This is a genomic window from Paraburkholderia suaedae (assembly GCF_040812055.1).
Classification (GTDB): domain Bacteria; phylum Pseudomonadota; class Gammaproteobacteria; order Burkholderiales; family Burkholderiaceae; genus Paraburkholderia.
This window is the reverse complement of sequence record NZ_JBFOAH010000004.1, coordinates 288,357-377,678: the sequence shown is the minus strand read 5'-3', so window position 1 is coordinate 377,678 and position 89,322 is coordinate 288,357. Positions and strand designations below refer to the sequence as shown.

Here is an 89,322-nt window from a genome sequence, read left to right as displayed (position 1 = left end):
AGCGCGGCCACAATCTGCTCCACCGAATACTGTTGGTGTTTCATCGCCAACCTCCCGTGCTGTGGGGAAAATTGCTCCGAAACACTAACACTCATTTCTGTCCAGGATTTCTGCAGCAGTTCACTTCGCGCGAGGACCGACCAATCCGGTGTCTTGCCGCCAAGGCCGGGCTGTGTCAGCCAAGGACGTCATCGATGTTCACCCTTGCTTCAGTAGTGGTAGCGACACGAAATTATGTTGATCTGTGTGCCGTCAACCTCGTAGACCAGGCGATTTGTCTCATCGTTGCGGCGCGACCAAAAACCCGTCAAGTTTTCCTTCAACGGCTCAGGCTTACCGATGCCCTCAAATGGCGAACGCTGCACATCCTTGATGAGTTGATTGATGCGCCTTAACGTCTTTCCGAAGAGGTGAATTTTCGCACCAGGGGGAAGACGTCCTTCGAGGCCTTCGAGGATTGCAAAAAGCCCTTGACGCGCCTCTGTCAACTTGACGGGCGTAGCTTATATTTTGCGTACTGCACAATCCGTGGCGGAGAATAGAATCCGATCGGCTGACTATTGAGCATGCACCCCGTCAGCTACGTCTCGTCGCAGTGGTGAGTGTCGCAAGAGACTGGACTTCGTGCGCCGCATTGATATCAATCGTCACGGTGGCCGCGAGGTGCTCGCCTTAGTTTTTCCGCTGCCGGCGTTCCACCCGGGGGCTTATCTGACGGTGCCTAACGGGCGCCGCTGCCGACAATGACTCAAGGCAGAAATTGATAAACGCCTCAACTTTCGCAGCTCGATGCCGCCGTGAGGGAAAGAGCGCGTATAGCGGAAATCTTTCGTCCGACCAGTCCGGGAAGAGGTCCACGAGCAAGCCATCACGCATGGCCTGCTCGACGCCAATCTCCATCACCTGGGCGATCCCAGCGCCGGCGATACACGCGCCGAGCATCGTTTCCACGTCCGACACGAGCAATCGCCCCTCCGCGGGAATCTCCGTGACCTTCTTGCCCCGATGAAACTCCCACTCGAAGGGCTTTGCAGTCACCGGGTTATAAAACATGATTCGCTGATGTTTCCTCACCTCCTCCGGTTTTCCTGGCTGTCCGTACTCAGCCACATACCGTGGAGATGCGACTGTAATGATGCGCGTGTCGAGTAACTTGCGTCCAATCAGGGTTCCCATTGGCGGGGGTCCAAAACGTACTGCGAGGTCAAATCCATCTGCCACCAGGTCGCCAACGTCGTCGCGCATGATGAGTTCGAGCGAGAGGTCAGGATGGTGTGCCAGAAAATCTGGCAATCGTGACGCCAGCACCGTTCTTGAAAAGAACGGGTCGACGTTTACGCGAAGCTTTCCCTGCACAACATTCGCGGAACCCGACGCCGCCGCAGCCGCCTCTTCGATGCCTGTCAGATGCGGGCCAACCGCGTCAAATAGACGCCTACCTTCGTCGGTCAGCGTCTGCGAGCGGGTCGTCCGGTCTAGGAGCCTCACGCCTACCCGCTTCTCGAGGCGTGAAACAGCACGGCTAACGCCCGATGGTGACAATCCCAAGGCGTCTGCTGCGCGCACGAAACTGCCGCTCTCCGCGACTGCTGCGAGTACGGTGATGCCAGAAAACAGCCGACCATCAAACGTCATATTGCCTCCAATGCCAGTCTCATTCCGATAGTTTAGTCACGAGTGATTTGAACAGCGTGTACTTTATTCAACAATCAGAAAATGAGAGATTGTCCGCCTGAACGCTGCGGCGGCTTGCGCTGCGGACCTGAACCAGTCTGGGAGAGGATGAATGAAAGTTTTGAAGACACAGGGCATTGAACTGCCGCGCATCGGACTCGGCACCTACCGTATGCCGGGTGCGGATTGCCAGCCGGTAGTCGAACGTGCACTGGAGCTCGGATATCGACATATCGACACCGCCGAGATGTATCAGAACGAGGAAGCCGTAGGCGGCGCAATTGCTGCCTCGGGTCTCGCGCGCAAGCAACTGCACCTGACGACCAAGGTATGGCACGAGAACCTCAAGCCAGAGTCCCTCCGTCGCGCACTGGACGCCAGCCTCGGCAAGCTCGGCGTCGACTATGTTGACCTGTACATGGTGCATTGGCCGTCGCGTGATATGGACCTCGGCGCGGTCATGGAGACAATGCAAGGCTTTCTGCAGAACGGCACAGTTCGCTCAATCGGTGTGTGCAATTTCAACCTGGCGATGCTCCGAACAGCAGTCGAGGAAATCGACGCACCCATCGCCTGCCACCAGATTGAATACCATCCGTTTCTGGACCAGTCGAAAATGCTGACCTACTTGCGCGAGAAAGGCATTCCACTGGTCGCCTATGCCCCGCTTGCACAAGGCCGGGCAGCGAGCGACCCCGTACTTCAGGGAATCGGCGTCAAGCATGGCGTGACCGCTGCCCAGGTTGCTCTTGCGTGGCTTCTGGAACAGGAAGGGGTGGCCGTTATTCCCAAGGCTCAACGGCGCGAAAGTCAACAATCCAATCTCGACGCGCTGACGGTGAGACTCGACGATGATGACCGGCACGCCATAGCGGTGTTGCCGAAGGACCACCGTTTCGTCAGCCCGCCTTTCGCGCCGGAATGGGATGCGTAACCATTGCCTTCGACTGGCAGGCAGTCCATCCGCTAGTTATCATTGCAGCGCCAGGGCGCAATGGGTGATGATTCATCGACATCCGCCCACAGGACTTCGGACCCTCGCGTGAACGGCGGTCGGCATTCGCGCTGACCGGCCGCACGCTTCCGCATCGGGCGTTTAGCAGGCACAGCAGCGCGAGCGCGATGCACGGTACCACATTGAGAGCAACGTAGGCGAACGCGAGGCTGCCGGTCCGATCGGCGAGATAGCCGAAGGCGGGCGGGACCCGCGACGACGCCGAAATACGTAAAGAACAACGCGCCGCCGGTGACCGACGCGACCGCTCCGCGCGGCTGGTTGCTAGACGCCGCCCTCCTCCAGCACCAGCAGATTCTCATGCGAGAAACCCAGCGAGACGGGCTGCCCCCGTTCGGGCAAACCGCGATTCGGGTCGTTGAACACGTCGAGCGAAATCACCGCGTCTTTCACGCGCGTTCTGATGCGCACAACCGCGCCGAGGAAATTCACCTCTTCGACGGTCGCGTTCAGCGTGTTGCGGCCAGGCGAGGCCGGCTCCAGCACGATCGCCTCGGGCCGTAGCGCGAGCAGACGCCGCTTGCCCGCGTCGTCCGCCGGCAGTGCCTGGGTGGTGGTCAACTCCTGACCGTCCACCGCCATCCTGCCGGTCGCCGCATCGACCACGTGCCCGGCCAGAATGTTCAGCGTGCCGACGAACGACGCGACAAAGCGCGTGCGCGGATAGTTGTAGATCTCGGACGGCGAGCCGATCTGCTCGACCCGGCCCTCGTTCATCACGACGATGCGGTCGGAAATCGACAGCGCCTCTTCCTGATCGTGCGTGACGAAAATCGACGTGATGCCGAGTTCGCGCTGCAACGCGCGAATGTCCTGACGCAACGAAATGCGAATCTTCGCGTCGAGCGCCGACAGGGGTTCGTCGAGCAGCAGCACTTGCGGCTTGCCGGCCAGCGCGCGCGCCAATGCCACGCGCTGCTGCTGGCCGCCCGACAGCTGCCACGGATAACGTTCGCCGAGCTGCGGCAGTTTGATCAGTTCCAGCATCTCGTGGACGCGCTTGCTGATCTCCGCCTGCGGCCGATGCGCAACCTTCAGCCCGAAGCCGATGTTGTCGGCGACGGTCATGTTCGGAAACAGCGCATACGCCTGAAACACCATGCCGACTTTGCGGTGCCGCGTGCGAAGGTGCGTGACGTCCTGGTCGTCGATCCGGATGATGCCGCGCGTCGGCGTTTCGAAGCCGGCAATCATCCTCAGCACGGTAGTCTTGCCGCAACCGGACGGCCCGAGGAACGTGACGAACTCGCCGCGTTCGATCTGCATATCGAAGTGATGCAGCGCCGTGTTCGCCCCGAACGACTTGTTCAGGTTTTCGATCTCAAGGAATGCCATGATTCGCTGCCTCAGTGTGCAGACTCACTGCGTCAAATGTTCTGGCCGCTCAACGCGCGGGCCGAGCCGAATACCTGAATCAAACCCATCGATGCCCACGTGATCGCGAACGCAATGATCGCGAGCGCCGACGGTTCATAGGCGCGGTTCGCGCCGATCAATTGCAGATACGGGCCGAACGCGGGCCGGTCGAGCAGGCTCGCCAACGTGAACTCGCCGATCACCACGGCAAAGGTGAGAAACGCGCCTGACAGAATGCCCGAGCGGATATTCGGGAAAATCACCTTGAACAGAATGGTTGGCCAGTTCGCGCCGAGGCACTCTGCCGCTTCGGTGAGCGAGCGCACGTCGACTGCGCGCAGGCCGGCGTCGACCGCGCGGTACATGTATGGCAGCGACAGCGTCACGTAGCCGAACACCAGCAGCAGATCGGTCGCGCGCTCGTTGCCGGTGAACGGCACAATCGAACTGCTGTTATAGATGCGCAAATAGCCGAACACAATCACGATCGCCGGCACCACCAGCGGCAACAGCGTGATGAATTCGACGACCGGCCGCAGCTTCGGCAAACGCAACTGGACCCAGTAAGCGGTCGGCACCACCAGCAACAGGCCGACGACGATCGTCAGGATTGCCATCAGAATCGAGTAGCCGAACGAAGCCTGAAAATGCGGATCGGCCAGCACGATGCGATACGCCTCGAAGCTGTACGTGCCGCGCTTCATTCGCAAGCTGAACTCGAACGTCGCGATCAACGGAATCAGAAAGTACAGCGAACCGACGATCACCGCGGTCCATGCTCCCACCCGCGACTGGCTTTTCATCGACGCCCCCTTTCGGCGTGCGAACGCAGCCAGATGTAGCCGCCATTCGACAGGCCGGTCACGAGCACCATCCCTAGCGCGAGCGCATAGCCGAGGTTCTGGTTGTGCATCACGTCACCGCGAATCTGTGCGAACAGCAGGATCGTGACGATATTCAGCGAGCTGCCGGTCAGCGCGTAAGCCGTGGCCACCGCGCCAAACGCATTGGCGAACAGCAGCAGCGTCGCACCGAGCACGCTCGGCCACAACACTGGCAGCGCGACGTAGCGCCAGTATTGATACGGAGTACCGCCGAGGCAATCGCAGGCCTCGCGCCACTCGCGCCTCAGGCCGTCGAGCGCGGGCGTGACGATCAGCACCATCAACGGAATCTGGAAGTACAGGTAGGTCAGCGTCAGACCGGAGAAACTCAGAATGCTGAATCCCGTCGCGTACAGATTGAAGCCGAGATACTTCTTCAGCAGTACCGTGACGAGCCCGACCCGCCCCAGCGTGCAGATGAACGCGAACGCGAGTGGCACGCCGGCAAAGTTCGACGCGACGCCGGAGAACGTCATCAAGGTCGGACGAATCCAGCCCGGCAGTTTGCCCTGCACCGCCGCCCACGCGAGCAGCGAACCGATCAGCGCGCCCCCGAGCGCCGACGCGGCGCTCACCTTGAAACTGATCCAGTAAGCGTCCATCACGGTCGGCTGGAACAGCTCGCGGAAATTGGCGAGCGTGAAGTGGCCTTGCGAGTCCTGGAACGCGCCGATCATCAGAAAGCCGGTCGGCAGAATCAGGAACATCAGCGCAAACGTGAAGAACGGCATCACGCCGATCCACGCGAGCCACTGCGACGCGCGGCCAGGACCGTCGACGCGAGGCGTTGGTGTAGGCGCTGGTGGAACCAGCAATTCCGGCTGCACCGACCCGGCATCCGATGAAGCGCTCATAGCTTACCCTTTGGGCTTTATGGCTAACGCGAACGCGCGCCACCCGGAATGAGCGGCGCGCGACGGCACAACTTTTCGCTTTGGTTCGACATCGCGGCGCATACGCTCGAGAGCCGCGACGACTTTAGCCACGCCGCTCACTTGACGTTCGCGCCGACTGCGTCGTTCCAGTGCTTCGTGATGGTGTCCTTGGAGGCGTCCTGCTGGGGCAGCGTCGGGAACACCACGTTCTTATACGACGACGGCGGCGGCAGCTTGTCGAGCAGCGCTTGCGGCACCTTCTTCGCGGCCAGCAGTTCGTTGTAGCGCATCGGGTGGCAGTAGCCCGTCAGCCAGCCGATCTGGCCTTCGTCCGAGTACAGATACTCCATCCACAGCTTGGCCGCGTTCGGATGCGGCGCGTACGCGCTGATTGCCTGAACGTACACGCCGGCGACCACGCCTGTTTTCGGAATCATCACCTGGACCTTCGGATTGCCCTTCAGCGTGTCGCGGTCGGCGAGCGCGTTGTAGTCCCAGCGTACGATGATCGGCGTAGTGCCTTGCGCGAGCGACGCGGCCTTACCGATCACCGGCACGAAATTGCCGTTCCTGTTCAGGTCGGCGAAGAATTTGAGGCCGGCCTGGTCCGCCTTGCCGGCGTCGCCCTTGCTTTGCGACAAGCCGGCTGCATACACAGCCTCGATCGCCTGATTGGCCGAGCGCGGGTCGCCCGCCAGCGAGACGGCGTTCTTGTAGTCGGACTTGAGCAGATCGCTCCAGTCAGACGGCGCCTTGTCGATCATGTCGGCGTTCACTTCAAACGACAGCACCCCGTAGTAATCGCCGTACCAGTAGCCGTCGGCATCTTTCGACTCCGCGGGGATCGCGTTCCACGTTGCGACCTTGTACGGCTGCAGCAAGCCCTCAGCCTTCGCGGACGGACCGAACGACAGGCCCACGTCGATTACGTCCGGCGCTTGCGGACCTTTGTTGCCCTTGTTCGCCTTGATGGCTTCTATTTCGTCGCCCGACCCCGCATCCGGATTCAGTTCGTTGATCTTGATGCCGTACTTCTGCTGGAAGCCCGCGACGAGTTGCCCGTAGTTGCACCAGTCGTGCGGCAATGCGATCACGGTAAGCTGGCCTTCCTGCTTCGCAGCGGCGATCAGTGCGTCGAGTGGCGCGGCCGAAGCGCTGCCGACGCCCGCGGCGGCGACACCTGCGACGGCTGACAGCGAAAGTAAACGAGCTAACGCGGTGCGGTTCATAGTCTTCCCCATCCTGTGCCGAAATTGCTACGTTTGGAAACCTTCTGATTTGAACTCCACAGCCCGCGCCAGCGCACAGCCGCACCCGCGCACCCGCGCACCCGCGTCGTGTCCAGGCCAGGTTGGCCGGCATGGACAACATGTCGTGTCGCAGTCTGTCGATGCGATTCCTCTAAATCATGTCGACGCCCCATTGCGCGCGCAGTTGTGCACGCGCGGAATACGTTCACCATGTAGGCCAGCACGCGCATCCCGGCCGCGCAAATCTGCGCGACCAGCGGCTCGCTCAGATACCGGTGACTCGCGTGCAGCGACACGCGGTCCAGTTCACGTACGATGCGCAGCCAGTCCGCTCCCCCCTCTTCGAACAGCATGCCGCGTTGCAGCGACGGCGCGACAAAGATGGACACGGAAGCGGAAGCCTTTGCGTTCGAGCGCGACGGCGCTTGCACAGCCTGACTGGACAGCGGGCAGTCGCGCTCGCGCGGCGCGATGCCGATGCCATTGTCGCGCACGCTGATATGGCAGTAGCGCGCGGCGCGAGCCGCCATCACCGTGACGGCATCTGTTGCCGAGGAATATTTGAGCGCGTTCACCATCACGTTGACGAACACCTGCGTCAGCTTGCCGAAGTCGCCGTGCACCGGTAGTGACGCATCGCTTTCCGTCAGTTGGATCGGCGCATGCCGGGGGACACCCGCTTCGGCCACCTCAATGCAATGGACGAGCAAATCGTCGACGTTGACGTGCGCTGGATGCGCCGTCCGCGTGTCCGCTGCGGGTCCCGGTGGCGCCTCGCCCTCTGGCTCCGGTGGGCTCGCACGCTTCGCATGGGGGGGAGCCATCAACTGCTGGGCCAACTGACCCAGCAGATTTGCTTGCCGCGACAGCACCAGCGCATACCGCGTGAGCTGATCGTCGTGGCCATACTGCGAGTTCAGCAGACGGGCAAGCAGGCCGAGGGGCGTAATTGCATTGCGAATCTCATGGCCGATCATCGGCCCGATAGCTGGTTGTTGACTTTCCTCGCCGGTCGGCTCGCTGACCGCGGAGACCCGCTGTCGCGCAACCGGTTCGGCCCGCCGGCCGACTTTCATGTTGGGCAGTCCCAGCAACGCCGGCGCGACCCATACGCCGGCTTCGCAATTGGTGAGACCGGCGTGCAGAAATTCCGCCGTGACACTGAGTAATTCGCCTCGTGATGCGTAGAAGTGACACAGATGGGTGCCCCAGGAGATTGGCCCGAGCGAGGAAAAACCGCTTTTACGAGTTCCGGCGGTCATCGTTTCCCTGAAAAAGACGTGGACCGGGAACCATCGCGCTAGTCGACGAAAGCGGTTGCGCGTTCGAAATGAATGCAACCGTACATGGCAGTCATATCCGGCAGTCCTCAACCGAGGGCAGGAAGCGAAACGGCCGCCATCAAATGGTTATGCCGGGATCAACAGAAGAACAAAATAAGGGACGGGCATTTTTGGAAGAATAGTGGTTTCCCCTAACCGCATCCTGGTGTTGAAAAAGTGCAGTCGTAATACGCATGTAACGATGGCAATGGCCGGGTGTCGACCATTCCACTTCTCTAGCCAGGTCCAGCAATATCTCCCCGGTGCTGCCAGTCCACGCGACAACGAACCCCAAAGGCATAGCCACTCGGATCGCATGAGCGCCGCACGCTTGGGATGCTGCGACCTCACAGCTTCGAAGGATATTGACGAGCTTGAGCGTCGGATGAAAGCGTGTGACGGTTAGCGCGGGCCGACGCCGGACGCGAGCGATTCACGACAGCGGCGGAAATACTCCGCTCTGGCCGCCGCGAGGCCGACTCTTCTGAAGACCATGCGGCAGAACGACCGCGTCATCGGCGTAGCGCGCGAAGGGAGAGTGACGGTGAGTCCGACGCATCCAGCTGTCGAACGCGTAATGCATGAACAGATTCATCAAGATCGGACTGACCACACCACCTTGGGGTGTACCGCGCGCCCGGGGCACGCTTATCCCGTCTGCAGTTTCAAACGGCGCAGTCAGCCACCGCTCGATATACAGCGGAATCCAGTCTTCCTTGATGTGGCTTCGCACCGCCTTTAACAGCAACGCATGATCGATCTGGTCGAACGCCGCCTTGATGTCAAACTCAACAACCCAGTCATACTGCCAGCAACGCTTGGAGGTCACGGCAATCGCCTGTTTAGCCGACTGACCCGGCCGATATCCATAGGAATCCTCGTGGAATATCGGATCGAGGATCGGTTCGACGACCTGGGACTGGCGCCTCATGACGGCGAGGCGGCCGATGGTCGGGCGTCACACAGCCCCACTTCTCGGAGCTGCTGCAAAGCCTGATTGCGCCTGCGCAGAGGGAACGCATCGGCCACGCGCTGGCACCGGTCATGCGGCGCGCGGCAAATGACGAAACGGTTGGGTCGGCCTGATCTCACCAGGATAGCCAGGACGTGACGTTCCGGTCCGCTCGAACTATCGTGAGGAGCATCATCATGATTCCCTTCATTCTGGAGCTGATCTACGCATGGATGGACGCAGCCGAACACAGGCGACGTGCGCATATCTCGCGGGCGCAACAGATCTCAGCGAGGTTGGACAGCGCATCCGCGTTTTCGAAAGCAACGATGCGTTCCGGTCCTTTTCTAACCCACTCGCGGTCGGCCCGTTATCCGGGCAGGCTTCGCCCTATCCGACGTTGAGAACGCCGGCTGCCATCTGCTTGATCAGTGTGACCGCTCGCGCGGAAAATCGCGTCGAGCGGCTTTTGCGGACGCGATTGAATGCGCCGCCGTCACGCGTTGAAAGCCATGACCGGCGAGCTAGCCACGCTCTTACTTCGAGCCGCTCAGTTCCACAACGTGCGGCCGAAAAACGTCAGCGTGCGGTCCCATGCGAGCTGCGACCAGACCGGATCGAACTGGGTCTTAGCGATGCGGCCCGGCCCAACGGCGGTTTCATTCGCGAACGCGTGATGCGCGAGATAGCGATGGAACTCGACCTCGACGCCGGCTTCGGTCAGCTTCTTCTCCAACGCATCGACCGTCTCAGCGGAGAAAAACTCGTCCTGCAAAGCCCAGTGGCCGAGCACCGGCACCTTGATTTTCGACGCGTCGATGTATTCCAGCGGCGGGAAGCCGTACCACGCCACCGCAGCCGCCACATCGGGAATGTTGCACAGAGAGAGCCAGGTGAGCGCGCCGCCCATGCAATAGCCGGTCACGGCAACTTTCGCCGCGTGCTGCTTCAGATACTCGACGGCGCCGCGCACGTCCTGGGTGGCGGCGTCGCCGAAATCGAGTGCGCTCATCAGATGGTGCGCTTCTTCCTCTTCCAGCGTCGATTTGCCACGGTAGAGATCGGGCACGAGCGCCAGATAGCCGGCCTGCGCGAGCCGGTCCGCGACGCCGCGAATCTGATCGTTCAAGCCCCACCATTCCTGAATCACGACGATGGCGGGCGCCCCTTCCAGTTTCTGCGGCTTGGCCAGATAACCCTGAACCTGCTGACCGTCGGGGCGGCTGAAGGTGATCATCGAACCTGCTGACTGTTTCATGCGTTACTCCTCTGGTGGATGAAGCCGCTAGCATAGCGCCGGTGCGGATTGCGCGCGCAGGCCCCTCGCGCGTCGGGCTGCGCGGCGGATGATCCGCCTGGTGATTTCATTGCAATTCATCGCTGAATCCTTTCCAAAAGGGCAGCAATCGCGAATGACAGCTTGAGTCCGTCGATCTGATACGCGGCGGTCAGACAGCAACCGTCGGTCCACATTGCCGTCGTTTTCCGACGGATCGCGCATCGCCATCATGACGGTCGCCCCGAAGCCGCCGACCAGCGGCGACAGATACGTGAACGCGTTGTTCGCGCTCGCCAACGTCCGTCTTCAAACGGGCCGATAATCGCAGATCCGGCAGGAACAATACGCCACGGTCATGTCACGATCCAGGCTTGGCGCCGCACAGCGCCCGCATGGCGACGCCGTGTCCACCCACCTTCACCTTACGAATTTACTCTCATGGATAAACGTGCACTCATCATTGGCGCAAGCGGCATCGTCGGCAGCAATCTCGCGGAGCGCCTGCTATCGAGCGGCTGGCATGTGGCAGGTGTCTCGCGCGGCCGCACGCCGGTGTCATCGGCGATCGAAGCCATCACCGCCGACCTCGGTTCACCCGACGCCATCAACGGCGCGCTAGCCGGCAAGCCCTTCAGTCATGTGTTCTTCACCGTGTGGTCGCGCCAAGCCACCGAGAAAGAAAACATTCGCGTGAACGGCGCGATGGTCCGTCATGTGATGGACGCCGTGGGTCCGGTAGGCACGCTCGTGCATGCCGCGCTCGTGACGGGCCTGAAGCACTATCTGGGCCCCTTCGAGGCGTATGCGACCGGCGCGGTGCCGATCACGCCGTTCCGCGAGGAACAGGGTCGGCAAGCCGTCGAGAACTTTTATTATGAGCAGGAAGACCGCCTGTTCGAAGCCGCGCAGCGCTATGGGTTCAGCTGGAGCGTGCATCGTCCGCACACGGTTATCGGCTATGCGCTCGGCAACGCGATGAACATGGGCGTGACGCTCGCGGTTTACGCATCGCTGTGCAAGCAGACCGGCCAGCCGTTCATCTTCCCGGGGTCGGGGGCGCAATGGAACAGCCTCACCGACATGACCGACGCCAGGCTGCTCGCGCGACAACTCGAATGGGCAGCCACATCCGCGAACGCGCGCAACGAAGACTTCAACGTGGTCAACGGCGATGTGTTCCGCTGGAAGTGGATGTGGTCGCGTATCGCCGACTACTTCGGCATCGAAGCAGCCCCGTTCGACGGCGAGGTGCGTCCGCTGGAAGACCGTATGCGGAACGCCGCCAAGCCGTGGTCCGAGATCGCGGCGCGCTTCGGTCTGAAGGAGCCGGACATCGGCAAGCTCGCATCGTGGTGGCATACGGACGCCGATCTCGGCCGTCCGATGGAGGTGCTGACGGATATGACGAAGAGCCGCAAGGCAGGCTTCCTCGATTATCAAAGCACGCCCGACGCGTTCTTCGCGCTGTTCGACCGGCTGAAGGCGGAGCGGGTCATTCCGCAATGAGCCGAAGCGGGCCTTGAAAACTCAAACGCAAGTGATGAGCGAGCGCCGTCGGCCCATTGAAGCGGTGATGAAATCCGGTTACGACTCGCGCGGATCGAGCGCGTCCCGCAGACCATCGCCGAGCAGGTTGAAACCGAGCACGGCCAGAAAGATCGCGATGCCGGGAAAAATCGACATCCACGGCGCCTGACTGACAAAATCCTTCGCGATGTTGAGCATCGAACCCCACGACGGCGACGGCGGCAGCTGCCCGAGCCCGAGGAACGACAGGCTCGCTTCGGCGATGATCGCGGTCGCGATGGTCAGGCTTGCCTGCACGATAATCGGCGGCAGCACATTCGGCAGGATGTACCGCACGATGATCCGGGCGTGGCCGAGGCCGATCGCCCGCGCGCCTTCGACGTATTCCTCGGCCTTCACAGTGATCGCCTGGCCGCGCGTCAGCCGGACGAAGCGCGGCATCGCGGAGATGCCGATCGCGGCCATTGCGTTGGTCAGGCTGGGTCCGAGAAACGCGGCGAGCGCGATGGCGAGAATCAGGAACGGGATCGACAACAGCGCATCGGCGATTCGCGAGATCACTCCGTCGACCAGCTTGCCGAAATAGCCGGCCAGCAACCCGAGCGGCACGCCGATCAGGACCGCGATGCAGACCGACACGACGCCCGCCAGCAGCGACGCACGCGCGCCCCACAGCAGACGGCTCAGCACGTCGCGGCCGAGTTCGTCGGTGCCGAACCAGTGCGCGGCCGAAGGCGCCTGCCGCACGGTTGTGAAGCTGGCCTGCACCGGGTCGTAATGTGACAGCCACGGCGCGAATACCGCCATCAAGACGATGAGCAGCACGAGCGCCGCGCCGAACACCGCGGCGCGATTGCGCACGAATTTGACGACTGCGCGGCGCTTGCGGCGCGGCAGTACGGTCGTCTGCGACGCAGCAGCCGACGCGTGAACGGGGGTGGCGGGAGTAGCCATCAGCTGCGTCTCAGTCGGGGATTGAGGAGGACGTACAACACGTCGGCGCACAGGTTCACGACGATGAAGCACAGCGCGGTGACGAGCACGACACCCTGCACGACCGCGTAGTCGCGATTGAACACGGCATCGACAATGAGCTTGCCGAAGCCGGGGATCGTGAAAACCTGCTCGGTCAGTACCGCACCCGCAAGCAGTTCGCCGAACAGCAGCGCGAGCACGGTGACGATCGGAACCAGCGCATTGCGAAAAGCATGTTTGACGACGACGGTGCCGCGCAGCAGGCCTTTGGCACGCGCGGTCCGAATATAGTCGGTACGCAGCACGCTCAGCATCGCACTGCGCGTGTGGCGCATCAATTGCGCGCCGAGCGACGCGCCGAGCACGAACGCGGGCATCAGCATGGTCTTGATGCTGAGCCAGAAGTCTTCGGTCGGCGACACGTAGCCGGACGACGGCAGCAGATGCCAGCGCACCGACACGATGAAGATCAGCATGATCCCGAGCCAGAAGTTCGGGATCGACATGCCGGACAGCGCGAAGACGTTCGCGCCGTAATCGAGCGCGCCGCCGCGGCTTGCGGCGGAGATAACGCCCGCCGGAATGCCGATGCCGATTGCAAAGATCATCGCCATCGCCGCGAGCTGCAGTGTGACCGGCAGCTTCTGCGCGATCAGCGACGTCACCGGCACGTCGGTGCGCAGCGACGCGCCGAGATCGCCGTGCACGACGTCGCCGACCCACAGCGCATACTGCGTCGGCACCGGCTCGTCGAGGTGGTACTTCACGCGCAGCGACGCGATCAACTGCGGATCCTGATCTTCGCCCGCCATCGCCGTCACCGGATCGCCAGGCAGCAGCTTCTGGAGGCCAAAGATCAGCATCGACACGAGAATCAACGTCGGAATGGCGACCAGCACGCGATTTGCAATGATCCGCAGCATGATCGGTCAGCCCTTGACACTGACGCCGCGCAGACGGATCAGGCCATCGGGATAGGACGTGAAGCCTCGCACCTTCTTCGACAGCTCGAACGGCCACGGCTGGCTATAGACATAGATGATCGGATCGTCGTCGGCGAGCAGCTTCGACGCCGCGTCGTACTCCGTTTTGCGGTCCGCAGCGGTCAGTTTCACGCGCGCAGCGTCGAGCAACTGGTCGACTTCGGGGTTGCAGTAATGCGCGTAATTGAGGTTGCCGGCGCACGTGTTGAACTGATGCAAGTTGCCGTCCGGGTCGACACGGCCCGACCAGCCGAGGTACATCGCCTCGAAGTCGCCGCTGTGTGCGGCATTGAGCTCGGTCGCATAGTCGGTCGGCCGCAGCTTGAGGTTGAAGCCGGCTTCGCCGACCATCGCCTGCATCATCTGCACGATCTGGCTCGACACCGTGTTGTTCGGGTAAGTGAACTCGATGTCGACGTGCTCGTGGCCCGCCGCCTTCAGCAGCGCCTTCGCCTTCGCGACGTCGCGATGCGTCATCGGCAGCGACGCGTTGTAGTACGGGCTCGACTTCGGCACCGCCTGATTCGCCGGCGCGAAGATACCCGCGCCGATCACCTGGTTGATCGCGTCGCGGTCAATTGCGAGTTCGAATGCCTGCCGCACGCGCTTGTCTCTCAGCAATGCGTTACTGCGCTTGCCATTGCCGATATTGAACGTAACGTAGTAGTAGCCGAAGCCGCTGACCGGCGCGAACTGGTAGTTCGCGTCGCTCTTGACGGACGCGACATCGGACGGTGCGAGGCGCTCAAGCATGTCGAGCGAACCCGAGCGCAGATTGGCGAGGCGCACGGTACTGTCCGGAATCGGCAGGAAGATCACGCGCTGGATCGCGTATTTGTCGGCGTCCCAGTAGCCAGGGAATTTCTCGAGCACGACGCGATCGTTCTGCACGCGCTGAACGAACTTGTACGGGCCCGAACAGATCGGATGCGCGGCCACGCCGGCCGGATCGGCCAGCGTCTTCGGCGCGAGCATCATGCCGGCGCGGTCGGTCAGCGTCGCGAGCAGCGCAGCGTCTGGCTGCTTCAACGCGATTGCAACCGTGTAGTCGTCGATTACGTCGACGTGATCGACCGACGCCAGTTCGCTCTTGCGGTTGCTCGTCTGCAGCGTGCGGTCGCGGTCGAGGTTTGCCTTGACGGCGGCCGCATTGAACGGCTCGTCGTCCTGAAACTTCACCCCTTGACGCAGCTTGAACGTCAGCGTCTTGCCGTCGGCGCTGGTGGTCCACGACGTTGCCAGCATCGGCACGATCTTCAGGTCGGGCGTGATATCGACCAGCGCATTGCACAGCGACGCAAACACGATCCGGTCGACGAGCTGTACGCTGCGTGCGGGGTCGAGCGAACCGATATCGTCCTGCAAGCCGATGCGTATCGTTTGACCGGTCTGGGCCATCGCGGCGGTGGCGCCGAGTGCGAGCGCCGCGGCAATCAACATTCTTCGCATGAGGACTTTCCCTTTGTATTCGAATTCATAAAACGCTGTGGTGAAGGGGCAGCGGCGTGGCGCGCGGCTCGGTTATGCACTCGGATTTCATGTCGACCACCGGCTCAGTCGCCGCCGGCGGCGGCCAGCGCCGTCTGGCGGTCGCGGTAGATCGCGAGCCGCTCGATCAATTTCGGGCTGACGCTCGTGGCCAGCGGTGCGCCGCCCGCGTTCTGGATCTCGCGCCAGAAGTGGCACGCGACCTGCCGCCCATCCTCGAGTCGTTCGGTGACCGGCCGCGCTTGCGTGCAATGCGGCTTCGCATGCGGACAGCGCGTATGGAAACGGCAACCGGAGGGCGGCGCGGTCGGACTTGGCAGATCGCCGGACAACGCAGGCTTCGCACGGCGCTGGTGCGGGCTGCTCGCCGGAATCGCGTGCAGCAGCGCTTGCGTGTACGGATGCAGCGGCGCGTCGAACAGTGCATCGACATCGGCCAGCTCGACGATCTCGCCGAGATACATCACGGCGACGCGATCGCTCATATGGCGGATGACCGCGAGGTCGTGCGCGACCATGATCAATGTGAGGCCGAGATCCTGTTTCAGTGTCTCGAGGAGATTAATCACCTGCGCCTGCACCGAGACGTCGAGCGCCGAGACCGGCTCGTCGCCGACAATCAGCTTCGGCTCGCCGGCCAATGCGCGCGCGATGCCGATCCGTTGTCGCTGGCCGCCGGAGAATTCGTGCGGGTAACGGTCCGCGTAGGCCGGTTGCAAGCCGACCGTGCGCAGCAATTGCGCGACGCGCTCGCGGTGCTCGGCGTTGTTGCGCGCAAGCCCGTGCAGCGCGATCGGCTCGCCGACAATCTGGCCGATCGTCATCCCGGGATTCAGCGACGCGAACGGATCCTGAAAGATGATCTGCATTTCGCGGCGCAGCCGCCGCAGCGGCGCGCCTTGCTGATGCGTGATGTCCTTACCTTGATAGAAGACGCGGCCGTCTGTCGAGTCGATCAAACGCAGCAGCAGGCGGCCCAGCGTTGACTTGCCGCAGCCAGATTCGCCGACGATCGCGAACGTCTCGCCGGGTTGGACCGCGAACGACACGTCGTTGACTGCATAGACGGTTGGCGTGCGCATGAAGAGCTGCCGGGTACCGCCAAAATGCTTCGTCAGCGAGCGAGCCTCGATGATCGGCGTCGGCGAATTCGAGGCCGGCTGCGCGCGCCGCGTCGGTATAGTGGGCGTCGTCATGCGATTTCCTTGCGCAATAACGGCGCGGCGACCTGTTCGACCGGGGCGAGCCAGCACGCGACGCGATGCACGCCGGCGATCACCTTGTCAGGCGGCGCGGCGTCAATGCAGCGTCGCTCGGCGAACGGGCAGCGCGGCGCGAAGCGGCAGCCGTGCGGCATGAACTCGGGCGAAGGCACGGAACCGCGGATCGTCGCGAGCGCGCCTTCGCGCTTGCCGACCGACGGAATCGCGCCCATCAGGCCGATCGTGTAGGGATGTTGCGGGTCGTCGAACAGATCGGCGACGGTGCCGTATTCGACAATGCGTCCCGCATACATCACCGCCACGTGGTCGGCGACCTCCGCGACGACGCCGAGGTCGTGCGTGATCAACACCATCGCGGTACCGGTCTCGGCTTGCAGATTTTTCACGAGCGACAGCACCTGCGCCTGGATCGTCACGTCGAGGGCGGTCGTTGGCTCGTCGGCGATCAACAGCCGCGGGCGGTTCGCGAGCGCCATCGCGATCATCACGCGTTGGCGCATGCCGCCGGAAAGCTGATGCGGGTACGCATCGAGCCGGGTTTCCGGCGCCGGGATTCGCACAAGCCGCAGCATCTCGAGCGCCTGCTCGCGCGCCTGCCCGCGCTCGACATTGCGATGCCGCCGGATGCTTTCGCCGATCTGCTCGCCGACCGTGAATGCCGGGTTCAGTGAGGTCATCGGCTCCTGAAAGATCATCGACAGCCGGTTGCCGCGAATATCGGCCAGTTCCCGCTCGGATAGCGAAAACAGGTCCTTGCCTTCGAAGTGCGCGGTGCCGGCGACGCGTTGCGCAGGCGGGCTCGCGAGCAGACCCATCAGCGCGAGCGAGGTCACGCTCTTGCCGCAGCCCGATTCGCCGACGATGCATAGCGTCTCGCCGGTGCCGACTGAGAACGACACGTCGTGCACGAGGTTCGGCACCTCGGCGGCGCGCGAGAACTTCAACGAAAAGCCGCGAACCTCCAGAACGGGGCGGCGGGCGGCATCGGTCATGCTGGGCAACTCCATATCGTGCTGCTAGTCGTGTTCAAGGCTGGGCTGGCGGCAAGTATGTGGTGCGCTTAACAATGGAAAATATTAATATTTCTTACCCATACTTAACTTTTCCTTGAAGACGAGCGATGCCGACCCTCCGTATGTTAAGAACCTTTCGAGCCGTCGCGCGGACCGGATCATTCGCGGCAGCGGCCGGGAGAGTCGCGCTGACTCAGGCGGCGGTCAGCCTGCAGATGCGCGGGCTTGAGCAGGCGCTCGGCCGCCAGCTGTTCGACCGCAGCGGGCGGCAGATCGCGCTGAGCCGCCATGGACAAGAGATCTTGCCGAAGGTCGAACAGATCTTCGACCTGCTGGCCGAACTCGAGGCGACGCCGGCTGATTCGATGTTCGGGCCGGTGACCATCGGCGCGGTGGTGTCGGTGATCGGCGCGCTGTCGCTGGCCGTCGCGCGTTTGAAGGCCGCGCATCCGCAACTGGATGTGCGACTGTTGTCGTCGCGCTCCGACGAACTCGCGCAGATGGTCGAGGCGGGTGAGGTCGACATCGCGGTAGTTGTCGCTCGTGCCGACACGACGCTGCCTGACACGCTGAAATGGACGACGCTTTACACGGAGCCGCTGATGCTGGTGGTTAGCCGCGAAATCGGCGACAACGATCCGCGGCGGATTCTGCGCAGCTACCCTTTTCTGCGTTTCGACCGGCGGGTGCGCACCGGGCGTGTCGTCGAGCACGCACTGCAGACAGCCGGCGTGACGGTCAACGAATACCTCGAACTCAATTCGATCGAGACGATCGTCGCGCTGGTGCGCGAAAATGTCGGCGTCACGGTGTTGCCAGTTCTGCATCGCGGTAACTGGCACAACGATCCGTTACTACGCGTGTTGTCGATCTCGGATCCGCCGGTGTTGCGCACCGTCGGCATGATCCAGGCCGCGTCATTTGACCGGCGCGGCATCACGCAGGCGATAAGCGATACGCTGCACAGTGACTGAGCGCACGACGCTACCAGTCGTTTTTGAACGTTCAATTCGCAACGGACAATGGTCGCGTTTTTTGAGCAATCAGTCTGAGAGCGAGCGCAGTCAGATGCCAACGGTACTGTGAAGTGGTTCAACGATGCAAAAGCCTTTGCACTTATCGCGGCGAACGACGGTGGTGAGGACCTTGTCGCGCATTTCTCTGGGATTCAGGCAAACAGGTTCAAATCGCTGCAGGAAAACCGGGAGGTCGGCTTTGCACGACATTTGAACTTGGCGGGGACATCACGTTTCCAAAAAAAGTGCATGCATCGCGACCTTTTCATAAAGTCCCAAATGCCGGGAATTCGAATAACAATTTGCATAAAAAAACCAGTCGATCCGCATTTTTCCGCCCCGCCCTCATTCACGTTTCTGACATGCGCAAACGTTAAACTCCGCTGGCTGAGGGAAAAAACGCTCAGTACAAGCCGCTCCAATTTTAGATCAGCGGTACAGAACAGATCTGAGAAGTTCAGTTCAGGAGCAGGGATTTCAATTCCGTTTGTTTTCTGGAGATAGAAAATGAAAAAATGCAGACTGATTCAGTCTAGCATTACATTAGGATTACTTACTGGTTCTATACTCTTCCCAACCCTCCAAGCAGGCGCAGCATCTCAAAGCACCATGGAACTGTTGCCAACCGGCCAGTTCATCTCCCCGAGAGCCATTCCCGGCGCCGTCCAGCAGTTGCTCAATCCACAGCTTTCGGCCAAGTCGACCCAGGTGGTCAGCGGTGCCATCAAGTCGCAACTCAGCCCGGACGGCAACACGCTGGCCGTGATCACCGCGGGCTACAACACCGTCTACACGGGCGCCAGCAACAGCACGCTGGACAAGGCTGACTCGACCCAGTACATCTTCATCTACGACGTGTCGGGCGCGAACAAGGCGCACCCGATGCTGGTGCAAGTCATTCACCAGAACAACGCGTTCGACGGTCTCGCCTGGAACGGCAACCAGACGCTGTACGGCGCCGGCGGCGCCGACGACACGGTCTACGCGTATAAACGCGCTTCGGCTGCGCCGTCGGCCCAATTGTCGCAGACCGCGGCCATCGCACTGAACCACACGAAGGGTATCGGTTCGGGCGTCAAGCCGAATGCCGGCGGCCTGGCTGTCTCCGCTGACGGCCGGAACCTGGTCGTTGTCAACAACTACAACGATTCGATCTCCGTCATCGATACGGGCTCGAACACGCTCGTTTCCGAATACGACCTGCGTCCGTTCAACACGTCCGGCCAGCAGGGCGTCCCCGGGGGCGAATACCCGTGGGCCGTTTCGCTGAAAGCCGACGGGACGGCGTTCATCTCGTCTGTGCGTGACCGTGAAGTCGTGGTGGTGAACCTGGCGAACCCGGCCGCGCCGCAGTTCATCACGCGCATTCCGGTGAAGGGCAATGCATACGGCATGGCCTTCTCGCCTGATCAGTCGAAGCTCTACGTCGCCGTATCGAACGCCGACCAGGTCGCCGTCATCGATACCGCCAGCCACAGGGTCGAGAAAACGATCGACATCGCCAGCCAGAAGGGCGACGGCAACGACCAGGGCAGCGGCAACAACAAGAAATACAGCGGCCGCGATACGGTCAACGTGACCGTATCGAAGGACGGCAGGACCCTGTATGCGGTCAACAACGGCGACAACTCGATCGCAGTGATCTCGCTCACTGGCGAGAACGGCTACCACGTCAACGGTCTGATCCCGACCGCCTATGCGCCGAAGGACATCACGCTGAGCGCCGATGGCTCGCAGATGTACCTCATCAACGGCAAGTCGGTCACGGGCCCGAACCCCCTCTACACCTCGGGTACCAAGGCCCAGTACCAGTTCGGCCTGGAACAGAGCAGCCTCATCAGCGCCCCGGTCCCGACGGGCGATGTGCTTGACCAGCTGACCACCCAGGTGGACGAAAATAACCATTACTCGGTGAGGGAGTCGGATAGCGATCGCGAGACGATGAACTTCTTGCGCGCTCGCATCAGGCACGTGATCTACGTCGTGAAGGAAAACCGCACATTCGACCAGATCCTCGGCGACCTCGGCAACGGCTCGAACGGTGATCCGACGCTGACGATGTACGGCAAGGCCACCACGCCGAACTTCCACAACCTCTCCAGCAACTTCGTCACGCTCGACAACTTCGCCGATCCCGGCGACGGTTCGATGGACGGCTGGTCGTGGGTGCAGCACGCACACGTTACGCCGACCGAGGAAGTTTCGCAGCAGGAGAACTACGCTGGCGTCAGCCGCGGCATGGCGTATGAATCCGAAGGCTCCAACCGCGGTCTGCCGGTTGGCCTCCCCACCACCGCCATGCGCGACTTCGCCACGAATGGCAGCTTCACGAGCGCTACGTCGTCGCTGCCGGGCGGCGCGGCCAACGCGCTGCCGGGCAGCGCCGACGTGTCGGTGCCGGATGCGCCGTTCGGCTACGAGAAAGCGAGCATCTACGACGCGGTTCTGCAAGCCGGCGGTGCGGTCCGCAACTACGGCGGCATGGTCAACAACGTTGGGTCGATCGGCACGATTGCCAAGCCGCTGCTCGATCCGGCCGGTGCCAACATTGTCCAGGCTCACCCGCTCAAGCCTTCGCTCGCCAACCTGACGGACCCGTACTACCGCGGCTTCGACCAGGCCTATCCCGACACCTTCCGCGAACTCGAATGGAACCGCGAGTTCCAAGGATACGTCGCAAACGGCCAGCTCCCGTCGTTTGAAATGGTCCGCATGGGCTCCGACCATACCGGCAGCTTTGCGCAGAACGTCGGCCAGATGGGTTCGGCCGAGCAGGAAGAAGCCGATAACGACTTCGCCGTTGGCAAGCTGGTCGAAACCGTCGCGCGCAGTCCGTATGCACAGGACACGCTGATCGTGGTGGTCGAGGATGACTCGCAAGCCGGTTCCGATCACGTCGACTCGCACCGCTCGCCCGCATACGTCGTCGGCGCTTACGTGAAGAAGCACGCCGTCGTCAGCACCGCCTACAGCCAGGTTAACGCGCTCCGTACCATGGAAGACGTGCTCGGGACCCAGCATATCGACCTGAACACGGCGTACGCGCGTCCGATGTCGGACCTCTTCGACACGAAGTCGGACGGTTCGTGGACCTACACGGCCGTTGCTTCGACGATTCTGAAGAACACGAACGTGGGCAACGTGGCAAGCGGCACCGACGGCAACCAGTTTGCCCAAGGTGAGGACATTCATCCGCTGCATGACGCGACGTATTGGGCGAACGCGACGAAGGACTTCGACTTCTCCAAGGAAGATCGGATTCCGCCGGATCTGTTCAATCGCGTGCAGTGGAAGGGCGTGATGGGTGACAAGCCGTATCCCGTCCCGCACTCGATCTACTCGAACATCGCAGCCGACGGCTCGAAGACGGTCGCTGCTGCCGACGACGACGACGATTAAGCAGATCGTCGCGTCGTCCGGTCCGTCTGTATCGGGCGGGGTTGCATTGCCTGATGCGCGAGACACGAAGTAGCCAGTCACGGCGGGTCGCTGTCCCTACGGACGGCCGCCCGCCGACCTTCTCACTATCGTCTGCAACAATCACCAGCATCGCGTGAAGCCAAAGAACTTATCAAGGTCCCGAACCGCAATTGCGATATCGGCGCTGTTTACCGCTTTGTCATTTCCCCATGTCGCGAGGGCTCAGCAAACACAAGGTCAACAGACGCAAACCCGGCAGACGCAACCTGAGAGCACACTCGGTGAGATATCCGTCAACGCTGCGACGGCCGCGGCCGGGCGCGACCATAACGTCAACGACCCGTATCAGGTCACGGGCGTCACCAAGACGGGTACCGCGCTCGGCGACCTGCCGATGAGCGTGCAGGTCATTCCGCGCGGGATTCTCGACGAACAAGGCGTCACGTCGTTGCAGGAAGCGATCCGGAACGGCAACGTGTCCGGCGTGAACTATGGCGGTACCGATTCGAAAGGCTTCACCGACCACTTCATGATCCGCGGCCTGCAGGCGCAGACCTATGACGACGGCTTCTCGGACGGCGACCAGGTCAACGGCCCGACGCGTTCGCTGCTGGGCGTCGAGCGCATCGAAGTGCTCGAAGGACCGGGGTCGGCGCTGCTCGGCAGCGGCCCTCCGGGCGGCGCGATAAACCTGATCCACTACACGCCGTCGGCGCAGTTCCACTGGGGCGGAAATATCCAGGCCGGTTCGTTTGGTACCGTTAACGCCAGTGGCTACGTCACCGGTCCAACCGGCATCGACGGACTGAACTATCGCGTGGACGCCGCCGCCGGCCGCTCCGACGGCTACCGCGACCTGGCATCGTGGAACAAGGAAATCCGTCCCGATCTGCAATGGAAAATCGGCGACCACAAGATCGAATTCTCGATCGACGCGCAGGACTATATGGCAACGCCCGACTCATACGGGATGATCTATTACAAGGGGGCGCCGATCCGCAATGTCCCGTTCGACGCCAAATATTCGACGCCGTTCGCGAACGCACACGGCAACTACGTACGCGCCACGCTTACGGACGAGTGGCGCATCAGCGACTACCTCACGATCAACAATCGCCTGTCGTACATGCACCACACGCTGGACTTCTACAGCAACGGCGACAGTACGCACGCGAAGGTCAAGGGCAACACATTCACCGGCCGCCAGCTGCGCAATCAGAACGATTCGCTCAACACGACCGACTACCAGTTGGAGCCGGTTTGGAAATTTTCGACGGGCAGCATCCACCATACGCTGCTGACGGGCTTCGAATACCTGAACCAGGATCTCAACACTGTCAAGGCGACGGCAGACCTTCCAAACATCGACGACATCTTCGCGCCCGTTCCGACGGAAACCTCCATCGCAAGCCTGCATTTCCAGTGCGCGCCCTCTCACTCGTGCCAGAACGACCATGTGTACGCGAACTTCTACAGCGTTTACGCGACCGATCAGGTGGACGTGACGGACAAGCTCAAGATTCGCGCGGGCGTGCGCAAGGACTGGTTCGATACGTCGCTGACCCTGAACCCCCTCCCCGGCGAGCCGAACCGTACCGCCAACGACGGCATCGCGCTGGTTCAGGGCAATACGTATACGCGCAACGATGCACCGACAAGCTGGAACGCCGGCGTGCTGTACAAGGTCACGCCCTGGATGACACCGTATTTCGGCGTGTCGCGCAGCTACCTGGCGAATTTCAACTCGGAGAACGATGCGTTTTCCATCGGCCCGCCGGAATCGGCGCTGCAATACGAGCTAGGCGTAAAGTGGTCGCTCGACGATGGGCGCTACGTGCTCAACACCGCGCTGTTCGACGTGAAGCGGGAACACGTGGCGACCCCGTTCGGCAACGACCAGATCGCGTTCGATTCGCAGCGCACGCGCGGCGCCGAGGCCTCGCTCGACGCGGATCTCACACCGAACTGGCACGTGTACGCGAATTTCACCGCACAGCACGCGCGTATCACTTATAGCCCAGACACTCCTGGCGCGGTCGGTACGGTCCCGCAGGGCGTGCCCGCCTATATGGCGAACCTGTGGACGACGTATCGCTTCAGTCTCTTCGGCAGGGCGGGCTTTCATGCGGGTGCCGGCATCAATTACATGAGCCGGATGACGAACGGCTTCGCCAACGGCTACGACTGGGCGCCTGCCTCCTTGATCGAGAACCTGCAGTTCGGTTATTCGGAGCCTCACTGGGGGGTCGATCTGAACATCGACAACGTCACCAACCAGCGCTACTACATCGCCACCAACGTGGTCGGCGCCTACCTGGGCCCGCCGTTGGCCGCCTACGTCACCTTGCATGCGGATTTTTGAGGAGGATCGATTATGCCGATGGACACCCTACTACGCGTCGCCCATCAATCCGGCGGCGTGTTGTATGTCATTGCCGTGCTGCTATTCGTCTCTTTGACCGTCGTCATCGAGCGCGGGTGGTTCCTGCAGCGGGTCGCGCGCGACGCCCACGCGGCGCTTGCCGAACTGGACCAGCACAAGGCGCTGAGCGCGAGCGCGCTCGCGGCATGGGCCCAACGGCACGACGGGCTCCCGACGGGCAGCCTGATCGCAACCGCGGGCCGGCTCGCCGGTCGCGCCGATCGCGACACGCTCGCCGGGAGCCTCGAGGAAGCCGTGATGCGCGAGGCTCCCGGCATCGACCGCTTCCTGTGGGTGCTCGATACCGCCGTCACGCTAGCCCCGCTGCTCGGCCTGTTCGGCACGATCGTCGGCATGTTCGACGCGTTTCAGGTGCTTTCGAATCCGGGCAACGCGCCGACCGAGGTGACGGGCGGCGTCGCCGAGGCGCTGATCGCGACTGCGTCGGGCCTGTTCGTCGCGATGATCGGACTCGTGTTCTTCAATGGCCTGCATAGTCGCGTGCGACTCGTCGTGCATCAGCTCGATACGCTGAAGACCGCGCTCGTCAATCGCCTGACGAGCGACATGCCGGATGTCCAGGTCGCGCTGCAGGCGGAAACCGAAACCCCGCACGGGGTGATCGGGTCGCTCGGCCGGCGGGGAGCATGACGTGAAGTACTTCGAGGCACGCAAGGCGCGCATCGAGATCATTCCGATGATCGACATCATGCTCTTCATGCTGGTGTTTTTCATCATGATCACCCTGCACATGATCCCGAACGCGGGCCTGCGGACGCAGCTGCCGTCGGCCGCGAGCGCACAGAGCCTGGCGCCGCCAAAGGTGACGGTAACGCTGGCGACCGACGGCAGCGTGTCGGTCGACGGCCGCACACTCAGCACGGCCGATCTGACTGCGCTGCTCGCGAAGCGTCCCGATCGAGCGCATACGATAGTGACCATCGGGGGCGCGAAGGACGCGCAATTGCAGAAGCTGGTGAACGTGATGGACGCGTGCCGCGCGGCCGGAGTTACGCAAGTGTCGCTGGCCGCGCAACCGGAAAAGGTGGACTGACATGTCGTCCCTGCCGACCGCCGCGCAGCATGCGCCCCATCCCGGCACGCGCAAGCCGATCTATATGTCGGCCACGCTCGCGCTGGCCGTCGAGGCGCTCCTGCTTGCGGGCGTCGGCGCGTGGCTGACTCATCCGCGCATCTCTGCGCCGAGTCGGCATGAGCCGATGACGATCACGCTGGCGCCGCCGGCGGCCCAGGCGCCAAAGCCCGCGCCCATCGTCGGACGCGAAGCGTCGAAGCCGGTGCCGAAACCGGCCGTGCAGCCGCGTCGCGCTCCAGCGGTGCATCAGGCGCGCATCGCGCACGCGCCACCGCAGCCGCAGCCGCAGCCGATCATGCCACCGCCCGCGCCAATTCCGGCGCCGAACACCGCGCCCACCCCCACTCCCGCTGCCGCTGCCGCTCCCGCTCCCGCACCGCGTCCCGCACCAGCGCCCGTCCTCGCCCCCGCCCCCCCTGACGCGAGTTTTGAGGCCGCGCTGCGCGCCGCGATTGAAGCGGCGCTGCGCTATCCAGAATCGGCCCGCATGGAAGCGATAAGCGGACGGACGCTCGTCGGGTTCGTCTATCACGACGGCGCAATGTCGGAGATACACGTCGTGACGTCCAGCGGCATAGGCCTGCTCGACCATGCCGCGCTCGCGGCCGTGCGCGACGCCGTGTGCCCGCCTCCACCGCATGGGCTCGAGGGCAAGAGCCTGCCCGAGCAGCTATGGGTCGATTTCACGCTCGACAGCAAGGGGTGAAGACCATTGCTAGTCCTTATCCACGGTAGTCGTCTCGGGCTCGCCGTTCCAGTCAATGGCCTTTTCAAAGTAACGGCGCGCTGCAGGCTTGTCACGACGGGCGCGCAGCAGGAAATCAACCGTGTTGCCCTGCTTGTCGACCGCGCGATATGGATATTTCCATGACCTTTGACCTTGACGTAGGTCTCATCGACGCGCCAGCTCCTGCCCACGGGCCGTTTGTGTTTGCGCAATGCTTTTTCAAACACCGGCAACAGTTTGATCACCCACCGGTGCACGCTCGAATGGTCCACCTCGATACCCCGCTCGGCCATCATTTCTTCGAGGTTACGGAGGCTCAATGAGTACGCCACGTACCACCGGACGCACAGCAGGATCACGTCCAGCGGGTAGTGCAGCCGCTTCAATACCTTGCCAATGCCGGCGGGCAGCATCTTGCTCGGCGTCTGTAAAAACTGCGAGCGCCTGCTACGTGAGGCGCTCGCAAACTATCTCCGGAGCATTACTGGATTGATGTTGCGCGCTTTGTCAAGTTGACGCCTGTAGACTACCTGTTTGGCGCAAGCGTAGTTATCCTTATTAGATGGCTTTCTGAGATGCGGAAGTGACAGTCCAACCACGCCATGTGGCTACCCTTCAATGCGCGGCTCATCCTCGGGAAGCGAATGCTCCGCTTCCACGAGTTCAGCACCAACGTTGCAAACATCAATGGTCGTCGGTTGAAGAACGCCCGTTCTTGCCGCACGCGGATCACGAAAAGACCAGCCGTCACTCAACCGTTCGATCCGGCCTTAGAAGCGGGTGCGGATGCCGGCTCCCACCACCACCTGGTTCTTCGTTGCCGCAATGCCGCCGATATAGGAGCTTGCGCCTTCAAATGCAGCCAGGCCCGAACCCGCCTGTGGCGACAAACCGCCGCTCAGGTGTGACCAGTTGGCGACCGCGTAGACGTCCGTGCGCTTCGACAGGTTGTAATCCGACGACAGGCTGACCTGATTCCACTTCGGCGATGCCGCGTTCTGAGCGTTGCTGAACTTGCCATCGGTGTAGGTGTAAGCCGCGCCCAAGGTCAATGCCGGGGTAAGGTTGTAATGCGCGTTCACTTCGTAGTTCGTGAAGTGGACATATGCGGAGTTTGCAAGCGACAGAGCCGCGGTGCCACTGGTGAAACCGGTTGCATTGTCCAGCTTGCTGTCCGTGATCACAAAGCCAACTTTCGCCGCGCCGAACGTGTAGTTCAAGCCGCCGCCGAGGATACGCTGACGTCCTGCGGTGAAGGCCGCATCAGCGCTGCTGCTGGCCGCGCTGCTGTCAATTGCGCCTCCGGTGTTGGTGACTACGCCCAGGCCCGCAGCGTTGTTGGTCAAGCTGTTGTTTAGTTGAGTGTAGCCCAACGTCGCCAGAATCGGGCCGTTGTTGTACATGGCGCCGAAACTGTATGCACGGTTGTTCCCGAAGCCGCCGGCCTGGTTCGAGAAGCCAAACAAGCCGCCGAAGGTCAGGCCGGCGTAATTCGCGCTCTGGTATTTCACCGCGTTGTTGATGCGGAACGAACCCAGCATGTTGTCGTTGTCCAGCGCGTGCGCGAAGACATTCCCGCCTGCGCCGTTGAAGTTTTCCATCGACACACGGCTAACCCAGTCGTACATGAATTCGTTCTGACGACCCACGGTCAGGGTGCCGAGCTGATTGCTCGACAGGCCGACATAGGCGTTACGGCCGAATTCACGGCCGCCCTGGCCAAGCTTGCCGTTGCTCAGCGTGAAGCCGTTTTCCAGGACGAACAGTGCCTTCAGACCGCCCCCCAGATCTTCGGCGCCTCTCAGGCCCCAGCGGCTGCTTTGCATCATGGCGTTGCTCAAGGCGACATTGCTGTGGCCTGTGCTGCCGACGCGGGTGTTGCTGGTGTAGCTGATGCCGGCATCCAGCAGGCCGTAAAGGGTCACGCTGCTTTGCGCGTGTGCTGCGGTCGCGCCGAGTGCTGCAAGCATCGTAGCAGACAGTACTTTGTACTTCATCAAATCTCTCCGGAAGTGAATGTTCCTCGCAAACGGGGCCTGGGTTCGCGAGAGACCGAAGTCTAGCCGTGCGAACAGTGATGAACTTCGCAACTATCTATTTCGTATGTTTCACACATATATGTCAAAGCCGTAACCTTCAGGTCATGGTGCCGACAGCTGAAACATCGGTATCAGGCGACTTGATGAGCAGAGACTTCACGTGGCGACTCTATTGAGCCGGTTGATGGTCCTTGACCGGTTCGCCCTCCCTGAAGACCCTGCCTTTCAGTAACGACTTGATCTTGTCGGGGCGATTGATACGGCGTCATTTTTTCCCTGCTTCCTCAATCGGCCCGAATCCCCGACCCAAGGAGGGAGGTGGCGACACTTCCAGCGTCCTTTTGGTGAAAACTGAATTCACCGAACAGTAACGATGGTCATAAAATCCGCGCCCGGACAGCCGAATCCTTCTCAGCCAGAAGTCCGACGGGGATTGGCATTACCGAGGTCATCACGTACCGCGGTTGCGCAAAACATTTCGCGCCACCCCCCGCCAACGGCGCTGGTAGAAAGCCAATTGAAGCGCTACCGTCTCGCCGCTGTCATGCTCCGCAAGTAACTTTTGGTAATGTGGTCAACCTTAATAACGGAGCAGAGATGAAAAAGCAGCGAGCGTCCGAACAACGCTATGTTTCGAAAGTTCCAGCCGTTCTCGCGGCGTGCGCTGGCGTCGCCGCGCTTGCGTTCGCGGCATCTCCCGGCACTGCCACGGCGAAAGATCAGGACAGCGAATCAGCCACCCAAACGCCAATCAAACATGTGATTGTCATCGTCGGTGAAAACCGCACGTTCGATAACGTGTTTGGCACGTACAAGCCGGCGAACGGGCAATCGGTGCAAAACCTGCTGTCGCAAGGCATTGTCAACGCGGACGGCTCGCCGGGCCCGAACTTCGCGAAGGCACGCCAGTATCAGGCCACAGTGTCGGGAACGACACAGTTCTCGTTGGCACCAACGATCAAGAACCCCTACAGCACGCTGCCTTCGCCGAACACCGGCAGCTCGGCCACCGCGGCGAGCGACGCGACCGGTGCTCCATACGCGACATACAATGCCGCCGCACAGGCCGAGGGCGGATCGCTTGAAATCTCGGACATCGGCCAGTTGCTGACTGGTGCGTCCGGCTTGCCGACAGGCGCAAAGGATACGCGCGTCGCGAACTACAACGCACTGCAAAGCGGCCCTTACCCGCTGCAATCGCCGCAGCAAACATCACTGTACGACGAGTACCTGGGCGGTCCGGTGCACCGCTTCTACCAGAACTGGCAGCAGTCCGACTGCGACGTGTCCCACGCCACCCTCGGTAACCCGAGCGGCTGTCTGATGGACCTGTTTGCGTGGGTCGAGACGACCATCGGCGCGGGCAGCAACGGCAATGCACAACCCATGTCGTTCACCGACCAGACCACGAAGGAAGGTTCAAACGCGCTGGGCTTCCACAACTCGAGCAAGGGCGACATGCCGTATTTCACCCAGCTCGCACGCACCTATACGATCAGCGACAACTATCATCAGCCGGTGATGGGCGGCACGGGCGCGAACAGCATCATGGTCGGCGCCGCCGACGCGTACTACTACACCGACGGCAACGGCAATGCGACGGTGCCGCCGTCGAATCAGATCGAAAATCCGAACCCGCTGGCGGGCACGAACAACTGGTACACGCAGGACGGCTATTCGGGTGGCAGCTATAGCGACTGCTCGGACACGAGCCAGCCGGGCGTCGGGCCGATCAGCAAGTATCTGGGGTCGCTGCCGTACCATCCGAAGATGAACTGCGCGCCGCAACACTACTACCTGCTGAACAACTACAACCCCGGCTACAACGGCGACGGTACGGTGCTCGACAGGATGAAGTCGCCGTTCACGATCCCGCCGTCACCGGTGCGCACGATCGGCGACACGTTGCTCGAGCGTCACATTCCGTGGAAATACTACGGCGAAGGCTGGAACACGTTCGTCACCGACCCGGCGAAGAGCGTCTACTGCAACATCTGCAACCCGTTCCTGTACGAGACGTCGATCATGACGAACCAGCAGGTCCGCGATACACACCTCGCCGATACCACCGACCTGTATGCGGACATCAGCGCAGGCAAGCTGCCGGCCGTATCGTTCGTCAAGCCGGGTGGCAAGCTCGACGGGCACCCGACATCTTCAAAGTTCGGTCTGTATGAGGCGTTCGTGCGAAAGATCGTCGATGCAGTTCAGAGCAATCCGAAGCTTTGGGCCAGTACCGCGATCCTGATTACCGTGGACGAAGGCGGCGGCTACTACGACTCGGGCTATATCCAGCCAGTCGACTTCTTCGGCGATGGCCCACGCATTCCGATGATCGCGGTGTCGCCTTATTCGCAGGGTGGGCGCGTCGCACACGGGTATGCCGACCACGCATCGCTGGCCAAGTTCATCGAACGCAACTGGGGCCTGCCGCCGATCACTAACCGCAGCCGCGACAACCTGCCGAACCCGATCCAGCGGAACAACAACCGGTACGTGCCTGTCAATGCGCCGGCGCTTGGCGATCTGTTCGACATGTTCAATTTCGATTCGGGCCATGGTCACCACGGCGATAACCAGAAAATCGGCAACGCGAATGCTGACGAGCCGAGCGGCGCCAAAGGGGCCATGCCGTTCTAATCGCCTCTGAGCTGCGCGCGGCGGGCTAGCCACGCATCGCCGCGCGCAAAGACGATCTGTCGGCAAAACTCCTGACTTATGCGTAGCCTGTGAAGACGCGGCCATTTTCAGCAATGCAAGCTGGAAAGCACGCCTGCAGATAGACAGGCACTACGAGACCGACACGCCCAGGAGCCGCCCAACGCCGAACGTGAAAGCCGCAGCGATAAGCCCGATGGCAACCTGGCGCGATGCAGAGAAAGCTGCATTTCGTCCGTTGAAGAGCGACGTGAAGACTCCGATGGACGCGAGGGCAAGAGCGCTCAAAGCAATACACTGCGCGATGGCGGGCAATCCATGCGTCCATAAGAACGGCATGACGGGAAAAATTGCGCCGACCGAGAACAGGCAGAAGGAGACGCCGGCAGCCGACCACGGATTCCCGCCCAGCTCCGCGGGGTCCAGTCCCAGTTCCTCCCGTGTCAGCGTATCGAGGGCCTTGTCCTTGTCGCGCATCATCTGCGATGCCACGCGCTTCGGTTCATCAACGTCCAGACCCTTGGCGCGATAAATCAGCGCCAACTCGTGCTCTTCGGCCTCGGGCGAAGTCTCCAGCTCGTCGGCTTCTTTTGCAATCTGTGTGCTGGCCAGCTCCCGCGCGTTGGTCACCGAAAGCCACTCACCCAGTGCCATCGAGCACGCGCCGGCTATCAACCCGGCGAGCCCCGTCAGCATGATCGCCTTGTTGGCCGTGCCCGCGCCCGCGACGCCCATAATCAGACAGAAGTTGGACACCAGTCCATCGTTCGCACCGAGCACTGCCGCGCGTAGATCGTTCCCCGACGACACCCCCTTGTGCCATGATTCCGCTGCGGCGATTCGCGCGCCTTGCGACATGTTCGGGCCGCCGCCGTGAGCCAGCGTCTGGACAACTGCGGCGTGGTGATGTTCGTCGGCCGACATGTGCCCCGCATCCGGTTGCCCGTGATATTTATTCCGGTCTGCGTACTCGGCTGCGGCAAGCGTGGGCAATACAAAACCCGCGCCGAAAAGGTGGACCAGTGTCCGCATCAGGCGCGTTTTGATAGCCTGTCCGCTCCCCTTCGGACGGACGCCGTTGGCACTCAGCTTTTCGGCCCACACCTGCGCGTGCTCGCGCTCTGATTTGGCCAGGTCGCTATACACCTGCTTGCGGGTTCCATCTTCCTCGACGTTGGCGAGGGTTTCGTATAACGCAGCACTATGAAGTTCATCGGAGAGGTTTGCCCTGAACCGCTTTATTTCGTGTTTCGATGCCATGGTGAAGCACTCGCCTGTTTGTCTCTGGAACGCGAAGCGTAATGTATCCAGGTGTCACGGAACACCAAAACCCTAAAGCGCGCCTTAACCGAGAATGTGAACAGTTCGCATGCCGATTTCGGGGTTCCCCACATGCTGGCTTGCATACGGGTGCCGCCCATGGTTGAAAATCGTTAGAAACCATTTTTGCTGCCGGTTGGCGAGTCGCACAGGCCACTCACGCGCGCCGCATGCGCCTGCGTCGGGTCTCAAATCCCGCCCCTCGATTTGCTGCCATTGCGAGCGTCTGTCGTTTCATCGTCTTCTGCCTTTGCCGTTGCAAGTAAGTTCTATAGCGCTTGAAGCGGATCAACGGTGGACTTCGTCAGCATTGCCTTAGAATGCGCGGCCGGTCAAGCCCGATCACATGGTAATGTTCAGCGAGCTGGTCGATTAGCCCGCTACTCATGAGATCGTGCAAAAGCATGGTGTTTCCATGAAGCAGCACAACGGGGGTCCGTCTCCTCCATCAATGGCGGATTCCATTCCAGACCAGATCGTCGCGGTGCCTGAAACAGGTCTGAACGATAAAAAAATGACGATGCTGTAATCTGCCGGACGGCGTCGGGTAAGGATGTAGCCGCTATGCTGAGAACCAGCCTCCCGAGCTCGGGCGCGCGCATAGTGACGCGGTCCAACCCCGCGTGGAGCTCGACGTCAGCAGATGGAATGCACACCTATGGTTTCTCGCCCTGCCCCGCCGCCGAATAGCGCCCAAAGCCTGTCAGCCGATGCGCGCCGGAGAACATGTTGAACCAGTTGGCCTCGATACGCATCTTCGCGAAAGTGGCGGAATGCCTCAATTTTGCCGAAGCCGCCAAGCAGTTGGGCATTTCCAATTCGGTGGTCACGCGCAGTATCGCGACGCTCGAGGAACACCTGGGCGTTCGGCTGGTCAACCGGACTACCCGCCGCGTATCTCTAACAGGGACGGGCCACCTATATTGGAAGCGCTGCATCGAGTTGCTCAGGCAGCTCAATGACATGGACGAATGTATCGCCTCCGCAGTAGGCGATCCGGCCGGTTCGTTGCGCATCGCGGCGTCGTCGCTGTACACGACCACGGATCTGCCGGAGGTTCTGGCCGCATATCGCGCGCAGGAACCCCGCATGAGTTTCGAGCTGACCGTGTTCGACAATATGAGCGACGTCGTGGCGAGCGAGTTCGATGTCTGTTTCAGTGCTGAACGTCGCCTGCGTGATTCATCGCTTGTATGCCGACCGCTCGCGCAAACACGCGACGTGATCGTTGCCAGTCCGGACTACCTGGCGCGTTGCCCGGCGCCGCGCACACCTGGCGAACTGGCCTCGCACGACGTGCTTCTCGCGTCGAATGCGCCAAGCCGTTACTGGGAGTTTCGCGACAATCACGGCACGCAACGCGTGGTGGTGCGGCCAATCATGAACGTACAAAGTCCTGAGGTCGTCAAGCGAGCGGTGCAGGCGGGATTGGGCATCGCGCGCTTATCCCGTTTGTTCGTGCGGGCCGAACTGGCCGACGGCAGCCTGCGTGCGCTTCTGGACGACGCGACACTGTGCGGCGACGAACGTACTGTGTGGCTGCTGTATTCTGGGCAACCGCACATGGCCGTTGCGTTGCGTAGCTTCGTCGATTTTGTTGTGGAGCGTTATCGTCACAATTCGACGCAACGCAAGGAACAAAAAGACGAGTGCGTCGGCCCGGCACAACACCGATCGAGCAATACTGAATTGCTGCTGGGCAAAATTTTGTAGGTCCTAAAGTGCGGACACCTGACGTCGGCTGAGCTGCGCGATTAGCGCGAGCGACGCACCGGCGCGGTGTTCTCACTCACAAGGATCCGCATTCATGAAAAAATTCCTGGTTGCCGCAGCCGCCAATACGGTGCTGGGCTGTTCGCTTGCCCCTATTAGCGCGATGGCGCAAAGCAGCGTCACGTTGTACGGCCTGATCGACGAAGGCCTGAATTACACCAGCAATACCGGCGGCCATTCGAACATACAGATGGAAAGCGGTTTTGCGCAAGGCAGCCGCTGGGGCCTGAAGGGTTCGGAGGATCTGGGCGGCGGCACCAAGGCTATCTTCCAGTTGGAAAATGGATTCGATGTCAACTCGGGCAAGCTCGGGCAAGGTGGGCGGATGTTCGGACGTCAGGCCTACGCCGGCTTAAGCTCGGCGCAATTCGGCACGCTGACGATGGGTCGCCAATACGACTCCGTCGTCGACTACCTCGCGCCGCTCACGGCGAACGGCAACTGGGCCGGCTATCTGATGTCGCATCCATACGATAACGACAACACCGACAACTCGTTCCGCTTGAACAACAGCGTTAAGTACACGAGCAATACGTACGGAGGTTTTACGTTCGGCGGTCTGTATGGCTTCAGCAACCAGGCAGGTGGCTTCGCGAACAATCGGTCCTACAGCCTCGGCGCGCAATACGTGGGCAGCTCGGTGACGGTGGCCGCCGCTTATATGCAGATCAACAATCCGGGCGGCACGACAGGCGGTTCGCTCGCAACCGACGACACCAACTTTTTCGCCGGCCGTCAGCAAGTCTGGGGCGCGGGCATCAACTACACGATCGGATCGGCATTGCTCGGCTTTGCGTATAGCCATACGAGCCTGAATGACGCGACCGGTTCCGTATACGTTGGCAACTTCGCAAACACCGCGAGCAGCCTTAAATTCGATAACTTCGAACTCAACGCCAAGTATCAATTCACGAAGGCCGCGTATGTCGGTGCGATGTACAACTACACGATCGCCCACTTCAACAGCAGTGCGGGCAATTCAAAGCCCAAATACCAGCAGTTCGGCTTGATGGCGGACTACAACCTGTCAGGACGCACTGACGTCTATGTGCAGGGCATGTACCAGCATGCATCGGGTGGCGGCACAGTGTCGGCGCCGTTGAATACCGCGTTTATAACGGGCGCGGATGCTCCGTCGTCGAGCGCCAATCAGTTCCTTGCGCGCGTCGGCATCCGGCACGCATTTTAAGCGCACGCGCTTTGTGGTTATCGGGCAGTGTGCCCGATAACCTGGCGGGACGCATTGCGTCGCTGGATCGGTTCGACACCGACCCCGACCGGAGGGCCGCCTATGCTGGATAGAGAATTCAATTAGGTCAGAACTGAGCCGCCGCGTTTTCAACCCTGCGATAGAGAAGGCCTGAGTAGCGCCGCGCGTTGACCAGGTCCGATGCCTGGCCCGGCTTCGACAGTGCGGTTTCGGCATCAGCGCACACTAAACACCTGCAGTCCCGCCATCGCCGCGTCGGGTCCCTTCGTATGAACGACATAGAGCCGTTGGAGCGACGGGATGTAGACCGAAGTCTTGCCGCCGAGTGTGTCGAGATGCTGTTTGACCGCGTACTGATCCGGCCCGACAGGATCGACGACATCCAGACCGGTCGACCCGGTGATGTACAGGTGATGATGGGCCGCGTCGACAGTCATGTCGTCCGACGTGTTGACGATGTCGAGCGACTGGACGATCGAGCCGTCGAGCGCATTCATCACGAACAGCTTGCCGGGGTCGCGCGACCCGATAAACAGGCGCTCGCTCTTTGGATCGAAGGCCATTGCCGAGTTTCGGCTCGGGCCCGGGACGTGCCACGTGTCCGTCAATGTGCGTGTGCGCAAATCGATCACGCCGATTTCGTTTTTGTCGCGCATGTTCACGAACAGGCGGTGCGTCGCCGGATCGATGACCATGGCTTTCAATTGGCCGGCGGGCACGTCGATGCGACCCATCACGGAATAGCTTTTGAGCGAGATCAGACTGATGTAAGCATGATCCTGATGTGACTGCGCACCGCCGTTGCCGATATAAAAGATGCCGCTCTTATAGTCCGCAATACCGGAGTCGGGTTGCGGGGCGAGTGCGATGGTTTTCCCGACCTTGAAATGCGTCGTGTCGAGTACCTTGACGTCCGCGTCGCCTGCGTCGGCTACAAGCAGTTCCTTGCCTCCATTTGCCAGCAGAATCTTGTGTGGCGCTTTCGCAACCGCCCTGATACTCGAGATGTGTCCGCCCTCGGGCAGACTGAATACTTCGATGGAGCCATACGTCTCCGCCGACACATAAAGACGCGAACGGGACAGATCGACTGCGAAATGATCGAAGTCGCCGCCGGTCACGTTGGGCAACGGAGTAGTGGAAAGAAGCGTGAGTGGAGTGGTGGCAGGTTGTGCCGCGAATGCATTCGATGCAATGCAAAGGCCGGCGGCAACGAGCAGGCGAAAGCGAATTTTCATGAGTTTGCTCGCAATGAATCCGGAAAATTGAATCATTGATTGGTAAGTGCGGTTGCGTGTCTAGAGCACCCGCGCGATCACATCCGCTTGCAGATTAAACGTCACTTCTCCCCTACTCGTCTCGGATAACATATTCGGCCTCCGCACCGTTTCGACAACTTCCGCGCCGGGCTTCTTCAGAAGGTTTGAAATATGAATCCGAATCGTATTGCTCTTCGGGCATGGACGACGACTGAGGTATGCAGAGACAGGCAATGAGCTGAAGCAGAATTGCCCACTCGCGTCCCTATATGGAGACCGATACCCCTGCACCTATCACGGATCGCGACGCCGTGTCGATAAGTAGTCCCCGTGACGGATCCGATCCGAAATGCGGTCGCTGCGAGCGACGTACTAACGCCCGACATCGAGCGACCAGTTCACGTGAATCGAAGGGCTTGTTCAGATGATCGTCCGCGCCGGCCTCCAGGGCGCGTACACCATCGGCGGGGCCGTCACTTTCGTTGAAGTTAAGGGTTCATTTGAAACAAGCGAAATCAGTCCGCCGCGACCTGGAGTGGATTCGACAATTCGAATGTCAGGTGACGATTGTGCACAACCACAGCTTATCCATGCGCTGACCGAAAGATTACTTTTTCGTCACATGCGTCGCCATAAAGGTAGCGCTGCTCTTGAGACACGCTGATTTGTTGTTGCCGACGTCGGTGTGACCTATGCGCCGAATTCCGCATGGCAACGGCGCCTCGCGCGCGCGACGTGGCATCGAGCCGTTTCATGACAGAACTGATGTCCGAGGACCGGCAAACAGGCACAGGGCAACATGCAACGACCGTCAGGCCGGCCAGCATTTGCGTCACGATGGCGCAGTTGTAATCGCAGCGTCAAGTGGCCGTCAGCGTAAGCGGCCGAGAATGGCTGTACCCGGCAAGCGTGAAGCCCCCCAAACATTGATCAGGTCTTGCCTGAGGCATTGAATTGGCCTGTGATAGGACCAACGGAAGGTGATCCGCATGTTTGAAGCGTCCTTGCAAATTCGCGCTGGTCTCCAAGGTATTTGTATCCAAGGCGAATCGGATCTGACGGTCAGTCCACTTTTGAAAGGTAGCAATTCACCAAGATTGTGTCGCCAACGTCAATTCACTATTGCGACATGGTGTCGCGCTTCAACGATAAACTGCGGTCGAGCCCCACACCTCTCGTGGGCGTAGTCAGGTTCCTGAAACGAGACGCGGGATCTCACATGAAAAATATAACGATTCGACAATTCAAGACTTTCGAAAGTGTGGCGCGTAACTTGAGTTTTTCCCGCGCAGCTGAGGACCTTCACCTGACCCAGCCCGCCGTATCGATGCAGATCAAGCAGATGGAAGATCAGGCTGGCTTGCCGCTGTTTCGCCACGCCGGTAAGCGGATCGCGCTGACCGAAGCAGGCGAGCTGATGCTGCGTCACTGCCGGGTAATTCTTGCAGATCTGAAGACCGCCGAGCAATCACTGACGGACCTCATGACAGGCAGCATCAAGCGTCTGCGAATCGGATTGATTACCTCGGGCAGCTACTTCTTTCCACATCTGATCGACTCGTTCATGCGGCGCAACGCCGGGGTCGATCTCGACATGACGGTGCGCAGTCGCGATCAACTCATCGTCTTGCTGCGAAGCGACCAGATCGACCTCGCTGTGATGGTCCACGCGCCGGATGGCGCTGCCATCGTAGCCGAGCCGTTTGCACCTAATCTGTTCGTACTGGTGGCGGCGCCGACGCATCCGCTGGCACATGAACCCGACATCCCATATGCGCGTATCGTGCTCGAATGCCTGCTCGTACGTGAGAGCGGTACTGACACTCGCAACGCCGCCAACGACGCATTCTGCGGTCTCAAATCGACGCCGCGTTTCATGGAAATCGGCTGCGAAGAAGCGATCAAGCAATCGGTCATGGCCGGCATGGGCATCAGCTTTCTATCAACACAAGCGGTTCAGTCCGAAGTGCGCGCCGGCTTGCTCAAGGTGCTCGACGTGCAGGGCTTTCCGCTTAAACGCCACTGGTGTGTGGCCCATCGCACCGACCGCCCCCTGCCACCGGCGGCTCGCGACTTCCGGCAGTTTCTTCTTACCGAGGGCGGCAGACGGCTTGAGGATTTCACGAGAATAGAGAGTGTGCATACGGGCATGGATCTTCAGCGGCCTCATCACGCTGCTTCGGAAACTAGGACGACTACCGTCATTAGCGCCAGCCATGAAGTCGCGCGTCGCACTCGCGCGCTGTTACGAGAAGACCGACTGCCAGATGAGCATCACGTTCAGGGCCAGAATCACGCCAGTGGCGACGACGGCCGTGCCGACCAGCTTGCGGCACGCAGTGAATCGACCCATCACTGAGTGTCGCGATGACAGCACCACGAGCGCGATGAGCGGGACTGGCAGGACGATGCTGAGCACGATCTGGCTATCCACCATTGCGTTCATTGGATTGCACGTCATGCAGACGATGACGGCCGGCACCATCGTGATGAGGCGTCGTACCAGCACTGGCATCTTGAATCCGACAAAGCCCTGCATGATGTTTTGGCCGGCCATCGTTCCCACCACCGAGCTGGAGATACCCGAAGCCAGCAGTGAAACGAGGAACAGTGCTGCCGCGCCAGCGCCAAGAACAGGCGTGAGCGTGTGATAGGCCACCGTGAAGTCGGAAATGCCCGGCGCCTTCTTGCTGAACACGGAGGCCGACATAGCCACCATCGCCAGGTTCACGAAGCCGGCAAAGCCCAGTGCGATCACCACTTCACGGTTCGAAAACCGCACCAGCTTGCGGCGCTGGTAGTCGTTGCGCGCCGGTACGCGGTTCTGCGTCAGACCCGAGTGCAGATAAATCGTGTGCGGCATGATGGTCGCGCCGATGATGCCCACCGCGAGCATCAGCGAGTCGTTGCCATGCAGATGCGGCACGAAGGTGTGAAAGATAGCGGCGTGCCAGTTCGGTGGTGCGATCACGAGTTCGCATAGATAGCTCAGACCGATGACGGTGATGAGCGCGGCAATTACGATTTCGAGCGGACGGAAACCCTTTTTATCGAGCGACAGAATGCCGATAGTGACGGCGCCGGTAATCAGCAGTCCCCATCCCATCGCCACATGAAACAGCAGCGAGATGCCCATCGCCGCACCCATGAACTCTGCCAGATCGGTCGCCATCGCGGCGATCTCCGAGCCGATCCACATGCCGATCACGAGCGGACGCGGGAACTCGTCGCGACATAGTTCCGCGAGACTACGGCCGGTCACGATTCCGAGCTTGGCCGACATCGCCTGAAACAGCATCGCCACGAGGCTCGACAGCAGCACCACCCAAAGCAGTTCATAACCGTAGGTCGAGCCCGCCTGGATGTTGGTCGCGAAGTTGCCCGGGTCCATATAGCCGACCGAGGCGATCACCGCGGGGCCGGCGAACGGCAGCAGCGCATGGACGCCACGGCGTTTGTTGTCAAGGACAGCACGCATCGCCGTGACGGTGTCAGCGGTTGACTCCCCGGACAAAGCGTAGCTAGCGGTGCGTTTAATTGCCATCAACATGGTGGGCGCCTCTTCAAAGTGCTTCGTTGTGTCGATACGGGACGACTGCTGGTGCCCCGCAGCCACAGCGAGACAGCATGAAATCCAGGCGGGGCGCCGCGAGTCCGCTGCAGGTCGCACCTGCGTGCTCGCGGCGCGCCGGACTGCGTGCGCTTACGCGAGCACGTCGCGACGGTTCTTCAGCTTGTGAATAACGTCGAGCGTGGCGTCATCGACGCGCAAGTGCTCACGCACCAGCTGGCGCGGTGTGTTCGCCAGCCACTGCGCCAGAGTCACTTCGGAGAAGTGATCCGACTTGAAGATTTCCAGAAAAACGAGGTCGGTCTTCCCGGTATTCTTGATGTAATGCCCCAAGTTCTTCTCGACGTATCCCACGTCGCCCGGATTAAAGTCGACCGTCTGAGCGGCCGGGCCCGCGTTGAACACGGTCATGCGGCCGCTACCCTGGATGAAGTACTGCCATTCATCCGCATCCGGATGCCAGTGCATCTCGCGCAAACCACCCGGACGGAGCGTCACCATCGCGGCCGCCACGGTCTTCGAAACCGGGAAGTTGCTGCTATCGACGATGCGCACTTCACCGCCCGGCTGGGCCAACGTCGGCGCCATGGAGCCCATGCGGAAAATGAACGGATGGTCCGGACGGCCGTTCGGTGCTGCGGCGTAGGCCTGGTCGGCTGCAAGCGGGCCTGCCTTGGTGCCCTGGTAAATCCACAGCTGCTCGAGCGGGATTTCCTTGAACTTCTCGGCCGGCACCCCGAAGTTCTGCGCGAGAATGTCCGGTGGCGTGTGCGCCATCCAGTCCGATACCATCAGCGTGTTAAATTCGCCTGCTGCGCCGTTGTCGAAGGCCAGCACGAATTCGCCCCCGTCGCTGCCCAAGCCTTGCAGCGAATGCGGCAGGCCCGGTGGGAAGTACCAGATGTCGCCGGCTTGCACATCGGCGACCTCGGCGCGGCCCTTGGTGTCGATCGTCGTGATACGAACCTCCCCCGTGACCATGATGGCCCACTCGGCCTGCTGGTGCCAGTGCAGTTCCCGCACACCGCCCGGTCCGAGGCGCATGTTCACGCCCGCGATGTCCTTCGATACTGGGAACGCCTTGGTCGTCACCTCGCGTGCCCAGCCGCCGGCCTGTACGCGCTTGTGCGCCTCATTGAAGGATGCCCATGGAATCTGCATTCCGCCGACGTCTGTAGGCGGCGGATTGTTGAACGATGGCAAAACGTCGCGCAGTTGCGGATTCTGCGGGCCCGGCTCGGAAATCGCCGCGGGCGTCGAGTTGATATTTCCTTGCAAAGGACGGTCTGGATTGCCGAATTCGGCGGCTTTCGCAGCGGCCGTTGCACCGAGTGCCACAGCTCCGGCGGCCGCCCCGGCTAGTACACTGCGACGTTTCAGGTCAGTCATGGTTCGTTCTCGTAAGTACTACTATTTAACAATCCCCGGGTAGTCAGGATAAAACTCCTGTACGACGCAGGTGTGGACAGAAGCCGGCTTCGCTTAGTGCTGCAGTGAACCGTCGCGGCTCTCTGCTGAATCGTGTCATCGCCATCCGCTCCATGCGGCAAATATTAGAAATGTGCGGCGTAAATTAACAATCAATGTTTCTTTGCAAAACCTATAAGAACGTTTGATACACACCAGGCGCGAATGCCACTACGATCAGCAGAACCTGAAACGGACTGCTGTAAAGTTCATTGCATAGAAAAGGAGTTGATGATGGGTAGCCTTAGCATTAGCCACTGGCTGATCGTTCTGGCAATCGTTGCACTAGTGTTCGGCACGAAAAAGATCCGCAACATCGGCGTCGACCTCGGCGGAGCGATCAAGGGTTTCAAGGAAGGCATGCAGGAAGTCGAGCCGGTTGCTGCAGACGCCGCCGCGACGGCGGCGCCGGCGCCCGCGCACATTGACGTGCGGGATCACCCGGCAATTTCGCAACAATGACCCGTGCATCTCATTGAGTCCGCTAAAAACTGGAGGGACGATTGCCATGTTTGACATCGACATTTCGAAAATGGCCGTCATCGGCACGGTTGCACTGGTCGTGCTCGGTCCAGAACGACTTCCCCGCGTCGCGCGCACCGCCGGCACGTTACTAGGGCGCGCGCAACGTTATCTGAATAGCGTGCGGGCGGAAGTAGACCAGCAGATCCGGATCGACGAATTGCGCAAAGTGAAGGATGAAGTCGAGCTGGCGGTGACCAATGTGCAGCGCGCGGTCGACCGTACCGTGCGCGAGCATGCTGATGAATTGCAAGCTGGCGTCGACGCGGCGGCAGCAAGCTTCAAAGAAGTGTTGCCAACCGCCGACCTGCCCTCCGTCCACGACCGTACCGGCGATTTGCACGTGGATCTATTCAAGGTTCGCCCCACGCAGTTGCCGATGTCGGGACAGTCCGATGCCTCGGTTAACGCGCCTCGCGCAAATGCTGTTTCGTCCATGGCACCGGCATTTGCCGGCCGCCAAACGCGGGCGACGTGGCTCAGTTCGGTATCAGGCGGCCGAGGCGCCGCGGTCAAGCGCACCCGCGTTGTCTCGATGGCGGCCAGCAAGGCGCTGGGACGGAATTGCAAGCGTCTCGCGTGAAGCTCTACGGCCAGATGTACAGCAAGGTCAGTACCTACGTTGGGTAACCTGCGCGTCTGGAAGTGCGTGTGGCCCGTCCCATGTTTGAACATTCCCGGGTTTTCACGCCAACCCGATTTACTGCGCACGCTTGATGAGGCGCCGCGACTTCGTCAAAGCGGCTGCTCGCGTGAACAACCGTGCGCAGAATAGCCACCAGCCAACCCGCGGGCGCGACGCCAGATGTGTGGCTTTCGCGACGCGTTGCACATAGGCGTTTCTCTCAGGCTTCGGTCCGGTGCGGCAGCACTTCGCGTCCCTCTCTCGGAAGCTACCCGGAACTTGCACATCAGGCCACCGCTGTCATTCCGCACGTTGAGCTTCTCGAGTTTCCGAGCGCAGGAGATGCGCCGCAGATGCAGGATCCGCACGCATTTCATGCTGCTTTACTGCGCGGAATGACCGGTCCGGGCGCGACAGATCAATTCGCACACCCGGCACATTGGAAACCCGTCAGAGCATTCAGTCAGCAACGACCGATGCCGATGCCAATGCCCGCTCGACGGTTTCGACAAAGCTCGCCACAATCGACTCCATGGGTGTCCCCGGTCCGAGCACTGCAAAAATGCCATTGCGTCTGAGCAAACGTGCGTGCTCGTCCGGAATGATGCCGCCGACCACAACCGCTACCGTCGGTCGACGCACGCGCAGCCTGCGCACGACCTCGGCAACAAGGTCAAGATGCGCGCCCGACAGGGACGAAATGCCGACGACATCGGCGTTCGCTGCGATCGCGTCGTCGACCACCTCTGCGGGCGAGCGGAACAGCGCGCCGAGCGATACGTGGAACCCGGCATCGGCCAACGCCGCCGCGACGATCTTTGCACCGCGGTCGTGACCATCTTGCCCGACCTTTGCGATGAGTACCCTGGGCAGGCGTCCGAGGCACGCGGTAAGAGCACTGACACGATTGCATGCTTCACGCCATGCTGCATCGACCATCCGCGCTTCACCGTAAATTCCGCTGCTAAAACGACTGGGCATCCTGTAACGGGGCCAGACAGCCTCCAGCGCGCCCGTGCATTCGCCGATTGTCGCGCGCGCGCGGATACACTCGATGGCGAGCGCCAGCAGGTTGCCGGTGCCGTCACGCGCACCTTGAGCGAGCGCCGCCAGCGCGCGAGAGACCAGGACATCGTCGCGCTGTGCTTTCAGCTCTGCAAGGTGCCGCACTTGCGTGGCGCGAACCCGCCGACCGTCGACCTCGAGACAGCCGGGCGTAGTATCCGCATCCGGTGATCGAAACCGGTTCACACCCACGACAACACGCTGCCCGCCATCGATCCGCGCCTGCGTGCGTGTTGCGGCTTCGTGAATGCGCTGCTGTACCCAACCCGAGCGGATCGCTTCGACGACGCCTCCTTGCGTAGCAATTTGAGTCATCAGATCACGCACACGCCGGGCAATATCGTCGGTAATCGACTCCATCATGTACGAGCCGGCCCACGGATCGATCACATCGCACAGGCCCATCTCATGCTGCATGATCAACTGGGTGTCACGCGCGAGCCTTGATGCATCCGCGCCTGGCAGAGCAAGCGCTTCATCGTAGGCATTGGTGTGCAGCGACTGCGTGCCTCCGAATACGGCGGCCATCGCCTCGATCGTCGTCCGGACGATGTTGTTCTGTGGCTGCTGCGCAGTGAGTGACCATCCCGAAGTCTGGCAATGCATGCGCAAAGCTTGCGCTCTAACCTCACGTGCACCCAGTTCGCTCATTATTCCGGCCCACACGACCCGAGCGGCGCGAAGTTTGGCCACTTCCACAAAGAAATCAGTGCCAACGCCGAAGAAGAAACTCAGCCGTTCGCCGATGCGCTCCACATTCATGCCACGCTTCACGAGCGCATCGACGTAGGTGCGCGCATTCGACAGCGTCAGCGCGAGTTCGAGTACCGCGTCCGCGCCGGCTTCCTGGAAATGATAGCCCGAGATGGACATGGCGTTGAAGCGCGGCGCGCGTTCAGCCAGATACTCGACGACGTCCGCCACGATCCGTAAGGACGGCTCCGGCGCGAATATCCAGGTATTGCGCACCATGTATTCCTTCAGGATGTCGTTCTGGATCGTACCCGTAAGGGCCTGCAGTTGCACGCCACTTTCTTGCGCTGCCACGATGAATGCAGCCAGTACGGGTAGCACGGCGCCGTTCATCGTCATCGAGACCGACACCCGATCGAGCGGTATCTGCCGAAACAGGCGCTTCATGTCCTCGACGCTGTCGATTGCGACTCCAGCCATGCCGACATCGGCCACCGCGGCAGGATCGTCCGAATCGTAGCCCCGATGGGTCGGCAGATCAAAGGCAACCGATAAACCCTGTGCCCCTTCGGCTAGCGCGGTCCTGAATGCAAGATTCGAATCGGCCGCGTCCGCATAGCCTGCGTATTGACGGATCGTCCACGGCTTTTGCGTATACATCGACGCATGGGGCCCACGCACGAAGGGCGCCTCACCGGGCCGACTGCCGAGATGCGACACGCCTTGCAGATCGCTCGCCGTATACAGCGCCTTAAGTGGCACCGCATTGGGCGAGTACCGTATCGCGCCGGGACTTTCATCGGCGAACTCCCGGTCGCCGCACCTATCGTCCTCGCGATTCATCGCTGCCTCCAATGCTTGCTCGTTACTACATCGGCAATCTTCTGCTGGTCGCTGCCACGACGAAGCTCGCACCAATGGACGAGGCCGCGCTCATCTTTATGCTCCGCGACCACGCGCAATAGAAGCGTGTCACCAACATCAATGTTGCCGTAGAAGAACAACTCGCGGCCTGCGATGAGGGGTGGCTCGTGGAACCGGTGGCGCTGCCATTCGGCACGGTCAACAAACGACTGAAAGCTTGCAAAGTACAGAAAGTCCGCGCCGTTGAAATCGTTGTTCGGACATGGCAGAAATTGGATGCAGTCGCTCTCGACACGATCGGCGCTTGTGAAGGGCAACCTTTCGTCCCACTGCCCGGCGCGCAACTGCTTGCCACGCCACGCCATGTCCACTGCGTCCGCCGGCGGAGTCGGTGTCGGGCCTCCCATTGCCGCGAATGTGGCGCGCGTCACTGAACGGTTGTTGCGCACCTCATGCCGCCGCACGAACGTCGACGACATCGACACGACGGCACACTCGCCGTTGCGCGAAAGCAGGCGGTGCCGGCTAAAGTGGCGAGCCTGACCGGTTCGGCAAAGCCCAGTACCGAGCTCGAAATCGTCGTTCTCACCGATTGCGTGGAGGGTTGCGCCCGTCAATCTGATTGCGGTGAAGGCCGCATACGATTTGCTCCCGTCATCATCGACGAAATCCGGTGCGCGCCGGCCGGCATCGCCCGCCAGCGCCTCCCAGTGGCGATGTCCGCATTCCTTGATCAGCCAGTTTTCGGACAGCCCCGTATAGGCCAGTTGTGGCATGCCGGCGCGATAGCTGTGTGTCGTTTGCTGCATGGGCGTCAAGCTGCCACAGTGTCGCAAGGGAACGTTCGCTCGCGAAGGCTCGTGAGAATTGCCTGCACCACGTAGTCGGCATCGCGCGCGATCCCCGAAAAACGCCCGGAGCCCCACGTATGCAGCCAGGGCAAGCCGATGAAGTAGAGCCCTTCGACCGGCGTGACGCCGCGCGCGTGCGCCGGATAACCCCGGCCGTTGAACACAGGGGCGTCGATCCAGCTGAAGTCCGGCGTAAAGCCAATGCACCAGATAATCGATGTAATGCCGCTGCCTGCGAGTTCGAGCGTCGTACGCTCGTGAGGCGGCTGCCATAAAGGCTCATAGAGACCGCCGGGCGGTGCATCGATACCGTTCCTTTCAATGAAGCCATCGATGCTCGCGTTGATGCGGTTATAGGTATCGTCGGCATCGTCGAGATTGGCGGCGAGGTTCGGCGTGAAGTGTAGCCACCCGTTGCGCAGATCGTCGAGTCGTCCGTACAACTCCATGCCTTCGGCCGCGAACTTGCGAAGATCGATATCGCGTCCGCCGTCGCGGCCGGTCACATAGTGATTGGTGTTGTCACGCACCCCTTCACGCAAGGGATGCTTTTCCACCGGCATGTCGTAGTATTTCATGTCGGCCAGCCAGTCCACCACATCGCGCCCGCGGTAAAAGCGCGCACAGCGTGGCGCCTCGCCCACCGCGAGCACCACCTTGCGGCCGGCCAGATGCAGGTCCTCGGCGATCTGCGCACCGGACTGCCCCGATCCCACCACCAGCACCGCACCGTCGGGCAGCGCCTGCGGGTTGCGATATTGCGACGACTGTAACTGCAAGATCGGCGCGGGCAGGCGTTCAGCCATGCGCGGCACGATCGGCGTGTGATAACCGCCCGACGCCACCACGACTTGATCGGCGGTGAAATCGCCCTGGCTCGTCGCTACCGCAAAGGTGCCGTCGTCCAGGCGCTTCACGCGTAGTACCTGTGTGTGCTCGATTACCGGCGCATCGACCATCGCAATGAAGCCGTCGAGATACGCGATGATTTCATCCTTCGTCATAAAGCCATGCGGATCGTCGCCCGGGTAGGGGTAGCCCGGCAGCGCGCACTGCCAGTTCGGCGTGACGAGACAGAACGCGTCCCAGCGCTGATTGCGCCAGGTATGCGTGACAGTGTCCTTCTCGACGACGAGGTGGTCGACGCCGGCCTGTTTCAGATAGTAGCTGATCGACAGGCCGGCCTGCCCCCCACCGACGACGAGCACGCTGTAGTGGCTATTCTCGTGCGTCCCGGCGCTTACAGAGTGCGCTGTATTCGACATGATGCGTCCTTGCAGATAATAATTCGCCTCACCGTTGTGGCGCTGCCGCCCGGCTCACCACGTTCAACGGTTCAGGCTGGGTTCAGAGCAGTTCGATGACCTTGACGGTCGCGTCGGGTCGATCGCGAAAGCGGTTTGCGTCCTGTTCGATCTGCGTGAGCTGATCCATCGCCGCCGAACAGGCGAAGCCGTACTTCTGCCGCACGCGCTCGGAGGCAATGTTCAGCGCCTCGCGCGAGCGTCTGACAAAATCGTCGAGCGGATAAGCATGGCCCGGCGTAAAAAACTCGCTGACCACCTGCGACGGCGAATAACAATTCGCTTCGTCGCCGTCGGGCCATTGAATCCGGAAGTGCATGACAGGCATAGACATTCCCTTATTCCGATGACTCAGTGAATAACAAGCGCCGGCTGCGCCAGCCACGCGCGATAGGCCCGTCGACATGACGGCGGGCGGGCACTGAGTGAGCTCGCCAGCTCGAGCGTATGCACGACGCCGCCGCGCGGATTGAGCGAGTGTGTCAGCAGCGCAATCCGCAATGCGTCGATGCTCATTGCGTCGCCTGATCCGCCGGGACGATAAACGACTCGCCGCTGAAGTCCCACAACACTGCCGCCTCGTCACCGCGATGGACGACCGCCTGGCGCGTTGCGTCTATCGTCCCAATCTCCGCGCAGGCCAGCGAGCGGGCCTTGAATCGCGCCTGCACGCGTTCGACGTCCGCTTCACGCACCGAGAGCAGGTAGCCGAAGCTCGGAAACGCGGTGAGCCAACGCGCGAGCGGCACGTCAACCGGCTTCGGGATCGCATCGACATCGATGCGAGCGCCGACCCGCGAACATTCGAGTAACATCAATGCGGTGCCCAGCGTACCCGCCATGCTGATATCTTTTGCCGCATCACACAGCCCGTTCTCGGCTAACTGCGGCAACAACTCAAGGTCGTCGCGCAGACGCGCAGCCGGCGCTCCGACTGAAGCATTCCAGAACGGATACGGTTCCTCGAAGCGGCCGCGCAGATCGACCGCCATCAGGAGGCGGTCGCCAGGTCTCGCGTTGAAGCTCGACAACAGCGCGTTAGCGCGGCCCAGGATCGACACGGCCAGTTGCGCCTGATCGCTTCGCGCATTGGTGTGTCCGCCGACAATCGGCACCCCGTATGCCACCGAGGCAGCCACCATTCCCGCGAGCACCTCGTGAGCCGCGTCGATGCCATCGCTCCACAGCGCATCCACGACCGCGAGCGGCCGCCCGCCCATCGCATAGATATCGCTGACGTTGACCATCACGCTGCTGTAGCCGGCGAACCAGGGCATGGCCTGCACGAAGTCGCTGACCATGCCTTCGATGGCGAACAAAAGGTAACCGTCGCCATCCGGCAAGGCCGCGCAATCGTCGCCTACCGCCACTGCCTGGCCGAGGTCGCCGACACCGCCCGGCAGATGTCGCGCCAGCGACGACACGACGCCGGCAATGTCGGTCTTGTGCCGAAAGCCGCGGCTTTCGCGCAAACTGGTGACCAGCTCCGCCAGACTCATGAGCCGCTCCGAGACCACGCGACAAAGCCGCTGTGCGGTGTCGTGCACGGCGGGTAGTGGTCAAGCTGCGCCTGCATCAGATGATGCGGACGGCCGAGCATTTTTTCCTCTGCAAGTACATCCCAACGCAAACGGCGAAACAGCGGCACGTTCTGGCTCTGCACATGCGCGAGGAACGTCTGACAGCCGAGCGCATGCGCGCTCGTCACGGCGAGACGGATCAGCGTTGCACCGATCTTGCCGTGACGGCGAAACGCAGCGTGCACGGCAAGCCGCGAACCGAACCAGACGCCAGGCTCTTCCTCATGGATGCGCACGGTGCCGACCACCTGCTCCGGCATCCCTGCAATACAACTTACCGCCACCAGTTGCTGCGCACGCTCGTCGATCTCGTCGCGGTCGTCGCCGACGAAGATGCCCTGCTCGATGCAGAACACCGCGCGCCGCAGCTTGTACGCTTCATCGGCTTCCCACTGCAGCGTGGTCCACTTGATCCGGTATTCGGTCGGCGCGTAAAACGCCGGTGCAACATCCAGGTCGTTCAGTTCACCCGATACACCCGCAATCGCTTCGCCAAACATGATCACACCTCGTACGAAGAAAGGGACGAGCACGCGCCGCACTTGCCGCAGCCGGCCTTGATGTCCGCTGAGCGCATTTCAGCCGCAGCGAGCATTGAGCCGAGCGGCTGCAGCACCGACTTCATGAACTCCGGCGACGGCGCGGGATGATCCTCAAGCGGCGTGCCGCTGATCGGCACGAATGGCACGACAAACGGATACACGCCCAGATCGATCAACTCGCGCGAAATCGCGAGAATCGCTTCGGCGGTATCACCGAGCCCCGCGAGGATGTACGTGCTCACCTGTCCCCGTCCGAACACGGCGACTGACGCCTTGAACGCTTCCATATAGCGCGACAGCGGCACGCCCGATTTGCCCGGCATGATCCGTTCGCGCAACGACGGCGTCACCACTTCCAGATGCATGCCGAGCGTATCGATACCGCTCGCCTTCATGCGCGCGAACCATTGATCGTCGTCCGGTGGTTCGCATTGCGCCTGGATCGGCAGGTCGACCGCGGCCCTGATCGCGAACGCACTCTCGCAGAGAATCTGCGCGCCGCGATCGCTGGTGGGCGGCGTGCCGGTCGTCAGCACCATATGTTTGACACTGTCCAGCAGCACTGCCGCACGCGCGACTTCGGCTAGCTGCTCGGGTGTCTTGCGCGCAATCGTGCGGCCCGCAGCAAGCGATTGACCGATCGCGCAGAACTTGCACGTCTTGCGGCGGCTCTCATAGCGAATGCAGGTTTGCAGCACGGTGCTCGCCAGCACATCCGCGCTATGCAGCGTTGCGATGTGCGAGTACGGCACGCCGTCGAGCGTCTGCATGGCGTAAAAGCGCGGCCCCTTTGGAAAGCTGATATTGGCGATCGGAATCGTGCCGCGCAGCAATGCGCTTGTGCCGTTCGCATCGGCAGGCGCGGCGACGAACGGCGAATGCCAGGCAGTGTTCGTATGCACCGGCACCATGATGGTCACGCCATCCACGGTGACGGCCTTGTGATCGGACGGTCCCGCGCCACCGCGCCGGCTGGCGACGCCGGTACCTGGATCGGCCAGCCGCAAGCCGACCGACTGCAATTCAGTCATCAATTGCCGGCTCGCGGCCGGCAAGGTCTCGCTGGAATTCATCGCGGCATCCCGTGGTTGAGTTGGAATCGGTGCTGGACGAGGCGCTCCACGCATTGCCCGGCGACGGCATCGGCGACACTGTCGTAGCGGGCCGTTCGTTGATGGCGAGGCTCAGCAATTCGGGCCGCGCATAGTGGCCGACCGAATCCATCATGCGTTTGCGCTTGGTGATCAGTGCCATGTCGAGATCGGCGATCACCATGCCTTCGCCTTCGCGCAGCGGCGCAGCCAGATGCTGCCCCTCGGGTGACACGATTGCCGTATTGCAGCCGCCACGCAGCGCCTTCTGCAGATTCGTATCGCTCGTGACAGATGCAATCTGCGCGTCGGTCAGCCACCCGGTGGCGTTGACGACGAAGCAGCCTGACTCGAGCGCATGATGGCGGATCGTCACTTCGATCTGCTCGGTGAAAATCGGCCCCACCAGCGAGCCCGGAAACTGACTGCAGTGAATTTCCTCGTGCTGCGTCATCAACGCGTAGCGCGCCAGCGGGTTGTAGTGCTCCCAGCAGGCGAGCGCACCCACGCGCGCCACATCGGTTCGCACGACCTTCAGTCCCGCCGCATCGCCTTGCCCCCAGATCATCCGTTCATGGAACGTCGGCGTGATCTTGCGGCGCTTGAGCAACAGTTGCCCATCCACATCGAAGATCAGCTGCGTGTTGTACAAGCTGCCGTGATCGCGCTCGTTCACCCCGAGCACGACGACCATGCGATGCAGGCGGGCCCGCTCGGCCACCGCCTGCGTCACGGGACCAGGCACCACGACCGCTTCTTCATAAAGCCGCATGTGGTCGGCGCCGGAGGCAACCGGCGGCCGGACAAACGAGAAGTACGGGTAATACGGTACGAAGGTCTCGGGAAACACGATCAGTTGCACGCCTTCGCGCGCCGCCTGATCGATCGCCTCACAAACCTTGTTCAGGGTGCCGTCGCTGCGCTCGAAGTCCGGTGAAATCTGGACTGCGGCGGCACGAACGATGCGTTTTTCAGACATGGTGTTAGCCGCCTGTGCTCAGACCGTCCAGGTGTGGATGACCAGTGCATTGTCCTTGCGATGAAGAAGCTGGATGTCCAGCACGTCGAGCGGGCTGATCGGGCGAATCCCTTCGATCAGCGAGGCTTCGCCATGCCCATACAGCGCCTGCAATGCGAAACGGCACGCGTATACCTTGCCGCCCTCTTCCATGAACTTCATCAGTTGCTTATTGAAGTTCAGATGACCCGGGAACGCTTCGTCGCCGAGCGTCGGGAAACCTCGCTGCAGACCGAGCGTCACGCCCGGGCCATAGAGCAGCACCGACGTTTCGAAACCTTTGCGCTGCAGACGTGTGGCTTGCAGAAGATTGACGAAGCCTATCGAGCCTTCGAACGCCACCGTATGAAAGGTGACGAGCGCCTTTTCACCGGGCTCGGCCTTCACGTCTTCGAAGACTTTCTCTTCGTAGTCGACCAGGTAATCGCCCTTCTGATGCAGCGGTTTATTGACAGCCGGCATGGCACTCTCCAGTGTGATTTGCTTGAACGGGAAATACAACCTCATATCAAGGCGCCGCTTTACGTTTGCGCCGAGCCCTATAACGCAACGGTCATGCCACTGATCGCCGCCACTCATGCGATCACTTTCCAATCAAACAGACGATCATTCGTTAAGCGCGCCGAAATTTTTTTTGGCCCGAAGGTTGCGTACAACCAACCGCGCCGATTGAAGCGGCCGTGTGGGCGCTGATCGCACGACCCGGGTGCGATCCTATGGTGCGAGTGCGCCATCCCGGTGCGATCACTCACCACAATCGACCCAACTGCCCCGCCCAATCGATCCGATCAGTCAGGCCACGTAATGCGATCACTTAGCAAGGCTGATTCGAACCTACCTGACGTCTTTTCCGATAGCCTTCCATTTCAATGAACACCATGAGTAGCCCGACTCACCACTGGATCAAACGTCTTGCCGAAATCCGCAAACCGGCCTATCTCGCGATCCCGGACCTGATAGAAGAAGATCTCGCGACCGGACGCCTGCGCCCGCGCGACCGACTGCCGGGCCTGCGCGATCTGGCCGACGAACTCGCACTGAACTACACCACCGTGGCACGCGCCTATGCCGAGGCGAAAAAGCGCGGCCTGCTCGATTCGCGCGCCGGCAGCGGCACTTTCGTGCGCGGCCGCACCGCGACGCTGCCGCTAAGCGGTGGCAGCAGCATCGAAATGACGATGAACACGCCTCCCGAGCCCGCTGACTATGCCGCACTCCTGAGTGAATCCGCCGCCCGTCTGATGGCGAATAGCGACCCGTACCAACTGTTGCGTTATCAGGATTTCGGCGGCACGCCGGCCGACAAGGCGGCGGGCACAGAGTGGTTAAAGCGCCGCCTCACTCATTGCTCGCCGGACAACGTGCTGGTGTGTCCGGGCATTCACAGCGCGCTCGTCGCACTCGTCTCGCAGCTGGCTCGCCCGGGTGCAACCATCTGTCTCGACACGCTCGCCTATCCAGGCATCAAGGCCATCGCAGCGCAACTGGGGGTGCGTTTGCAGGCGCTCGCGCGCGATGACGAAGGGCCACTGGCGCATGCGTTCGAAGCGCTCTGCAAGACCGACAAGCCGAGCGCGCTGTATTGCAATCCGACGCTGCAGAACCCGAGCACGCTGACGCTCACGCACAGGCGGCGTGAGGCGCTCGCCGACGTGGCATTGCGCTATAGCGTGCCGATCATCGAGGACGATGCATATGCGATGTTGCCGCAGCAAGCGCCGGCCACGCTGGCGAGTTTCGCGCCTGAGCTCACTTACTACATAACGGGAATGTCGAAGAATCTGGGTGCCGGGTTGCGCGTCGCGTATCTGCACGCGCCGACTCCGCGTCAGGCACAGCGCCTGGCGGGCGCACTGCGCGCGACCACCGTGATGGCGAGTCCATTTACGGTGTCGCTCGCCACACAGTGGGTTGTCGAGGGCACCGCGCAAGAGATGCTCAGCGCGATTCGCAGCGAGTCGAAAGCGCGCCAGGCGATTGCCGCTCGCGTGCTCGGCGCGTCGTCCTATGACGCGCATCCGGACGGCTTTCATCTGTGGCTGCCGATTCCCCGCGAAGGCGGCTGGAATGCTTCGGAACTGGCGCTGCAGTTGCGTAGCCAAGGCATTGCCGCTGTCGCCGCCGTAGCGTTCTCGACCGACGGCAATCCACCCAACGCGCTGCGCGTATGTCTGGGAGGCTCGAAGAATCGGATTGAATGCGAGCGGGCACTCCGCGCGATCGCCGACACGCTCGCACATCCGCATCTTCTGCATTTGCCAGTGATGTGAAGTTACCTGGTTGGCGCCGATGCGTCACCTTGCTACAGAGGACCGGTATCGACCATCAACGGGCTTCGGCCTCAATGGCGGATACGACTGATGAGCCAACTAGGGTTTGTTTGACGGATCGCCTCTCCCTCGAGACGTCAGTAAGCAGGAGCGGTGTCCGGTGAGCCCAGACTTCCCTCCGCCGGTAAAGCAAGTGGATATTCAGAAGTCCACACCGCTTGGCTAGAGGGGCCAGCTTTGGGCTCGTCCTGGTCTGTGAGGGTGATGGTGCAGGTAGACATCGTCGCGCACCCGAAGGCCGCCTGACAATTGCTAGACGACATTTGCGCGAGAGCCCTTATCAGAAACAGGGCGGAAGGCAGCCGGAGTCGAACCGACCTAAGAGCGTCTGACGCCCTCAACTGGGTTTGAAGCCCAGCCGCACCACCGGATACGAATGCCTTCCTACGGTGATTGAATTACACGACGACGATCAACGATCACGATCAGAGCAAATGAAGACAACGACTATCCGTGCGCATCATATGCAGGCCGTGGTGGAAGCGAGTATATCCAACCCGGTCGAAAAACTCCAGGAGCTGGATCGCACGTTTGCGCCCCAGACCGGTGACATCGCGGAACGGCGCAGCTGCTACCGTGCCCGCGTTCTTCCCAGCCTCGGCTGCCGCGATCGAGGCCAGTTCGCGAATCGCCTCCCGGTGATAAAAGAGATCATGCACGACCTGAAAAAGCTCACCCTGCCGCGCAAGTTTGCGCATCAATCGACGCACGCGCTCCTCGGGCACGCCGTGCGCGTTGGCCAGATCCCGAACCCACGGCGGATCGAAACGCCCTGCCTTGACTTCAGGTAGCAGCGCGGCCGCGAGCGCGCGGTCGGCGTCGTCGAGCGTTACGGTGTGACCGGGCAAATGCAGCCAGGGCCCCTGTTTGACGATCTCGCCGCGCGCAGCGGCATCGTCGACTAACGCGCGCCACAACGCATCGTCCACCAGAGGCGCCGCGATTCGCCGCAAGCGCGACGCGTCGGGCCCTACTTCGTCAGGCGAGCGCTCGTGGTACTGCCCAAGCGTCTCGGTCAGCCGGTTGGTCAAGGTCTGCCATGATACGTCGGCAACGAGCAACGCATCGTGACCGGGCAGATCGACAACTCGCGTGCCGGACGGCAAGGCGAGCGCGGCCGCCGGCAGGTCCGTCAATCGTTCCAGCAATGCGCGCGACAAACCTTGCGAGGACCTCGCGAACATCGGATCAAGCGCGCCGGTGTCGAGCATGGTCTGGATCGCATCGAGCCACGCAAGCCGCTCAGGCGAGCGCCGCTTGCGCGACGGCGCAAACGGATCGAGCACATGGCCACCGCCCACCGTGCGATCGGCCTGCGCATTGCGCACGACGAAGCGGTCGCCCGGCACCGCGCACACCGGCCGCTCGAACACGAGCTGCACGCGTGCGCGCCGACCGGCGTCGAGCGTTTCGCCTTCGAGCAACGCCACATGCGCAACCTGATGCTGCGTGCCCAGGTGCACGTGCAGCGGCGTCCAATGCTGGAGCGCGAACGGCGCGTCGGCGAGCAGCGTCAGCATGGCGTCGATTCGCTCCGATGCTTGCGACAGACGCGGATCGACCACACAGTCGCCGCGCTCGATGGCGCTCTTCTCGATACCCGCGAGGTTCAACGCGCAACGCTCGCCAGCTCGTCCGGCCTCGGCCGGGCGATTCTGGGCATGGATGCTGCGCACACGCACCGGCTGATTCTGCGGCGCGAGCAGCATCGTATCGCCGACGGCCACGCGCCCGGAGAGCACCGTCCCGGTGACGATCGTGCCCTGCCCCGCGAGCGTGAAGACGCGATCGATCGCAAGACGGAACAGGCCGTCAGCACGCTTCCTATGCCATGTCGCGGCCGCCTTGTGCAGATGCGCTTTTAGCGCAGCCACGCCGGGATCGTCGGCGCGCATCGCACACGTCTCGAACACCGGCGCATCGTGCAGCGCGCTACCGCTCAGAAACCCGGTCACCTCGTCGCGCACTTCGTGCAAGCGCTGCGCGTCCACGCGATCCACCTTGGTCAACGCGATCGCCCCGCGCTGAATGCCGAGCAGTTGCACGATCGCCAGATGCTCGCGCGTTTGCGGCATCACACCGTCGTCGGCGGCGATCACGAGCAGCGCGAAATCGATTCCGCTCGCGCCCGCGGTCATCGTGTGCACGAGCTTTTCGTGGCCCGGCACGTCGATCAGACCCAACACGTCGCCGTTCTCGAGCGGCACGTACGCGTAGCCGAGTTCGATCGAAATGCCGCGCGCTTTTTCTTCCTTGAGACGATCCGTATCGACGCCCGACAATGCCTTCACCAGGCTCGTTTTACCGTGGTCGATATGTCCCGCCGTACCGACGATCATGCGTGCGTGTCCTTCGGTTGGTCGAGCAGTTGCGCAATCAGTTGCGCTTCATCGGCGGCTTCGAGGCAGCGCAGATCGAGGCGCAATGCGTCCTCTGCGATACGGCCGATCACCGGCCGCGCCATCTCGCGCAGCACCTTTTCCAGCGCGAGCAGGTGACGGCCGCCGCGTTTGCCGTCGGCCATTCTCACGACGAGGCCGTAGCTCGGCAGCACGTCGATGGGCAACGCGCCGCTGCCGATCTGGCTGAACATAGGCTCCGCAAGCACCGCGTAGCGCTCGCCGATCGCGCGCTGCAACGCAGGCTGCACGCGCTGCGCGGCAAGGTGGATGTCGTCGGCGGGACGCGTGAGCAGACGCAACGTAGTCAGCCGTTCCGCCAGTTTCTCCGGCGCGCGATATAACTGAAGCACGGGCTCCAACGCCGCCAGCGTGAGCTTGCCGACGCGCAGTGCGCGTTTGAGCGGATGCTTCTTGATCTTCGCGATCAGATCGCGCCGCCCGACGATCAAGCCGGCTTGCGGACCGCCGAGCAGCTTGTCGCCGCTGAACGTGACGAGGTCGGCGCCGGCTTCGACAGTCTGGCGCACGGTCGGCTCGCGCGGCAGGCCCCATTGACTCAGATCGACCAGCGTGCCGCTGCCAAGATCCACGGCAACCGCAAGGCCGCGCGCATGCGCAAGCGACGCGATTTCGTCGAGGGCGACCTCTTTGGTGAAACCGTGGATCGCGTAATTGCTCGCGTGGACTTTCATGAGCAGCGCGGTCTGCGGGCCGATGGCTTCCTCGTAGTCCCGCAGATGCGTGCGATTGGTCGTGCCAACTTCGCGCAGCTTCGCGCCCGCGCGGCTCATGATGTCGGGAATGCGAAACGCGCCGCCGATCTCGACCAGCTCGCCGCGCGACACGACGACTTCCTTCTTCCCTGCCAGCGCGGACAGCGTGAGCAGCACCGCGGCAGCGTTGTTGTTGACCACGGTTGCGGCTTCGGCGCCGGTCAATTCGCAGATGAGTTCGTCGATCAGATCGTCGCGGTCGCCGCGCTTGCCGGTGCCGAGATCGAACTCGAGGTTGGCGGGTTGCGTGAGCGCTTTCGTCACGGCCTGCACCGCTTCGTCGGGCAATAGCGCGCGGCCGAGATTGGTGTGCAGCACAGTGCCGGTCAGATTGAATACGCTGCGCAAGCGCGATTCGTTGCGCCGGCGCAGCGAAGCTGCGATGGTTGCATGCAGTTGCGGGATGTCGAGCTCACCGACCGACGCGCCGCCCGATTGGGCGCTCGCGCGCCACGCGTCGAGCGCCGCGCGCACGGCGTCCAGCAGCTGCGTGCGCCCATATTCGCTGATCAGCGCGGCGAATTCCGCCGACGCCATGACCTTTTCCACCGACGGCACACGCGCCATCAGTGCGCGCAATTCCGAGCCGCTCACATCGCTCACGAAGCAATCCCTTTTAGTCGTGTCCGCTAGACGCATCCGGCCGATGCTAGTCGGAGCCGGGCTCGTCGGCGGGCTCCTCCGCGCCGCCGGCCTGCTCGGGCCACAGCCACGGATGCGGCGACGCGCGCCGATAACCCTCCGCCCCCATCAGCAGATCCAGCGTGAGGCTGGCGAGATCGTCCGCGAACGGATCGAAGTCGTAGTCCTTCGACTGAATGCCTATCTTCCGGTAAGTATGGCATTCGTCGCACGACTCCGCCTTGAGCGCGGCGTCTTTCGCTTCGGCTTGCCGCGTGGCGTCGTCGGCGTCCGGCGAGCCGACCGCGTGATAGGCAATGCCCTTGGTCGAATCGCAGTTCGAGCATTTGGAGCGCACCATGTGCCACTCGGTCGAGCACAAGCCGCATTGCAGGTAGCGGTAATTGTCATAAACGCCGCCCACGCGGACCGTGCTCGCCACCGGATGCGATCCGCACACGGGACACAGGCCGAGCGTTTCGATATACGGCACCTGGCGCTTGTCGATGTCGGCGGCGAGATCGGTCCAGACCACCTGCAGCGCGGCCATGATGAACGGCGCGCTGGCCGGATCGACTTCGTCCAGGCGTTGCGCGAAGAGCGCATCGGCCTGCGCTTCGAGCGTGGCGGTGTCGAGCGTGCGCAAGCGGGCGACCAGCGCTTCGAGCGGCGGCGTGAGCGGGCTCGCGCCCTCGATTCTGTCGAGCAACTGGCGCAGCACGTCGCGCCACGCCGGATCGCGCATGCCGGAGAGCGCCGGAATCAGCGGCATCGAATGCTGTTGCGCGCTCGCGATCGACTCGGGGGTGGGCGGCTGCGCCTTGAAGCTCGTGATCACCGCTTGCTGGGCGTCGGCGAGCACGGCCATCAGTCGCAGATAGCCGGCGATCGGATTGTCGCGGGCCGCGAGCTGGCGCAGGCGCGCGGCCCGCGGCGCGAACACCGCGAGCCGCTCGGGCGTGCGAATGCGCGGAATCGCCGAGTGATCGAGCGACTCGATATCGCCGGCTTCAAGAATGCGTTGAACCAAAGTATCGACCTCTGAAAACTGCGCTGACAACCGCGCCGGAAACTGAAGAGCCGCCGCGCTTCATCGAATGAGCGCGGCGGCTCGGTGGGCAGTGCGTTGGGAACGCGCTGCTGTTACTTGCCGATGATTTCCTTGAACCAGTTCGGATGATGCTTTCTCGCCCAGCCATAGGTTACGGTGCCGCGCGTCATCGCGCCGACCGAGCCCTTGATCCACAACGCCGCATAGATATGCACGACGATGCCGACCATCAGCACGAACGCCGCGGCCGCATGCACCACCGCTGCGAGCCGGATGACCCCGATCGGGAAATAGAACGAGAAGTAACGCCGCCAGATCACGATGCCGCTTGCGAGCAGCAACACGAGGCAGACTACCATCGTGAAGAACAACAGCTTCTGACCGGCGTTGTATTTGCCGATCGCGGGCAGTTTGTCCTCGCGATTGTTGAGCACGTCGCCGATCTGCCGCACCCACTGCATGTCGGCTTTGTCGAGATAGTTGTGATGCCAGAAGCGCAACGCAAGAATCAGGAACGACACGAACATCACGCAGCCGATGAACGGATGCAGAATCCGCGTCCATTGCCCCCCGCCGAGAATCGCGTAGAGCCACGACATCGCCGGATGAAACATAGCGAGGCCGGAGATCGCCAGCAACACGAACGAGATCGCGGTGATCCAGTGATTCGTGCGCTCGTTCGGCGTGTAGCGCACGATCAGGCGATTGCCCTTCACGTCCTTCAGCGGGGTATGCTCAGGATGCTTCATTGGATACCTCCCTCGAACGGCGCGCTTCGTCGGCTTCGCGCTGGGCTTCGACTTCGTCCTCTTCCGTCACCTCGTTCGGACCGACACGCGTGTAATGGAAGAAACCGGCCACCGCCGCGAACGCGATGCCGGCCAGCGCCAGCGGCTTCGCCAACCCTTTCCACAGCCCAACCATCGCGCTGATCTTCGGATTGTCCGGCAAGCCGTGATACAGCGTCGGACGATCGGCATGATGCAGCACGTACATAACGTGCGTGCCCCCCACCCCAGCGGGATCGTACAGGCCGGCGTTCTCGAAACCCCGCTCCTTCAGATCCACGATCCGGTCCGCGGCCTGCTGATGCATGTCCTCCTTGGTGCCGAACATGATCGCGCCCGTGGGGCAGGTCTTCACGCATGCCGGTTCCTGGCCCACCGCCACGCGATCCGAACACAGCGTGCACTTGTACGCGCGATGATCCTTCTTCGAAATGCGCGGCACGTTGAAGGGGCAGCCAGTGATGCAATAGCCGCAGCCAATACAGTTTTCCTCGTGGAAATCCACGATGCCATTCGTGTACTGCACGATCGCGCCAGGCGCCGGGCAGGCCTTCAGACAGCCCGGATCCTCGCAGTGCATGCAGCCATCCTTGCGGATGAGCCACTCCAGATCGCCTTGCGCGTTCTCGTATTCGGAGAAGCGCATCACGGTCCACGAATGTTCGGTCAGATCGGCCGGGTTGTCGTACACGCCGACGTTCGTGCCGACTTCGTCACGCAGGTCGTTCCACTCCATGCAGGCGGTCTGACATGCCTTGCAGCCAATGCACTTCGACACGTCGATGAGCTTGGCGACCGTGCCGGTAGCCGGCTCGCGCGCTTGCGGCGCGGGCACGGTGGTGGCCGACATGCGTTTGATATCCAGTGATTGCAGTGCCATCTCTTTTCCTTATGCCTTTTCGACCTTGACGAGGAACGACTTGAATTCCGGTGTTTGCGAATTCCCATCGCCCACGGAGGGCGTCAGCGTATTGACGAGATAGCCGGGCCTCGTGAGTCCCTTGAAGCCCCAGTGCAATGGCAAACCGACCGTCTGTACTTTCTTCCCTTCGATTGTCAGCGTTTTGATCCGCTTGGTGACGAGCGCCACGGCGATCACGTGCCCGCGATTGGACGACACCTTGATGCGGTCCCCCGCCACCACGCCGACCTCTTTCGCCAGATCCTCGCCGATCTCCACGAACTGTTCCGGCTGAATGATCGCGTTCAGATGCGCATGCTTGGTCCAGTAGTGGAAATGCTCGGTCAGACGATAAGTGGTCGCGGTATGCGGGAAGTTCTCGTGCGTGCCGAACGCGGCCCGGTCGTCGGGGAACACGCGCGCCGCCGGGTTGCTGACGACCGCCTTGTTGTCCGGATGCAGCGGGTTGTAGCCGAGCGGCGTTTCAAACGGCTCGTAGTGCTCGGGGAACGGCCCTTCCACCAGACCGTCGCGCGCGAAGAAACGCGCCACGCCCTCCGGGTTCATGATGAACGGATTCATGCCGTTCTCGGGCGGCTCATCGGCCTTGAAGTCGGGGATGTCGGCACCCGTCCACGCGCGGCCGTTCCACGCGATCAGCTTGCGCTTTGGATCAAACGGCTTGCCGCTCAGGTCGCACGAAGCGCGGTTGTACAGAATCCGCCGGTTCGCCGGCCATGCCCACGCCCAGTTCAGCGTATTGCCGATGCCGGTCGGGTCGGAGTTGTCGCGGCGGCCCATCTGATTGCCCGCCTGAGTCCACGATCCGCAGAAGATCCAGCAGCCGCTCGCGGTGCTGCCGTCGTCGCGCAACTGCGCGAAGCTCGCCAGCTGTTCGCCCTTCTTCGCGAGCACCTTGGTTTTGTCGGTCGGATCGGTGACGTCGGCGAGGGCCTTCCCGTTGAACTCCATCGCGAGTTCTTCGGGCGTCGGGCTTTCCGGATCGGCATATGGCCAGCTCATGTTGAGGATCGGATCGGGGTACTTGCCGCCGTCCTTTCTATAAGCATTGCGAATGCGCAACCACAGCCCCGCCATGATCTCGAGATCGCTCTTCGCTTCGCCGGGGCCCTCCGCGCCCTGCCAGTGCCACTGCAGCACGCGGCTCGAACTGACCAGCGAGCCGCGCTCCTCCGCGAAACAGGTGGTCGGCAGACGGAACACTTCGGTCTGGATCGAGGCCGTATCGACGTCGTTGAAAACGCCGTGGTTCTTCCAGAACTCGGAGGTTTCCGTGGCGAGCGGGTCCATGATCACGAGCCACTTCAGCTTGGCCAGGCTCGCGCCGATCTTGGCCTTGTTCGGCGCCGCGGCAAGCGGGTTGAAACCCTGCGCGATGTAGCCGGTCATCTTGCCCTGGTTCATCAGCTCGAAGACCTGCAGCATGTCGTATGACTTGTCGAGCTTCGGCAGATAGTCGAAGCCGAAGTTGTTCTCGGCCGTGACATTGTCGCCCCACCACGACTTCATGAAGCTGACGTGGAATGCGCGATAGTTGCGCCAGTAGCTCAACTGATTCGGCCGCAGCGGCTGCGTGGCGCGCTTCGTGATGTACGCATCGTAGTCCTGCTCCGCTTCCATCGGCAGCGTCATGTAGCCCGGCAACAGGTTTGACATCAGGCCGAGGTCGGTCAGGCCCTGGATGTTCGAATGGCCGCGCAACGCGTTCATGCCGCCGCCCGCGATGCCGATGTTGCCCAGCAGCAATTGCATCATCGCGCCGGTGCGGATGATCTGCGAGCCGACCGAGTGATGGGTCCAGCCGAGCGCGTAGAGCACCGTGCCGGCGCGTCCGGGGACCGCCGTCGATGCCAGCATCTCACACACGTGCAGGAACTTCTCCTTCGGCGTGCCGCAAATTTTCTCCACCTGCTCGGGCGTATAGCGCGAGTAGTGCTGTTTCATCAGCTGATAGACGCAGCGCGGGTCTTGCAGCGTCGGATCGACCTTGGCAAAGCCGTCGTCGCCGCGCTCATAGTCCCACGAGCTCTTGTCGTAGCTGCGCTTTTCGGCGTCGTAGCCGGAGTACAGACCGTCGGTAAACGAAAAATCCTCACGGACGATGAACGACATGTCCGTGTAATTCTTCACGTACTCGTGCTGGATCTTGTCGTTGGTGAGCAGATAGTTGATCACCCCGCCCAGGAACACAATGTCCGAGCCGGTCCGGATCTGCGCGTAATAGTCGGCGACCGACGCCGTGCGCGTAAAGCGCGGGTCGACCACGATCAATCGCGCCTTGCGGTGCGCTTTGGCTTCCGTGACCCATTTGAAACCGCATGGGTGCGCCTCGGCCGCATTGCCGCCCATCACGAGAATCACATCCGCGTTCTTGATGTCGACCCAATGGTTCGTCATCGCTCCACGGCCAAACGTCGGGGCAAGACCTGCCACCGTCGGGCCGTGTCAGACACGTGCTTGATTGTCGAACGCGAGCATGCCAAGACTGCGGACAGTCTTGTGCGTCAAATAGCCTACTTCATTACTACCGGCAGAGGCGGCCAGCATGCCGGTGGTCAGCCAGCGATTGACCTTCTTGCCGTCTTTCGTCGTCTCGACGAAGTTGGCATCGCGGTCCTCCTTCATCAGTTTGGCGATGCGGTCAAGCGCGTCTTCCCACGAGATGCGTGTCCATTCATTGGATCCTGCCGCGCGGTACTCGGGAACTTTCAACCGGCTCGGACTATGAATGAAGTCGATCAGGCTCGCGCCCTTCGGGCAAAGTGTGCCGCGATTGACAGGATGGTCGGGATCGCCTTCGATGTGGATGATGCTGGACTTCGCGTTCTTGGCGTTGTCGCCCAGTCCGTACATCAGGATGCCGCAGCCCACCGAACAGTACGGGCAGGTATTGCGGGTTTCGGTCGTGCGCGACAATTTGTACTGACGGACTTCCGCTAACGCGGGTGTCGGCGAGAAGCCCATCAGGGCTAGACTCGATCCGGCGAGCGTGGTGGCGGAAACCTTCATGAATTGTCGCCGGGACATATGGGTCATTAATGGCCTCAGCTCTTTTCGGGGATACTGATTGAGATTATAGATGCCCGTGCTCAATGCTGCAGCGAGGTATCTTGTTATCCCGCAATGCGACAAATATGAAGCGTCGCAGCCTGTTTAACAATTCCGGGCATTCATCGTGCTGCGTCGTTTTAAGTAATTCATCCACCTTTACAGTTGGTCGCGATTTTCCTTTCACCCTCTATGGGCAGGTTTCTGTCATGACACTGAATCTTCGCTTTCTAACCACCCGCCGCGCGTCGAGCGGCTGGGCGTCGCTGGCAGTGGGAATCGCGATGCTCGCTGCAAGCCCATGCGGTATTGCGCAAATTCCCCAGAACAGCGGCGCATCACAGCAAGAAAACCGTACTTCCCCGATGGGGTCCCAGCCCGATCGGGCCGCCTCGGCCGTTCACGAATCGCAAAAGCCGCAAACCCGGGACGGCAGCCCGGCGACGGCGCGCGGCAAAACCGGGGCCAAGGATCAGAAGACGCAAGGCGCGGGCGGATTCGACAATGGTTTGTACGGCACAGGGGCTGGCAGCAACAAATAAGAGACCATGCAAAAAAGACCCCAAGGGTTTTAACGTTGGCCATCTGACCAACTGGAACCAGGCGATAGGCACGCCGATCACATGCCATCGGCAACACCACGGTAGCTGGACGCAGTGCCGTTGTGCGAGGCGGCGCTGTCATCAGCGGCGTTCGATTGTGCAAACGAAATAGCCGGAACGGCGAGTACTACGGCAACTGCAATGGCTTGAAGGAAGCGTCAGGTTTACCTGCGCTTAGCTTTTCGAAGTCTTGAGCAGACATGCCGCGTCCTTTATAGAGGAATGCCGTCAAGTTCCAGATCGTCTGATCGTCTTGCGTTTTGCCGAATGCTGGCATCGCGGTCATTTTCACGCCGTTTTTGATCACCCAGAACATCATCTGAGGGTTGTTGCGGCGCGTTGCGCTTAGCAATTCCGGCGCGAGCGGAAGGATGCCCTGACCGATCGGACTCAGCGTTTGCCCCGGCGCGCCGTGACACGCGACGCAAGTGCCCTTGTAGAGACGGGCGCCAGCTTCGACGTTGGCGACGGTCATCAGGTCGGTCGGCACCTGGATGCCGGCCGCATGCCGGTGCAGCGACTGAAGGTAAGTCTTATGCAACGCCCAGGCAACAAGCGGGTTGTGTCCGGATGCGGCCGACACATCGTACAGGCCCGAATACATAAAGCCGAATCCGCCCGCCACGACCGCGACAATGGCTGCAACGAAAGCGCTCAGCGTGGAATGACGGACAAGAAAAGAGGAGTCTTTAGCTGTGCTCATGTTTGATCACCTGCTGGAAGCGATATAACTGTCGGCTCGAACCTGGTATGAGATGCATGCAAACAGAATGGCCACTCCGTCGCGAACAACGAATGTGCCGTGAAAGAAGCGGCTATTTCAGGCCGCACAGTTCGCTTTCACGTGCAGGTACTGGCATGCGACCGGCGTCCAGGAGGACGTTCGCACGCTGGGTCCATGTGTCTCCGTTCCTGATTGAACCGGACGAGTATTCGCACAACCGCCGGTACCAAACAGGACGAGAACGATCGCAAGGCAACGCGGGGCTTTCATGGAGATCCAGATATTTGGAAAAGGAGCTCGTATGTGGCAAAGGAGCCCCGCGATACCGGTGCCTTCTACGCCGGGAAGTGAACGGTCGCGCGGTCATGTCATATAGGCGCGCTACGCCCACCATGCTGACAGGCATGGCGCTCGACGCGAGGGACTCTACTCGAACGCGCCTTGTTCGCGTTGAGACCGTGCAGTCATTATTGGATCGGATAGTTGACGGCACCCTTGCTCGTTGATTACAGAATTGTCATTAACGGGGTAAAGGACCGGACCATCGGCTGCACTGGTTTTTGACGAAATGCGCTGGTCGTTTACATGTTCCGTTCTGTTGTTGACCAATCTATGGTCTCGTAGCATGTTGCTATCAACGGAACGGGAGATACCAACATGCCCATGGGACGACCGGAGGCCGAACTGGTGTTGAGTGAAGATGAACGCTCGCAACTGACTTCGATAGCGCGTTCGCGCTCGATTTCTATGGCAGTCGCAAGCATCTCAAGGTCAAGGCGTGGCTGGCAGCAAAGCCCCGCTGGCACATGCATTTCATTCCCACCCACAGTTCGTGGCTGAACCAGGTCGAACGCTTCTTTGCGCTGATCACCGACGACGGAGCCAATTTGCGAAAGCGCAGCCGCGACCCAACCACTTGAGGAACTTGGACTTGCCAATGAATGTTACGACTTATGGACTGCATGTTGCGAAGCGGAGGTGTCAGATGTACGGGTTGGATGAACAAGCCGGAGCACGTGGCGGTGCTGCTCGTGGCCGTCAATATCGCTTGAGCGACAGTACGTCGAAGGTACGACGGATCGTTTCAGCCGACTTCTCGTAGTCCGATAGCGCGAGGCACGCAATCAGCACGTCGATGATCGCTAGTTGTGCAAGACGGCTCGTCATGGCTTCCGTGCGAAATTTGGTCTCGCGCGCCATGGTGAACAGCACGATATCGGCAAAGGCCTGAATCGGCGAACGCCCGAAGTTCGTGAGGCAGATGGTGCGTGCGCCGGCTTCCTTGGCGAGGCGCGTTGCCGTCACTGTTTCGTGCGTGCTGCCCGAGTGGGAGATGGTGAGCGTCGCCACGGTGGGGTCGCAAAGCGACGCGCTGATGACCTGGATATGCGGGTCGATCACCGCGCGTACGTCGAGCCCGATGCGCAGCATGCGGTAGTGCGCATCTTCGGCGATCGACGCCGCGCTGCCCACCCCGTAGATTTCAATGCGGCGGGCGTTGCGGATCACCCCGACCGCCCGCTCGAGTTCGCCGACATCGAGCGTGGATTGGGTTTCGTGCAGGGTCTGCACGTTCGAGCTGAAGATTTTCGAAATTACCGCCGCCGCGTCGTCGCTGGGCTCGAGGTCTTCGTGAATCATCTGTACCGGGCGCACGATTTCCTGCGCCAGCACGATCTTGAGCTGCTGAAAACCGGTGGCCCCGATCGCCTTGCACAGGCCGACCACGCTGCCTTCGCTGGCACCCACGCGCTCGGCGAGGTCACTGACCGACATGTGCACCACTTCCTGCGCGCGCTCGCGAATGAAGTCGGCGATGCGTTGGCTGGTGGCGCCGAAGGTCGGATAAAGCTGCTCGATGCGCGACAGGATCGCCGACACCGAATTCGGCTGGGCCGAGGCTCCGGACCCGGCACTCGCCGCGCCCTTTATTGCGGATTTCATCCAGGCTCCTGTGAAAGAATTCGCCCAGCCGCCGGCCCGCCGCGCGGGACGCGCTTCGGGCCACCCAATGCGCAACACGCGACCGCGCCCCACGAGGTACCAGCAGCGAGAGCGACTTCCGAACGTGATGAAAGCGGCGAATATCAAAGGTCGCGCGAAGTCGCGTACGCCACCGCGTCGATAACCACCAGTCGAATGACGTTTGCCGCGTCCACGATCCCGCCTGCCGGCGGAAGTCAGAGCCCGCCTCCGCGGGCCGGAGCCAATTCAGCTCAAGTGAAGGGCCATTGCCGGATCGCTGACAGTCGGCTTGCCCGTTTCAATACGTCCCGAGAAGCGGCGCATGAAGTTGTCTCCCGTCACCGTGAAGTCGTACCAGTTGCCGCTGCCCGAGAGATCCCAGTGCAGCATGCCGACATCGCCCACAGGAACATTCAACTGCCAGGGGCCATCGGTGCGGTAGGCGTTGGACTGCACGGTCACCGTGCCGGGCGCGCGACCGGAGTTGTGCAACTTCACGTAGACCTGGCCCGCGTCCGTGTCGTAGCAGACCTGCACTTCGGGCCTGAAGGTCGCGACACTGGCGGCGACTGCGTTGCCCGCGAACGTACGCAGGAAACCATTCGGACCGTAGACCCACAGCTCGTATTTGCCGAGGTCGCCCTTCAGCGTGTCGTCCCAGTAGTCCTCGAGCGTCTTGCCGGCTTCGACCGTATATCGGCGCGGGATGCGGTCCAGGTGATTCTTGTCGTACACATGGAACACTGCTCCTTGCTTACCCGTGTTGCTGAACATCAGCTTGACGAGACCGGGCCCCTCGATGCGTGCGCTGGTATGCAGCTCATAGGGCAGCGCGCGCGAAAAGCGTGTGCCCGGCTCCTGGAACAGCGGCTGCGGCGTAGCCGGCGGCGCTGCGATGGGCAGTGAAGCCTGGGCGGCAAGCACGGCCTGGTAGTTGCTCGTATCCGGCAGTTTGGGAAAGACCGGATCGTTGGGCGAAACAAAGTCGAAACACGAGGTCAGGTCGCCACAGACCGCGCGGTGCCACGGACTGACCGCGTCGACAGTAATATCGAAGCGCTTCTCTAAGAACAGGCTCATCGACGTGTGATCGAAGACCTGCGAGTTGACCCATCCGCCCTTGCTCCACGGCGAGATGACGTACATCGGCACGCGCGCGCTGAGACCCCACGGCCGCACATTGCCGCTGATGGTGTCCTGGGCGTTCAGGTATTTTCTGGCCGGATCGGAGAAGTACTCACCGTCCAGCGGGAACGTGGCCTTGCCTGCCAATGTGCCGTCCAGGTTGTACGACGGTGGCGCCGGCGGCGGTACATGATCGAACAGGCCGTCGTTCTCATCGTAGGTCAGAAAGAATGCGGTTTGCGCCCAGACCTCTGGATTGGAGGTGACCGCGTCGAGCACTTCGGCCGTGAAGTTGGCACCAATTGCTGGATTGCTGTTGCCGGAGTGCTCCGAGTTGGCGGCTGTGCACAAGATCCACGACACTTCGGGCAACTGGTTGCTCATCACATCGTTTTTCAGGTCCGCAATGGAATAGTCCGTCAGACCCTTCACGTACAGCGGATCGCCGGGCTTGGCAGTGCGGAAGTCCTGGAAAGCCAGGCCGCCGTGCATGGCGCCGGTCCAGTTGTCGTTGGTGTCCTGGTAGATTTTCCAGCTCACGCCGGCCTTCTCGAGTACTGACGGCAGGGAAAGCCATGTGAGTGCATTGTCCGGATACGTATACCCCGGCGTCGGCATGGTGCCGGTGATCCAGCAACGATCATTGTTGGGTTCGGAGGTCCGGTCGTCGCTATTGATGCCCTTCTTCGCCAGCTTCGGATCGAAGCCCGAGCCCGAGAAGAAAACCACGCGATTCGGGTCCGTGCCGCTCGTGGTCGAGCAGAAGTGGTTATCACAGATCGTGAACGCATCGGCCAGCGCGAAATGGAACGGAATGTCGCTGCGGGCAAGATAGCCCATCGTGTACTGCGTCTTGTAAACGGGCCAATGGCCTGACTTGCCCTGGTTCCAGGCGGCCTGCATGTCGGAGAAGCTGTGCGGCGTGCTGGGCGACTGCAATGCCTTGACCTTGGTCATATCCATGTGATACGGCGGAATCTCTTTACCGCTTGCGTCCTGCTGGTACCAAACGTCCTTGCCGCTTTCAAGCGGAATCGGCAAGCGGTCACCGTAGCCGCGTACGCCCCTCAGGGTGCCGAAGTAGTGATCGAAGCCGCGGTTTTCAAGCATCAGAATCACAATGTGCTTGATGTCCTTGATGGTGCCGGTGTCTACCGCAGCTTGGATGGAAAGCGCGCGGGCGATACTGGGCGGCAGTACGCCCAGCGCGAGGGCGGCGCCTGCCGATTTGGCGGCGCCGGTGAGGAAACTGCGTCGATCGAGTTTTTTCATGGTCTTGACTGCGTAGGGATTGAGCACTGGGGCGGCACTTCGTGGCGTCAGGGCGCGCAATGCAGCTTGACGGCAGGTGCGGCGGGCGACGCCCGATTGGCGGTAGCAGTGGCGTCCGCGCCTGACGGGTTTGTCGAAGACCCGCCGCAAGCGGTTAGCGACAGGCTCAGAACGATGCAGGCCGCTACGGCACGGCCATACAACAGGAATTGGGTCATTGGCGGGAGCTCATCGGGTAGTATGGAGTTAGTACAACTTATGGAAAACACAAAGTTGACCGATCTCCGTGGTGATCAGGTCTGGCCAGAACATGGCGCCAAGACCTGGGCAGTAGCGGGTACAGGCACACAGAATAAAAACTGAATGTGTCAGCAGAATGAAGACATTTCATTTTCAAGAAAAGATACGCTGAGAAAAACTCATTCTGCTTCTGTCGGTTGCGGCTCTGCCAGAGACCGCTGGCCACGACACCTTCCATCCCGGTTGAACCCCGCCGCTGGCATGGCCACTGTTGATGCAGTACGGAGAGCGGGTTACGCTTGCGGTGCCATCCTGCAAGAAGTCATTTTTAGTTAGGATAACTTCCGATCTTCCGAGGTCTGTGCATCTGACGCCATTGTGAAGCCTACTTTCGCTTGCTTTTTTTGCGGATGAATGTGGCCGGGAACGACAGACAGCAGGCAGCGATGTGATGCGCCATCGACCCGTCGCTTCGCTCGAAAAGCCAGACGTCGGCATGGCCACTGAAGCGGGTCGTAGGCACTCGGTCAGGTCCAACGGCGGGAGTGGTCGAGAGCGTGTGACAACACGCGCGTATTGCTGCGCGACTTCCGCATCCTCACGCGCCGTCTGTTCGGCCGGGGGCACAGATATCGAATGCCAGTTGCCTGTGCAACGGTGCACCATTGGCGTGCTGCGACGTGCAGGAGTACGCGAAGTGGTGCGCTGCCGGCGCATGCGCAGCTCGTTCACCTAGCCCTTTTGCTCGCCATGAAATGTCAGTGATCCCTCTTCCATTTAGGGGTTCACAAGCATCGAAGAAGCCCGCACATGCGGTGGGACGAAAACTGGCATAGCAGTTGCTTAATAGACCATGCTGAGGTTCGCCGTACGCGGCGAGCATCAAACAGCACCCCCGTTATCCAGACAAAGGCGTCTTGGATAACACCGGCCAAAAAGGTCCGACATCAGCGCGTCTGATGCCGGACCTTTTTCGTTTTGCGATCGCATTATTGTCGGAGTTCAAGCAATGAAAAGCCGCACATCTTCAGCAGTCGGTTCAGGCTTTGCTACCGGTGCCCTGCCTCGGCTTGGGCGTGTTCTGCTCGCCATGCTCAGCGCCAGCGCTTTAGGCTTCGTTCACCCCGCTCTCGCGGCGCCGCTGCAACCCATCGAGTTTTCCGAGGCGGTACATAACCTCGGTTACATCGACCTCTACGTCGCACGGCACGCGAAGCTGTTCGAGAAGCACGGGCTGACGGTGCACCTGAGCGCGGCCGGTGGGGACACGCAGGCTTTCGCCGCGGTGCTCGGCAAGACCGCGCAGTTCGCCGTCGGCGATCCGACCATGGTGGAGATGTCTCGCGAGCGCGGCGGACCGGGCATCGTCGTCGGGACGCTGGTGCAGCGCGCACATTACTTTGGCGTATCGAAGACCGTGGCGCGCATCACCGATCCCAAGGCTTTCAAAGGTCTGACCCTGGTCACGTCGCCCGATCCGAATACCGAGTACAGCGTCACCAAGAAACTGCTGCAGGACAATGGCCTGAAAGTCGGCACAGACACGAAGATCGTCGAAGTGACCCCCGGCACGGAAATCGGCGCCATGCTCGCGGGTCGCGCCGACATCGCGTTTGCGCAGCAGCCGATGGTCGCGGCTGCAATGGCGCAAGGGGCGAAAGTGGTATTCGACTTCTCGAGCTATATGGGCCCGTTCTGCAATACAGGGATCATGGTGCTGCCGGAGTATGCGAAGGCGCATCCCGACGTCGTGCAGTCGCTCGTGGACGCACTCGAAGAAGCCGCACGTCTTACGTATGCCAAGCCCGACTACGCAAAGGAAGTTGCCCGTGCGGAGTTCCCGGACCTGCCGCCCGACGTGGTGAACAAGGCGATCGATATGGAGTTGCAGTACAAGATCCCGGCGCAGACGCTGCCGGTCGACCGGCAGCAGTGGGACAAGCTGATATCGATGCAGAAGTACCTGGGCAACGTACAAGGAACGCTCTCCTATAACGACGTGATCGACAACACCTTCTCCGACAAGGCGGTCAAAACCGCCGTGGCGGACGCAGGCGCAACGGTGGCGAGGTCCAAATGAAGCTAGCGGGCGCGGACGCGCCTGCAGCGCAGGCGGAAGGGACGGCCCGTCCGTTCGCCCCGCTGGTTGCGCGAGGGGTCGGCAAATCGTACGGCGAGGATGACGGCGAACTGAACCAGGTCATCGGCGACATTTCCTTCAGCCTCCGTGCTGGGGAAATTGTCAGCCTGGTGGGTCCATCTGGTTGCGGCAAGACCACGCTGCTGAACCTGATGAGCGGTCTTACGCAGCCAACGCGCGGCGCGGTGCTGTGGCACGGCCAGGCGCTGAATGACGTCCCCAGGGGAATCGGCTACATGTTGCAGAAGGACATGCTGATGCCATGGCGCAACGTGTTAGCCAACGTCACGCTTGGCCTCGAAATGACCGCAATGCCGCGCGCGCACCGCGAGAAAAAGGCGCATGCGATGCTCGGCAAGGTTGGACTCGCACCGTATTACGACTATTACCCGTCGGCTCTATCCGGCGGGATGCGTGCACGGGTTGCGCTCGCGCGCACGCTCGTGACCGACCCCGAAGTGATGCTTCTCGACGAGCCGTTCGCGGCGCTCGATTTCCAGACGAAGCTGGTGCTCGAAAGCGACATGGCCCGGCTGGTCAGGGGCCAAGGTCGCTCCGTCCTGCTGATCACGCACGACGTCGAGGAGGCGGTCTCGCTGTCGGACCGCGTGATCGTCCTCACCCACCGTCCGTCGCGCATCAAGGCAATCCACGAGATTCACCTGGAATGCGATCGCAACGACATGATGGCCGCCCGCGACGCTGCGGGCTTCACCGCCTACGTACGCGAGATCTGGTCTCAGCTCGACGTGCGCATGGGCGAACGTTGAAAAGGAACCCGCGTGCAAGAAACCCGCTCCCCGGCACCCCCATATGCGCCCGCATCCCTCAAATGGCGCAGGCTGCTGCGCCGTTGCCGTGGCAAGCTCGCCGTAGCCGCCTGTCAACTCGCGCTGCTCGCTGCACTGCTCGCACTCTGGCAAGTTGCGACGTCGAGTCCGGCGCTTGCTTTCCTGTTCGGCTCGCCCAGCCAGATCTGGGGTTACCTGGTAAAAATGCAGCAGGACGGCAGTCTCCTGCACGACGCCAGCGTGACCGGTATGGAAACACTGCTCGGCTTTCTGTTCGGCAATATCATCGGCACCGTGCTGGGCTTGTCGCTATGGTATTCGCGCTTCGTCTCGAAGGTGATGCAGCCGTTCATCGTTGCGCTGGGCTCGATTCCGATCGTCGCACTCGCGCCTATCGTCATCATCTGGTTCGGTACCGGGTTAGCGTCAAAACTCGCCATGTCGACCCTTTCCGTCGTGGTGGTGGCGCTGGTCACCGCGTACAAGGGCGCGACCAGCGTCGATGACGATCAGATCAATCAGATGCGCACGCTCGGTGCGAGCAAGCGGCAGACTTTCCGCAAGCTGGTGATCCCTGCCTCATTGCGCGACATCTTCGCGGGCCTCAGGCTCACGGTCGGCTTTGCGTTGATTGGTGCGATTGTGGGCGAATTCATGTCGTCGGACGACGGGCTCGGTCATGCGATTTTCAAGGCGGGCAGCCTTTACATCATTCCCAAAGTATTTGCCGGCGTGGTGGTAACCATCGCGCTCGCGCTCTTCCTGTCGTTTCTCGTCGGCCGGCTCGAGCGCTTCCTCATGCCCTGGCACAAGTTCGATTGATCTAAGCCGTCCGCCGCGATGTTGCCGGCAGATGGCATTTGGCAACCCTGAAGGAGTACGCAGCATCCTATGAGCACGCTATCCGCACATCACCAGATCATCCGCAAGGATGACCTGAAGTACGCACTGACGGCTACCGATGGTTTCATCGCCGAAGTCTCGCCTGGCGAGACCTTCGAGGTCGAGACCGAATTGAACATCGGCGGCCATCTGATTACGCAGCTCGACGAAAAGCTCGACGAGTCGAAAGTGAAGCTCCCGTTTGTCAATCCGGCCACTGGGCCCGTGCGTCTGCGCGGCGCGAAGCCTGGCGATATGGTCGTGATCGACGTCCTCGAAGTCGGCGTGCACGGTCTGGGTTACACCGCCCTGTGGCCGGGCATCGGCATTTTTCCGGATTGGGTCCGGAAGAAGGAATTCGGCATCCAGAATCGCAACGTGGTCGTCGAAAATGGCATTGTTCACTGGAGCGATTCGCTCAAGCTGGAAGCCAAGCCGATGATCGGAGTAATCGGCGTGGCGCCGGTGGCGGGTGGCACGCTCACCGTCGACAACGGTACGCACGGCGGCAACCTGGACATCCAGGAAGTCACGAACGGCAATCGCATCATGTTTCCGGTGTTCCATGAAGGCGCGTACCTGTATTTCGGCGACGTGCACGCGTTGCAGGGCGACGCCGAATGCAACGGCATGGGGGCGATCGAAATTCGTGGCCACCTGAAGCTCAAGGTCGACCTCGTCCGGGCGCCGAGCCGCATGACCTGGCCGCGCATCGAGACCCCGACGCACATTTGTACCGTCGGCTGTGCGCGGCCGCTCGACGACGCGCTGCGCATCGCGTTCGAGGAAATGGTCTATTGGCTTGAAGAGGGCTACGGCATCCCTGGTGCCGAAGCGTACATGCTGCTCGGCCAGATCGCGGAAGCGCGCTGTACCCAGATGGTAAATCCGAAATACACCTATATCTGCAAAGTCGACAAGAAGTACTTGCCCAAGCGTTGAGGAAACGGCATCGGGCCTGTTTTCATTGCTCTGAACGCTGTCGGTGATTGCGAAAGCTTCACCGGCGGAGCTCAACAACATGCGCCATCTGTTGTAAAACTATCGATCTGGAAGAAAGAGGAAAGAAAGGCGATGCCGATTTATCCCTATCGTTGTGATACCTGCGGCACTTTTGCCGTCATGCGCCGGGTGGCTGAACGCGACGCCGCCTGTGCTTGCCCCAGGTGTAGCGCTATCGCGCAGCGCATGCTAGCCATGCCTGCGTTGGCGTTTATGTCTTCGACAGTGAGTGCCGAACGCCAGGTCAACGAACGTGCGGTTTATACGCATCAACATGGAGCGGGTTGCGGCTGCGGGTCAAGTGCGCGCCCAAGCGGACAGCCGAGCGCCGAATCGCCGGCGGGTTGAATGGATTCCCCTTGCGATGGACAAAACGACAGCGGAGAAAGCATTTCACTATTGCGAAAGAACTCGCGATTACCGTATTACGCGGGTTGATCGCATGTAGTTCGTATTGGTACATGGAGGTTTGTCTCATGAGTTCAGAACCCGGCAAGATCGCATTGATCACTGGTGCGGGTAGTGGTATCGGACGCGCCACCGCTCGCAAGCTGTTTCAGCACGGCTACCGTGTGGTGCTCGCTGGACGATCCCAGGCACCCCTGGAAGCGCTAGCCGACGAGGCGCACCGACTCGGTCATGAGGCACTTGCCGTTCCCACCGACGTCACGGACGCCGCCAGCGTCGCCGCGCTCTTCGACGCGATACGACAACGTTACAACCGCCTCGATCTTCTCTTCAACAATGCTGGCCGTGGCGCACCGGCCGTCGATATAGACGAACTCAGTCTGGACGATTGGCGCGCCGTCGTGGACACGAATCTGACGGGTGCCTTCCTCTGCACGCGCGCTGCCGTCGCGTTGATGAAAACGCAACTGCCGCGCGGCGGACGGATTATCAACAACGGCTCGATCTCCGCGCACGCGCCGCGTCCGAACAGTATCGCCTATACGGCCACCAAGCACGCGATCACCGGTTTGACCAAATCCACATCACTCGACGGACGCAAACACGACATCGCCTGCGGACAGATCGACATCGGCAACGCTCTGACCGACCTGGCGGCACGGATGGCGAACGGAGTGCCACAGGCCAACGGTGAAATTGCCGTCGAGCCTCTGATGGATGTGGAGCACGTCGCCGGTGCGGTCCTTTATATGGCTGATCTGCCACTCGATGCGAACGTGCAGTTCATGACCATTATGGCGAGCAAGATGCCGTTCGTCGGGCGGGGGTAGCGAAGTTACAACGGTTGCGGGCGTCTGGCGGCGCCTGTCTCTTCGGTGTCTATCCGGACGCGCCGCATCGGCCGGCCCGCGCGCTTCGTTCATGCATATCATGAACGCGAGTGTTCTTGTGGGCTAAAGAGCCAGCGTTTGGTGCGCCTCGACAATCTCGCTTGCCACCACCTCGATCTGCTCACGCTTGAGCATCGCTTTTGAGCGGAGCAACTGGTACGCGTGCTCTTCGGACACGCCGCGCCTTTCCATCACAAGCTGCGTGGCCTGCTGGATCACTCTAATCTTCGCTTGTTTGTTCTCGAGCCGCTCAATGTATCGATCGCGCCTCCGCAATCCCTCAAACTGCGTCAGCACCACCGCAATCGCGGTTAGCAACCCGAGTGAGCGCACCGGTGACGGTATCATCGCCAGTGCGTTCAGACGCAGCACCGCTTCGATGGTGCTCGGATTTTCGTAGGTCACCACTGGAATCACGGGCGGCGACATGCTGGTTCCGAGCCACGGAAAATTGATCGAGAGGGTTTCGGGGCGCACCGCCATCAGCACGAGTCCGGTTCCGGAGGGCAAGCAGTCGAGTGTCGGCCAGCACAACTCCACGTCGCACCCAATGCGGTGCAGTTGCGCGACAAGTTCGTCGCCATCCTGGTCCTGCGGATGAATCACAACGACTTTCATCGAGCGCAAATCGCGCAGAATCGCAAAGGTATCCGCGGTCCGCTTCATCGTTGCGACCTCGCATGTAGGCACTCACCCTGCGAATCCGCAATGCGTTCGGGCGTACTCCTCTTCGGGAAAGAGCGAAACGGTCGTCGAACAACGATAGCGGCCAAACAGGTTCTGACTTTGCGGCTATTGCATACATACTGAAGAGAAGTCGACCGTGCGGCGATAAACGGTCCTGCCAAGCCACGGCACGAAGGTGTATTCGCCATACGAGTTGCTTCCGATATGGATCCAGTTTTGAAGAGCATATGACACGACGATTCCTTTCAGACGCTAGAGAGAAATCGGCCGGGCGAGCATTCGCAAGCGTGGTGTCGTCGTGGGGCCGAACCGCGAGCTTTCCGCTGGTGTGCATCGAGCGTGTAGCGATGAGAGAAGATTACGTCGAGCAGGAGGGCGAATCTATTCTACGGTCGGATATGCCAATGTCGCGTTGGGGTACCCCGCTTATACGGGTGTATAAGCGCAGCGAGGGGTGAACGCGTAGGATTGAACGCCGTCTCAATAGATGTCAGGACGGCGGTCCCGCAATACGTGATTGAACGCATTCAGTTGCCGGTGCCTGCGCGCGTCGGCCAGATTCACCGACGCCACGACAATCTCTTCGTCCGTTGCGCTGGCAGGACCGGCCGCCGGCCAACCATGCGAGTCGACAATCAGGCTGCATCCAAGAAACGGCTGGTCGCGTTCAACGCCGACCCGGTCCGCCGCCGCCACGAAGAGTCCGTTTGTATGCGCGCCGCCCATCGCCAGGAGGTTCGCCATCGCGGGCAACTCGGGCGGCTGCGCAGGCATCGGCACCCAGTTGGTCGGCACGCACAGGATGTCGGCGCCCCTAACCGCCGCCATCCGGAAAACTTCAGGGAACCAGATGTCATAACAGATCGCGCAAGCCAGCCGGCCAAACGGTGTATGAAACACAGGCATGCCGAGGTTGCCCGGTTCGAAAAAGAGCTGCTCGTCACCCCATAAATGCATTTTTCGATAGCCGCCCAGCACGCCTGTCGGACCGATCACAGCCGCCGAGTTGTAGAGCGAAGCGCCGTCGCGTTCGGCATACCCGGCCACCAGCGTGACGTCCAGACGCGCGGCAAGCGCGCCCCACTGCTTGATCGTGTCACCGTCCGCCAAGGTTTCGGACAGCGCGAACGCCTCTCCACGCGACTCGAATACATAACCTGAATTGCACAACTCCGGCAGCACGATCAGGTTTGCGCCGCGCGCCTGCGCCTGCTCGATCAATTCGATCGAGCGTGCCACGTTGCGCGCCTTGGCCCCCACTTCGGGGCGCATCTGCACGCACGCCACGGTCACCCTGCTCTCGTTACCTGTCGTCATGGCTGCACGCTCCTCGCAATCGGCGAGCGCACCGCGTCCCAGCGGTGCACGCTTTCATAGGACGCGGCTACGCGCAGAATCGTAGCTTCGTCGAACGGTCTACCGGCGATCTGCAGACCGATCGGCAAGCCGCGCGAATCGAAGCCGCATGGCAGGGATAGCGCTGGCAGACCGGTCAGGTTGAATGGATAGGTAAGACGCCATGACGCCGCAAGCGGGCTCTCTTCCATACCCCCGGTCACCACCGTTGCCTGTCCGCGCCGCCATGCGGTAACCGGCGACGCGGGCGTCACGACAACGTCGACGCGCTCGAATACCGCCTTGAAATCATCGATCAGGCACGCGCGCAACTGTTCGGCTTTGAGATAGTCCGACGCCGACACCATGCGGCCGATCTCGACGAGCGTACGCACGTCGTCGGCCATCGCGGCGGTCGCGCCGCGCTGCAGGCCGCGATCGTGATACGCGCTCGACGACGCCAGTTCGATTGCGAAGATCGCACCCAACCCGTATCGCAGATTGGGCACCTCGAAGTCGATCACCTGCGCACCGAGCGCGGCGAGCGTCGCAATGGCGCGCTCAACTTGCGCCTCGACGTCCGCCTCGTTGGCACCGAAGAAGTGATTGCGGCACACGCCGATGCGCACGCCCGCGATGCCGCCGTCCAACGACGCGGTGTAATCCGGCACCGGTACGTCGGCGCTGCCGGGGTCGCGCGCGTCGTGTCCGGCGAGCACCTTGAGCAGCAGCGCTGCGTCGCGCACCGACAGAGACAACGGCCCCGCATGATCGAGCGACCAACTATGCGGCACGATCCCCGCGCGGCTGACGCGACCGAACGTCGGCTTCAGGCCCACTACGCCGCATAGACTCGCGGGAATGCGAATCGAGCCGCCCGTGTCCGATCCTAGCGCGCCGTAGGCCATGCCCGCGGCCAGCGCCGCGCCCGAGCCGCCGCTCGACCCACCGGGGATGCGCAACGGGTCCCACGGATTGCGGGTGGGCGGCGTCTCGGTGCCCCACGCAAACTCATGTGTGCGTGTCTTGCCGATCACTACCGCGCCGGCCGCCTTCAGGCGCGCAACGGCGGCTGCGTCTTCGTTCGCGAACGTATACCCCGGCGCACGGCTGCCTGCCGTGGTCGGCATGCCGGCCGTCAGGTAGTTGTCCTTGATCGCAATCGGCACGCCATGCAGCGGACCGCGCCGTACACCGCGCGTCAGTTCCTCCGTGCATTGCTCGGCTTCGGCGCGCGCGGCCGGGTTGAGACATTCATATGCGAGCACTTGCGGATCGAGCGCGGCGATGCGCATGAGCAACCCGTCCATGACGTCGGCCGGCGCGAGTTCGCCCGATGCGATGCGCGCGGCGATGGCGGTGAGATCGTCGTTCATGCTTCGCCCGGGTTGTCAGGTTTCGCATAAGCGCGCGCCGGATCGAACACGACCGCCGGGTGCACTTCTGACAGATCGAGTTCTCGCAACTTCCTGATCTCCGCGAGGATCGGCGCGTAGGTGCCGAGGTTGTGCGCCACGCGTTGCGCAGCGAACTCGACGCCGAGCCACCGGCCGAGCACCCGCATGTCGGCATCCAACGGCTCCGTTGCGCCCGGCCTCGATTGCGGCGGCGTCAACAGCAACTCCGTTACGGCGGCCGGCGGCGCACGGCCGGGATCGCCGCGGGTGGGCATCCCTTCGACGAACGGGACGAACTGCCGCTGCGCCACCTCGAACACGCGCCGCAATTCGGCAACCGGCTGCGGATGTTCGTCGACCCGCAAATCGAGGTGGGCATACGCCTCGTCGCGCACCACCTTGAGCGCCGCCGATTGCCGGCCGCGCTTGTCTCCGCCAGCGGCTTGTCCCGCTTCGAGCGCGCGCATCAGGCGCTCCTCAAGCGGGAGTTCACCGCTCGCCTCATACGCGGCGAGCATCGCATCGAGCGTCCCGGCGCCGACCAGCATGTTGCCCTGAATCGTACAGGACGTGCCGCTGCGCTGTCCCGCCCAACCCGTACATTGCAAACCGGTCCAGCACGCGCTTTGACCGTTGCGGTCGACCATGCCGAGCTGCCGCAGATCCGCGGCGGCATCGTCATGCAGTACCCGCGCGAGCGCCTGTTCAGCGCTCATTCCCTGATCGAGCAGGTCGAGCGCATCGAGCGCGAGATACGGATTGACCCAGGATTGCGTCGACACCGCGCCCACGCCGGTGCGCAGATACACGCACATCGCGCCGACCGCCGGCACCGCCGTACTGACGGCCACACCCAGCGCGCCGGTGCGCGCACAGCGCGCGACGATGGAAAACGTCATGACAAACCTTCCCCCTTAGCGTTACAGCGACAGAAAACGCGCAACCGTGGCTTGCGCCGACGTATCCGCCGTGTCACCAGCCGCTGCAATCTCACCCAGTTCGAGCACCGCGTAGCGATTCCCGACGGCAAAAGCAAAATGCAGGTGCTGCTCGACCAGCAGCATCGTCGTGCCGGCGGTGTCCCGCTCGCGGCTGAGAATGCCGACCAGCCGTTCGATCACCGACGGCTGCATGCCCTCGGTGATTTCATCGACCAGAATCAGCTTCGGCTGGCGAATCAACGCGCGTGCGACCAGCAGCATCTTCTGCTCGCCGCCCGACAGCGTCCCGGCTTTCTGCTTCAGGCGATCCTTCAAAAACGGAAAAAGATCCTCGATACGCTCGAAAAACGGCTTGAAATCGCGATCGCGCATGAGGGCGAGCTTCAGGTTATCTTCGACGGACAAGTCCTGAAACAAGGCCTTTTCCTGCGGGATGTAAGCGACGTCGCGCCACGCGATGCGGTTCGGCGGCACGCCCGTGGTCCGCTCGCCGAACAGCGCGATATCGCCGCTCTTCGGGCGAATGAAACCCATCAGCGTTTTCAGCAAGGTCGTTTTGCCCATGCCGTTCTTGCCGAGAATCGCCACCGCTTCGCCGCGCGCGAGCGTGAGGTTCAGGCCCTTGAGCACCATCGCCTCGCCGTACCCGCTGTGCAGCGCGTCGACCTGAACAATCGTCGATGCCTTCATGCGTCCGCCTCCGGTTGACTGGCGGCGGAATGTGCACCGCCCGCGTACACCGCACGCACGATTTCGGAGTGCACGACTTCCTCGACACCACCGTCCATCACAATGCGCCCCTGGTGCAGCACGACGATGCGCGAACTGATCTGCTGCACGAAATCCAGGTCATGCTCAACCAGCAGAAGACACATCCGGTAGCGCGACGACAGTTCGACGAAAATCTCGCCGATCTGCGTGCGCTCCTCTTTCGTCAAGCCCGCGGTAGGCTCGTCCAGCAGCACCGTGCGCGGCTCCAGCGCGAGCACCATCGCCAGTTCAAGCGCCTGCTTCTGGCCGTGCGACAGGTAGCGGCACTCGCGTTCGAGAATCCGGTCGAGTCCTGTCAGCCGCAGCACGTCGAGGGCCGGCTGCGGCAGCGCGAGCACCGGGTCGCGCTGCCATTTCGACGGTGGCGCGGTCCGATAGCGCGCCACGCGCAACGCCTCACCGACATTTAGCGATTCGAACACCGTCGCAGTCTGGAATTTGCGGCCGACGCCAAGCGCCACGCAGTCGTACGGGGCGAGCCTGCGGATCTCCGTACCGCCGATCTCGACTGTGCCGCCTGAGCGTTCCGCGCCGTCCGCAATGCAGCGCATCAGCGTGCTCTTGCCCGCGCCGTTCGGTCCGATGAGACTGAGCAGCTCTCCGGCGCGCGCGTCGAAGCTGATGTCGTCGAGGACTTTGAGGCTGCCGAAATGCTTTCGCACCTGCTTGATGGATAGCGCGACACCGCTGTTGTCCCCGATGCCGTCGCCGCGCGGCGGTGCTGCGACCAGCGTCACCGGCGCGGGCGCCGAACGGCGGCGGCGCGGCAACGCCTGGCGCGCTGCACCGGCTACCAACGGCGCCAGCCCGCGCGGCATCGCCACGATCACGACCACGAACGCCACGCCCACCAGCAGCGTCCAGACATAAGGCAGATTGCCGCTGAGATAGGCGCTGCCGACGTCGATCAGCATGGCGCCGACAATGGGCCCGATCAGCGACCCGCGCCCGCCGAGCGCGACCCAGATGACCAGTTCGGTGCCGAACACAAAGCCGGCGTATTCCGGCGCCACCACCATCTGCACGCAGGCAAACAGAAAGCCCGCGAACGCGGCGATGACTGCGCACGCGTCCATCAGCCGCGCCTTGTAGCGCGACACATCGATGCCGAGATATTCACAGCGCGCTTCGTTTTCGCGGATGGCGACCAGCAGTTGCCCCGCATCGCTGCGCACGAACATCCAGGCCACCACGGCCAGCCCAACCAGCAATGCGCCCGCGATGAAAAACCAGGCTTCAAGCGGAATATCGAAGCTATCGAAGCCGGACAGGCCGCTGCTAGATCCGGTGAACTGACCGCCCGAATAGATGCACTGAACCAGCACGATCGGCAATACGAGCGTGACGACCGAGGCATAGAGCGGCGATGCCCCGTGATAAAACGCCAGCCAGCCAACCGCGCGCGACACGATCCAGGCTGCGGCGACGCCGGCGGCGAGTGCCGCCGCCGCAAGCGGAAACGAAAAGCCGGCATGAGTGAAAATCAGACCGGCCGCGTAAGCGCCGATGCCGAAAAACGCCGACTGCCCGAATGTGAGGATGCCGGTATACCCCCACAACAAATCAACGGTCAACGCGACTGCCGCATACAGAAACGCGCGAATCAGGTTGTTGATGAGGAAGGTGGGCAGCGTGATGCTGCAGATGCCCAGAACGACGAGCGCAACGACGCCGATCGCTGCCGGCCCCTTCCATGGCGAAGCCACCGCGCTGCGAAACGACAGGGTGGAAGCGGGATCAGCCACGTGCGAAGCCCTCCGGTCGAACGCGTAACAACAAAGCTGCCAATACCGCGATAGTCAGACCGCCTAGCACGGGATTGACGAAGGTACTGACCAGCACTTGCGCGCCGCCGAGCACCAGGCTCGCCACCGCAAGACTGACCAGCGAAGAACCGGACACCAGCACCAGCATGAACGCGCCGACGATCCACGGCACGCCCATGTTCGGATCCACGCTGGCAAGCGGCGTAATCAGACAACCCGCTGCCGACGCCAGCGCCGCCCCGGTACAGAAGGTGATGAAACGCACCCGCGAACTGCTGATGCCGAGCCCGCGTGCGAGGGCTTCGTTCATGATCACCGCCCGCGTCTGCAAGCCGAGCCGGGTGCCGTTGAGCAGCCAGCCGAGCGCGAGCGCGACCAGCACGGCCACGCCGACCAGAATCAGTCGGTAGGCGGAGTACTGAGTACCGGCGAGCGAGACGGCGCCGTCGACCGGACTGGCCACCATCTGCACGCCGCGGCCGAACGCCAGCGTGATGAGCTGGCCAACGATGATGCCCAGACCCCAGGTCGCAAGAATCGCATCGAGCGGGCGCGCGTACAGCGGACGAACGATGAACCGCTCGACCGCCATCCCCGCCACGAAGCCAATCGCGAGCGCGCATGGCACGCCCCACCACCAGTTCAGGCCGGCGTGCTCGACGAGCACGCTCGCGTAGCCGCCCGTCGTCAGAAACGCTCCATGCGAAAAGTTGATGATCTTCATCACGCCGAAGACCATCAACAACCCCGCCGAAACGATGAACAGGATGGCCGCCGTGGTGACGACATCAAGCCCGAGATTCAGCATTGCCGGGACTCCCTTGCACGGCTTACTTCAAGGCCGGACACTGCGCACCCGGATCGACATTGGGAAATGATTCGATCACCTTCACCGAACCGTCCCGCTGCACCTGGCCCAGATACATCGTGAGCGGCGTATGACGTTGCTTGTCCATCTGGATCTGGCCGCGGGGGCCGTCGAACGAAACCTGTGCGAGCGCCGGAATCACCTTCGCGGTGTCGACCGAACCGGCTTTCTCGACCGCGGCCTTGTACAGGTAGATGGCTTCGTACTCCGGCACTGACAGATCGTTCGGCGTCTTCAGATCCGCACCGAAGCGTTTTTGCATCGCGGCGAGGAATGTGTGGTTCGCCGGCGTATCGATGTTGGTCACATACGAACCGGAGATATAGATCCCCTGCGCGTCCGCGCCCATGCTTTTGGCGGTGCCCTCGTCGACGGCGAGATTGCCGTACGGAACCGTCACGCCCGCCGCACGCAGTTGCTTGGTGAGGGTGACGTTCGGCGCGCCGCCCGCTGTCGAGGTGATGATCGCGTCAGGCTTGGCCGCCTGCAGCTTGCTGATGATCGATGTCCAGTCGGAACCGTCCATCGGCAGATACTCGTTGCCGAGCACCTTGCCGCCGCGCTTCTCGATGTAGGTCTTCGTGAAGTCGAGCATACCGCGACCGAACGCGTAGTCGCTGCCGATCAGGAAGAACGTCTTGGCCTTCTGCTGCTTCATGAAGTAATCGACTATCGGCGCGACCTGCTGGTCGGGCACCCATGCATCGACGTACATATAACGGTTGCAGGAGCGGCCTTCATAAAACGACGTGTAGATAAACGGCACCTTGCCGCGCGTCACGATCGGAAGGCCTGCGTTGCGCGCGGCACTCGTTTCCATCGAGACGAGCGCGTTGACCTTTTTTTCGAAGATCAGCGAATCGAACGCCTTTTGCGCGCCCGCCGCGCCACTGCCGTCATCGGCCACTTCCAGGCTGACCTGACGTCCCAGGATGCCGCCTTTCGCATTGATCTGGTCGACAGCCAGTTGCGCCGCCTGAACCACCGACGGAGCAACCACGCTGTTCGCGCCGCTCAGACCCACGGGCACGCCGATCCTGATCGGATCGGCGGCCATGGCCATGTGGCTCGCCATCGAGAGCGATACCAGCAGGGCAGCCGCAGCGCCGCCTGAGCGGCCGGCGGTCAGAAGGGAAGATATTCTTTTCATTATCGTCAAGGCTCCTTGGTTTTTTGTCGAATCGATTCAAGTGACGCACCTTTGCGGCACTTACAGCTGCACCCCGCGCGTGAGCGCGCCATCCACTACAAGATTCGCCCCGCTGACGAAGCTCGCCGCCGGACTCGCGACGAACGCGACCGCGTTCGCGATCTCCTGCGGGCGCGCCATGCGTCCGCTGGGATTTAACGCGAGTGCTTGCGCGAACAGCTTCGGATCGTTGTGTTCGATGTGATCCCACACACCGCCTTTGAAATAGACGTTGCCCGGCGACACGGCGTTCGCGCGGATGCCTTTCGGCGCGAGGTGATACGCGAGGCCTTGCACGTAGTGGATCAGCGCCGCCTTGAAAGTCCCGTAAGGCCCGGCGGCAAAGTCGATTTCACGTCCGGACACGCTCGATATCGCGATAATGGACGCGGCCTTGCTCGCTTCCAGAAACGGCAGCGCGGCGTCGACCAGGTTGACCGTGCCCATCAGGTCGGTTTCGAATTCCTTGCGCCATGATTCGAGGTCGTTGCCGATCGAGAGCGCGCTCACATTGGCAACCACGATGTCGATGCCACCCAGTTGCGCGGCGGCGTCGCGTGTCCAGGCCTGCAACGCCGGACCGTTCGAAACGTCGACCGAGGCGCCGCATACCTTGACCGCACCGCCCGTAATCCGCACGATGCTGGCCACCGTCTGTTCGACCGCGGCGCCGTCACGCGCGCAGAGCGCGACGTCCGCGCCTTCGGCTGCCAGCGTTTGCGCGATGGCGTGGCCGATACCCTTGGTGCCGCCGGTCAAGAGTGCTTTCAAACCTTTGAGTTTCAGATCCATGGTGGCGTCTCCTCAGGTAGCCGGTGCGAGATATTTCTTGCTGATCGCCGCGCCGACCGAATACTTCGGGTCGACGAAATTGCCCAATCGCACCTTGCCGCACTGACTGAGCATCATGTAGGCATCCCAGCGGTCGAAGCCGTATTCCTTTTCCATCCACAGCACCAGTTCGTGGTAAGCGATGCGCGTCGCGTCCTCAAGCGGGCGCGCGCTGCCGATCGCCATGAGCAGTTCATCGGTTTCGAGGCGAGGCCATTCGATGTGCCAGCCCTTGATCAGATCGACGTGGATGGTGGTTGTGCTGGAGAATTCGACAGCGGTGCCGCACACTTCGCCATCGCCCTGGCAGGCGTGCGCGTCGCCGATAAAGAGCCGCGCGCCGGCGGAGCGTACCGGCAAGTAGGTGATGCTGCCCGGGCCCATGTCGGGCACGTCCATATTTCCGCCGTGGTTGTCCGGCGTGAGCGAATTGATCGAGTCGATTTCCGGCGACAGGCTCAGTGTGCCGATATGCGGCTTGTACGGCAGCGTGACGCGCTTGCTCCAGTAGACGCCTTCTTCGTCCACGTCGATCTTGCGGGTGATCTCGGGCAGCGGCTCATTGAGCGTTGCGGTGTATTCCGTACCGGTTAGCGCGCCGAAACGCGGAATCAGGCAGCAGGTGCCGCGCGGATTGTCGCCGCGCGGCAACATCGATTCGATGTACACCGCAACCACGTCGCCCTTTTGCGCGCCTTCGATCATGATCGGGCCGCTTTGCGGATTCAGGAACGGCACCCGCAGCCTCTGACTCGGCAGATCCTGTTCCGTGACGATCTTGCCGTCGAATGCATCCCGTGTCTGAACCACAACCCGGTCGCCTGGGGCGACGTTCATCACCGGCGCCGAGTACGGTCCGATGGTGTAGTGAAATGTGCCCTGTCGGGATTCGCTAAGTTCATGCGTCTCGCGGACCTCACCGCGTGCGACGCCGCGCGTGTGCATGATCGAGTTTTCAAGCCATTTCATCATGGTGTTCCTGCTCAACTGTGGGTTGTCGAAGTGAATGGGCGCCACCCGGACGCCACATCACACTGAAATTAGCGCTTTGACGTTATTGGCTTCCATCTGGTCGCCACGCCCCGCCGATACAACCTGCCCGCGCACCAGCACGACATAGTCGTCGGCTACCGCCTGCGCGAAATCGAAAAACTGCTCGACCAGCAGGATCGACAGCGAACCTTTGAGCGAACGGATCACCGCCTCGATCTCCATCACGATCGACGGCTGGATGCCCTCCGTCGGTTCATCGAGAATCAGCAACTTTGGATTGGTCAGAAGCGCGCGGCCAATCGCAAGCTGCTGCTGCTGTCCCCCCGACAGATTGCCTGCAATGCGCCGGCGCATCGTCTTCAGCACAGGAAAGGTATGAAAGACGTCGTCGAAGGAAAATTGCTTGCCCTTGGCGGTCTGATTGCGCTCGCCCGCGTAGGCGCCGATGCGCAGGTTTTCTTCGACACTGAGCTGCGGGAAGATCTCGCGTCCTTGCGGTACGTAGCCGAGACCCGCGAGCACGCGTCGATGCGACGGCGTGCGCGTGAGCGGCTCGCCGGCCAGCTGGATTTCGCCACCTTTGACGGGCAGCAATCCGACGAGGCACTTCAGCAAGGTCGTCTTGCCCACGCCGTTACGCCCGAGTACGACGGTGCAGGCGCCTTCGGCCACGTTCAGCGACACGTCGCGCAACGTGTGACTGCTGCCGTAAAACTGATTGAGTGCGGAAATCTTTAGCATGTTCACCGTCCGAGATAAACCTGGATCACGCGTGGATCGTTGCGCACACTGTCCATCGAACCCTCGCCGAGCAGTTGCCCTTCATGCAATACGCTGACGAGGTCCGCGATTTCGCCGACAAAGTCCATGTCGTGCTCGATCACCACCACCGCCCGCTCGGGCGACCTGAGCCGCGAGATCAGTTCGGCGGTGCGAGCGGTTTCGTGATCGGTCATGCCGGCAACCGGTTCGTCGAGCAGAATGACTTGCGGATCGGCGACAAGCAGCATGCCGATTTCGAGCCACTGCTTCTGGCCGTGCGACAGCGTGCCGGCCATCCAATGTCCTTCGGACTCGAGACCGATCGTGTCGAGCACTTCGTCGATGCGCCGGTTTTGCTGTGCGCCCAGGCGCGAGCGAACCATCTGCGCATATCCGCGACCGTTGCGAATCGCCAGTTCGAGATTTTCGCGAACCCGCAACGCTTCGAACACGCTCGGCTTCTGGAACTTGCGGCCGATGCCCAGGCGCGCGATGGACGTTTCGTCGAGCGTCGCGAGGTTCGTGACCTTGTTCAAAAAGACTTCGCCGCTGGCCGGCCGGGTCTTTCCCGTGATAACGTCCATCAAGGTCGTCTTGCCCGCACCGTTCGGACCGATGATGGCGCGGATCTCGCCGTAACGAAACTCCATCGACAGATTGGTGATAGCAGCGAAGCCGGAGAACCTGACAGACAGCCCGCTGATGTAGATGGCCGTAGCACGTTGCGGGTGGTTCATCGGCCGTCTCCCTGGCGTTCGCTGGCGGCGGCCTTTAGGGTGCCCCAGACGCCGTTGCTGAAGTAGACAACGATCACAAGCGTTACGGCGGCAAGAATGAACGGCCATACCGCTGGCAGTTGCGCGGTCAGCCAGAACTTGAGTCCGTTGACCACGATCGCGCCGACGATTGCGCCGATCAGCGTGCCGCGTCCACCGATGGCCACCCACACGGCAATTTCCACGGACAGTTGCGGCGAAACGATAGTCGGGTTGACGATGCCGACCTGCGGCACATACAGCATGCCGGCAAATGCCGCCAGGACCGCGGAGAGACACCACGCGATGAGCTTCAGCGTATGCGTGCGGTAGCCGAGAAAGCGCATCCGCGCTTCGTCGTCGCGCACCGCGATCAGCGCCCGACCGAAACTGGAGCGCGCAAGAAAGCGCACGCCGACATAGGCCACTACCAGCAGCAGGCACGAACACACCGCGAGGCCGATCTGCGTGGACGTATCGGCAAGCTTGCGGCCCGCGAGGCTCGTAAAGCCGGTCATGCCGTTGTTGCCGCCAAGGCCCACGTCGTTGATAAACAACAGCAGCATCAGCGCATACGTGAGCGCCTGCGTGATGATGGACAGATACACGCCGTTGATGCGCGAGCGGAACGTGACGAAGCCAAACGCGCCGGCGACCAGCACGGTGACGACGATCGTGGCAAGGATTGTCACATCCAGCCGCGAGAGCATTTTCCATACGGCGGGAAAGTCGTGCGCGCCCATGTATTGCATGAAATCCGGCAATACGTGCGTCTCGGCGTAGGCGCCGTTCAACAGATAGATGGCCATCATATAGCCGCCTATGCCGAAGAAGATACCGTGCCCGAGGCTCAGGATGCCCGCATAGCCCCAGACCAGATCGAGCGCCAGCGCGAGCAGCGCGAAACACATGATCTGTCCGATCAAATTGATGCCGAACAGCGACAGATGCAGTGCATTCGACTCCGGAATCACAAAATAGGCAAAGGGCAGGTAAAGCGCCACGAGAACCAGCATCGGGACGATGCCGACCTCCACGGTCTGGCCCATCCATTTCGTTGCAAATGCCGACAAGGTGAATCTGCTGCTGGTGCGCGGATCGG

The 89,322-nt window shown here is 61.7% G+C and carries 74 protein-coding genes, 1 tRNA gene and 5 pseudogenes (1 of these 80 cut by a window edge); 25 read left to right on the top strand and 55 right to left on the bottom strand.

Annotated elements, in window-relative coordinates:
* Positions 1-209: 209 nt before the first annotated feature.
* Positions 210-458, bottom strand: a complete 249-nt coding sequence (locus tag ABQJ48_RS08990; protein ID WP_473094119.1) for a Txe/YoeB family addiction module toxin — start codon at positions 456-458, stop codon at positions 210-212.
* Positions 459-672: 214 nt separating this feature from the next.
* Positions 673-1,635, bottom strand: coding sequence for a LysR family transcriptional regulator (locus ABQJ48_RS08985; protein ID WP_367837414.1), 963 nt, complete (start codon positions 1,633-1,635; stop codon positions 673-675).
* Between the two features lie 151 nt (positions 1,636-1,786).
* On the opposite strand from ABQJ48_RS08985, the gene ABQJ48_RS08980 reads away from it, so the two are divergent.
* On the top strand, positions 1,787-2,608 hold the full coding sequence (locus ABQJ48_RS08980; protein WP_367837413.1) for an aldo/keto reductase: 822 nt from the start codon (positions 1,787-1,789) through the stop codon (positions 2,606-2,608).
* Between the two features lie 345 nt (positions 2,609-2,953).
* Here ABQJ48_RS08980 and ABQJ48_RS08975 read toward each other — a convergent pair whose 3' ends face one another.
* From ABQJ48_RS08975 to ABQJ48_RS08935, 9 genes and pseudogenes are all read right to left on the bottom strand, one after another.
* Complete coding sequence (locus ABQJ48_RS08975) at positions 2,954-4,024, bottom strand: ABC transporter ATP-binding protein (RefSeq protein WP_367837412.1); 1,071 nt, start codon at positions 4,022-4,024, stop codon at positions 2,954-2,956.
* Positions 4,025-4,056: 32 nt separating this feature from the next.
* The gene (locus tag ABQJ48_RS08970) at positions 4,057-4,848 is read right to left on the bottom strand and encodes an ABC transporter permease (protein ID WP_367837410.1); all 792 of its coding nucleotides are present in this window, start codon (positions 4,846-4,848) and stop codon (positions 4,057-4,059) included.
* On the bottom strand, positions 4,845-5,783 hold the full coding sequence (locus ABQJ48_RS08965) for an ABC transporter permease (protein ID WP_367837409.1): 939 nt from the start codon (positions 5,781-5,783) through the stop codon (positions 4,845-4,847). The genes ABQJ48_RS08970 and ABQJ48_RS08965 overlap by 4 nt, the downstream gene beginning before the upstream one ends.
* Positions 5,784-5,920: 137 nt before the next feature.
* A complete protein-coding gene (locus ABQJ48_RS08960) occupies positions 5,921-7,033 on the bottom strand; it encodes an ABC transporter substrate-binding protein (RefSeq protein WP_367837408.1) in 1,113 nt (370 codons plus the stop codon).
* Positions 7,034-7,205: 172 nt separating this feature from the next.
* A pseudogene (gene ugpQ / locus ABQJ48_RS08955) lies at positions 7,206-7,428 on the bottom strand (glycerophosphodiester phosphodiesterase); the annotation flags it as partial.
* 90 nt (positions 7,429-7,518) lie between these two features.
* Positions 7,519-7,878: pseudogene (locus ABQJ48_RS08950) on the bottom strand (ATP-binding protein); the annotation flags it as partial.
* A 931-nt stretch (positions 7,879-8,809) separates the two neighbouring features.
* Positions 8,810-9,307, bottom strand: a complete 498-nt coding sequence (locus tag ABQJ48_RS08945; protein ID WP_367837406.1) for a reverse transcriptase domain-containing protein — start codon at positions 9,305-9,307, stop codon at positions 8,810-8,812.
* A 571-nt stretch (positions 9,308-9,878) separates the two neighbouring features.
* On the bottom strand, positions 9,879-10,586 hold the full coding sequence (locus ABQJ48_RS08940; RefSeq protein WP_367837405.1) for a dienelactone hydrolase family protein: 708 nt from the start codon (positions 10,584-10,586) through the stop codon (positions 9,879-9,881).
* Between the two features lie 27 nt (positions 10,587-10,613).
* Positions 10,614-10,904 (bottom strand): hypothetical protein, encoded by a 291-nt coding sequence (locus tag ABQJ48_RS08935; protein WP_367837404.1) that lies wholly within the window; start codon positions 10,902-10,904, stop codon positions 10,614-10,616.
* A 141-nt stretch (positions 10,905-11,045) separates the two neighbouring features.
* Here ABQJ48_RS08935 and ABQJ48_RS08930 point away from each other — a divergent pair, with 141 nt between their 5' ends.
* A complete protein-coding gene (locus ABQJ48_RS08930; protein ID WP_367837402.1) occupies positions 11,046-12,113 on the top strand; it encodes an SDR family oxidoreductase in 1,068 nt (355 codons plus the stop codon).
* Between the two features lie 78 nt (positions 12,114-12,191).
* On the opposite strand, the gene ABQJ48_RS08925 is transcribed toward ABQJ48_RS08930, so the two are convergent.
* The 5 genes from ABQJ48_RS08925 to ABQJ48_RS08905 form a co-directional block, all read right to left on the bottom strand.
* On the bottom strand, positions 12,192-13,088 hold the full coding sequence (locus ABQJ48_RS08925; RefSeq protein ID WP_367837400.1) for an ABC transporter permease: 897 nt from the start codon (positions 13,086-13,088) through the stop codon (positions 12,192-12,194).
* A complete protein-coding gene (locus tag ABQJ48_RS08920; protein ID WP_367837399.1) occupies positions 13,088-14,032 on the bottom strand; it encodes an ABC transporter permease in 945 nt (314 codons plus the stop codon). The genes ABQJ48_RS08925 and ABQJ48_RS08920 overlap by 1 nt, the downstream gene beginning before the upstream one ends.
* 6 nt (positions 14,033-14,038) lie before the next feature.
* Positions 14,039-15,541, bottom strand: a complete 1,503-nt coding sequence (locus tag ABQJ48_RS08915; protein ID WP_367837397.1) for an ABC transporter substrate-binding protein — start codon at positions 15,539-15,541, stop codon at positions 14,039-14,041.
* 104 nt (positions 15,542-15,645) lie between these two features.
* Positions 15,646-16,776: an ABC transporter ATP-binding protein gene (locus tag ABQJ48_RS08910; RefSeq protein WP_367837396.1), complete on the bottom strand. Its 1,131-nt coding sequence runs from the start codon at positions 16,774-16,776 to the stop codon at positions 15,646-15,648.
* Positions 16,773-17,795: an ABC transporter ATP-binding protein gene (locus ABQJ48_RS08905; protein WP_367837394.1), complete on the bottom strand. Its 1,023-nt coding sequence runs from the start codon at positions 17,793-17,795 to the stop codon at positions 16,773-16,775. Before ABQJ48_RS08905 ends, ABQJ48_RS08910 begins: the two co-directional genes overlap by 4 nt.
* A 128-nt stretch (positions 17,796-17,923) precedes the next feature.
* Between ABQJ48_RS08905 and ABQJ48_RS08900 the strand changes: the two genes are divergently transcribed.
* The 7 genes from ABQJ48_RS08900 to ABQJ48_RS08870 all read left to right on the top strand — a co-directional run bounded on the left by ABQJ48_RS08900 (position 17,924) and on the right by ABQJ48_RS08870 (position 26,476).
* Complete coding sequence (locus ABQJ48_RS08900) at positions 17,924-18,790, top strand: LysR substrate-binding domain-containing protein (RefSeq protein ID WP_367837392.1); 867 nt, start codon at positions 17,924-17,926, stop codon at positions 18,788-18,790.
* 108 nt (positions 18,791-18,898) lie between these two features.
* The gene (locus ABQJ48_RS08895; RefSeq protein ID WP_367837390.1) at positions 18,899-19,336 is read left to right on the top strand and encodes a cold shock domain-containing protein; all 438 of its coding nucleotides are present in this window, start codon (positions 18,899-18,901) and stop codon (positions 19,334-19,336) included.
* A gap of 105 nt (positions 19,337-19,441) precedes the next feature.
* Positions 19,442-22,231: a bifunctional YncE family protein/alkaline phosphatase family protein gene (locus ABQJ48_RS08890; RefSeq protein ID WP_367837388.1), complete on the top strand. Its 2,790-nt coding sequence runs from the start codon at positions 19,442-19,444 to the stop codon at positions 22,229-22,231.
* Positions 22,232-22,448: 217 nt separating this feature from the next.
* Complete coding sequence (locus tag ABQJ48_RS08885; protein WP_367837386.1) at positions 22,449-24,614, top strand: TonB-dependent receptor; 2,166 nt, start codon at positions 22,449-22,451, stop codon at positions 24,612-24,614.
* A gap of 18 nt (positions 24,615-24,632) precedes the next feature.
* On the top strand, positions 24,633-25,325 hold the full coding sequence (locus ABQJ48_RS08880) for a MotA/TolQ/ExbB proton channel family protein (protein ID WP_367837385.1): 693 nt from the start codon (positions 24,633-24,635) through the stop codon (positions 25,323-25,325).
* A 1-nt stretch (position 25,326) separates the two neighbouring features.
* Entirely contained in the window at positions 25,327-25,728 is a 402-nt protein-coding gene (locus tag ABQJ48_RS08875) for an ExbD/TolR family protein (protein WP_367837384.1), read from the top strand.
* 1 nt (position 25,729) lies between these two features.
* Complete coding sequence (locus ABQJ48_RS08870) at positions 25,730-26,476, top strand: TonB family protein (protein WP_367837383.1); 747 nt, start codon at positions 25,730-25,732, stop codon at positions 26,474-26,476.
* A 15-nt stretch (positions 26,477-26,491) separates the two neighbouring features.
* On the opposite strand, the pseudogene ABQJ48_RS08865 reads toward ABQJ48_RS08870, so the two are convergent.
* Together ABQJ48_RS08865 and ABQJ48_RS08860 are read right to left on the bottom strand one after the other, a co-directional pair.
* Positions 26,492-26,910 (bottom strand): annotated as a pseudogene (locus tag ABQJ48_RS08865) (IS6 family transposase); the annotation flags it as partial.
* A 357-nt stretch (positions 26,911-27,267) separates the two neighbouring features.
* Positions 27,268-28,494, bottom strand: coding sequence for a porin (locus tag ABQJ48_RS08860; protein WP_473094114.1), 1,227 nt, complete (start codon positions 28,492-28,494; stop codon positions 27,268-27,270).
* A 639-nt stretch (positions 28,495-29,133) separates the two neighbouring features.
* On the opposite strand from ABQJ48_RS08860, the gene ABQJ48_RS08855 reads away from it, so the two are divergent.
* A complete protein-coding gene (locus ABQJ48_RS08855; protein WP_367837381.1) occupies positions 29,134-31,176 on the top strand; it encodes an alkaline phosphatase family protein in 2,043 nt (680 codons plus the stop codon).
* A 150-nt stretch (positions 31,177-31,326) separates the two neighbouring features.
* On the opposite strand, the gene ABQJ48_RS08850 is transcribed toward ABQJ48_RS08855, so the two are convergent.
* On the bottom strand, positions 31,327-32,454 hold the full coding sequence (locus tag ABQJ48_RS08850) for a VIT1/CCC1 transporter family protein (protein WP_367837379.1): 1,128 nt from the start codon (positions 32,452-32,454) through the stop codon (positions 31,327-31,329).
* 786 nt (positions 32,455-33,240) lie between these two features.
* Between ABQJ48_RS08850 and ABQJ48_RS08845 the strand changes: the two genes are divergently transcribed.
* Together ABQJ48_RS08845 and ABQJ48_RS08840 are read left to right on the top strand one after the other, a co-directional pair.
* Positions 33,241-34,227 carry a LysR family transcriptional regulator gene (locus tag ABQJ48_RS08845; protein ID WP_367837378.1) on the top strand — a complete coding sequence of 329 codons (987 nt, stop codon included), beginning with the start codon at positions 33,241-33,243 and terminating at the stop codon, positions 34,225-34,227.
* A 94-nt stretch (positions 34,228-34,321) separates the two neighbouring features.
* The gene (locus tag ABQJ48_RS08840) at positions 34,322-35,476 is read left to right on the top strand and encodes a porin (protein WP_367837377.1); all 1,155 of its coding nucleotides are present in this window, start codon (positions 34,322-34,324) and stop codon (positions 35,474-35,476) included.
* Positions 35,477-35,712: 236 nt separating this feature from the next.
* On the opposite strand, the gene ABQJ48_RS08835 is transcribed toward ABQJ48_RS08840, so the two are convergent.
* Complete coding sequence (locus tag ABQJ48_RS08835; RefSeq protein ID WP_367837376.1) at positions 35,713-36,735, bottom strand: YncE family protein; 1,023 nt, start codon at positions 36,733-36,735, stop codon at positions 35,713-35,715.
* Positions 36,736-37,975: 1,240 nt separating this feature from the next.
* On the opposite strand from ABQJ48_RS08835, the gene ABQJ48_RS08830 reads away from it, so the two are divergent.
* The gene (locus ABQJ48_RS08830; protein ID WP_473094118.1) at positions 37,976-39,115 is read left to right on the top strand and encodes a LysR family transcriptional regulator; all 1,140 of its coding nucleotides are present in this window, start codon (positions 37,976-37,978) and stop codon (positions 39,113-39,115) included.
* Here ABQJ48_RS08830 and ABQJ48_RS08825 read toward each other — a convergent pair.
* A complete protein-coding gene (locus tag ABQJ48_RS08825; RefSeq protein ID WP_367837373.1) occupies positions 39,002-40,306 on the bottom strand; it encodes an Nramp family divalent metal transporter in 1,305 nt (434 codons plus the stop codon). The genes ABQJ48_RS08830 and ABQJ48_RS08825 overlap by 114 nt on opposite strands.
* Before the next feature lie 153 nt (positions 40,307-40,459).
* On the bottom strand, positions 40,460-41,716 hold the full coding sequence (locus ABQJ48_RS08820; RefSeq protein ID WP_367837372.1) for a cupin domain-containing protein: 1,257 nt from the start codon (positions 41,714-41,716) through the stop codon (positions 40,460-40,462).
* Between the two features lie 312 nt (positions 41,717-42,028).
* Here ABQJ48_RS08820 and tatA point away from each other — a divergent pair, with 312 nt between their 5' ends.
* The 3 genes and pseudogenes from tatA to ABQJ48_RS37810 all read left to right on the top strand — a co-directional run.
* Positions 42,029-42,256 carry a Sec-independent protein translocase subunit TatA gene (tatA, locus tag ABQJ48_RS08815; protein WP_473094113.1) on the top strand — a complete coding sequence of 76 codons (228 nt, stop codon included), beginning with the start codon at positions 42,029-42,031 and terminating at the stop codon, positions 42,254-42,256.
* A 46-nt stretch (positions 42,257-42,302) separates the two neighbouring features.
* Positions 42,303-42,899: a Sec-independent protein translocase protein TatB gene (gene tatB / locus ABQJ48_RS08810; protein WP_367837434.1), complete on the top strand. Its 597-nt coding sequence runs from the start codon at positions 42,303-42,305 to the stop codon at positions 42,897-42,899.
* Between the two features lie 148 nt (positions 42,900-43,047).
* A pseudogene (locus tag ABQJ48_RS37810) lies at positions 43,048-43,194 on the top strand (IS6 family transposase); the annotation flags it as partial.
* 206 nt (positions 43,195-43,400) lie between these two features.
* Here the strand turns inward: ABQJ48_RS37810 and scpA are convergent.
* The 10 genes from scpA to ABQJ48_RS08760 form a co-directional block, all read right to left on the bottom strand.
* Positions 43,401-45,542, bottom strand: a complete 2,142-nt coding sequence (gene scpA, locus ABQJ48_RS08805; protein ID WP_367837370.1) for a methylmalonyl-CoA mutase — start codon at positions 45,540-45,542, stop codon at positions 43,401-43,403.
* On the bottom strand, positions 45,539-46,339 hold the full coding sequence (locus ABQJ48_RS08800) for a Pnap_2097 family protein (protein ID WP_367837368.1): 801 nt from the start codon (positions 46,337-46,339) through the stop codon (positions 45,539-45,541). The genes scpA and ABQJ48_RS08800 overlap by 4 nt, the downstream gene beginning before the upstream one ends.
* A 38-nt stretch (positions 46,340-46,377) precedes the next feature.
* The gene (locus tag ABQJ48_RS08795) at positions 46,378-47,679 is read right to left on the bottom strand and encodes an MSMEG_0569 family flavin-dependent oxidoreductase (protein ID WP_367837366.1); all 1,302 of its coding nucleotides are present in this window, start codon (positions 47,677-47,679) and stop codon (positions 46,378-46,380) included.
* An 82-nt stretch (positions 47,680-47,761) separates the two neighbouring features.
* Positions 47,762-48,046, bottom strand: coding sequence for an MSMEG_0570 family nitrogen starvation response protein (locus ABQJ48_RS08790; protein ID WP_367837433.1), 285 nt, complete (start codon positions 48,044-48,046; stop codon positions 47,762-47,764).
* A gap of 23 nt (positions 48,047-48,069) precedes the next feature.
* Positions 48,070-48,234, bottom strand: a complete 165-nt coding sequence (locus ABQJ48_RS08785) for a hypothetical protein (RefSeq protein ID WP_367837439.1) — start codon at positions 48,232-48,234, stop codon at positions 48,070-48,072.
* On the bottom strand, positions 48,231-49,217 hold the full coding sequence (locus ABQJ48_RS08780; protein WP_367837365.1) for a sll0787 family AIR synthase-like protein: 987 nt from the start codon (positions 49,215-49,217) through the stop codon (positions 48,231-48,233). Before ABQJ48_RS08780 ends, ABQJ48_RS08785 begins: the two co-directional genes overlap by 4 nt.
* A complete protein-coding gene (locus ABQJ48_RS08775) occupies positions 49,214-49,798 on the bottom strand; it encodes an MSMEG_0567/Sll0786 family nitrogen starvation N-acetyltransferase (RefSeq protein ID WP_367837363.1) in 585 nt (194 codons plus the stop codon). The genes ABQJ48_RS08780 and ABQJ48_RS08775 overlap by 4 nt, the downstream gene beginning before the upstream one ends.
* 2 nt (positions 49,799-49,800) lie before the next feature.
* On the bottom strand, positions 49,801-50,871 hold the full coding sequence (locus tag ABQJ48_RS08770; protein ID WP_473094117.1) for an MSMEG_0568 family radical SAM protein: 1,071 nt from the start codon (positions 50,869-50,871) through the stop codon (positions 49,801-49,803).
* Positions 50,864-51,910, bottom strand: coding sequence for a Nit6803 family nitrilase (locus ABQJ48_RS08765; protein WP_367837360.1), 1,047 nt, complete (start codon positions 51,908-51,910; stop codon positions 50,864-50,866). Before ABQJ48_RS08765 ends, ABQJ48_RS08770 begins: the two co-directional genes overlap by 8 nt.
* Positions 51,911-51,928: 18 nt before the next feature.
* Entirely contained in the window at positions 51,929-52,411 is a 483-nt protein-coding gene (locus ABQJ48_RS08760) for an MSMEG_0572/Sll0783 family nitrogen starvation response protein (protein WP_035546812.1), read from the bottom strand.
* A gap of 416 nt (positions 52,412-52,827) precedes the next feature.
* Between ABQJ48_RS08760 and ABQJ48_RS08755 the strand changes: the two genes are divergently transcribed.
* Positions 52,828-54,219: an aminotransferase-like domain-containing protein gene (locus ABQJ48_RS08755; protein ID WP_367837358.1), complete on the top strand. Its 1,392-nt coding sequence runs from the start codon at positions 52,828-52,830 to the stop codon at positions 54,217-54,219.
* Between the two features lie 352 nt (positions 54,220-54,571).
* On the opposite strand, the gene ABQJ48_RS08750 is transcribed toward ABQJ48_RS08755, so the two are convergent.
* The 7 genes from ABQJ48_RS08750 to fdnG all read right to left on the bottom strand — a co-directional run bounded on the left by ABQJ48_RS08750 (position 54,572) and on the right by fdnG (position 63,872).
* Positions 54,572-54,664: transfer RNA gene (locus ABQJ48_RS08750), tRNA-Sec, on the bottom strand.
* A gap of 40 nt (positions 54,665-54,704) precedes the next feature.
* Positions 54,705-56,618: a selenocysteine-specific translation elongation factor gene (selB, locus tag ABQJ48_RS08745; RefSeq protein ID WP_367837357.1), complete on the bottom strand. Its 1,914-nt coding sequence runs from the start codon at positions 56,616-56,618 to the stop codon at positions 54,705-54,707.
* Positions 56,615-58,057: an L-seryl-tRNA(Sec) selenium transferase gene (gene selA / locus ABQJ48_RS08740; RefSeq protein ID WP_367837355.1), complete on the bottom strand. Its 1,443-nt coding sequence runs from the start codon at positions 58,055-58,057 to the stop codon at positions 56,615-56,617. Before selA ends, selB begins: the two co-directional genes overlap by 4 nt.
* A gap of 46 nt (positions 58,058-58,103) precedes the next feature.
* Positions 58,104-59,105, bottom strand: coding sequence for a formate dehydrogenase accessory protein FdhE (gene fdhE / locus ABQJ48_RS08735; protein ID WP_367837353.1), 1,002 nt, complete (start codon positions 59,103-59,105; stop codon positions 58,104-58,106).
* Between the two features lie 113 nt (positions 59,106-59,218).
* Positions 59,219-59,875, bottom strand: coding sequence for a formate dehydrogenase subunit gamma (locus ABQJ48_RS08730; RefSeq protein WP_367837351.1), 657 nt, complete (start codon positions 59,873-59,875; stop codon positions 59,219-59,221).
* Positions 59,862-60,794, bottom strand: a complete 933-nt coding sequence (gene fdxH, locus ABQJ48_RS08725) for a formate dehydrogenase subunit beta (RefSeq protein WP_367837349.1) — start codon at positions 60,792-60,794, stop codon at positions 59,862-59,864. Before fdxH ends, ABQJ48_RS08730 begins: the two co-directional genes overlap by 14 nt.
* 9 nt (positions 60,795-60,803) lie before the next feature.
* Positions 60,804-63,872, bottom strand: a complete 3,069-nt coding sequence (fdnG, locus tag ABQJ48_RS08720) for a formate dehydrogenase-N subunit alpha (protein WP_367837348.1) — start codon at positions 63,870-63,872, stop codon at positions 60,804-60,806.
* Between the two features lie 98 nt (positions 63,873-63,970).
* On the opposite strand from fdnG, the gene ABQJ48_RS08715 reads away from it, so the two are divergent.
* Entirely contained in the window at positions 63,971-64,426 is a 456-nt protein-coding gene (locus ABQJ48_RS08715; protein ID WP_367837346.1) for a hypothetical protein, read from the top strand.
* 187 nt (positions 64,427-64,613) lie between these two features.
* Here the strand turns inward: ABQJ48_RS08715 and ABQJ48_RS08710 are convergent, their stop codons facing one another.
* Entirely contained in the window at positions 64,614-65,189 is a 576-nt protein-coding gene (locus ABQJ48_RS08710) for a c-type cytochrome (protein ID WP_367837344.1), read from the bottom strand.
* A gap of 761 nt (positions 65,190-65,950) precedes the next feature.
* Here ABQJ48_RS08710 and ABQJ48_RS08705 point away from each other — a divergent pair.
* Positions 65,951-66,082: pseudogene (locus tag ABQJ48_RS08705) on the top strand (IS630 family transposase); the annotation flags it as partial.
* Between the two features lie 166 nt (positions 66,083-66,248).
* Here the strand turns inward: ABQJ48_RS08705 and ABQJ48_RS08700 are convergent.
* Together ABQJ48_RS08700 and ABQJ48_RS08695 are read right to left on the bottom strand one after the other, a co-directional pair.
* Complete coding sequence (locus ABQJ48_RS08700) at positions 66,249-67,154, bottom strand: MurR/RpiR family transcriptional regulator (protein WP_367837343.1); 906 nt, start codon at positions 67,152-67,154, stop codon at positions 66,249-66,251.
* 267 nt (positions 67,155-67,421) lie between these two features.
* Positions 67,422-69,572: a phosphocholine-specific phospholipase C gene (locus ABQJ48_RS08695; RefSeq protein ID WP_367837342.1), complete on the bottom strand. Its 2,151-nt coding sequence runs from the start codon at positions 69,570-69,572 to the stop codon at positions 67,422-67,424.
* Positions 69,573-70,821: 1,249 nt separating this feature from the next.
* On the opposite strand from ABQJ48_RS08695, the gene ABQJ48_RS08690 reads away from it, so the two are divergent.
* The 6 genes from ABQJ48_RS08690 (at position 70,822) to ABQJ48_RS08665 (ending at position 75,865) form a co-directional block, all read left to right on the top strand.
* Entirely contained in the window at positions 70,822-71,892 is a 1,071-nt protein-coding gene (locus ABQJ48_RS08690) for an ABC transporter substrate-binding protein (RefSeq protein ID WP_367837341.1), read from the top strand.
* Positions 71,889-72,722: an ABC transporter ATP-binding protein gene (locus ABQJ48_RS08685; RefSeq protein WP_367837340.1), complete on the top strand. Its 834-nt coding sequence runs from the start codon at positions 71,889-71,891 to the stop codon at positions 72,720-72,722. Before ABQJ48_RS08690 ends, ABQJ48_RS08685 begins: the two co-directional genes overlap by 4 nt.
* Before the next feature lie 12 nt (positions 72,723-72,734).
* The gene (locus tag ABQJ48_RS08680) at positions 72,735-73,565 is read left to right on the top strand and encodes an ABC transporter permease (protein WP_367837339.1); all 831 of its coding nucleotides are present in this window, start codon (positions 72,735-72,737) and stop codon (positions 73,563-73,565) included.
* 69 nt (positions 73,566-73,634) lie between these two features.
* Complete coding sequence (locus ABQJ48_RS08675) at positions 73,635-74,567, top strand: acetamidase/formamidase family protein (protein WP_367837338.1); 933 nt, start codon at positions 73,635-73,637, stop codon at positions 74,565-74,567.
* Positions 74,568-74,699: 132 nt separating this feature from the next.
* The gene (locus ABQJ48_RS08670) at positions 74,700-74,975 is read left to right on the top strand and encodes an FmdB family zinc ribbon protein (RefSeq protein WP_367837337.1); all 276 of its coding nucleotides are present in this window, start codon (positions 74,700-74,702) and stop codon (positions 74,973-74,975) included.
* Positions 74,976-75,103: 128 nt separating this feature from the next.
* Positions 75,104-75,865 carry an SDR family oxidoreductase gene (locus tag ABQJ48_RS08665; RefSeq protein WP_367837336.1) on the top strand — a complete coding sequence of 254 codons (762 nt, stop codon included), beginning with the start codon at positions 75,104-75,106 and terminating at the stop codon, positions 75,863-75,865.
* 123 nt (positions 75,866-75,988) lie between these two features.
* On the opposite strand, the gene ABQJ48_RS08660 is transcribed toward ABQJ48_RS08665, so the two are convergent.
* The 13 genes from ABQJ48_RS08660 to urtC form a co-directional block, all read right to left on the bottom strand.
* Entirely contained in the window at positions 75,989-76,531 is a 543-nt protein-coding gene (locus ABQJ48_RS08660; protein WP_367837335.1) for an ANTAR domain-containing response regulator, read from the bottom strand.
* Between the two features lie 561 nt (positions 76,532-77,092).
* Positions 77,093-77,929: a nitrilase family protein gene (locus ABQJ48_RS08655; RefSeq protein ID WP_367837334.1), complete on the bottom strand. Its 837-nt coding sequence runs from the start codon at positions 77,927-77,929 to the stop codon at positions 77,093-77,095.
* Complete coding sequence (locus ABQJ48_RS08650; RefSeq protein WP_367837332.1) at positions 77,926-79,323, bottom strand: amidase; 1,398 nt, start codon at positions 79,321-79,323, stop codon at positions 77,926-77,928. The genes ABQJ48_RS08655 and ABQJ48_RS08650 overlap by 4 nt, the downstream gene beginning before the upstream one ends.
* Positions 79,320-80,243 (bottom strand): DUF1028 domain-containing protein, encoded by a 924-nt coding sequence (locus tag ABQJ48_RS08645; RefSeq protein WP_367837330.1) that lies wholly within the window; start codon positions 80,241-80,243, stop codon positions 79,320-79,322. Before ABQJ48_RS08645 ends, ABQJ48_RS08650 begins: the two co-directional genes overlap by 4 nt.
* Positions 80,244-80,264: 21 nt before the next feature.
* Positions 80,265-80,975, bottom strand: coding sequence for an ABC transporter ATP-binding protein (locus ABQJ48_RS08640; RefSeq protein WP_367837328.1), 711 nt, complete (start codon positions 80,973-80,975; stop codon positions 80,265-80,267).
* Complete coding sequence (locus ABQJ48_RS08635) at positions 80,972-82,801, bottom strand: branched-chain amino acid ABC transporter ATP-binding protein/permease (protein WP_367837326.1); 1,830 nt, start codon at positions 82,799-82,801, stop codon at positions 80,972-80,974. The genes ABQJ48_RS08640 and ABQJ48_RS08635 overlap by 4 nt, the downstream gene beginning before the upstream one ends.
* The gene (locus tag ABQJ48_RS08630; RefSeq protein WP_367837432.1) at positions 82,794-83,627 is read right to left on the bottom strand and encodes a branched-chain amino acid ABC transporter permease; all 834 of its coding nucleotides are present in this window, start codon (positions 83,625-83,627) and stop codon (positions 82,794-82,796) included. The genes ABQJ48_RS08635 and ABQJ48_RS08630 overlap by 8 nt, the downstream gene beginning before the upstream one ends.
* A gap of 25 nt (positions 83,628-83,652) precedes the next feature.
* Complete coding sequence (locus tag ABQJ48_RS08625) at positions 83,653-84,765, bottom strand: substrate-binding protein (protein ID WP_367837431.1); 1,113 nt, start codon at positions 84,763-84,765, stop codon at positions 83,653-83,655.
* A 135-nt stretch (positions 84,766-84,900) separates the two neighbouring features.
* Positions 84,901-85,671, bottom strand: a complete 771-nt coding sequence (locus ABQJ48_RS08620) for an SDR family NAD(P)-dependent oxidoreductase (RefSeq protein ID WP_367837324.1) — start codon at positions 85,669-85,671, stop codon at positions 84,901-84,903.
* 12 nt (positions 85,672-85,683) lie between these two features.
* Entirely contained in the window at positions 85,684-86,679 is a 996-nt protein-coding gene (locus tag ABQJ48_RS08615) for an acetamidase/formamidase family protein (RefSeq protein WP_367837323.1), read from the bottom strand.
* A gap of 60 nt (positions 86,680-86,739) precedes the next feature.
* The gene (gene urtE, locus ABQJ48_RS08610; protein WP_367837321.1) at positions 86,740-87,444 is read right to left on the bottom strand and encodes an urea ABC transporter ATP-binding subunit UrtE; all 705 of its coding nucleotides are present in this window, start codon (positions 87,442-87,444) and stop codon (positions 86,740-86,742) included.
* A 2-nt stretch (positions 87,445-87,446) separates the two neighbouring features.
* The gene (urtD, locus tag ABQJ48_RS08605) at positions 87,447-88,202 is read right to left on the bottom strand and encodes an urea ABC transporter ATP-binding protein UrtD (protein ID WP_367837320.1); all 756 of its coding nucleotides are present in this window, start codon (positions 88,200-88,202) and stop codon (positions 87,447-87,449) included.
* Positions 88,199-89,322 carry the 3' portion of an urea ABC transporter permease subunit UrtC gene (gene urtC / locus ABQJ48_RS08600; RefSeq protein ID WP_367837318.1) on the bottom strand. Its footprint extends 13 nt past the window's final position, so the window shows 1,124 of its 1,137 coding nt (coding positions 14-1,137); its start codon lies off the right edge, out of view; it ends in the stop codon at positions 88,199-88,201. The genes urtD and urtC overlap by 4 nt, the downstream gene beginning before the upstream one ends.

What these genes read in the sequence shown, in the direction of transcription:
- ABQJ48_RS08985 (WP_367837414.1), bottom strand. Translation starts at nt 1,635, where the DNA reads ATGACGTTTGATGGTCGGCTGTTTTCTGGCATCACCGTACTCGCAGCA.
- ABQJ48_RS08980 (WP_367837413.1), top strand. Translation starts at nt 1,787, where the DNA reads ATGAAAGTTTTGAAGACACAGGGCATTGAACTGCCGCGCATCGGACTC.
- ABQJ48_RS08975 (WP_367837412.1), bottom strand. Translation starts at nt 4,024, where the DNA reads ATGGCATTCCTTGAGATCGAAAACCTGAACAAGTCGTTCGGGGCGAAC.
- ABQJ48_RS08970 (WP_367837410.1), bottom strand. Translation starts at nt 4,848, where the DNA reads ATGAAAAGCCAGTCGCGGGTGGGAGCATGGACCGCGGTGATCGTCGGT.
- ABQJ48_RS08965 (WP_367837409.1), bottom strand. Translation starts at nt 5,783, where the DNA reads ATGAGCGCTTCATCGGATGCCGGGTCGGTGCAGCCGGAATTGCTGGTT.
- ABQJ48_RS08960 (WP_367837408.1), bottom strand. Translation starts at nt 7,033, where the DNA reads ATGAACCGCACCGCGTTAGCTCGTTTACTTTCGCTGTCAGCCGTCGCA.
- ABQJ48_RS08945 (WP_367837406.1), bottom strand. Translation starts at nt 9,307, where the DNA reads ATGAGGCGCCAGTCCCAGGTCGTCGAACCGATCCTCGATCCGATATTC.
- ABQJ48_RS08940 (WP_367837405.1), bottom strand. Translation starts at nt 10,586, where the DNA reads ATGAAACAGTCAGCAGGTTCGATGATCACCTTCAGCCGCCCCGACGGT.
- ABQJ48_RS08930 (WP_367837402.1), top strand. Translation starts at nt 11,046, where the DNA reads ATGGATAAACGTGCACTCATCATTGGCGCAAGCGGCATCGTCGGCAGC.
- ABQJ48_RS08925 (WP_367837400.1), bottom strand. Translation starts at nt 13,088, where the DNA reads ATGGCTACTCCCGCCACCCCCGTTCACGCGTCGGCTGCTGCGTCGCAG.
- ABQJ48_RS08920 (WP_367837399.1), bottom strand. Translation starts at nt 14,032, where the DNA reads ATGCTGCGGATCATTGCAAATCGCGTGCTGGTCGCCATTCCGACGTTG.
- ABQJ48_RS08915 (WP_367837397.1), bottom strand. Translation starts at nt 15,541, where the DNA reads ATGCGAAGAATGTTGATTGCCGCGGCGCTCGCACTCGGCGCCACCGCC.
- ABQJ48_RS08910 (WP_367837396.1), bottom strand. Translation starts at nt 16,776, where the DNA reads ATGACGACGCCCACTATACCGACGCGGCGCGCGCAGCCGGCCTCGAAT.
- ABQJ48_RS08905 (WP_367837394.1), bottom strand. Translation starts at nt 17,795, where the DNA reads ATGACCGATGCCGCCCGCCGCCCCGTTCTGGAGGTTCGCGGCTTTTCG.
- ABQJ48_RS08900 (WP_367837392.1), top strand. Translation starts at nt 17,924, where the DNA reads ATGCCGACCCTCCGTATGTTAAGAACCTTTCGAGCCGTCGCGCGGACC.
- ABQJ48_RS08890 (WP_367837388.1), top strand. Translation starts at nt 19,442, where the DNA reads ATGGAACTGTTGCCAACCGGCCAGTTCATCTCCCCGAGAGCCATTCCC.
- ABQJ48_RS08880 (WP_367837385.1), top strand. Translation starts at nt 24,633, where the DNA reads ATGGACACCCTACTACGCGTCGCCCATCAATCCGGCGGCGTGTTGTAT.
- ABQJ48_RS08870 (WP_367837383.1), top strand. Translation starts at nt 25,730, where the DNA reads ATGTCGTCCCTGCCGACCGCCGCGCAGCATGCGCCCCATCCCGGCACG.
- ABQJ48_RS08860 (WP_473094114.1), bottom strand. Translation starts at nt 28,494, where the DNA reads ATGAAGTACAAAGTACTGTCTGCTACGATGCTTGCAGCACTCGGCGCG.
- ABQJ48_RS08855 (WP_367837381.1), top strand. Translation starts at nt 29,134, where the DNA reads ATGAAAAAGCAGCGAGCGTCCGAACAACGCTATGTTTCGAAAGTTCCA.
- ABQJ48_RS08850 (WP_367837379.1), bottom strand. Translation starts at nt 32,454, where the DNA reads ATGGCATCGAAACACGAAATAAAGCGGTTCAGGGCAAACCTCTCCGAT.
- ABQJ48_RS08845 (WP_367837378.1), top strand. Translation starts at nt 33,241, where the DNA reads ATGTTGAACCAGTTGGCCTCGATACGCATCTTCGCGAAAGTGGCGGAA.
- ABQJ48_RS08840 (WP_367837377.1), top strand. Translation starts at nt 34,322, where the DNA reads ATGAAAAAATTCCTGGTTGCCGCAGCCGCCAATACGGTGCTGGGCTGT.
- ABQJ48_RS08835 (WP_367837376.1), bottom strand. Translation starts at nt 36,735, where the DNA reads ATGAAAATTCGCTTTCGCCTGCTCGTTGCCGCCGGCCTTTGCATTGCA.
- ABQJ48_RS08830 (WP_473094118.1), top strand. Translation starts at nt 37,976, where the DNA reads ATGAAAAATATAACGATTCGACAATTCAAGACTTTCGAAAGTGTGGCG.
- ABQJ48_RS08825 (WP_367837373.1), bottom strand. Translation starts at nt 40,306, where the DNA reads ATGTTGATGGCAATTAAACGCACCGCTAGCTACGCTTTGTCCGGGGAG.
- ABQJ48_RS08820 (WP_367837372.1), bottom strand. Translation starts at nt 41,716, where the DNA reads ATGACTGACCTGAAACGTCGCAGTGTACTAGCCGGGGCGGCCGCCGGA.
- tatA (WP_473094113.1), top strand. Translation starts at nt 42,029, where the DNA reads ATGGGTAGCCTTAGCATTAGCCACTGGCTGATCGTTCTGGCAATCGTT.
- tatB (WP_367837434.1), top strand. Translation starts at nt 42,303, where the DNA reads ATGTTTGACATCGACATTTCGAAAATGGCCGTCATCGGCACGGTTGCA.
- scpA (WP_367837370.1), bottom strand. Translation starts at nt 45,542, where the DNA reads ATGAATCGCGAGGACGATAGGTGCGGCGACCGGGAGTTCGCCGATGAA.
- ABQJ48_RS08800 (WP_367837368.1), bottom strand. Translation starts at nt 46,339, where the DNA reads ATGCCACAACTGGCCTATACGGGGCTGTCCGAAAACTGGCTGATCAAG.
- ABQJ48_RS08795 (WP_367837366.1), bottom strand. Translation starts at nt 47,679, where the DNA reads ATGTCGAATACAGCGCACTCTGTAAGCGCCGGGACGCACGAGAATAGC.
- ABQJ48_RS08790 (WP_367837433.1), bottom strand. Translation starts at nt 48,046, where the DNA reads ATGCCTGTCATGCACTTCCGGATTCAATGGCCCGACGGCGACGAAGCG.
- ABQJ48_RS08785 (WP_367837439.1), bottom strand. Translation starts at nt 48,234, where the DNA reads ATGAGCATCGACGCATTGCGGATTGCGCTGCTGACACACTCGCTCAAT.
- ABQJ48_RS08780 (WP_367837365.1), bottom strand. Translation starts at nt 49,217, where the DNA reads ATGAGTCTGGCGGAGCTGGTCACCAGTTTGCGCGAAAGCCGCGGCTTT.
- ABQJ48_RS08775 (WP_367837363.1), bottom strand. Translation starts at nt 49,798, where the DNA reads ATGTTTGGCGAAGCGATTGCGGGTGTATCGGGTGAACTGAACGACCTG.
- ABQJ48_RS08770 (WP_473094117.1), bottom strand. Translation starts at nt 50,871, where the DNA reads ATGACTGAATTGCAGTCGGTCGGCTTGCGGCTGGCCGATCCAGGTACC.
- ABQJ48_RS08765 (WP_367837360.1), bottom strand. Translation starts at nt 51,910, where the DNA reads ATGTCTGAAAAACGCATCGTTCGTGCCGCCGCAGTCCAGATTTCACCG.
- ABQJ48_RS08760 (WP_035546812.1), bottom strand. Translation starts at nt 52,411, where the DNA reads ATGCCGGCTGTCAATAAACCGCTGCATCAGAAGGGCGATTACCTGGTC.
- ABQJ48_RS08755 (WP_367837358.1), top strand. Translation starts at nt 52,828, where the DNA reads ATGAGTAGCCCGACTCACCACTGGATCAAACGTCTTGCCGAAATCCGC.
- selB (WP_367837357.1), bottom strand. Translation starts at nt 56,618, where the DNA reads ATGATCGTCGGTACGGCGGGACATATCGACCACGGTAAAACGAGCCTG.
- ABQJ48_RS08730 (WP_367837351.1), bottom strand. Translation starts at nt 59,875, where the DNA reads ATGAAGCATCCTGAGCATACCCCGCTGAAGGACGTGAAGGGCAATCGC.
- fdxH (WP_367837349.1), bottom strand. Translation starts at nt 60,794, where the DNA reads ATGGCACTGCAATCACTGGATATCAAACGCATGTCGGCCACCACCGTG.
- ABQJ48_RS08715 (WP_367837346.1), top strand. Translation starts at nt 63,971, where the DNA reads ATGAAGCGTCGCAGCCTGTTTAACAATTCCGGGCATTCATCGTGCTGC.
- ABQJ48_RS08710 (WP_367837344.1), bottom strand. Translation starts at nt 65,189, where the DNA reads ATGAGCACAGCTAAAGACTCCTCTTTTCTTGTCCGTCATTCCACGCTG.
- ABQJ48_RS08700 (WP_367837343.1), bottom strand. Translation starts at nt 67,154, where the DNA reads ATGAAATCCGCAATAAAGGGCGCGGCGAGTGCCGGGTCCGGAGCCTCG.
- ABQJ48_RS08695 (WP_367837342.1), bottom strand. Translation starts at nt 69,572, where the DNA reads ATGAAAAAACTCGATCGACGCAGTTTCCTCACCGGCGCCGCCAAATCG.
- ABQJ48_RS08690 (WP_367837341.1), top strand. Translation starts at nt 70,822, where the DNA reads ATGAAAAGCCGCACATCTTCAGCAGTCGGTTCAGGCTTTGCTACCGGT.
- ABQJ48_RS08685 (WP_367837340.1), top strand. Translation starts at nt 71,889, where the DNA reads ATGAAGCTAGCGGGCGCGGACGCGCCTGCAGCGCAGGCGGAAGGGACG.
- ABQJ48_RS08675 (WP_367837338.1), top strand. Translation starts at nt 73,635, where the DNA reads ATGAGCACGCTATCCGCACATCACCAGATCATCCGCAAGGATGACCTG.
- ABQJ48_RS08670 (WP_367837337.1), top strand. Translation starts at nt 74,700, where the DNA reads ATGCCGATTTATCCCTATCGTTGTGATACCTGCGGCACTTTTGCCGTC.
- ABQJ48_RS08665 (WP_367837336.1), top strand. Translation starts at nt 75,104, where the DNA reads ATGAGTTCAGAACCCGGCAAGATCGCATTGATCACTGGTGCGGGTAGT.
- ABQJ48_RS08655 (WP_367837334.1), bottom strand. Translation starts at nt 77,929, where the DNA reads ATGACGACAGGTAACGAGAGCAGGGTGACCGTGGCGTGCGTGCAGATG.
- ABQJ48_RS08650 (WP_367837332.1), bottom strand. Translation starts at nt 79,323, where the DNA reads ATGAACGACGATCTCACCGCCATCGCCGCGCGCATCGCATCGGGCGAA.
- ABQJ48_RS08645 (WP_367837330.1), bottom strand. Translation starts at nt 80,243, where the DNA reads ATGACGTTTTCCATCGTCGCGCGCTGTGCGCGCACCGGCGCGCTGGGT.
- ABQJ48_RS08640 (WP_367837328.1), bottom strand. Translation starts at nt 80,975, where the DNA reads ATGAAGGCATCGACGATTGTTCAGGTCGACGCGCTGCACAGCGGGTAC.
- ABQJ48_RS08625 (WP_367837431.1), bottom strand. Translation starts at nt 84,765, where the DNA reads ATGGCGAGCCACATGGCCATGGCCGCCGATCCGATCAGGATCGGCGTG.
- ABQJ48_RS08620 (WP_367837324.1), bottom strand. Translation starts at nt 85,671, where the DNA reads ATGGATCTGAAACTCAAAGGTTTGAAAGCACTCTTGACCGGCGGCACC.
- ABQJ48_RS08615 (WP_367837323.1), bottom strand. Translation starts at nt 86,679, where the DNA reads ATGAAATGGCTTGAAAACTCGATCATGCACACGCGCGGCGTCGCACGC.
- urtE (WP_367837321.1), bottom strand. Translation starts at nt 87,444, where the DNA reads ATGCTAAAGATTTCCGCACTCAATCAGTTTTACGGCAGCAGTCACACG.
- urtD (WP_367837320.1), bottom strand. Translation starts at nt 88,202, where the DNA reads ATGAACCACCCGCAACGTGCTACGGCCATCTACATCAGCGGGCTGTCT.